This is a genomic window from Arthrobacter sp. D3-16 (assembly GCF_054408515.1).
The window spans coordinates 2,840,521-2,955,863 of record NZ_CP096437.1 but is presented as its reverse complement, the minus strand read 5'-3'; the positions used below and the strand labels follow the sequence as shown (position 1 = coordinate 2,955,863).

Below are 115,343 nucleotides of genomic sequence, written 5' to 3'. Positions count from 1 at the left end.
CCCGGGAGCGGAGCTCGCCGACCACAACGAAGGCGGCGGCGGCGATGCCCAGCAGCAGGGTGAGGTTGTTGAAGCCGGTGTCCGGCCCCACTTCGGGAAGGTAGCCTGCGCCCAGGTACTGGAAATCGCTGGGGACCGGGATGGTATTGGACTTGCCGACGAACTGGTTGAAGCCGCGGAACAGGAGCATCCCGGCCAGGGTGACGATGAACGCGGGTATCCCCACGTACGCCGTCCACCAGCCTTGCCATGCCCCAATGAGCGCGCCGAGCACCAGCCCCAGCAGGACGCCGGCATACCAGGGGATGCCCCAGTCGCGGATGGCCAGGGCAACAGTGACGCCCACGAATGCTGCCACGGAGCCTACGGAGAGGTCGATGTGGCCCGCAATGATGACCAGGACCATTCCGATGGCCAGGATCAGGATGTAGGAGTTGCCGTTGAAGAGGTTGATGACGTTGCCGGGGGTGAGGGTCCGGCCGTCGGTGGCGATCTGGAAGAAGATGATCAGTGCCACCAGGGCGAAGATCATGCCGAATTGGCGGGTGTTGCCGCCAAACAGCTTCTTGAGGGCGTTCATGGTGTCAGTCCTTGTGTCCGGAAGGTTCTGGATAGTCCAGAGGGTCAGGCGGCTTCGGCTTTACGGGCGGAGGTCATCAGTTTCATCAGGCTTTCCTGGCTGGCCTCGTCTTTGTTCAGGACACCGGTGATGGCGCCTTCGAAAATCGTGTAGATCCGGTCGGAAAGGCCCAGGAGCTCGGGGAGCTCCGAGGAGATGACAATTACTCCCTTGCCCTGGTTGGCGAGCTGCTGGATGATGCCGTAGATCTCGTACTTGGCACCGACGTCGATGCCGCGGGTCGGTTCATCCAGGATCAGCAGGTCAGGATCGGTGAACATCCACTTCGCGAGGACCACTTTCTGCTGGTTGCCGCCGGAAAGTTTGGCCACGCCTTCCTCCACTGACGGGGTCTTGGTGCGCAGCGACTTGCGGTACTGCTCCGCAACCGTAAACTCCTGGTTGGGATCCACCACCGAATTGCGGCTGATCTTTCGCAGGTTTGCGGCCACTGTGGTGGTTTTGATGTCATCCAACAGGTTCAACCCCAGGGACTTGCGGTCCTCGGTGACGTATCCCAGCCCGGCGTCAATGGCCTGGCGAACGGATTTAAGGGTGATCTCCTTGTCGTCTTTATAGATCTGGCCGCTGATGAACCGGCCGTAGGAGCGGCCGAAGACGGACCTGGCAAGCTCGGTGCGTCCTGCGCCCATCAGCCCGGCGAAGCCCACGATCTCGCCGCGACGGACGAAGAAGCTGGAGTTCTTGCACACCAGCCGGTCCTGGACGTTGGGGTGCCCGACGGTCCAGTTCTTGACCTCGAAGAATACCTCGCCGATTTTCGGAGTGTGGTCCGGGAAGCGGGATTCGAGTGTGCGGCCCACCATGCCCTTGATGATCCGGTCCTCGTCCACGCCGTCGGCTTTCACGTCCAGCGTCTCAATGGACTTGCCGTCGCGGATGATGGTGATGGAATCGGCGATCTGCTCGATCTCATTGAGCTTGTGCGAAATGATGATGGACGTGATGCCCTTGGCCTTCAGGCCCAGCATCAGGTCCAGCAGGTGCTGGGAATCGGACTCATTCAGCGCAGCGGTGGGTTCGTCCAGGATGAGAATCTTGACGGACTTGTTGAGCGCTTTGGCGATTTCTACGAGCTGCTGCTTGCCGACGCCGATTTCCTTGATGGGCGTGTCCGGGTCCTCGCGCAGTCCCACGCGGGCGAGCAGGTCCAGGGAGCGAAGCCGGGCTTCTGCCCAGTTGATGACGCCGCGTTTGGTGGGCTCGTTGCCGAGGAAGATGTTCTCCATGATGGAGAGCTCCGGAATCAGCGCGAGTTCCTGGTGGATGATCACGATGCCCGCGTGTTCGCTGGCCCGGATGTCCCGGAACTGCTGCACCTGGCTTTGGTAGACGATGTCGCCGTCGTAGCTGCCGTAGGGGTAAACGCCTGAGAGAACTTTCATGAGCGTGGACTTGCCGGCGCCGTTCTCGCCGCAGATGGCGTGGATCTCGCCGGCCTTCACCCGCAGGCTCACGTTATCCAGCGCTTTAACGCCGGGGAATTCCTTGGTGATTGACCTCATCTCGAGGATGACGGGGTCGGTTTGCGTGGTCTGGGACGTCATGTTGCCCTAACCCTCCAATGCAATGACTTCTTTGTCCGGCCGGCAAAGCGCAGGGCCGTCTGATGCAAAAGTAAACTGGATCACGCCGGTTGTCGTCAAGTCTTTAACGCATATGGCGGATAACGAAACGGTCTAGGTCTTCCGGATCCCCGCGTGTTGGAACACCAGCGCAGCCGCTCCCAGGGCTTCCGCGCGGTCGCCCAGGGAGGACATTGCCAGCTCTGTTGTCTCACCGATGACGGGAACGGCGTGCCTCACCAGACCCCGCTTGATGGGGTCCAGGAGGAGGTTGCCCAAGCCCGCCAAGGGCCCCCCAACCACGATCACTTCAGGATTGATCAGGTTGGCCACGTTGCCGAGGGCACGGCCTACGGCGAGCCCCGCGTCGTCGAGCACCCGCAGGGTTGCCGAGTCACGTGCCAAGGCCTTGCGCACGATGTCCGCAGGGGTGAGTGGGCGGTCCTCACCGCGGCTGAGGAGTTCGATCATTGTGGTGGTGGAGGCAATGGTCTCAAGGCAGCCCCGGTTGCCACAGCGGCACACTAACCCTTGTTCGTGGATGGTGGCGTGGCCAATTTCGCCCGTGATGCCCACGTTGCCGTAATAGGGCGCCCCGTTGAGGATCAGGCCTGCGCCAATGCCGGACCCAATCTTGAGGAACAGCAGGTTGCTGACCCCGGTGTGCTGGCCCCAGGTCACCTCGGACCACGCCCCGAGATTTGCATCGTTGTCAACGAACACGGGGATTTTCAGCCTTTCCTCCAAGTGCTGGAGGATGTTGATGCCTACCCATTCGGGAAGAATGGCTCCCTGGGCCACGGTGCCGGTGCGCCGGTCAATGGGCCCGGGAATTCCGACGCCGGCCCCCACCACCGCGCTGCGGGCGATGCTTCTTTCCTGCAGGAGTTTCTCGAGCAGGACCACCGCCGCCTGGATGCCCTCCTCGGCCTGGTGGCCCAGCGGCAGCGCGACCGATTCCTCGGCAATAACGTGATAGCTGAGCGACGCGAGGACCACCCGCAAATGCCTTCGGCCGAAGTCAATTCCGACGGCCACCGCGCCATTGCTGTTGAGCCTGACGTTGAGCGCCCGCCGGCCCGAACTGGTGATCGGCTCCGTGGATGCCAGGCCCGAGTCGAGCATGATTTTCACGATGTTGGAGACCGTTGCGGTGGAAAGCCCGGTTTGCCGGGCCAGTTCCGCCTGGGTTGAGGGCCCGCCCATCAGCGACTCAATGATCCGCTGCTGGTTCAGTTGCCTCAGCGCGGATTGCGAGCCGGGATTTTTGGGTTTGCTCCTCGTTGAGCGCGAAGTTGCGGGCATGCTTGAAAGATTGCCTCATCCGAACTCTTGTAGTCAAGAAGTTAACGCAACAAGGCCTAGGGGAGGCCTTCCGTTGAACAGGATGATCTGCCCGCGGAGATGGGGAAGGAGGTGCAAATGACCCCGTTCGTCCAGCGCCGCCGTCGCTAATCTGATGTCAGGGCCTGATCTGAGGCCTGTCCAACGATGGAAGGTGGCCGCTGTGTTGCTGGCACTGCTGCAGGCGAACGCTGTTGTGATGGACGTGGACGCCAACTGTGCCGCTATCGATGCAGCGGCCGAGGCCGCTGCTGCTGCCGGGGCTGCCGTCCTGGTGACACCCGAGCTCTTCCCTGTAGGTTATGCACCGCGCCGGGTCCGCGCAGAGCTGGATCCCGATTCCCTGCCCGGGCTGCGCGCCAAGCTTGCCACCATCTCGCGCCGCCACCGCATCGGCCTGGTCTACAGCCTTCCCCAGCTCACCGGGCAAGGGGAGTGGCAGATCGCCGCAACGCTGCTGGACGCCGGCGGTGAAGCCCTGCTCAACTACGCCAAGGTCCACCTTTTCGGTCCGGACGAACGTGCAGCCTTCAGCCCGGCGGCCCAGCCTCCCGCCGTCGTGGAATTCAATGGTGTCCGGACTTCCATGGTGATCTGCTACGACGTTGAATTCCCCGAGGCAGTCCGGGCGGCCGCCGTTGCCGGAGCCGAACTGCTCCTGGTGCCGACGGCGCTGGCCCACGGCTATGACGACGTTCCGCAGGTGTTGCTGCGGGCGCGGGCGCTGGAAAGCCAGCTGTCCATTGCCTACGCCAACCACGCAGGCGTCGAGGAGGACTGCAGGTTCCTGGGCGGCAGCGTCATCGCCGGGCCGGACGGCAGGTTGCTCGCCGCGGCCGGGGAGGAGCCGCAGCTCCTTTTCGCGGAGCTGGACGAAAGCGCCGCCGCCCGGGCACGCGGCGACGTGCCGTACCTCGCCGAACGGCGGCCTGATCTCTACGGCTCCTGGGGCGGCTGAGGGTTTTCCGCAACCAGGTCGTCCGTATACTGCAGCGCAATCCAAAGTTCTGCCCGCGACTGCGCCTGGCCAAGATCCATCTCCAACAGTTCCGCGATGGCATTCACCTGCCGCCGCACGCTGTTCCTGTGCAGGCCCAAATCCTTGGCCGTGGCGTCCCAGCTTCCGTTCGCGGCCAGCCAGAACCGGAGAACGCGGAGCTGGACATCACGGCGTTCGGGCTCCAGTTCCAGGACCGGCGCCAGGAGCTTTCCCGCAAAAATGGTCCCGGCCTCACTGCCCAGCAGGCCGGTCACGGACCAGGTCACCTCCTCTACCCGCGCGCTTTTCCCTGAGGCCAGGACGCGGGGCCGAAGCGACGTTGCCCGCCGGTAGGTTTCCGGCAAGCCGGACAGTTCAGTCTGCTCACCCACCACCAGGCGCCAGCCCAGCTGCTCCACCTCGGCGATCAACTGGTCATCCACCTTCAGCCGGGTGACTGCCGCGAATCCGTAATCGGTCAACTCCACCATCTTGCTGTCGAAAATCCGCCGCCACTGCAGCAGCTCCCGCACCGGACCGTCCTCGGCAGCGGGGGCACCGGGCCCCCGGAGGCCCTGCACCACCCGGACCGGGCCGGACCGCGTTCCCGCCACGCTCTGCGCCAACAGGTCCTTCAGCACGTTCAGTTGCCGGGTGTTTCCGGCGGCCAGGCTCTCGGGGTGCAGGAGCAGGGCGGTGGCCAGCTGGCTGGGCGCCAGGGACCCGCTGGTGCGTTGGCGGACCAGGAGTTCAAGAAGCCCCACAACAGATGAGACCACACTGTTCTGCGCGGGGGTCAGGGCCCTGTCCGCGCCCAGCACCAGGCTGCCCAAGGTAGCGTCCTTGGTGCTGCGGAGCGGGTGGCCGAACACCAGCGCCGAGCCCGGGGCGTCGAAGGTTTCCGTTTCCACGCGGGGGCCGCTCCCGGTGAGGAGTTTCTTGAGGAGGGGCTGGAGCCGGGAAGTGTCGACGGCGGCACCCCCGCGTGCGCGCACACGGCCATCGGCGCCGAAGAGGACGGCCCACACTGGAACGCGCTGGATCAGTGCCGCCAAAAGCTCGTGCTCCGGCCGGGCCGAAAGCACTGCCCGCATGAGGTGGCGGTTGGTTTCGGCCAGCTGCCGGAACACCTGTGCATTGCCGGACTCAAGCAGCTTGGAGAATTCCAGGCCCAGGGCGGCAAACGGCACGCTGGCCGGCACCTCCACCAAGGTGAGCCCGTACTGCCGGCAGGCGGCCACCACGTGCTTCGGAACGGAGTCATAATACGGCTGCAGGCCAAAGCCCAGGGCGGCCACTCCTGCATCGACCAGCCGGCGGACATACTCCTGCACCCGGCGGGCGCTGTGGCTCCCATCGGGGCCGGCATCGGCGTAGCCTCCGTCCCGGAAGGGTAAACCGGCCGTCAGGACAAACTCGCCGTCCAGCAGATAGGGGGTAGGGTCTTCCAGCTCGCTCGGCTCCACCCACCGCAGGGGCACCTGGCCGTTCCCGGCGTCGTGCACCATCCTCACTTCGGGGGGCAGCGCTGCGAGGAACTGCGCCAGCGTGACCGCGTCCAGCTGGTCGGGACTACCGTCGATAGCTGGTGCATTACGTCTCATGGGTGAACACTATAGGTCACTTTGCACCTCCTTGAGATGCGGCTCACACCCCTACTGTGGGTGAGGGGAAAACCAGTTCAACCGACCAACCACACGAACGGACGTCAACGATGACTGTGCCTACACTCTCCGGCCAGGCCCCGGACGGCGCGACCGGAACAGCGGCCCGTCCCGCACTGGGCGCCCAGCTGCTGCGCCGCAAGCCAATCGCCCAGATGGTCAACGAGGCAGAAAGCAACAGCGGAGGTCCCCGCCTGGTCCGCAGCTTCGGTGTCCTGCAGCTGACCATGATCTCCGTAGGGGCAACGCTCGGCACGGGCATCCTGGTGATCCTCGGTGAATCCGTTCCGCTCGCCGGGCCCGCCATCTGGATTTCGTTCGCGATTGCCGGCCTGGCAGCGCTGCTGTCCGCTGTGTCCTACGCCGAGATGGCCGGACTGGTGCCCGTCGCCGGCTCCAGCTATTCCTACACGTACGCCACCATGGGCGAGGGGATGGCGTGGATCTGCGGCTGGTGCCTGGTGCTGGAGTACGCAGTATCCGTGGCCGCAGTGGCGGTGGGCGCCGGACAATACGTCAATGAAACGCTCGCCGTTTTCGGCTCCGTCCTCCCCGATGCAGTGTCCCAACCGCCCGGCGACGGCGGCGTGGTCAATATCCCGGCCATGGTCATCGTGGTGCTCGCAACCATCCTGCTGGTGCGCGGCGCCAAGGAGAGCGCCTGGATCAACACCTCCATCGTGGTGGTGAAGGTGGGCATCCTGCTGTTCTTCTGCGCTGTAGCCTTCACAGCCTTCAACGCAGGCAACTTTGAACCCCTGCTGCCCATGGGCGCCGCAGGTGTCTCGGCTGCCGCCTCCCGCGTCTTCTTTTCCTACATCGGCTTCGATGCCGCCTCCACTGCGGGTGAGGAAGCGCGGAACCCCAAGCGCGACCTGCCCAGGGCCATCATGTTGTCCATGCTGATTGTCACCACGATCTACGTGCTCGTGGCCGTCGCCGCCATCGGCGCCAGGCCCTGGGGCTGGTTCGACGGAACCGAGGCCGCCCTGGTCAAGATCCTTGAGGAAACCACCGGCCAGCCCTGGATCGCACTTGTCTTCGCGGTGGGCGCCGTCCTGGCCATCGCCAGCATCGTCCTGACGGTTCTCTACGGGCAGACCCGAATCCTGCTGTCGATGTCCCGTGACGGACTCATCCCCAAGGTCTTCAGCCGCGTTTCCCGCCGCACCGGCACCCCCGTCGCCGGCACCCTCCTGGTAGGGGTCGCCGTCGCGCTGACCGCCGGGCTGGTGCCGCTGGGTGCGCTCGCCGACGCCACCAGCATCGGCACCCTGTTTGCGTTCGCCCTGGTGAACGTGGCCGTCATCTACCTCCGCCGCACCCGGCCCGAGTTGGAGCGGACCTTCCGCGTGCCCCTCTTCCCGCTCACACCCATCCTCGGCGCGGCAATGTGCGCCTACCTGATGGCCAACCTCGGGGCAGACACCTGGGTGGTCTTCGCCCTCTGGATGCTGGTGGGCGTGGCCGCGTACTTCGGCTACGGACGCCGGAATTCACGGGTGGCCGCCCTCAGCAACGAGGAATACCGCGAGCTGTCCGGACCACAACTCTCACCCCAGCACACCCCCTAACCGACGAAGGCAGAACTTCCATGACCATCGCCACCGAACTGCCGGCTTCCGACCCGTCCAGCACCTCGGCCACTTCCGCTGCAGCGCCGGCTCCCGGCAGCGCCGGCGCGGCTCCCATCACCATGCTGAACCCGGACTTCCCGTTCAGCTACGACCACTACCTCGCCCACCCGGACGGCCTGGGAACTGTGCCACCCGAACTGCTGGGGACGGAAGTTGCCGTGATCGGAGCAGGCCTTTCGGGCCTGGTCACCGCCTATGAGCTGATGAAGCTGGGGCTGCGGCCCGTGGTTTACGAGGCCGACCGGATCGGCGGCCGCCTGCGCACCGCCTCGTTCCCCGCGGCTCCCGGCGTGATGGCGGACCTCGGCGGGATGCGCTTCCCGGAATCCGGCAAGGCGTTCTACCACTACGTGGACCTGCTGGGCCTGGAAACCGATGAGTTCCCCAACCCGCTGTCCCCGGCCACGTCCAGCACCGTGATTGAGCTGGCCGGGCAGAAGCACTACGCGGAAAAGCCAAGCGACCTTCCGCCGTTCTTCCGGGAAGTGGCGGACGCGTGGAAGGCAGCCGTCAACGACGGCGCCAAGTTCGTTGAGATGCAGGCCGCCATCCGGTCCCGGGACACCGGCCGGATCAAGGAGCTGTGGAACGAACTGCTCCCACTGATGGACGAGCAGACCTTCTACGGCTTCATCGCCGCCAGCGAGTCATTCAAGAAGGCCGGGTTCGCACACCGGGAAGCCTTCGGCCAAGTCGGCTTCGGCACCGGCGGGTGGGACACCGACTTCCCCAACTCCATCCTCGAGATCCTCCGCGTGGTCTACACGGACGCGGACGACCAGCACCGGCTCATCCGCGGGGGAGCCCAGCGGCTGCCCGAGGCACTGTGGCAGCACGCGCCGTCCGGCATGGCCCACTGGCCCGAAGGGACCTCACTGTCGTCACTGCACGCCGGTTCGCCGCGGGGCGCGGTGGGCAGGATCAGCCGCGATCCGGACGGAAACCTGCGGATCCGGGAACGCTGGGGCCGCGAAGCCAGCTACCCCGCCGTGGTCACCACCTGCCAGTCCTGGCTGCTGTCCACCCGGATCCACACCGAGGAGGCGCTGTTCCCGGCAGAACTGTGGACCGCCATCGAGCGCTCGCACTACATGCAGTCCTCCAAGACGTTTGTGATGGTGGACCGGCCGTTCTGGAAGGACATCGATCCGGACACCGGCAACGAGGTCCTCTCGATGACGCTCACGGACCGGCTCAACCGCGCCACGTACTTGCTGGACAACGGGCCGGACCAGCCCGCCGTCATCCTGCTCTCCTATACCTGGAACGATGACGCGCTGAAGTGGCTGGCGCTGGACGCTGACGAGCGCGTGGAACTGATGCTGCATTCGCTCGAGCAGATCTACCCCGGGGTGGACATCGCCGGGCACATTGTAGGCCAGCCCATCACCGTCTCCTGGGAAGCCGATCCCAACTTCATGGGTGCCTTCAAGGCAAACCTTCCGGGGCACTACCGCTACCAGCAGCGGCTGTTCACCCACTTCAAGCAGGATGCCCTGCCGGAGTCACAGCGAGGCATCTTCCTGGCCGGCGACGACGTTTCCTTTACCGCGGGCTGGGCCGAAGGCGCCGTCACCACCGGGCTGAACGCGGTGTGGGGCGTGGTCAACCACCTGGGCGGTTCCTCGGCCCCGGGCAACCCCGGGCCGGGTGACCTGCTTGATGAATTCGGTCCTATTTCACTGGACTGAGCCTGGGCCCACGCCCGCAGGGTTGCCTGGCCGTGGAGCCGCTCGGCGAGGGCCCCGGACCGAGCTTGCGAGGGCAGGGAGCCGGTGCGGCCTTGCGAGGCTAGGGTGCGGGTGGGGACTAATCGTGCATGTTCCGGTGCGCCTGGGCCAGTTCGATGTAGCGGGACGCGTTCGCCCGGACGCCGTCGTACTCCTCATCGGTGAGTTCGCGGCGGACCTTGCCCGGAACACCCGCCACCAGTGAGCGTGGCGGGACCACGGTACCCTCCAGGACGACGGCGCCGGCAGCCACGAGCGAGCCGGCGCCGATCACCGCACCGTTGAGGATGGTGGCGCCCATGCCGACCAGGCAGTCGTCCTCCACCGTGCAGCCATGGACGACGGCGGCGTGCCCCACGCTGACCCGTTCGCCCACCGTGCAGGGGAAGCCCGGGTCCGCGTGCAGCACCACATTGTCCTGCAGGTTGCTGCCGGCGCCGACGGAGATGGCGGCGGTGTCGGCACGGACCGAGACACCGTAGAAGGCGCTGGAGTCCTCGGCCAGGGTGGCGTTGCCGATGATCGAGGCCGTGGGTGCAACAAATGCGGATTCATGGACGGCAGGGGTGTTCCCGGCGAAGGGATAAAGAGGAGCCATGGGCCAAGCCTAGGACATCAGGGGGTACGGAGGACCAGGAACTGGTAGTGCTGCGTCCAGTAGCCGCCGCCGGGTCCGGACTCGGTGCCGGTACCCTCGGGCCAGGTGGCAAAGTCTTCAATGGCGCCGTGGCGGCCAAAGACTTCCCTGACCGTTGCGTCGGTGCGCCTGCAGAAGAAGCGGGGCTCGACGTCGTCCTCCGGGTTCAGTTCCTCTGCGTCGTTCCCGGACCAAAGGCCGGTGGCGATCAGCGCGCCCGGCGCGCACACCCGCACCAGCTCTGCCAGGACGGCGTCGATGTCCCTGGCGGGAATGTGAAGCAAGGTACCCATGCACCACAGTGCCGGGAACGTACCGTCCGGGAACGGCAGCCGCCGGGCGCTCGCAACCGATACATCCAGGCCCCTGGCACGGGCGCGCCGGACCTGACCCTCCGCGAGGTCCACTCCGGTGTAATGGATCCCCGCCTCGACGAACTTCAATCCGTCCTGACCGCTTCCGCTCCCGATCTCGAGGACGGAGTGCCGCCCTTCGGACTTCAGCAGGGCGATGAAGCGGCTGCGCTGCTCAGCGATGTGGCGCGACGGCGGATAGTCGGCGCCGGAAGCGGCCCGTCCGTTGTAGAAATCGGCAAGGCGGCGCTCGCCGTCCTCCACCCCCGCTTCCATGGTGCCTCCGGAGGCTCAGCCGTTAGTTAAAGACAACAGTCCTGTTGCCGTCCAGCAGCACACGGTGCTCCGCGTGCCACTGCACCGCCTGGACCAGCGTGCGGCCTTCCACGTCCCGGCCCATCTGGACGAACTGCTCCGGCGTCCGGGCGTGGTCCACGCGGATAACTTCCTGCTCAATGATGGGGCCCTCATCCAGGGCCGCCGTCACGTAGTGGGCGGTGGCACCGATCAGCTTCACACCGCGCGCATGGGCCTGGTGGTACGGCTTGGCGCCCTTAAAGGACGGCAGGAACGAGTGGTGGATGTTGATGGCCTTGCCGGTGAGGTCGGTGCAGAGCTCGTCGGACAGGATCTGCATGTAGCGGGCCAGGACCGTCAATTCGATATCGTGCTCGGCCATGATGGCGCGGAGCTTGTCCTCTGCCTGCGCCTTGGTGTCCTTCGTGACGGGGATGTGGTGGAAGGGAATCCCGTAGAACTCGGCCAGGCCTGCCAGGTCCCGGTGGTTGGACACGATGGCGGGGATCTCGATGGGCAACGTTCCGGACCGCTGCTGGAACAGCAGGTCATTGAGGCAGTGGGCGGAGGTGCTGGCCATCACGAGGGTCCGGACCTTCTGCCCCACGCCGTTGAGGCTCCACTGCATGCCGAAGGCCGCCGTGACGGGCTCCAAAGCTGCGCGAAGCTCCGAGGCAGCAGCCGGCGTCGTCACCTCTACCCGCATAAAGAAGTTGCCCGTGGCCGGGCTGCCGTACTGCTGCGAATCCGTAATATTGCAGCCCGCCCCCAGCAGGGCGCCGGCCACCGCATGGACGATCCCCGGGCGGTCCGGGCAGGACAGGGTTACTACGTACGCTTGGTTCAGCTGCTCTTCACTCACGCCTACAAGCCTACCCGCGCAGCAGCGCCCGGATTTGGTAGGCTGGGAGCGTCGCAACTGGCGTTGGGTGGCTAACCACCAGGGAGCGGCAATCACGAAGACCACGGATCGTACGCCTGGGCCGAGGGTCATGTCTTGCCGGAATTGGGGCTGCACCTGCGTCAGCACTGCAGCGCCATCCTGCGCTTCCACGCCCCTGTCATCAAGTGTGTGAAAGTGCGCCAGCCGGTAGCCTGACCTAAGCAGTGCCCGTATCCCTAGCCAGGAGTTCTTCGTGACTACTACAGCCACCTCAACAACCGCCGTCAGCAATCAGCCGCTGGCTGAGCTCGACCCCGAAATCGCAGCAGTCCTGGACCAGGAACTCGGCCGCCAGCGCGGCACCCTGGAGATGATTGCCTCCGAAAACTTCGCCCCCCGCGCCGTGATGGAAGCCCAGGGCTCAGTCCTGACCAACAAGTACGCCGAGGGCTACCCGGGCCGCCGCTACTACGGCGGCTGCGAATACGTGGACGTCGCAGAGCAGCTGGCCATCGACCGGGTCAAGGCCCTCTTCGGTGCCGAGTACGCCAACGTCCAGCCGCACTCCGGTGCCCAGGCCAACGCAGCCGCGCTCTCCGCGATGATCACTCCCGGCGACAAGATCCTCGGACTGTCCCTGGCCCACGGCGGCCACCTGACCCACGGCATGAAGCTGAACTTCTCCGGCAAGCTCTACAACGTGGCTGCCTACCAGGTGGAGGAAGACAACTTCCGCGTGGACATGGACAAGCTCCGCGAGCAGGCCATTGCCGAGAAGCCCCAGGTGATCATCGCCGGCTGGTCCGCCTACCCGCGCCACCTGGACTTCGCTGCCTTCCGTTCCATCGCCGACGAGGTTGGCGCGCTGCTCTGGACCGACATGGCGCACTTCGCCGGACTGGTTGCAGCCGGACTGCACCCGAGCCCGGTGCCGTACTCCGACGTCGTCACCTCCACCGTGCACAAGACACTTGCCGGTCCGCGCTCCGGTGTGATCCTGGCCAAGCAGGAGTGGGCCAAGAAGCTGAACTCCAACGTGTTCCCGGGCCAGCAGGGCGGGCCGCTCATGCACGTCATCGCAGCCAAGGCCGTGGCCTTCAAGATCGCCGGCACCGAGGAATTCAAGGAGCGCCAGGAGCGCGTCCTCGAAGGCGCGAAGATCATCGCCGACCGCCTCAACCAGGCCGACGTCGCCGAAGCCGGCGTCTCCGTCCTCACCGGCGGCACCGATGTGCACCTGGTCCTCGTTGACCTGCGAAACTCCCAGCTGGACGGCCAGCAGGCCGAAGACCTCCTGCACTCCGTAGGCATCACGGTCAACCGCAACGCTGTTCCGTTCGATCCCCGCCCGCCGATGGTCACCTCCGGCCTGCGCATCGGCACCCCGGCCCTGGCCACCCGCGGCTTCGGTGCCGCCGAGTTCACCGAGGTGGCAGAGATCATCGCCACGGCGTTGAAGGCCGGCAGCAGCGCCGACGTCGAGGCCCTGCAGGCCCGCGTGGACAAGCTCGCCGCCGACTTCCCGCTGTACCCGCAGCACGAGCAGTGGTGATCCCATGACTGAAACCAAGCAGACCGCGAAAATCCTTGACGGCAAGGCAGCCGCTGCCGCCATCAAGTCCGAGCTCACCGAGCGGGTCGCGGAACTGAAAGCCCAGGGTGTAACCCCCGGCATTGCCACAGTGCTCGTCGGTGCGGATCCCGCGTCCCAGCTGTATGTGTCCATGAAGCACAAACAGTCCGTGGAAATCGGGATGAACTCCATGCAGCGTGAGCTTCCGGCGGACGCCACGCAGGAACAGGTCGAAGCCCTCATTGACGAACTCAATGCGGACCCCGCCTGCCACGGTTACATCGTCCAGCTGCCGCTGCCCAAGCACCTGGACACCGACGCCATCCTGGAGCGCATCGACCCCGACAAAGATGCGGACGGGCTGCACCCCACCAACCTTGGCCGGCTGGTACTCAACGTCAACGGCGAGATCACCTCGCCGCTGCCGTGCACGCCCCGCGGCGTCATCGAGTTGCTGGTGCGCAACGGCTACGACCTCAAAGGCAAGCATGTGGTTGTTGTGGGCCGGGGCGTCACCATCGGCCGCTCGATCGGTCTGCTGCTGACCCGGCGGGAGGTTAATGCCACCGTCACCCTGACGCACACCGGTACCACCAACATGTCGGAGCTGCTGCGGCAGGCTGACGTCATCGTGGGTGCCGCCGGTGTCAAGCACATCGTCAAGGCAGCCGACGTGAAGCCGGGCGCAGCCCTGCTCGATGTCGGTGTCACCCGGGAAACCGACGCCGAGACAGGCAAGAGCAAGGTCCATGGTGACATCGAACCGGCCGCTGCCGACGTCGCCGGCTGGATTTCGCCGAACCCCGGGGGTGTGGGCCCCATGACCGTGGCGCTGCTCATGACAAATGTTGTCGAAGCAGCTGAACGCCAGGCGGCAGCAAACCGCTAGCTCCCTTTCCTCACGCCCGACGGCGGCCCGCCCCTTGAGCGCAAGGGGCGGGCCGCCGTCGGACTTTTGGCACGGGCCCTGAACACGGAACTGAAAGTCCCCTTCCACCTGTCCGCCGGCTCTACTAGTCTGCGGAGGGTGCACAACAAAGCCACCGTGTCCTCCGGCGCCGCAGCCGGCGCCGTCCAGCGGGCCGAAGAGCCCCACACCGAACCCCGCCGGATCGTCATCACGGCAGAAAACCTGACCAAGACCTACGGCGACGTTGCCGCCGTGGACGGCATCTCCTTCAGCGTCCCCGCCGGAGAATCCTTCGGCCTGCTGGGGCCCAACGGTGCCGGCAAATCCACCACCATGAAGATGATCGGCGGAGTCACCCGCCGCACCTCGGGGAACCTGCACATCATGGGCCTGGACCCGGACTCGCACGGGCCCGAGGTGCGGGCGCACTTGGGCGTGGTGCCGCAGCAGGACAACCTGGACGAGGAGTTGCGGGTCCGGGACAACCTCCTGGTGTACGGCCGGTACTTCGGGCTGCCGATGAGCTACCTGAAGCCAAAGGCTGACGAACTGCTGGAGTTTGCCCAGCTGACGGACAAGGCGAAGTCCAAGGTGGACGCGCTGTCCGGCGGCATGAAGCGGCGGCTGACCATCGCACGTTCGCTGATCAACGAACCCCGGATCCTGCTGCTGGATGAACCCACCACCGGGCTGGACCCGCAGGCGCGGCACATCCTGTGGGACCGCCTTTTCCGGCTCAAGGAGCAGGGCGTCACGCTGATCCTGACCACGCACTATATGGACGAGGCCGAGCAGCTGTGCGACCGGCTGATCGTGGTGGACAAGGGCCGGATCATGGCCGAGGGGTCTCCCGCGCAACTGATCCGCGCGCATTCCACGCGCGAGGTGGTTGAGCTGCGGTTCGGCTCCGAACGGAACACCACCATCGCCGCGGAACTGGACGGCATCGGGGAGCGCCTGGAGGTCCTGCCGGACCGGGTGCTGATTTACGCGCACGACGGCGAGGCGGCCCTTGAGCAGGTAGCGTCCCGCGGCCTGCGGCCGCTGACTTCGCTGGTACGGAGGTCCTCGCTGGAAGATGTGTTCCTAAGGCTGACGGGCAGGAGCCTCGTTGAGTGATGAGGCGGGGTTGAACACCGAAGCGGGCCTGGTTGGGACGACGGACGTATCCAGAGCGCCTGCGCGGGCACACAGCCCGGAAGCAGCGGCCGCCAAGGCGAGGCGCTGGGGTGCCTTCTACTACGCCGAGCAGGTGCTCCGCGTGATGAAGGGGTACAGCTGGTCCATCATCATGTACAGCGTGGGCCACCCGGTGGCCTACCTGTTTGCCATGGGCGTGGGCCTGGCTACACTGGTCGACTCGCAGGGCGCCGGAGCTTTCGGGGGAGTGGGTTACGTGACGTTCGTGGCGCCGGCGCTGCTGGTCTCCGCGGCAGTCATGACCGCCGCGAACGAATTCACCTTTCCTGTGATGGACGGCTTCAAATGGCGCCGGACCTACTTCGGGCCCCACGCCTCGCCGCTGACGCCCCAGCAGATTGCCGCCGGACACATCATGGCGGTGACGCTGCGCTTCCTGCTGCAGTCCGCCGCCTATTTTGTGGCCGTGGCACTTTTTGGTGCGGCGCCCGGCGGGTGGGGCTGGGTGACCATCCTGGTGGCCACGCTGGCGGGGCTCTCCTTTGGCCTGCCGCTGATGGCTTACTCCGCGTCCATTATTGAGGACAAGGGCCAGTTCGCCCTGGTGATGCGGTTCATCGTGATGCCGCTGTTCCTCTTCTCCGGCACGTTCTTTCCCCTGGACAGCCTCCCGCTGGCGGTGCGCTGGATTGGCTGGATTTCGCCCATCTGGCACGGTACGGAGCTGGGCCGGGTGCTCAGCTACGGGTACCAGGAGCCTCCGCTGCTGACCGTCCTGCACGTTGTAGTGCTGGTGGGCCTGGCCGTGCTGGGCTGGTTCCTGACCCGGAAGCAGTTTGCCGCAAGGATGGGCCGGTGAGCGCCGGGCTGCCCGTGACGAGCGCGACTGACGCGGCCCGCAACAGGCCTTTCGGGCCGCTGTATTCGCGCAACGCCAGGGCTGTGATTTCCCGTGGGCTGCTCGCCACGAAGAGCAGCAACTGGCTGGTGATGCTCTCCGGATTCTTTGAACCGGTCCTGTTCCTGATCTCCATGGGAGTGGGCCTTGGCGCGATAGTGGGTCCGGTGCAGGGTCCTGGTGGCGGGGAGATCAGTTACGCCGCCTACATCGCCCCTGCCCTGCTGGCAGTATCCGCGATGAACGGCGCCGTCTACGACTCCACCTGGAACGTGTTCTTCAAAATGAACTTCGCGAAGCTGTACCAGGGGATGCTGTACACGTCGCTGGGGCCGCTGGACGTTGCCCTGGGGGAGATCTTCCTCGCCCTCCTGCGCGGACTCCTCTACGCCATGGGATTCACGGCCGTGATGGGTGTTATGGGTTTGATCACCACGCCCTGGGCGCTGCTGATGATCCCCGCTTCGGTGCTGATCGCCTTCGGGTTCGCCAGCATCGGGATGGGGATCACCAGCTTCCTGAAAACGTTCCAGCAAATGGACTGGATCAACTTCATCATGCTGCCCATGTTCCTGTTCAGCGCCACGTTCTACCCGCTCAGCGTGTACCCGCAGGCCATTCAATGGCTCATCCAGGCAATGCCGCTGTGGCACGGGGTGGAATTGCTGCGCCAGATCAGCGTGGGCACTTTCACCGCGGCCACCCCCATCCACATCGGCTACTACCTGGTGATGACGGCGGTGGGAATGCTGCTCACCACCGTGCGGCTGCGGCAGCTCTTCCTGAAGTAGCCCCCCGCCTCAACTGACTCGCAGTAAACGCACTCAAAAAGCGTTTTGGGGACTTCAACTGCGAGTCAGTTGAGAGGGGTGCGGTGGTGTTCGCCCGGGGTGGAAGGCGGCCGAAGCATACTCCTGCGTTTGAGAGAATGGGTGCATGCAATCTTTGGGCAGCTCCAGGTCATCCTCCAAACCCGCCAAGGGTGGATTCTCCATGTTCCGCATCAGCGGGCCGGGCCTGATGGTCCTCGTCACCGCGTTCGTTGTGGCCGTCATCTTCGCGGCCAACCAAAACGACGTCGTGGGCTGGGTTGTTGCCGTTATCGCCGCCTTCTGGCTCGCCCTCGCCTGCTTTGTTGTCTTCAGCATCCAGAAGGCGGCCAAGAAAGCGGGAGCCAAGCTGACTGAAGCCCAGAATGCCTTCACCTCAGCTGCGGGACGCGGCCCCTACGCCTCGGCAGACCAAGGCGGAACCCGGGTTGTTGCCGAGCGCAGCCAGGCGGACGAGGTCCGTGACCTCAAGCTGGACCACTCCTTCAAGATCGTCCAGGTGCAGATCCGGGTGGTGGAGGAGGAGCGTGCCAAGGGCGCCGCAGCAAACCAGGACACCATCAACCGGGCACTGGAAACCATCGAGATCACAGCCACAAACGCCAGGGACATGATCAAGTCCTCCGGCGGCAGCGGAGAGCCGGTCACCGGAACCATCATCGACTAGAGTGGAGCGGGTGATCTCGGCATTGAAGAAGGACCACCTTCGCATCGCATCCGTTAACGTCAACGGACTCCGGGCTGCGTACAAAAACGGCATGGCGGCGTGGCTCGAGCCGCGCGAGGTGGACATCCTCTGCCTGCAGGAAGTCCGCGCCCCTGACGCCATCGTCCGGCAGCTGCTCGGGGAAGGCTGGCACATCCTGCATGCCGAGGCTGAAGCCAAGGGCCGTGCCGGCGTCGCGATCGCCTCGCGGGAAGAACCGCTGGCAACCCGGAACGGTATCGGCGACGATTACTTCGCCACCGCAGGCCGCTGGGTGGAGGCTGATTTCCGGTTTGCCGATGCAGCCGGACACCCTGTCCAGCTCACTGTTGCAAGTGCCTACGTCCACTCCGGTGAGGTAGGCACGCCCAAGCAGGACGATAAATTCCGCTTCCTGGATGCAATGAGCACCCGCTTGCCGGAACTGACCAAGCACAGTGACCATGCCCTGGTGGTGGGCGACCTGAACGTGGCCCACACGCCCCTGGACATCCGGAACTCGAAGGGCAACCTGAAGAAGGCGGGCCACCTGCCGGAGGAACGCGCCTACTTTGACCGGTTCTTCGGGGAGGAAATCGGTTGGACCGACGTCCACCGCAGCCTTGCAGGCCAGGTGGACGGGCCCTACACGTGGTGGTCGCAGCGCGGCAAGGCTTTCGACAACGACACCGGCTGGCGCATCGACTACCACCTGGCCACCCCGGGTCTCGGCGCCTCTGCCATTTCGGCCGTCGTGGACCGCGCGGCCTCGTGGGACACCCGCTTCTCCGACCATGCCCCGCTGGTAGTGGACTACCAGCTCTGAGCCCCGAAGGTTTCCTCTCCAATGACTAGCCAGACATCCCCGGCAACCAAGAAGCGCATCCTCTCGGGCGCCAAGCCCACTGCCGATTCCCTGCACCTGGGGAACTACATCGGCGCCGTCCGCAACTGGGTGGACATGCAGGCGGAGTACGACGCCGTCTTCTTCATCCCGGACCTGCACGCCATCACCGTGGACTTTGACCCTACCGAGCTGGCCAGGCGCACCCGTATCGTGGCGGCCCAGTACATCGCCGCCGGCATCGATCCGGACAAGAGCATCTTCTTCGTCCAGTCCCACGTCCCGGAGCACGCGCAGCTGGCTTGGGCCTTGAACTGCATCACCGGTTTCGGCGAGGCCTCCCGGATGACCCAGTTCAAGGACAAGACCCAGAAGTCCGGGGCGGACGCGGCCACCCTGGGGCTCTTCGCCTACCCCACGCTCATGGCCGCGGACATCCTGCTGTACCAGACCGACCTTGTGCCGGTGGGGGAGGACCAGCGCCAGCACCTGGAGCTGACGCGGAACCTGGCCCAGCGCTTCAACACGAGGTTCGGCCACACGTTCACCGTTCCGGAGGCCACCATTGTCAAGGAACGCGCCAAGATCTACGATCTCCAGAACCCCAGCGCCAAGATGTCCAAGACCGGTGAGTCACCCAACGGGGCCATCCAGCTGTTGGACGATCCCAAGATCGCAGCCAAGCGCATCAAGTCCGCAGTGACCGATGCCGGAACCGAAATCCGGTTCGACTCCGAGGAAAAGCCAGGCGTCTCGAACCTGCTGACCATCTACTCGTCCCTGACCGGAAAATCGGTGGCAGAACTGGAAGCCGAGTACCAGGGCAAGATGTACGGCCACCTGAAGGTGGACCTCGCGGAGGTGGTGGTGGAGTTCGTCACGCCGCTGCGGAACCGCACCAATGAGCTGATGGCAGATCCGGCGGAACTGGACCGGCTGCTGGCGCACGGCGCAGAACGTGCCCGTGACATCGCTTCGGTTACCCTTGGCCAGGTTTATGAGCGCATGGGCTTCCTTCCGTCCCTCTCCCTTGCCGGAGTCCGCTAGCGCCATGCCATCCAGCAAAGTCACCGCAAGGGAAGGCTCCCGCTCCACGCAGGCAGCGGGAATGTCCGGTAACCCCCAAGGTGACCCCGCGAAGGCCACCGGCAGTAAGGAAGCCACGTCCCGCACGGAAGAGATCAGTGTGGGCGTCATCCTGGGATTTCCGCCGGAAGTCGCCGAAGAGCTGCAGCGTTGGCGGGCTTCGTTCGGCGATCCGCTCGCGGACGTGGTTCCGGCCCACATCACGCTGGTGACCACCACCCCCACCCAGGACTGGGAAGCGACCAGGGAGCACGTGCGGGACGTTGCCCGCCGCCAGAGCCCCTTTATGGTCACCATCGCCGGCACCGGGACGTTCCGTCCGGTTTCCCCTGTGGTGTTCATCAATGTGGAGGATGGCTTCATGGAATGCGTTGACCTGCATGAAAAGCTTCAGCAGGGTCCCCTCCAGCGTGAGCTGCCGTTCGCCTACCACCCGCATGTCACCATCGCCCACGACGTGGCCCCGGATAGCCTCGACGAAGCCGAATCGGTATTGAAGAACTACAGGGCCACCTTCCCCGTGGTTAGCATGGGACTTTACGAGCACGATGCTGACGGCATCTGGCAGCTACGGGAAGAGCTGGACTTTGGGACCGAAACTGACAACGACGCCGGCGCCTGCTCAACCAACGCCGTCGCCAACGGAGATGGAGCCACCGCTCCCCACTGACCTCGCCCAGCTAAAGCTGACCGCGATTCGGAAGAGGATCGCATGGGGCAAGGTCAGAAGGTCCGGCGGCGGTGCTGCAGCAACCCTGCCGGCCATGATGCAGTGGCTGTTGGCGCGGGTGAGCATTCTCCGGCCCGTGCGCGCCTTCCAGCACTACAACCTCCAGCGCGGACCGCTGCTGAGCGCGGGTATCGGCTTCAGGATGTTCTTTTCCATCACTGGCCTCCTGACTACCGGGTTTTCCGTCGCGGGGCTCGTCCTCCGCAGCCAGCCTGCCCTTCTGGACCGGACCATCAGCAGTGTGGCCGAGAGCGCGCCGGGGCTGTTGAAGCTCAACGGCGGCGAGGGCCTGGTTGACCCGGCCGAGCTGCTGAACCCGGAAGGACTGGGCTGGGCGGCCCTGATTGCGGGCGCAGTCACCTTCGTCATCTCCCTTGGATGGATTGACGGCGTCCGGGCTGGACTGAGGGTGGTCATGCAGCTTCCGCCCCTCAGGATCAACCCCGTGCTGCTCAAGCTGCGCGACGCCGGCACCCTGCTTTTGCTGGGCGTAGCCCTGGTCATCAGCGCCGGAGCTTCCCTCGTCTTTGGTACCGCTGCAGGCTGGGTAGCAGAATTCCTGCGGCTGGACCCGGTGCTGGCCGGCCCGCTGACCACTTCCGTTAAAGTCGGTGTACCGCTGGTTCTGAGCTGGGCTACGGCACTTATCATGTTCCGGTTCGCGGGAAGCCTGAAACTCTCCCGCCGGGCCCTGCTCGAAGGCACCATCCTGGCTGCCGTGGGAACCACTGTCCTGCAGGTCTTCAGTACCGAACTGCTGGCCGGGGCCGGACGAAACCCCATCCTGGCGCCCTTCGCCATCATCATCGGCCTGCTGATCTGGTTCAACCTGGTTAGCCAGGTCTACCTCGTCTCGGCAGGGTGGGCAGCGGTCCGCGAGGCCGACCTTAGGAACCATTCATCCGGGCACGAGAAGGGCGTGTGGGGAGCCCGCCAGGTCCAGCCGGGCAAGGTGCCTGTCCAGCCGGGCAAGGCCTCTGTCAATACGGACAATGGCACCGCGCCGAGTGGCGGGCGGCGGGGCATCGGCCGTCCCCGGCAGCGATAATCCGGGGCCGGCCGGGGCTATGGTGCCGCCACCAGTCCTTCCCACCTCACGGTCCAGTCGGATGGGAAGCCCGGGGCGTTCCGGTCCGGTCCGTTGTCCCACCCCGCCGCCATCAGTGCGGCGGCGGCGAGCAGCCCGCCGTTACCGGGCAGATAGAGCGGCAGGGAGTCTGTTTGGCGGTTGTGCCCGTTGGGCAGCACCGTGTTCTTCCCGGCGGCGAGCAAGAGGGCGTTGACAGCAGCCTCCGGGTCCTCGAGGCGGGCGGCGGTCATTGCCATAACAGGGTAGTCCCAGCCCCAGGTACTGTCCCAGTCCCAGTCGGCAAGGACATCGGCGAGTGTTGCCCGCATGACGTCCTCGTCGATCAGGTCTGTCTGGGGCACGACGCCCAGGGCGCAGAGCATCGAGGGGTGGTCCTTCCTGATGGTGAACGGTTCCACGTCGATGGCCGCGTAAACACCACCGGTCACGCGTGGCTTGACCAGGCCATCGGCCACCCTCCGCCAGGCTCGGACGGGCTCGAGCCCCAACCGTTCCCGCCACAGGGCTGCCGTCCGAAGTGCCCACTGCCAATACGCCAACTCGAAGGTGGGGTTCGTGACGGAGGCCCTGATGGTTTCATAGCTCTCCTGGGCTGGAATCAAGGGTGGACCCAGCTCAAATCCGCGGGCGGTGGGATGGGCGAAGCTGGCCATGAACGCGGCTGACTCGAAGACGATCTCCGCGAACTCCTCAAGCACCTCCCGGCTGGGATTGGAGCGGTACACGAGTTCGGCCAGGTAGATGGGGTGGGGCTGCTGCCAGATCAGGAAGGTTCCGATGGGACTGGGGCTTTCCCTGCCGTCCGGGCCCACCTGCTTGGGCCAGCGCACGCCGTCGAAACCCTGCGTCCCCGCGGTCTGCCGCGACGTCTCCAGCACCGTGGAGTACCACCGCAGCGATGGCAGCAGGAGGCCTGCACGGTTCCAGAGCGCAAAGTGTGCGGCGTGCCACCAGTGCATTTCGAGGTGGAAGCGGCCGCGCCACGAATTGCACACGAGGCCCGTCTCCTGCGGCGGCATGGAGCCCGAACAGTTGACTGCGGTCAAGTACTGCGAGAGAACGATCCGGCGCTCCAGTTCCTTGGCTCGCGGATCATCCGTCGCATTGAGCTCGATTGCTCCGCCCGAGTTCCAGAACCGGGGCCAATACGCCTCCGAGGCGGCGGCCACGCTGCTGCCAGCCTCAAGGCTGTTGCTAGGTGAAAGGCCGACGGCGGCCCGGCCTGCGCCATTGCCTGGCTTTGCTGCCGGCAGGGTCACCTCTTTGTCACCTCGCGGAAGGCAATCGCCGTCCCCTGCCGGGACGAAAGCCAGACTGAAGTCAACGGCGCCGGAAGTGTTCCGGAGGCCCTTTTCGGGCGCAATCCGGAGGTGGTGCTGCCCGGTCTGTTCCACAGTGAGCAGCCGCCCCGTGATCACCACCTGGTAGCGGGAGTCGTCCAGCTCGCGGTGGACGGTCCAGCTGGTCGATCCGGCATAGTTTTTGGAGCCTGCCGGCTCGCCAAGGCTGGTGGTGTGGGCGTCCGGGCTCTGCCAGTCGGCGGCATCGTGCCACGCCTCCGAGCCGTAGGGGAAATCGATGCCAATTACCAAACCCTCGCCGAGAGCGGGCGACTGCACACGAAGGCCGAGCTCGTCCCGGTCCGGGTGGCAGGCGGTGGTGACTGTGACCGGATGACCGGCAAGTCTAAAGCGGCTGGTGACCACTCCCGTCCACAGGTCGAGTGTTTGCCCGGTGTCGGTGATGTCAGCTTCGGTGACCGCGCGGGCTGCTCCGGCCTCTACCAGCAGGAGGCCGATGCGTCCCAGGTCCAGGCGGTGCGGGTTCGCCCGCAGCCAGGTTTCCGCAAGGGAAGTACCGGTTTCGTGGTCGTTGACGATGTCCCCCGCCATGTCCACGTAGGGGACAGGTCCATGCGGCGAGTCATAGAGGACCGCGGAGTCGGCCACGTCATACTGACCGGCCGGGGGAGTTGCGTGCCAACCCCACTGGGCCTGGGTGCCAAGAAGTGTTCCGGGCGGCAATTCGTCCCTCGGGCCAACCGGGTAGGCGTCCGGCAGTGTTTGAAGTCCAGTGAGATCCATGGTGAAGGCAAACTCCCCGTTGCCCACAGACACGGGACTTCTTGGGTCGACGCTCCGCTGGTGGACATTGTGGCGCCGCACCAGTTCTTCCCTGTTGATGGGGCCGCCGGTAGCGGCGTCGGGGGAGGGGAACTCCGGGCTGGTGGTGGTTTGGCTGTGCACAGTGCACGCCCTCCTGGAGGCAGCGACGTGAGAAAGCGTTTTCTGGACGCTTCAATCCTTGTAGGGCATCACGCCTCTGTCAACCCAACGACAGTACGGGCCAGCCTGCCCGGGGACACTACTGCGCCAGCGGCGTCAGGAAGGTCCCGGAGGTCAGGAAGGGTTCGCGGCATCGAGGTACTGGTCGGCCCAGGCAGCAATGATCCGGGCCGCCCGCGCCGCCTGGCCCTTTCCCGTCAGGAGGTGGTCGCTGCCTTCGAGGGACACGAAGTTCCGCGGATGCCGGGCCGTCTGGAAGATGGTGCTGGCATTCTCGATTCCCACGGTGTTGTCCGTGGGGGAGTGAAGCACCATAAGCGGCTTGTGCAGCTGCTTGATGCAGTCCGTCAGGTCTGCGTTCTCCAGGTCCTCCACAAAATGCTTGCGGATCTCCACCCGCTTTCCGCCGAGATCCACCTCCGCGCTGCCTTCGCTCAGGATCTTGTCCAGGGCAGCGTCGAAGACATGCGCCACGTGCTTGGGCGAGAAGGGCGCGCCAACGGTAGCGACGGCGTCGAGCTCGGGGATCTCTCGCGCTGCAGCCAGCACCGCGGCGCCGCCGAAGGAATGGCCCACCAGCAGCGAAATCTGCTTGCCCTGGCTGCGCATAAACTCCGCCGCTTTCACCGTGTCCGCCACCTTATGGCTGAAGGATCCCGCGGACCATTCGCCGGCGGAGCCGCCCAGGCCCAGGTTGTCGAACCGGAGCATGCCCACGCCGCTGTCCGCCAGCGCCTTGCACATCCGCGAGGCGGAGGGTGCGTCTTTGCCGAGCGTGAACCCATGGGAGAAGACGCCCCAACCCTTTATCGGGCCCTCCGGGACGTCGATGATGCCGGAGAGCATTTCGCCGGTGGAGCCTGCGAAGGAAACTTTTTCGGAGCGGGACACGGCGTCCCCTTTCGTTTGGTACGAATGACTGTGGGCCCACGCCCGCCGGGTTCCCTGGCCGAGCTTGCGAGGCCAGGGGGCGGGTGGGGAGAAACGACGACGGCGCTGTCCCCCCTTGCGTGGGGGACAGCGCCGTCGTCGTCTAAATCCCAGGTCAGATCTTGCGGGAAAGAATGGCCTGCTTGACCTCTTGGATGGCCTGGGTCACCTGGATGCCGCGGGGGCATGCTTCCGAACAGTTGAAGGTGGTGCGGCAGCGCCACACGCCTTCCTTGTCGTTGAGGATCTCCAGGCGCATGTCACCTGCATCGTCACGTGAATCAAAGATGAAACGGTGCGCGTTGACGATTGCTGCCGGACCGAAGTACTGGCCGTCCGTCCAGAACACCGGGCAGGACGACGTGCAGGCGGCGCACAGGATGCACTTGGTGGTGTCGTCGAAGCGCTCACGGTCCTCGGCGGACTGAAGACGTTCCCGGGTGGGCTCGTGGCCCTTGTTGATGAGGAACGGCATCACCTCACGGTAGGACTGGAAGAACGGCTCCATGTCCACAATGAGGTCCTTCTCCACCGGCAAACCCTTGATGGGCTCGACGGTGATGGGCTTGGAGGTGTCCAGGTCCTTCAGGAGCGTCTTGCAGGCGAGGCGGTTGCGGCCGTTGATGCGCATGGCGTCGGAGCCGCACACGCCGTGGGCGCAGGAGCGGCGGAAGGACAGGCTGCCGTCCGTTTCCCACTTGACCTTGTGCAGGGCATCCAGGACGCGGTCCGTGCCGTACATGGTCAGGTGGAAATCGTCCCAGGTGGCCTCCTCGGAGACCTCCGGGTTGTACCGGCGGACACGCATGTGCACATCGAACGTGGGGATTTCTCCGCCACCGCCGACGCCGGCAGGCAGTTCAATCTTTGAGGCTGGCTCAGCGGTTTCAGCGGTCATCTTAGTACTTCCTCACCATCGGCTCGTAGCGGGTAAAGACGACAGGCTTGGTGGCCAGGCGGATGCCGGCGATTGCTTCCGCCGATCCGTCAGCCGGGGCGTGGTCGTCCTTGTACGCCATGGAGTGCTTCATGAATTTGTCGTCGTTGCGTTCCGGGAAGTCCTCGCGGAAGTGTCCGCCGCGGGACTCCTCACGGTGCAGGGCTGCCACGGTCATTACCTTGGCCAGTTCCAGCAGGAAGCCCAGCTCAACGGCCTCAAGCAGGTCAAGGTTGAAGCGCTTGCCCTTGTCCTGGACGTTGATGCGCTTGTAGCGCTCCTCGAAGGATGCGATATCGCGCAACACTTGGTTCAGGGTCTCCGCGGTGCGGAAAACCTGCATGTTGGCGTCCATGGTGTCCTGGAGTTCCTTACGGATCACGGCCACCTTTTCATCACCGGTACCGTTGCGGGCGATATCCAGCAGTTCGGTGGTGTACGCGATGGGGTTCTCCGGCAGATCCACGAAGTCAGCCGTCTTGGCGTACTCAGCAGCTGCGATGCCGGCCCGCTTGCCGAACACGTTGATGTCAAGCAGCGAGTTGGTGCCCAATCGGTTGGAACCGTGGACGGAGACGCACGCAACTTCGCCGGCTGCGTACAGGCCGGGGACCACGGTGTCGTTGTCCTGCAGGACCTCAGTGGTGATGTTGGTGGGGATGCCGCCCATGGCGTAGTGCGCCGTCGGGAACACCGGGACGGGCTCCGTGTAGGGCTCAACGCCGAGGTAGGTGCGGGCAAACTCGGTGATGTCCGGCAGCTTGGCATCGATGTGCGCAGGCTCCAGGTGGGTGAGATCCAGGAGGACGTAGTCCTTGTTTGGGCCGCAACCGCGGCCCTCACGGACCTCGTTGGCCATGGAGCGGGCCACGATGTCGCGGGGCGCCAGGTCCTTGATGGTGGGGGCGTAGCGCTCCATGAAGCGCTCACCTTCCGAGTTGCGGAGGATGGCGCCTTCGCCACGGGCGGCCTCGGACAAGAGGATGCCCAGGCCGGCGAGGCCGGTCGGGTGGAACTGGAAGAACTCCATGTCCTCCAGGGGGATGCCGCGGCGGAACGCGATCCCCATGCCGTCACCGGTGAGGGTGTGGGCGTTGGAGGTGGTCTTGAAGACCTTGCCGGCCCCGCCGGAAGCGAACACCACGGACTTGGCCTGGAACACGTGCAGCTCGCCCGATGCGAGGTCGTAGGAGACCACGCCGGCCACGCGCTTCTGTTTGTACGGCGTGCCGTCCTCGCGGACTGCGTCCTCTTCGACCGTCAGCAGGTCCAGAACGTAGTACTCGTTGTAGAACTCCACGTTGTGCTTGACGCAGTTTTGGTACAGGGTCTGCAGGATCATGTGGCCGGTGCGGTCGGCGGCGTAGCATGCGCGGCGAACGGGGGCCTTGCCGTGGTCGCGGGTGTGGCCGCCGAACCGGCGCTGGTCGATCCGTCCTTCCGGCGTGCGGTTGAACGGCAGGCCCATCTTCTCCAGGTCCAGCACGGCGTCGATGGCTTCTTTGGCCATGACCTCTGCCGCGTCCTGGTCCACCAGGTAGTCGCCGCCCTTGACGGTGTCGAACGTGTGCCACTCCCAGTTGTCTTCCTCGACGTTGGCAAGGGCTGCACACATGCCACCCTGCGCCGCACCGGTGTGCGAGCGGGTGGGGTAGAGCTTGGTCAGTACTGCTGTGCGGGCGCGTTGACCGGACTCGATCGCGGCGCGCATGCCAGCGCCACCGGCACCGACGATGACGACGTCGTACTTATGGACCTGCATACCAGACGCTCTTTCTCTCAAAATTCGCAATAAAACAACGGGCGGGCGTTGCCCGCCCGGCAAAACAAGGCCCGCGGTTGTACCCGCGGGCCCGGGATGATGCCGGTGCTAGGCAGGGCAGAATCCGCCAGGCAGGGGAACGCCGTCAACGACGGGGCACGGATCGAAGGTGAAGATCACCAGGGTGCCCAGGACGATGATGACGACGGTGGCCGAGTAGAGGACCGTCTTCAGCCAGCGGCGGGTGGAATCCTTTTCGGCGTAGTCGTTGATGATGGTGCGTACGCCGTTGGTCCCGTGCAGCATGGCCAGCCACAGCATGGTGAGGTCCCAGAACTGCCAGAACGGGTCGGCCCACTTGCCTGCCACGAAACCGAAATCGATGGCGTGGATGCCTTCGCCCACCAGGAGGTTCACAAAAAGGTGGCCGAAGATGAGGACCACCAGCACCACGCCGGAGAGCCGCATGAACAGCCAGGCGATCATCTCGAAGTTGCCCCGGCTTCCGCCGGTGCGGCGGTACTGGGGGGCAATGCGCCCGCTGCGCGGGCTCTCAATCGTTGCTGACATGGCTTAGTGACCTCCGAGCGCGAGGGACAGGTGGCGGATGGAGAAGGCGACCATGGTGACCACCCAGAGGCCCAGGACTGCCCAGAGCATCTGGCGCTGGTACTTGGCGCCCTTCTTCCAGAAGTCCACCGCGATGATGCGCAGGCCGTTGAAGGCGTGGAAAACGATGGCGGCGACAAGGCCCGTCTCACCCAGGGCCATCAGGGGGTTCTTGTAGGCACCGATCACCGCGGTGTAGGCCTCCGGGGACACCCGTACCAGGGAGGTGTCCAGGACGTGGACCAACAAGAAGAAAAAGATCACTACACCGGTAATACGGTGTCCTACCCAGGACCACATGCCTTCACGGCCGCGGTACAAGGTGCCAGCTGGTTTTGTCGGCACTGATAAACCTCCCTGCAACACAGCGGCGCTGGCATGAGATCCACGCGGGGGGAACGCCTGCTGCGAGAGCACTCGTAGCTCAGGGCCTAAATCTAGGCTCCGCTAACAGCTTATTCAATTTAGGAACTCCTTGGTGCCCAGCAGTGGCAAGGATTCTGACGATTAATGAGATAAACACCACAGTCGGCGCCTGCGCAACTGCTGCACTGTGTCACGCAGCTGGCGCCCGAAGGGGCCGTTGTGGCCCGTCGGCTAAAGTAGGCCGTGATGAGTACAGACAAAGTGACAAGCCCGGCTTCACCCCTTGACCGCTTTATCGCGGTGATCCCGGCAGGCGGAGTGGGGACCCGCCTCTGGCCCCTGTCGCGAGCCGCAGCTCCCAAGTTCCTGCACGATCTCACCGGTTCGGGCAGCACCTTGTTGCGCGCCACCTACGACCGGCTGCACCCGCTTGCCGGAAGCCGCGTACTGGTGGTTACGGGCAAGGCCCACCGGGAAGCGGTATGCCGGCAGCTTCCGGAACTGCAGGATTCGGACCTGGTCCTGGAGTCCGAGCCCAAGGATTCCGCCGCGGCCATCGGCCTTGCCGCCGCCATCCTGCACGAGCGCGATCCGGACACCATCATGGGCTCCTTTGCCGCCGACCAGGTGATCAGCCCCGACCGGCTTTTCCAGAAAGCAGTCCGGGAGGCGATCCACACGGCTGCCGCCGGCAAGATCGTGACCATCGGCATCAAGCCCACCCACCCGTCCACCGGATTCGGTTACATCCGTTCCGGGCAGGACCTGCACATCGAGGGCGCTCCCAGCGCACAGGATGTGGTGGAGTTCGTGGAAAAGCCGAACGAGGAAGTGGCCCAGCAGTACGTGGACAGCGGCAACTACGTCTGGAACGCGGGCATGTTCGTGGCGCCGGTCGCACTGCTGCTCAAGCACCTTGAGGCCAACCAGCCCGAACTGTTCCAGGGCCTGCAGGAAATCGCCCGTGCCTGGGACACCCCCGCCCGCGATGACGTGACAGCGCGGGTGTGGCCCACGCTGCCCAAGATTGCCATCGACTATGCCGTGGCCGAACCCGCCGCCGAAGCCGGGGACGTCGCCGTCGTGCCTGGCTCCTTCCGCTGGGACGACGTCGGTGACTTTGCTTCCGTGGGCCGGCTCAACAGTGCCAAGGAAGTGGACGACGTCACCGTGCTGGGGGAGGGCGCGCGCGTCTTCACCGAGAACTCCAGCGGTGTGGTGGTCACCGACACCAAGCGCGTCATCGCACTGATTGGAATCCAGGATGTTGTCATCGTGGACACCCCCGATGCGCTGCTGGTGACCACCATGGCCAACTCGCAGCGCGTCAAGGCAGCGGTGGACGCATTGAAGGCCAGCGGGGATACTGACGTACTCTGAGGCGGCGCGGTCCCGGGAAGTAACGCGGGGACCGCGATGGCCCGGATTCCAGCGACCCTCGCTAGAGTGAAGCAGTGCGCAATTACACTACGGAAGCCGAGCCCACCGCCCTGGTGGCTCCCTGGCTTGAGCCGCTCCTGCCGGAACTGATCGATTTCCGCCGGGACCTCCATGCGCACCCGGAACTGTCCTTCAAGGAATTCCGCACCACGGACAAGCTGGCTGACAGGCTCGAAGCTGCAGGCCTGCGCCCGCGCCGGCTTGATGGCACCGGGCTCACCGTTGACGTTGGGGAGGGGCCCATCGCCACTGCCCTTCGCGGCGACATCGATGCCCTGCCCATCATCGAGGAAACGGGTTTGCCCTTTGCCTCCAAGAACCACGGTGTCACCCACGCATGCGGCCACGACGTGCACACCACCACCATGCTGGGGATCGCCCTGGTGCTGCACCGGATGCACCAGGAGGAACCGCTCGGGGCCACCGTCCGCATCATCTTCCAGCCCGCCGAGGAAACCATGCCGGGGGGCGCGCACTCCTGCATTGAACAGGGTGTACTGGACGGGGTTCCCCGGATCCTGGCCCTGCACTGTGATCCGCGCATCGAAGTAGGCAAGATCGGCACGCGCATCGGCGCCATCACCTCGGCCTCGGACACCATTCGGATCGAGCTCTCCGGCCGGGGCGGCCACACGTCCCGCCCGCACCTGACCGAGGACCTCGTGTTCGCCCTGGCGCAAATCGCCGTCAATGTTCCCGCTGTCCTGTCCCGCCGCGTGGACGTCCGCAGCGGAGTTTCAGTAGTGTGGGGCCAGATTTCGGCCGGCTCCGCCCCCAACGCCATCCCCGGGACCGGATACATGGCCGGAACCATGCGCTGCCTGGACCGCGAGGCATGGCACGCCGCCGGTGAACTGCTCGATGAGGTGGTCCACCAGGTGGCTGCCCCGTACGGTGTTGATGTCCGCCTCGAGCACACCAGGGGAGTACCGCCCGTGGTTAACTCCGAGCACGAAACAGCCATCATCGAAGCATCTGCCCGGGCTGAAATCGGCGAAAGCGCCGTGGTGCTGACCCCGCAGTCCATGGGCGGGGAAGACTTCGCCTGGTTCCTCGCCGAACTGCCGGGCGCCATGATGCGGCTTGGCACCAAAACCCCCGGCGGCGAGGAATACGACCTCCACCGCGGCGACTACATCCTGGACGAACGGGCCTTGGGCCTTGGCATCCGGGTCCTCACAGCTGCGGCGCTGCGCACCATCCGCGACCTCTAGTCCCCAAGGCGCGGGGCGCCGTCGTACTTCACCGGCCCGAGCGGCAACATGAGTGCGCGCGGTAGCAAGTAAGTTGTGCACAATTGAATTGCGACGTAGGGTGTTGATATGACTGATGCTCCACGGCTAAACCGCCAAGTGTGCTTTGCCCTCTACTCTGCTTCCCGCGCCGCCACTGCCGTCTACCGGCCTGTCCTTGAAGAACTGGGACTGACCTACCCCCAGTACCTGGTGATGCTGGTGCTCTGGGAGGACGAGCCGCGCGGGGTGAAGGAACTTGGCGAGGAGCTCGGCCTTGATTCCGGCACGCTGTCACCCCTGCTGAAGCGCCTGGAGTCCCTTGGCCTGGTGGAGCGCCGCCGCTCCGGTGAGGACGAGCGCCGCGTAGCCATCCACTTGACGGGTGCCGGAAGGGAACTGAGCAGCAAGGCCGGCGCCCTGCCGAAACGGCTGGCCGAGGCTGCAGGGCTTACCGCCGCGGAGCTCGACCAGCTGCACAACACCCTGGGGCGGCTTACGGCCGCCCTGCACAACGCCCGCTGACGGCATCAGTCCGCAATTTTTCAATCCACCTACAGGACGGATACACCCCCATGAAACCCCTCTACACTGCCGAAGCGCTTGCCTCAGGTGAAGGGCGCGACGGCAATGCGCGGACCAATGACGGCAAGCTGGACGTCACCCTGTCCAGCCCGGTGGAGCTGGGTGGCAACGGCCAGGGAACCAACCCGGAGCAGCTCTTTGCCGCCGGCTACGCGGCCTGCTTCCACTCTGCGCTCCGCCTGGTGGGCCGCAAGGAACGTGCGGACCTGACGGACTCGGCCGTGGCGGCCAAGGTCCACCTTGGCCAGTTGGACAATTCAGGTTTCGGGCTTGCCGCAGAACTGGAAATAGCGCTGCCCGCACTGGACCTGGCCACCGCCGAGGCGCTGGTCACCAAGGCCCATGAAATCTGCCCGTACTCCAACGCGACGCGCGGAAACATCACGGTGGACATCAAAATCATGGAGTTCGCCGCATGAGCCTCGGAACCCTTCCCGCCACCACCCGCGAAATCCAGCTTGCTTCCCGCCCGGTGGGACGGCCGTCGCCGAAAAATTTCCGGCTCGCCGAATCCCTGCTGCCGGAACTTGGCGACGGCCAGATCCTGGTCCGGAACCTTTACATGTCCGTCGACCCCTACATGCGTGGACGGATGAACGACGTGAAGTCGTACTCGGCCCCGTTTGCCCTGGACGAAACGCTCGACGGCGGTGCGGTGGGGGAGGTGATCGCGTCCCGGTCTGCAACGCACAAGGAGGGGGACGTCGTTGTGCATTCCCTCGGATGGCGGGAATACTCGGTGGTGGACGCGGCCGCAGCGACGCCTGCGCGGACCGACCTCGCCCCCGCTTCAGCTTTCCTGGGTGCGCTGGGCATGACCGGCCTGACGGCATACGCCGGACTGCTTAAGGTGGCTGAGTTCGTGCCCGGCGACGCCGTCTTCGTCTCCGGCGCTGCAGGTGCCGTGGGTTCCCTCGTGGGCCAGATTGCCAAGGCCATGGGCGCCTCCCGGGTGATCGGTTCGGCCGGTTCACCGGCGAAGGTGGCCCGGCTCCTGGAGCTCGGCTTTGACGCCGCGTTCGATTACCACGACGGTCCCGTGCGCGAGCAGCTGAAGAAGGCTGCCGGTCCGGGTGGCATCGACGTCTATTTCGACAATGTGGGCGGCGAGCACCTCGAAGCAGCCCTGGCCACCCTGAACGTCGGAGGCCGGGTGGCCATGTGCGGAGCCATCGCCCAGTACAACTCAACAGAGCCGACGCCCGCACCGCACAACCTGATGCTGGCCATTGGCAAACAGCTCACACTCAGGGGCTTCCTGGTGGGCGGCCAGCGGCAGCACGCGGCCGAGTTCGCCGCCGCAATGGCTGGCTGGCTGGCCGACGGCACCGTCCGCTACGACGAGACCATTGTTGATGGGCTCGAGAACGCACCGCAGGCCTTTATGGATCTGCTGGACGGGGCCAACACCGGCAAGATGCTGGTCCGCCTCCGGCCCGAGTAACAGCAGCCGGGACAAGGAGGGGTGCCGCACCAGGAAGCGGCACCCCCTACTGATTGGTAACAACTTGTCAACAATCTCCTGAGATGGGTCCTGCTGTGCTATTGGGACGTGTCGCAGGCCACTAAAGTAGGTGCCATCAGTGCGCTCAGGCGCAGTGCTGCGGTCCTCAGTGAAAACAGAATTTCAGTGCAGAAACGGACACTCATTGAATTCGAGCCGTAGCACCACTCTCTTCATCCTGGAGGAAAATTGAAGTCATCACTGCGTGCACACTTCAAGCGCGGTTCAATGGCCGGCCTGGCTACCGTCAGTGCTTCGGCCCTTCTGTTGACCGCCTGCGGCGCAGCCCCCGAAGCCGGAAGCACCTCGTCCGCCGGAGCCACCGACTACACCGGCTGCATCGTTTCCGACTCCGGCGGATTCGACGACCAGTCCTTTAACCAGTCCTCCTACGAGGGCCTGAAGAAGGCTGAAACCGACCTGGGCATCAAGGTGAACCAGGTGGAGTCCAAGACCAACAACGACTTCGAGCCCAACCTGCGCGCCATGGTCACCGCAGGCTGCGACCTCACCGTCACCGTTGGCTTCCTCCTGGGCGACGCCACCAAGGCGCAGGCAACGGCCAACCCGGACAGCCACTTCGCCATCATCGACTTCGGCTACGACACGCCGATCGCCAACGTCAAGCCGATTATCTACGACACAGCGCAGGCTGCCTTCCTCGCCGGCTACCTCGCGGCAGGCACCACCAAGACCGGTAAAGTCGCAACCTTCGGTGGCAGGAACATTCCCACGGTCACCATCTTCATGGATGGCTTCGCCGACGGCGTGAAGTACTACAACGAGCAGAAGGGCAAGGACGTCCAACTCCTGGGCTGGAACAAGGACACCCAGGACGGGACCTTCACCGGTGACTTCGAAAAGCAGGACGTCGGCAAGCAAGTTACCCAGAACTTCCTGGATCAGGGCGCCGATATCGTGCTGCCGGTCGCGGGGCCGGTTGGAAAGGGCGCGGGGGCGGCGTTGAAGGATGCCAAGGCCGCCGGCAAGGATGTCAAGCTGATCTGGGTTGACTCTGACGGATACCGGACCGCCCCGGACTACCGAGACATCATGCTTTCCTCGATCATCAAGCAGATGGGCGATGCGGTGGAGACGGTGGTCAAGGAGGACAAGGAAGGCAAATTCGATAACACCCCGTACGTCGGCACCCTGGCCAACGACGGCGTGCAGCTCGCCCCTTTCCACGACCTCGATTCCCAGGTCCCCGCCGAGCTGAAGTCCGAGCTGGAGCAGATCGAGAAGGACATCGTGGACGGCAAGCTGAAGGTTGAGTCCAAGGCAAGCCCCAAGGCCTGATTCCGCTTGAAGCGCCACCCCCGGTTGGTCAATGACTGACCGGGTGGTGGCGCTTTTTGCTGTTGCCTTCTTCTTTCGGGCTACCGCCCGCTCATCCTCCGACTGCACCCACTAGGCTGGTGCTGCAGCCACATATCCCGTCCGGTCGATCACTGGACGCTTCGAGATTGGTCAGAGTTTTGAAACTTGAACTCAGAGGGATCACCAAACGCTTCGGGACCCTGCTCGCCAACGACCACATCGATGTGGTGGTTGAGCCCGGACAAATACATTGTCTTCTGGGCGAAAACGGGGCCGGAAAATCCACCCTGATGAATGTGCTGTACGGCCTCTACGAGCCGTCCGAGGGCGAAATCCTCGTCGATGGCAAAGCGGTGTCCTTCCGGGGGCCAGGCGACGCGATGGCGGCCGGGATCGGGATGGTGCACCAGCATTTCATGCTGGTCCCCGTCTTCACGGTGGCCGAAAACGTGGCGCTGGGCGCAGAACCCACCAAAGCCGCCGGCTTCCTCAACCTGGAAGAAACGCGCCGCCGGATTAAGGAAATCTCGGATCAATACGGCTTCGACGTGGATCCGGACGCCCTGGTGGAGGACCTGCCGGTGGGCGTCCAGCAGCGCGTCGAAATCATCAAGGCACTGGTCCGCAACGCCAAGGTCCTGATCCTCGACGAGCCCACTGCCGTTCTGACGCCGCAGGAGACGGACGAACTGCTGGACATCATGCGCCAGCTCAAGGCCGGCGGCACGTCGATCGTCTTTATTTCGCACAAGCTTCGGGAAGTAAAGGAAGTCTCGGACACCATCACAGTGATCAGGCGCGGAAAGGTGGTGGGCACGGCGGACCCCGCTGCCCCCACTGCCGAACTCGCCTCCATGATGGTGGGCCGGGCCGTCAGCCTGAACCTGGACAAAGCACCTGCCCAGCCGAAGGAGAAAACCTTCGAAGTCCGGGACCTCACCGTCATCGCTTCCAACGGCCAGCACGTGGTGGACGGACTCAGCTTCGACATCGCGCGCGGCGAGATCCTGGCAGTAGCGGGCGTGCAGGGCAACGGCCAGACCGAACTCACCGAGGCCATCCTCGGCCTCCAGGACCGCGTCTCCGGATCCATCACACTGGACGGCAAGGAGCTGCTGGGCCGGTCGGTGAAGGAAGTCCTGCACGCCGGCGTCGGATTCGTGCCGGAAGACCGCAAGGTGGACGGGCTGGTGGGGACGTTCTCCGTGGCCGAGAACCTGGTCCTTGACCTCTATGACAAGCCGCCCTTCGCGAAGGGCATCAGCATGAGCCCGGCGAAGATCCTGGAGAACGCGAAGGCCCGCATCGGCGAATTCGACGTGCGGACGCCCTCGGCCGTTGCCGCAGCAGGTACCTTGTCCGGCGGCAACCAGCAGAAAGTGGTGATGGCGCGCGAGCTCTCCCGCCCGCTGCGGCTGTTCATCGCCTCCCAGCCCACCCGCGGCGTGGATGTGGGATCCATCGAGTTCCTGCACCGCCGGATCGTCTCGGAGCGGGACCAGGGCACCCCGGTGATGATCATCTCCACCGAGCTGGACGAGGTCATGGAACTGGCCGACCGGATCGCGGTGCTCTACAAAGGCAAGCTGGTGGGCATCGTGCCTGCCGGCACCAGCCGCGATGTCCTGGGCCTGATGATGGCGGGGATCCCGCCGGAGGAGCATGCCCATCCAACCGGGCAGGCGTCCTCCGCCGCCGCGGCCTCCACTTCCGACGCCGAAGGAGGCGACCATGTCTGACAAGCATCCCCCCAAGCACGCGGCCAGCGACGGCAGCGGCAAAGCGCACGACGCCACGCCCGCTGCGGAGGAAACGGCCGCCGTCGTCTCCGTTGATACTGCCGGCGGCGCCATGGAGCCCTCGGCCGTTCCGGCCACTGCCCAAAGCGGGCAGATTCCGGGCGGCCCGGACACGCTGCTCCGCAAAATCTTTACCGGGAGCGGCATGGTCTCGGTCCTGGCCGTACTGCTCGCCCTCGTCATCGGCGGCCTCCTGATCGCCAGCACCGACAAGCAGGTGGCCACCACCTCCACGTACCTCTTTGCCCGTCCCACTGATTTCCTGTCAGCGGTGTGGAATGCCGCTACACGCTCTTACGTTGCGCTGTTCCAGGGTTCGGTCTTCAACCCCCGGGGCAACAGTGTTGCAGCCCAGTTCGCACCGTTCATGGAGACTCTCACCATCGCCACGCCGCTGATTACAGCCGGCCTCGGCGTAGCCCTTGCCTTCCGGGCCGGACTCTTCAACATCGGCGCGCAGGGACAGATCATCGTGGCCGGCATCCTTGCCGCCTGGGTGGGCTTCGCGCTGCACCTGCCCCTGGGGCTGCACCTGCTGCTGGTCCTGGTGGCCGGCATCATCGGCGGCGCATTCTGGGGCGGACTGGTGGGGCTGCTTAAAGCGAGGACTGGCGCCCATGAAGTCATCCTGACCATTATGTTCAACTACATCGCGCTGTACTTCCTGCGGTACCTGCTGAACACTCCGGCCTTCCAGCGGCCGGGGGAGACGAACCCGATTTCGCCCATCCTGGATCCCACCGCCGTGTACCCGCAGATCTTCGGCACCCAGTACCGGCTGCACCTGGGCTTCCTCCTGGCCATCGCGGCCACAGTGCTTGTGTGGTGGCTCCTGAACCGCTCCACCGTGGGCTTCGAGTTCCGTGCCGTCGGCGCCAACCCCAAAGCTGCACAAACCGCAGGCATCAACGTTTCCCGCTCCACCATCCTGGTGATGGCCATTGCCGGTGGACTCGCCGGTATGTCAGGCGTCGCCCAGGTGGCGGGAACGGAAAAGGTCCTCACCGACGGCGTGGCAGCCACCTATGGCTTCGACGCCATCACCGTTGCCCTGCTGGGACGTTCGACGCCGTGGGGCACCTTCGCTGCCGGCCTGCTGTTCGGCGCCTTCCGCGCCGGGGCGGTCCAGATGCAGATCCAGACCGGAACCCCCATCGATATCGTCCTGGTGGTCCAGTCCCTGATCGTCCTCTTCATTGCGGCTCCGCCGCTGGTCCGGGCCGTCTTCGGCCTGAACCCCCGCCGCAAGAAGCCTGCCCGTGCGGCCAAGTCCCGCCAGGCAGCCACAACCGGAGGTGCAGCATGAGCACAAAAGTATCGTCGCCCCTCCCCGGGAAACCGCAGCCGGGTGAAACCTCGGGTGCCACCGGCGCCGCCGCCGTCTCCGCCAAGCCGGTAACCTGGCGCACTCCGGTCCTGCTGGCCGCGTTCGGGCTGATCGCCCTGATCTTCTTCGGCCTGATGGCACCGAACCAGACCGCCAGTTTCGGCATCTCCACCGGCGAGGACTTTTTCCAGCTCCCCGCCCTGGAGGTGAACGCGTTCGCCGGGGGGATCGCGTTGTCCGTCCTCCTGTTGGGCCTTGCAGCCTATGCGGTGTACCTCAAGACCCAGGACCGGCCCGCCCCGGGCTGGCTGACAGTTACCTTCATTGTCCTGTTCGTTGCCGCCTTCCTTATCTGGGTGGTGGGCGGTGCCCGCACCCCGAGCATCTCCCTGGCAGGGCTCGTTGCCGGGTCCGTCACCCTTGCCGTCCCGCTGGTGTTCGGTTCGCTCTCCGGCGTCCTGTGTGAACGGGTGGGCGTGGTCAACATCGCCATCGAGGGCCAGCTCCTCGGCGGTGCATTCACCGCAGCCATCGTTGCCAGCATGACCCAGAACCCCTTCATCGGGTTGCTGGCCGCCGCGGTGGCCGGTGCCGTCGTCTCCATGGTCCTGGCCCTGTTCAGCATCAAGTACCTGGTCAACCAGATCATCGTGGGCGTGGTGCTGAACGTCCTGGTCTCCGGCGTTACCGGCTTCCTCTTCAGCACTGTGATGCAGGCCAACAAGGCACAGTTCAATTCGCCTCCCGGCCTGGACATCATCGAGATTCCCGTGCTTTCCAGCATCCCGATCCTCGGCCCCATCCTTTTCCGCCAGTCGCTGGTGGGCTACCTGATGTATATTGCGGTCCTGGTGGTCTGGGTGGGCCTCTTCAAGACCCGGTGGGGCCTGCGGGTACGCGCTGTCGGTGAACACCCGCAGGCTGCCGATACGCTGGGCATTAACGTGAACGCCACCCGGTTCTGGAACGTCACCCTGGGCGGGGCAGTAGCCGGCATCGGCGGGTCATTTTTCACCCTGGTGGCGATCGACAGCTTCACCAAAGAGATCTCCGGCGGCCGCGGCTTTATTGCGCTGGCTGCCCTCATCTTTGGCCGGTGGAACCCCATCGGCGCTTTCTTCGCCGCCCTGCTGTTCGGGTTCGCCGACAACCTGCAGAGCATCGTGACCATCATCGGCACCCCTGTGCCCAGCCAATTCATGGCCATGCTGCCCTACCTGGTGACGGTTCTCGCCGTGGCCGGGCTGGTGGGCAAGTCACGAGGTCCGGCAGCGAGCGGCATCCCGTATGTCAAGGGTTGACGGCGTGGCCACCCAAGGGGACGTGGACTGGCCTGCCCTGGAAGCCGCCGCCGTCGAAGCCATGGGTAAGGCTTACACCCCCTACTCCAGGTTCCCGGTGGGGGCGGCAGCCCTTACGGAAGACGGCCGGATTGTCAGCGGCTGCAACGTGGAGAACGCGAGCTATGGGCTCACACTCTGCGCAGAATGCGCGCTGGTGGGGAACCTGCACATGACCGGCGGCGGCCTGCTCCGCGCGTTCTACTGCGTGGACGGGGCCGGCAACGTCCTGATGCCGTGTGGGCGCTGCCGCCAGCTGCTGTATGAATTCCGCGCCCCCGGCATGGAGCTTATGACCACCCAAGGCATCAAGACCATGGACCAGGTGCTGCCAGACGCCTTTGGTCCCGAACACCTGGAGGGAACCCGGTGACTGACACCCGCGCAGCGAGCAACAAGGCCGAAGCGTTCGACGCCGTCGACATCATCCGCATTAAGCGGGACAAAGGCACCCTGAGCCCGGACCAGATCGACTGGACCATTGACGCCTACACACGCGGAGTCATCGCGGACGAGCAGATGGCCGCCCTGAACATGGCCATCCTGCTCAATGGCATGAACCGCAGCGAAATTGCCCGGTGGACGGCGGCAATGATCGCTTCCGGCGAGCGGATGGACTTTTCCAGCCTGCGCCGCCCGGACGGCGGGCTGAAGTACACCTCGGACAAGCACTCCACCGGAGGCGTGGGGGACAAGATCACCCTGCCGCTGGCGCCATTGGTGGCTGTGTTCGGCGTCGCTGTTCCCCAGCTCTCCGGCCGGGGACTGGGCCACACCGGCGGCACGCTGGACAAGCTGGAGGCCATTCCCGGCTGGCGGGCCTCCCTCAGCAACGAGGAGATACTGGCCCAGCTCCAGGACGTGGGCGCCGTCATCTGCGCAGCCGGCGCGGGCCTGGCCCCGGCAGACAAGAAGCTCTACGCACTCCGCGATGTGACAGGCACCGTGGAGGCCATCCCGCTCATCGCGTCGTCCATCATGAGCAAGAAGATCGCCGAGGGCACCGGTTCGCTGGTCCTGGACGTGAAGGTGGGCAGCGGTGCCTTCATGAAGGATGAGGCCAAGGCCCGCGAGCTGGCGGAGACCATGGTGGCGCTTGGTAAGGATGCCGGGGTGAACACCGTGGCCCTCCTCACCAACATGAGCACGCCCCTGGGCCTGACCGCGGGCAATGCCATCGAGGTGGAGGAATCCGTCGAGGTGCTGGCGGGCGGCGGTCCTGGCGATGTGGTGGAGCTGACGGTCCGGCTCGCCGAGGAGATGCTCGCTGCTGCAGGAGTGCACGACGCCGATCCCGCCGCCGCGCTCAAAGACGGCCGTGCCATGGACGTCTGGAACCGGATGATCGAGGCTCAGGGCGGCGACCCGCGGGCCAAGCTGCCGGTGGCCCGGGAGTCCGAGGTGGTCTACGCCACGGCCGATGGAGTACTGGTGGAACTCGACGCCCTTGCCGTTGGCGTGGCAGCCTGGCGGCTCGGTGCAGGCCGGGCCCGTAAGGAGGATGCCGTACAGGCAGGGGCGGGAGTCCGGATGCATGCAAAACCCGGCGCCGTGGTCCGTGCGGGAGAACCGCTGATGACCCTGCTTACGGACACCCCGGAACGGTTTGCCAGGGCCAAGGAAGCACTGGAGACCGCAGCAGTCATCGCACCCGAGGGATCGCGGCCGGCACAGCGGCTGATCATCGACCGCATAGCATAGGGACCCATGCAGGCCATCAATGACTTCATCCTCGCCGCAGCCGGACAGCCCTGGGTGCTGTTCCTTGTCCTGGCCTGCTGCATCATTGACGGCTTCTTTCCGCCCGTACCGAGTGAATCCGTGGTGGTGGGCCTCTCGGCCGTGGCTGCCACCGCGGATGTACCCAATCCCTGGCTCCTGATGCTGGTGGCGGCCCTTGGCGCCTTTACCGGCGACAACATTGCGTACCTGATCGGACGCAGGGTGGGCACCCGGCGCTGGGCCTGGATGCGGGGCCCGCGCATGCAAAGCGCCTTCCGGTGGGCAGGCCGGGAGCTGCGCAAGCGCCCGGCCTCACTCATCCTCGTGGCGCGGTTCGTGCCGATTGGAAGGGTAGCGGTCAACCTCACGGCCGGAGTCACGCACTATCCGCATCTGCGCTTCGTGATGCTGACCGTCCTCTCAGCCAGCCTGTGGGCGGTCTATTCAGTGGGGATCGGGCTGTTCTTCGGCCAGTGGTTTGAAGACAACCACCTCCTCGGCGCCGTCATCGCCATCATCTGCGCCGTGGCGCTGGGGATCGTGGTGGACCTCGTCATCAACCGGGTCCGGCGGGGGGCGCCGATGGCGGAGCGGATGAAGGAACCGGAAGCCTAGTTGAGCCGTTGTTCGGGCAGGCAGGGGCGTAGCGTGTTGCGCCGCCGCCGTGGGACACTTAGGAACGATTTCCGCTTTGGCTGCGTCACTTTTGGTCGATGCCATTTTGCATAGGAGCAAGACCGCGTGGAGTTTATTAATGAGGCCGTGCTCCATGCAGCGGGGCAGTGGTGGATCTACCCGGTACTGCTGCTGTTCTTCTTCGTGGACGGCTTCGCCATGGTGGTCCCCAGCGAGACCCTCATCGTGGCCCTTGCGGCGTTCTCCAGGCACAGCGGGGAACCCAACCTCTGGATCCTCGGCATCACCGCACTGGTAGGCGCCATTGCCGGCGACAACATGGCCTTTATGCTCGGACGCCGGATTGGCCTGAACCGGTGGAAATGGATGCGCCGGGCCAAGGTCCAGAAGGCTTTCGGCTGGGCCCGCTATGAACTGGAGAAGCGCGGCGCGGTACTGATCTTCACGGCCCGCTATATCCCGTGGGGCCGGGTGGCCGTCAACTACGTTGCCGGAAGCACCGGCTTCGCCCACCGCCGCTTTTTCCTGCTGGACGCCTTCGCCTGCATCACGTGGGTGGGGTACTCCATCGGCATCGGCCTACTGGCCAGTTCCTTCCCGTGGCTGCACCACAACCCCCTGCTCAGTGCGGGCATCGCAGTAGTGTTCGCCATTGTGCTGGGCATCCTCATCGACCACCTGCTCCGGTGGTGGCACAAGCATCTGGCCCGCAATGACGCCGAAGAGGTGGATGAGTGGCTCGACGGTGGCAGGGACGGGGCGCGGGACACCCAAAGCGGCGGCGCCGCCGTCATGGCACCCGTTGCAGCGGACGGCAAGCCCGCTGCCACCTAGCTGCTGGCATTGAACCCCTGCCCACCCTAAGGTGGGAACGTGACTGAGCCTATTGTTGACGCTGCCCCTGCCATCGATTTTGACCTGAAGAACCTCCCAAAGGTTTCACTTCACGACCACCTGGACGGAGGACTCCGTCCGGCCACCATCATCGAACTGGCCGAGGCAGTTGGCCACACCCTTCCGTCGACCGACCCGGTGGCGCTGGGCGAATGGTTCCGCGAGTCCGCGGACTCCGGCTCCCTGGTCCGCTACCTTGAGACGTTCGACCACACCGTCGCCGTCATGCAGACCGCCGAAGGCCTCTTCCGCGTCGCGAAGGAATTTGTCGAGGACCTCGCCGACGACGGCGTGGTGTACGGCGAAGTACGGTGGGCCCCCGAGCAGCACCTGCAGAAGGGCCTGACCCTGGATGAAGCCGTGGAAGCGGTCCAGGAAGGCCTTGAGGCCGGCGTCGAGGCCGTGGGCGAGACCGGACGCGAAATCCAGGTGGGCCAGCTCATCACAGCCATGCGCCACGCCGACCGCGGCCAGGAGATCGCGGAACTCGCCGTCCGCCACCGCAACAAGGGCGCCGTGGGGTTTGACATCGCGGGAGCCGAAGACGGCTTCCTGCCCTCGCGCTTCAGGGAGGCCTTCACCTACCTGGCCGAGAACAACTTCCCGGCCACCGTGCATGCGGGCGAGGCGGCCGGCCTGGAAAGTATCCAGTCCGCCCTGGTGGACGGCCGGGCGCTCCGGCTGGGCCACGGCGTCAGGATCGCCGAGGACATCATGGTGGAGTTCGACGACGATGACGAGACCGAGGACACCATCGGGCTGGTGACCCTCGGCGACCTCTCCAGCTGGGTCCGCGACCGCGGCATCGCCCTGGAAATCTGCCCGTCCTCCAACCTCCAGACCGGTGCCATCGCCGGGTTCGGCGATGGCATCGAAAGCCACCCGCTGGACATGCTGTACCAGCTGGGCTTCAACGTCACCATCAACACCGACAACCGCCTGATGAGCGGGGTCACCCTGACCGACGAGTTCGACCTCCTGGTGGAAACCTTCGACTATGACCTGGACGACCTGCTGGAGTTGACGCTTAACGCCGCCGAGGCATCCTTCCTGCCGCTGGAGGAAAAGGAAGCCCTGGTGGAGTACATCAACGACGCCTACGCGAACCTTGGCTAACGAGCCGGAGGCCGGCAGCTCCCCGGTAGGGGAGCTCCCCGGCAGCACCCCGGTGGGGGAGCTGCGGAATGGGCCCACAGCAGCAAGGGTCCCCGAGCGAGCTTGCGAGCTTGGGGAGCTGCGGAATGGGCCCACAGCAGCAGGGGCCCCCGAGCGAGCTTGCGAGCTTGGGGAGCTGCTGGGGATTGTCGGTTCCCTGCGGGAGCACTGCACCTGGATGGGCGCGCTCACCCACGCGTCGCTGGTGGAGTACCTCCTGGAGGAGGCCTATGAGGTCGCCGAAACGATTGAGGCCGGCACCGCCGGCGGCACCAGCACAGAAACAGCCGATGCCGAACTCCGGGGCGAGCTGGGCGACGTCCTGCTCCAGGTGGTGCTGCATGCCCGGCTCGCCCAAGAGCGCGGCGCCTTCACGTTCGACGACGTCGCGCGCGGGCTCAGTGCCAAGATGATCCGACGGAACCCCCATGTGTTCCGTCCGGACGGCTCCCTGCAGGACACTTTTCCGGCCACCATTGATGAGATCGTGCAGAAGTGGGACGCCGTGAAGCGGGCCGAGCGGCCGGAGCGGCGGGATCCCTTTGAGGGGATCCCGCTGGCCCTCCCGGCGCTGGCCCGGGCCCAGAAGTCCATCGACCGGGCGGTCAGGGCGGGCACTGCCGTTCCGCCGCCGGCTCCCATTCCGGGAACGGAAGAAGAACTCGGCGAGCTGCTGCTCGCCGTCGTGCGTTCCGCCCACGCCAACGGGTTCGACGCCGAGCGTGCCCTGCGCGGTGCGGTCCGGGATTACCAGCAGAGCATCCCCGAGCAGCACCAACAGAGATAACCGCACCATCATGACGTCCGGGGGCTGGATAGGTTTCCGTAACCCGGACCACTCTCGACTACGCTGGTCCGTGACGAGTACGTCGAGTCTTTCTGCAAGATCCCCCCGTTAATCGCCCATAAGGAGCAAATTCATGGCGCTTATCGATGCCATCCACGCCCGCGAGATCCTCGATTCCCGTGGCAACCCGACCGTAGAAGTAGAGGTCCTGCTCTCCGACGGCCAGATCGGCCGCGCAGCAGTTCCCTCCGGCGCTTCCACCGGTGAGCACGAGGCCGTTGAACTGCGCGACGGCGACAAGGGCCGTTACCTCGGCAAGGGCGTCCAGAAGGCTGTTGACGCCATCATCGACCAGATCGCTCCGGCGCTGACCGGCTTCGACGCCACGGACCAGCGCAGCATCGACCAGGCCATGCTGGACCTGGACGGCACGCCGAACAAGGGCAAGCTGGGCGCCAACGCCATCCTGGGCGTTTCCCTGGCTGTTGCGAACGCAGCTGCCGCCTCCGCGGACCTGCCCCTGTACAAGTACCTCGGCGGTCCGAACGCCCACGTCCTGCCCGTCCCGCTGATGAACATCCTCAACGGCGGCTCGCACGCTGATTCCGACGTCGACATCCAGGAATTCATGGTTGTCCCGCTGGGTGCCGAGACCTTCTCCGAGGGCCTGCGCTGGGGCGTTGAGGTGTACCACGCGCTCAAGTCAGTGCTGAAGGAAAAGGGCCTGGCCACCGGCCTGGGCGACGAAGGCGGCTTCGCTCCGAACCTGCCGTCCAACCGTGCAGCGCTGGACCTGATCCAGGAAGCCATCAAGAACGCCGGCTACACCCCGGGCAAGGACATTGCGCTGGCCCTGGACGTTGCCTCCTCCGAGTTCTTCACCGACGGCGCCTACCAGTTCGAAGGCAAGTCGCTGACCTCCGCCGAGATGAGCGCGTACTACACCGAACTCGTCGCGGACTACCCGCTGGTCTCCATCGAAGACCCGCTGGACGAAAACGACTGGGACGGCTGGAAGACCCTCACCGACTCCATCGGCGACAAGGTGCAGCTGGTTGGCGATGACCTTTTCGTCACCAACCCCTCCATCCTGCAGCGCGGCATCGACACCAAGACCGCCAACTCGCTGCTGGTCAAGGTCAACCAGATCGGTTCCCTCACCGAAACGCTTGACGCCGTGAGCCTCGCCCAGCGCGCCGGCTACACCACCATCACCTCCCACCGCTCCGGCGAGACCGAGGACACCACCATCGCCGACATCTCAGTGGCCACCAACGCCGGCCAGATCAAGACCGGCGCCCCGGCCCGGTCCGAGCGCGTTGCGAAGTACAACCAGCTGCTGCGGATCGAAGAGGAACTCGACGACGCCGCACGCTACGCAGGCCGCAGCGCGTTCCCGCGTTTCAAGGGCTAGTAGCCGCATAAACGACGAAGCGGTGGCTATGGTTGAAAGACCATAGCCACCGTTGTTGTTTCGGCAGTATTAGTTTCAGCCCAGCTAGTGGCGGCCCAGGCAGGCTGCGCGTTTCAGGAGTGTCATGGCTACCCGCCGTCCCAAAGTCCCAAAGGTCGCCTCTTCCCGTTCGGGCACAACGGGGCCAGGCCAGGAAACGGACGGCGACGCCGATGTCATCCGGGCGGATTTCGGTTCCGCCAAGGACAAGCCCGGCACGGACGGCGTCCCCCGAAAAGCCGCGCCCCCGACGGCGGGCAACGCCGCGGGTGGCCACTCGCAGGGTTCCAGGAATGCCTCGAGGCCTCACGGGGCCACGACGCCTGCGGGCGGAAAGAAGGGGAGCAGTTCCCCAGGCGCCTCGCAGGCAGCCGGCACGGAAACGCCCGAAGACCAGCAGCCAGTCCCGGCCAAGGCGTTTTCCGGACGGATGCTCGCGCTGGCCGTGGTCATGATAGCCATCACCATCATGCTGGCGCCCACCGTGAAGATTTTCTTCGACAAAAAGGCCGAAATCGCGGCCCTGAACGCAGACATTGCCGCACGCGAGGCCGAAGGCGACAGCCTCCGGCAGCAGGTTTCCCGCTGGCAGGACCCCAACTACGTGAAACAGCAGGCCCGAGACCGCATTAACATGGTTATGCCGGGCGAAACCGGCTACTGGGTCTTCGGCAGCGATCTGCCCGCCGGAGAGAGCGGTAGCCAGACCGGCGCAGCAGCACAAGACCCCGCCGATCTGCCGTGGGTGGATTCCCTGTGGGAGTCCATCACGCGCGCGGCCACAGACTGAACCGCAAAAGGAAGGACGGCCCGCGACAGTGGAACCCAACACGGCAGCCGCCCGGGACGAATCCCGCCAGCCATCACCGCGAGACCTGGAAGTACTGAGCCGCCAGCTGGGACGGCCGGTCCGTGACGTGGTGGAGATTCCCGCGCGCTGCGTCTGCGGCAACCCGCTGGTAGCCGCCACCGCTCCCCGCCTCGGCAATGGAACCCCGTTCCCCACCACCTTCTACCTGACGCATCCGGTCATTACCTCTGCGGTTTCCCGGCTCGAGGCTGCGGGCGTGATGAACGTGATGAACGAACAGCTGGCCGGCGATGACGTACTGGCCGCCGCCTACCGCTCCGCGCACAACGCATACCTGGAGGCACGCTCGGACATCGGTGAACGGTCCGGCATCGGAGCCGTCCCTGAAATTGACGGGATCTCCGCCGGCGGCATGCCAACCCGCGTCAAATGCCTGCACGTCCTGGTGGGGCATTCACTCGCAGCCGGCCCGGGAGTCAACCCGCTGGGGGACCAGGCCATCGCAGCAATCAGCGAGTGGTGGACCGCGGACAGGTGCTTCTGCGACGGCGCCTGGGACACCACCGGGGAAGCACCGTCGCGGGACCTCAGCCGCCACGGGCCGCAGGGGCTGCCGGACATCGTAGGCCGCCCTGCGCCCGTGAGGAAGACCACCGGCACGGCAGAGGCCGGGGAATGACCCGCGTCGCCGCCATCGACTGCGGCACCAACTCCATCCGCCTCCTCATCGCCGATATCGAACACAACAACGGGACCGCCAGCCTCAAGGACGTCGTGCGGGAGATGCGCGTGGTGCGGCTGGGCCAGGGAGTGGACGCCACCGGTGAATTGGCTCCCGAGGCGCTGGAACGCACTTTTGCGGCGGCCGGCGAGTACGCCCGCCTGATCCAGGAGCACGGAGCCCAAAAGCTGCGTTTCGTTGCCACCTCCGCCAGCCGCGACGCCCGGAACCGGGACGTCTTCGTGGACGGCATCCGGGACCTCCTGGGCGTGGAACCTGAGGTCATCTCCGGAGACGAGGAAGCAGCGCTGTCCTTTGCCGGCGCCAGCAGCGTCCTGCCCATCCTTGACGGCCAGGAGGTACTGGTGGTTGACCTGGGCGGCGGCAGCACCGAATTCGTCCTGGGCACGGCAGCCGGGGTGACGGCAGCCAAGTCCGTGGACATCGGGTGTGTGCGGCTGACCGAACGGCATCTGCGCGAGGACCCGCCCACGTTCGAACAGATAGCCGCTGCGGAAGCTGATGTGGACGCCGCCATCGCCCGCGCTGGCCAGGACGTTCCGCTGGAACGCGCCACCGCCGTCGTCGGGGTTGCCGGTTCCATTACCACCATCACCGCACACGCGCTTCAGCTGACCGAATATTCGCCCAACGCCATCCACGGGACTGAACTGCCCCTGGCTACAGTCCGGGATGCCGCCACGGATCTGCTGACCATGGCGCGCTCGGACCGCGCCGCCCTGCCCTACATGCACCCGGGCCGGGTGGACGTGATCGGCGCAGGCGGGCTGGTCTGGCGCCGCATCCTTGAGCAACTGGCGGGCTTGACCGGCGGGCGCATCGCAACTGCCACCGCCAGCGAACATGACATTCTCGACGGCATCGCCCTGAGCATCGGCTGACGGCCCATGCACAAACAAACAATGGGGAAGAGGCCGCTGCTTGGCCGGGCCGGCCCAGCCCTGCTCGCGCTGGTCCTGGCGGGCGGCTTCCTCGTCAACGGTCTTTTTGCAGCCTCCGCGGCGCAGGCGGACGAATGGCGCGACAAGCAGTACTGGCTGGCCGAGGCCGGCATCACCAAGGCGTGGGAGGTTTCCAAGGGCGCCGGAGTGAAAGTTGCCGTCATCGACAGCGGTGTGGACGCCCGGCATCCCGACCTCAAGGGAGCCGTGGCCGGCGGCTACGACGCCTCCGGTTCAGGCCAGCCCGATGGCCAGAAGGGCGTGGGCTCCAAGACCGAACACGGCACGCTCGTGGCCACCATGCTGGCAGGACGCGGCCACCAGCCCGCGGACGCCACTCTCAGTCCATCACCTGGCCCCGCAGCACTACCGCCGGACGGAATCGTCGGCGTGGCCCCGGAGGCCCAGGTCCTTGCTGTGTCCACGTGGCTGGGCTCCACGAACCCCTCGGGCAAAAGCGACCAGGACCAGATTCCGGAGGCCGTCCGGTGGGCGGTGGACAACGGCGCCAAGGTCATCAACATTTCCCTGGGCAGCACCACCCCGCAGTGGCCGCAAAGCTGGGACGCGGCTTTTCTCTACGCCGAGCAAAAAGACGTAGTGATCGTGGCTGCGGCCGGCAACCGGGTGGGTGGCAACATGCAGGTGGGTGCTCCGGCCACCATTCCTGGCGTCCTCACCGTCGCCGGCCTGGACCGCAAGGGCGCGGCCAGCGTTGACGCATCCTCGCAGGGAATCAGCATCGGCGTCGCGGCGCCGGCGGAAAACCTTCTCGGCGGCGTTCCCGGCGGCGGCTATGCGGAATGGGCAGGAACCTCCGGTGCCACCCCCATTGTTGCCGGCGTGGCGGCGCTGATCCGGTCCAAGTGGCCGGCGATGTCGGCGAAGCAGGTCATTAACAGGATTGTTTCGACGGCAAAGGATGCCGGAGACCCCGGCAAGGATCCTCTGTATGGCTACGGGGTGCTCGACGCCGAGGCGGCCTTGAAGGACACCGTTCCCGAGGTCAGCGCCAACCCGCTGGGGTCCATCGCCGAATGGATCCGCGTGCACCGGCGGGGCAACCTCGCCACTCCCGCCCCGCTGCCTACCTCGGAAGTTCCCAGTGCCGTACCAACTTTGCCGGAGGCAACTGTGCCTGCGGCTGAGCCGCCGTCGCAGCGGGACACTGCCCTCGGCGCCGCGGTCGTGATCGGTTTCAGCGTGTTGTTCGTGGCGATCATCGCGGCAGCCGTCATTCAGCTCCGGCGGGCGGCGAGGAGCCCGGCTGAGGTGACCGAGGAGCCCGACACCGGCGTGATGGACAGCGTGGATTCCGGCCGCAAAACCTGAGGCAGGAAGGCTGTCCGGCAGTTAGTGAAGATTTTCACAAACTGCTGTATCCTTAAACTATGGCAACCACCCCAGAGCTCCAGGATCGTCCCCGGGTACTCGTCGTCGGCGGCGGGTACGTCGGCCTGTACGTAGCACTCAAATTGCAGAAGAAGATCGCGAATGCCGGTGGCATCGTCACCCTCGTGGATCCACTGCCCTACATGACCTACCAGCCGTTCCTGCCCGAGGTGGCCGGCGGCAACATCGAGGCGCGCCACGCTGTGGTCTCGCACCGCCAGCACCTCAAGCAGACCGAACTGATCCAGGGCCGCGTGACCTCGATCGACCACGCCAACCGCACGGCTGTGGTGGCTCCGGCCGACGGCGGCGCCCACTTCGAGGTGCCCTACTTCGACGTTGTGATGGCCGCAGGTGCCATCACCCGTACGTTCCCCATCAAGGGCCTTGCTGACAAGGGCATCGGTCTGAAGACCATCGAGGAAGCCGTTGCCCTGCGCAACAAGGTCCTGGAGCGCATCGAAGTTGCCTCCACCATGACCGATCCCGCTGCCCGCGCCAAGGCCCTCACCTTCGTTGTGGTGGGCGGCGGATTCGCCGGCATCGAGTGCATCACCGAGATGGAAGACCTCGCCCGTGCCGCCGTGCGGAACAACCCGCGCATCAAGCAGGAGGAAGTCCGCTTCGTCCTGGTTGAAGCCATGGGCCGGATCATGCCGGAAGTTACCGCCAAGCAGGCCGAATGGGTTGTGGAGCACCTGCGCAGCCGTGGCATCGAGGTCCTGCTGAACACCTCGCTGGACAGCGCCGAAGGCACCCTCAAGCTCATCAACTTGCCGGACAAGACCCCCGCCCAGGAGTTCGAAGCCGACACCCTTGTGTGGACCGCCGGCGTGCAGGCCAACCCCATGGTCCGTTCCACCGACTTCCCGCTCGAGCCGCGCGGCCGCGTCCGTGTCCTGCCGGACCTTCGGGTCGCCGGCGATGAAGGCATCGTCGACAACGCCTGGGCAGCCGGCGACGTCGCCGCTGTTCCCGACCTCACCGGCAAGGGCCTCCCGGACGGCACCTGCGTCCCCAACGCCCAGCACGCGCTCCGCCAGGCGAAGCGGCTCGCCAAGAACCTGTGGGCCTCCCGCTGGGACAAGCCGCTGAAGGACTACAAGCACAAGAACCTGGGTGCCGTTGCCGGCTTCGGCGAGTGGAAGGGTGTTGCCAACATCAACCTCGTGGGCAGCATCGGGCTCAAGGGCGGACTCGCCTGGCTCGCGCACCGCGGCTACCACGGCATGGCCATGCCCACGTTCGAGCGCAAGTTCCGCGTCATCTTCAACTGGATCCTGAGCTTCTTCGCTGGCCGCGACACCACGCAGCTGATGGACCTGGACAACCCCCGTGGTGCCTTCGTGGCAGCAGCTACCCCGGCTCCGAAGCCGGCCTCCGCACCCGCTGCGGACGCGCCTGCCCCGGTGGCCGGCGGATCCGGTTCCACCAAGGTGGACTCCAAGGAATCGGTCACGGCCAACGCCAAATAGGCCGGCCCCGCTTTAACGCACGACGGCGGCTGTCCCCTTCGGGGATGGTCGCCGTTTTGCGTTTGCCCGGCTGCCCACATGCGGGCTGGCCAGGCACGGCTCCTCACCCGGCGCCAGGCCGCGCCTTCTAGACTGGCAGCATGACTGGTGAGAAGAACCTCCAGGCCCTGCTCACAGGGATGCGCCCGGTGCGGCGGCCCGGCGAATACGTTTACGTCCTATGGCCGCACGGGCGGCCCTTGGCGGCCGGCATCGAAGCGGCGGTCAGGGAAGCTGAGGGCCTCACTGTGGTCCTGCCCCGCGCCGAGGCGGACAGCGAAGGGCTGCCCTACGACTTCGTGGATCACCCTGCAGATCCACTCGGCACTGGAGGCCGTGGGATTAACCGCGGCCGTCAGCAGGGCCCTCACGGATGCGGGGATCAGCTGCAATGTACTGGCCGGGTTCCACCATGACCACCTGCTGGTACCGGTTGCGGACGCGCCACGCGCCCTTGAGGTGCTGGCTGAACTCGCCCGGCAGGGCCGGCACGTGCAGGATGGGCAGCTGCCAGGGGCCGGGCTGGTGCTGCGCGACGAGACTCCAGCCGACCGGGACGCGATCCTCGCCCTGACAGCCGACGCCTTCGCTATCTCACCGGCTACCGGTCTTCCGGCGGACGGGGAGCCGGTTGAAGTCAACGTGCTCCGCGATCTCTTCGATGCAAAGGAGTACCTCCCGCAGTTCAGCGTGGTTGCGGTCCTTGACGGCCAGGTGGTGGGGCACGTGATCAGCACACGCGGGTGGGTGGGGGACCAGGAACTTTTAGGCCTCGGGCCCATCGGAGTCACGCCGCGGCTCCAACGGCAGGGCATCGGTTCCGTCCTGATGAAGGAGAGCATCGCCAGGGCCAACGCCGCAGGGGAAACCGGCATCGCACTGCTGGGCAGCCCCGACTACTATTCCCGCTTCGGATTCGTTCCGGCGGCCACTCTGGGGGTGCTCCCGCCGGAGGAGGCCTGGGGCGAATATTTCCAGCTCCTGCCGCTCGCCATGTGGCACGGCGGGGTCCGGGGGACCTTCCGGTATGCCGAACCGTTCACGCGCCTCTGACGGGATACCATGGAGCCGTTGCCCCAGTAGCCCAATTGGCAGAGGCAGCGGACTTAAAATCCGCGTGTTGTGGGTTCGAGTCCCACCTGGGGTACTTGGCAAAGCCTGGCACCGAATGCCCGGCTTATCGGGGAAGCCGTCCGCGTCGCGGGCGGCTTCCCGCATTTAATTCCACATATGCAACGACTGTTATAAGGATGTGACCTCAGTCACTTATCTTCGCCCGGGATATGCACTAGCTTGAAGCTAAATCAGGAACACCTGATTTTTCGTGTCAAAGGCCGTTCGCACCTTTAGATCGAGGAGCTCGTAAATGACTTTATTCCCCCAGGCGGGAACCCGCGTTGCCAAGCTGACAGCGCTTGGCATCGGCGTCGCCTTTATGGCAACGGCTTGCGGCGGTTCGTCCACACCCACGGCGTCCGAAACCGCCACCGGATCGGCGGCAGGAATTGCATGCCCTGCCCCCGGCTCTACCGGCGGGAGCACCGCCCAGGCCACTGGCGCGGGCGGCGCGGTCCCTCCGTCCACGGGCACTACCGAGACCCCGCTGAAGCTCGGGTCCCTCCTGCCCACCACGGGTTCGCTGGCGTACCTCGGCCCGCCGGAAATCGCCGGTGTTAACCTCGGTGTCAAGGAAGTCAACGACGCCGGCGGCGTCCTCGGGAAGCCTGTCGAAGTAGTACACCGCGACTCAGGCGACACCAAGACGGACATCGCCACGCAGTCCACTGCGGCCTTGCTCGGCCAGGGCGTCAACGCCATCATCGGCGCAGCCTCCTCCGGTGTGTCCAAGACGGTCATCAACCAGATCACTGGCGCCAACGTGCTCCAGTTCTCGCCCGCCAACACCTCGCCGGACTTCACCACGTGGGACGACAAGGGCCTGTACTGGCGCACAGCTCCCTCAGACGTTCTCCAGGGCAAGGTGCTCGGCAACTACATGGCCACCTGCGGCGCCCAGACGGTCGGCATGATCGTCCTGAATGACGCCTACGGCACAGGGCTGGCGACCAACATCAAGGCTGCATTTGAGGCAGCCGGTGGCAAGGTCGTAGCTGAGGAGCTCTTCAACGAAGGCGATACCCAGTTCAGCAGCCAGGTGGACAAGGTCATCGCAGCCAAGCCCGATGCCATCGCCCTGATCACATTCGACCAGGCCAAGAGCATCGTTCCGCTGATGACCGGCAAGGGTGTAAACGCCACCCAGATGTTCCTGGTGGACGGCAACACCTCGGATTACAGCAAGGACTTCGAGCCAGGGACCATGCAGGGAGCCCACGGCACCTTCCCGGGAACCTTCGCCAACGAATCCTTCACCAAGAAGCTTCTGGAGGTGGACCCGGCGCTGAAGGACTTCACCTACGGCGGTGAATCCTACGATGCTGTGAACCTGATCGCACTGGCGGCTGAAGCTGCCGGAAGCACCAGCGGCCCCGAAATCGCCAAGCAGCTCAAGGGAGTCTCGGAGGCCGGTGAGAAGTGCACCAGCTTCGCCTCCTGCGTTACGCTGCTGCGCGAGGGCAAGGACATCGACTACGACGGCCAGTCCGGCCCTGTAACGTTCTCCGACGCCGGTGACCCGACCGAGGCCTACATCGGTATCTACGAGTACACCAACGAGAACAAGCTCAAGCCCCTCCAGTCGGAGTTCGGCAAGCTGTAAACGCCACTCCCGATACACCAAAGAGCCCCTGTCCGACCGGACAGGGGCTCTTTGTGTGGCGCTTGCCTTTACTCGACGGTATCGGCCAGCGTGCCGAGGTACAGCTGAATGACCTTGGGGTCCTTCATCAGTTCGCGGCCCGTGCCGGTGTAGGCATCCCTGCCCTGGTCCAGGACATAGCCGCGATCGCAGATCTGGAGGCAGCGGCGGGCATTCTGTTCCACCATGATCACTGAGACGCCGGCGCGGTTGATCTCGTGGACGCGCAGGAAGGTTTCGTCCTGCTTGACGGGGGAGAGGCCGGCGGACGGCTCGTCGAGCAACAGCACGGCCGGGTCCATCATCAGTGCCCTGCCCATGGCCACCATCTGCCGCTCACCGCCTGAGAGGGAGCCGGCACGCTGGGCGCGGCGCTTGCCGAGTTCAGGAAACAGGCCGGTGACGAAGTCGAACCGCTCCGCGAAGTCCTTGGGCCGCTGGAACATGCCCATCTGCAGGTTTTCCTCGATGGTCAGGGTGGCGAACACGTTGTTGGTCTGGGGGACGAAACCCACACCCCGGGACACGAGTTTGTTCGCTTTGAGCCCGGTGATGTCCTGCCCGCGCACCACGACTGTCCCGGAATGAACCTTCACGAGGCCGAACATGGCTTTCAGCAGAGTGGACTTGCCGGCTCCGTTGGGTCCGATGATGCCGATCAGTTCGCCCTTCCGGGCCTCGATGCTGCACCCGTTCAGGATGTTGACCCCGGGAAGGTAACCGGCCACAAGGTCGGTAACCTTAACCACTGAGTCGCTGTCGCTGACTGGCTGTGCGGCGGGTGCCGTGCTGGTGCTGCTCATGGGGTGTCCTTCTCTGTGCTGCCGGTCTCCGAGCTTCCGTGGCGCCCGCGTGGTTGATCGCCCTGTGGCTGGCCGTCCCCACTGCGGGCTGGTTGGCCACCCTCTGCCGCCACAACGTCCACGGCGATGATGCCCGCATTTTCTGTTCCAACGATGGATTCTTCGTCGGCCACAAGTTCCGCCGCAAGCTCCTTGATGCCCTCGGAGTCTCCGAGGTCAACGTCGTGGTGGGCGCCCAGATAGGCGTCGATGACTGCGGGGTTCTTCATGACCTCCCCGGGGGGACCTTCCGCAACCACCTTTCCTTCGGCCATGACCACTACCCAGTCGGCGATATGCCGGACCATGTGCATGTCGTGTTCCACGAAGAGGACCGTCATGCCTTCGGCTTTGAGGTTCTTGATGTGGTCCAGCAGGGACTGCGTCAACGCAGGGTTGACGCCTGCCATGGGCTCATCAAGCATCACCAGCTTGGGCCGGACCATGAGGGACCGGGCCATTTCCAGGAGCTTGCGCTGGCCGCCGGAAAGGGAAGCCGCGTAGTCGTCCTTCTTGGCGTCGAGTTTGAACTTCTCGAGCAGGACATCGGCTTCGGCGGTAATCTGCTTTTCCCTGCCGCCCCAGATGCCTTTGAACAGGGCCTTGGCGAGGCTCTCACCGGGCTGGTTTGCGGCGCCAAGCCGCATGTTTTCCATCACGGTCAGCTTGCCCATGACTTTGGTGAGCTGGAACGTGCGCACCATTCCCATCCGCGCCACCTTGTAGGGGGACACCCCGGCCAGGCTCTGGCCTTCGAACTGCCACTTGCCGCTGTTGGGCGTGTCAAAACCGGTCAGCAGGTTGAAGAGGGTGGTTTTGCCGGCTCCGTTGGGGCCGATAAGTGCCGTGATCTTGTGGCGGGGAATTTCCAGGTATTCGACGTCCACGGCATTGATGCCGCCGAAGCTTCGGGTGACGTTTTCCGCGACCACGATAGGGTCCCGTTTTTTGCAGCCCGGGCCGGTCTCGCCGGCGGCTATGGGACGGGTGTCCGTCATGTAGTCCGGGTCCCCCGCCTGAGTGGTGGTGAATTCTTCGCTGTGCTTGCTCATGCGAACGCCAACTCCTTCTTGTTTCCGAAGACGCCCTGTGGCCTGAAGATCATCAGCAGCATCAGGGCGACGCCAACCAGGATGTAGCGCAGCTGCCCGGCCTGGACCGTGTTGAGCCATGTGACCGCACCTGACTCGATCAGGCCATAAAGGATCCCTTGGGTCAAGGAGAGGACCACCCAGAAGATCATGGCGCCGATGACCGGCCCCAATACCGTGGCCATGCCGCCGAGCAGGAGGCAGGTGTAGAGGAAGAACGTAAGTTCTGTTCCATAGTTTGCCGGCTGTACCGCTCCGCGGGGGAGGGTAAAGACCATGCCGGCGAGGGCGCCCAGGACACCGCCGATGATAAGGGCCTGCATCTTGTATGCGTAGACGTTCTTGCCCAGTGACCGTACGGCGTTCTCGTCTTCACGGATGCCTTTGAGCACCCGGCCCCAGGGGCTGCGCATTAGCAGCCAGACAAGCGTGCAGCAAAGGATCACCAGCGCCCAACCCACCACGCGGATGAAGAAGTCACGGCTGTTCATGCCGAAGTAGGAGCCTTCGGGGAACGGGTTCATGGAGTAGAACCCGCCTTCGAAGGCAGCCAGGCCGTTGGCCGATCCCGTGACGGAGGTGAGTTGGTTGGTGGTGACGATGTACCGGACGATTTCGGCCGCCGCAATGGTGACGATGGCGAGGTAGTCGGCACGGAGCCTCAGGGTGGGGATGCCCAGCAGCAACGCAAAAATGGCTGAGGCAATGATGGCGATCAGCAGTCCCACGAAGAACGGGACGCCAAAGCTGAGGGTGGAAATGGCGAAGCCGTAGGCCCCCACGGCCATAAAGCCCGCCTGGCCGAAGTTGAGCAGCCCTGAGTAACCGAAGTGTACGGCGAGGCCGAGTGCGGCCAGGGCGTAGGCGGCCGTCGTCGGGCTGAATATCTCAGCGGCGGCACTGGCAAGAATGAATCCAAAGTCCATGGCTGTCTCCTAACCCACGCGCTCGCGTCGGCCCAGGATTCCCTGTGGCCGGAACAAGAGGACAACGATCATGATGAACAGGGCTCCCACGTATTTGAGGTCGGCGGCGAGGCCGAACACGGTGGTCAGCTCCACGAAGATGCCGACGATGATGGAACCGATCAGGGCGCCGAAGACGGTGCCGAGCCCGCCGAGGGTTACGCCGGCGAAGATCAGCAGCAGGATGGCGGAGCCCATGTCGAACGTGACGCCCGGACGGTAGTAGGCCCAGAGGATGCCGCCGAGCGACGCCAGCATGCCGCCGGTGATCCAGACCAGCCTGATCACAGCGTCGACGTCGATTCCCGATGCCGCAGCGAGGGCGGGGTTGTCCGCCACTGCACGGGTGGCTTTGCCCAGCCTGGTTTTCAGCAGCACGATGCCGATCAGGGCGATGACCACCGCGCTGATACCCAGGGACCAAAGGTTGTTGGGTGAGATGGAGACCGGGCCGAGCTGGATCTCAGGGCTTTGGGCGAACGGCAACTGTTGGGTTGCGCCGCCGAAGAAGAACTGGATGACGTAACGGACGGCAAGGGCAAGGCCGATGCTGACGATCATCATGGGCACCAGGCTCGTGCCGCGGCGCCGCAGGGGCCGCCACAGCCCCCGGTCCTGGACGTAGCCGAACAACCCGCCGCCCAGCAGGGAGAGGATGATGGCCAGCCAGAACGGAAGTCCGATCGCATTGAGGGCAAACACCAGGACCGCACCGAGGGTGACCATCTCGCCGTGGGCGAAGTTGGTCAATCCCGTGGTACCGAAGATCAGCGAGAGGCCGACCGACGCCAGTGCGAGCAGTAGCCCAAAACTCAAGCCGGCCACGAGCCGGTTGAGCAGGTTCTGGCCGAAGTCCTGCTGCTGGACCACGATGCCTTTGCCGAACGCGAAGATGACTGACAGGTTGGACGTCTGGCTGAACGTCACCTCGCGGGGGTTCTCCTGGCCCTCGGCCAGGGTTATGCCCTCAGGCAGGGTCGATTCGTCCAGCTCCACCGTGTAGGTCCCCTGCTCGGGCACCCCGATACTCCAGGACCCGTTCGCGGACGACTTGGCGGTGCCGGTGAAGTCGCCGCTCTTGGCGGTGATGGTCACGTCCGCCAGGGGTGCGCGCGTATCGTCACGGAGAAATCCGCTGATGTTGTTCTGGAAGGTTTGGTTCGACGGGGATGGTGTCGGTGAGGGGGAAGTGGCCTGGGATGCCGGGGCCACCACGAGGAGGATTGCCAGGATGGACGCGCTGATGGCTCCCAATAGTCTTAGCAACCCGCGGCGTCCTCCGGCCGGCAGGCCTTGGGATGTACTTCTCAAATTGAAAACCTCCACTTGGGGGGCGGTCTCGGCTGCGCCATTGCAACCGGTGCGAACGGATGCAGGGCTGGGATGATGCCATAACGCCCTGCACCCGTCACACATGTGAGTTCCGTCACCCTGCTTGGCTTATGCTACAGCCCGAAAGAACCTATAAATGCCCGGATTGGAGGCGCCAGCATAGCGATCAGGTAACAACTGAGCTGAACGCCGGGCCTTAACCGTGGAAGAGCAGGAGGAAACCTTTGTTGAGCCACGGTGCTTCCCGGAGGGGTCGGACGGCCTGGTGGACTCCTGGCCCCAGAGGCGATGTGGCGTCAGCACGTCACGGTTGGGTTGCACCCGTGGCCGCAGGGAACTTTTAGCAGTGCCGCGACGTGAAAATTGGTAGCGTAAACCATAAGGTTCACAAACACACCCATCAATGGAGGAATCCCGCAATGGCACTTGGCGGCAACCCGATCTTCAACGGAAAAAGCTTCCGTGGAGCCACCCAGGCACCGCCTGTCCCGCAGGCTCCCTATGGCCAGTCACCATATGGCCAGTCACCGTACGGCCAGTCACCGTACGGCCAGGCTCCTTATGGCCAGCAGGGCTACGGGCAGCAGCCCATGACCGACGAGCAGCTGCAGCAGATGTACAACCAGCCCGCAGCAGGTCCGGCTGATACCGGACGGATGACCTTCGACGACGTCATCGTCAAGACGGCAGCCTGCCTTGGCGTCGTGGTTGCCGGTGCTGCCGTCACCATGTTTGTCAGCATGGGGCTTGCTTCGCTGCTGATGATTGTCGGTGCTCTTGGCGGCTTCGTCCTGGCACTGGTCAACACCTTCAAGAAGCAGCCTTCGCCGGCCCTCATCCTGGCGTACGCCGGACTGGAAGGCCTCTTCCTCGGTGGTCTGACACGTATCCTCGATGCGCAGTTCCCGGGCGTTGGCCTGCAGGCAGTGATTGGCACCCTGTCCGTGTTCGCCGTGACCCTCGTTCTGTTCAAGAGCGGCAAGGTCCGCGCCACGCCCAAGGCGATGCGGTTCTTTATGATCGCGATCATCGGCTACGCGGTCTTTGCGCTGATCAACATGGTCATGATGATGACCGGTGCCGTGCAGGAGCCCTTTGGCCTACGGACAAGCGTGGAGATCTTCGGCATTCCGCTGGGTGTTTTCATCGGCCTGCTCGCCATCGGCCTGGCAGCCTTCTCGCTGATCATGGACTTCACCAGCATCGAAGCGGGTGTCCGCAGCGGTGCTCCCCAGCGTTTCTCCTGGACGGCGGCCTTCGGCCTCACCGTCACGCTGGTCTGGCTCTATGTTGAAATCATCCGCCTGCTCGCCATCCTGCGAGGGGACGACTAGCAAACCCCGGCGTCGTCCCGCCGTCGGACGACGCCCGGTACATACGCAAAACAACTGAGGGCCCCACCGGAAGGTGGGGCCCTCAGCCGTTGTTCCAGACTTACGCGATCAGCATGGCGCCGGCCGCCGGCGTTACCGTGAAAATGTCCGGAGCGGTGAAGCCGGCATGGGCAAAGGCACTTACGACGGCGTCTCGCACCTTTTGCTCAGAATCGACGGGAGTGAGCGCAATGGCCGCGCCACCAAATCCGCCGCCGGTCATCCGGGCACCAATGGCCCCGTTGGCCCGGGAAGCCTCCACGGCCAGGTCCAGCTCCGGGCAGGAGATCTCGAAGTCGTCGCGCATGGAGGCGTGGCTCGCGTCCAGGAGGGGACCGATCGCTGCCGGCCCCTGGCCCGCGAGGAGCTCCACGGTCTGAAGTACGCGGTCATTCTCGGTGACCACGTGGCGCACCCGGCGGAACGTCACGTCGTCCAGGAGCCCTGCCGCTTCCTCCAGGTCGCCCACCTGCACATCGCGCAGTGCCTTCACTCCCAAAACCTCGGCCCCCAGTTCACAGGAGGCCCGGCGGGAGGCGTAGCCGCCGTCCGCATGCGAATGTGACACCTGGGTGTCGATGACCAGCATCACCAAGTCCGCCGGTTCCGTTTCAAACGGAACCAGGCTCACATGCTGGTCCCTGCAGTCCAGGAAGACGGCGTGGCCCTTCGACCCCCGCAGCGAGGCAGACTGGTCCATGATTCCCGTGGGCGCACCTACGAAGTCATTTTCGGCCTGCTGGGTGGCGAGGACCATCTCCTCGGCCTGCAGCCCTGCACCGGTCAGTTCGTTCAACGCGGTGATGACAGCGCACTCGATGGCATGGGAGGAGGAAAGCCCAGCGCCGAGCGGGACATTCGAGTCCAGCAGCAGGTCAACGCCCGGAACCTCGATGCCCCGTTCCCGCAGTGCCCACATAACGCCCAGCGGATACTTGGTCCAGCCCTTGGCCGAGCCGGGCTTCAGGGAGTCGAGTGAGGCGGTCACCAGGCCCTGGTCGCCGTAGGTGGACAGGAGCCGCACGGTGGCATCCGGGCGCACGGCTACCGCCACGCGTGCGGTCCGGTCGATAGCGAAGGGCAGGACGAATCCCTCGTTGTAGTCCGTGTGTTCTCCGATCAGGTTCACGCGGCCGGGTGCCTGCCACACTCCAGCCGGAACACCGCCGAACTCCCGGGTAAACCGTGCGGCCAGGTCTTCGGTGGCAGTGCTCTCAGGTGTGGTCAGCGGGTCAGGTCCGGCACTCAAGCGGGGGCTCCTTCGGGCAGGGCTGCCGAAAAGGCAGCCGGGGAGGGTGTTGAAGCTGGAACGGTGACGTTGCGCAGGCGCTCTGCCACACTTTCCGGGGTGGTGTCATTGATAAAGGCTCCCATGGCCGCCTCCGACCCTGCGAGGAACTTCAGTTTGTCCGCGGCCCGCCGTGGTGATGTGAGCTGGAGGTGGAGGTAGCTCGCGGGACGCAGCAGTGCATCCAGCGGGGCCTGGTGCCATGCGGAGATGTACGGCGTCGGAGTGGGGTAGAGGGCATCCAGCCGTTTGAGCAGGTCAAGGTAGACGTGCGCCAGCTCGTCCTTCTCCTCTCCGCTCAGCGCCGCCAGGTCCGGAACCTGACGGTGGGGAACCAGATGGATCTCAAGTGGCCAGCGGGCCGCGAACGGGACGTAGGCGCTGAAATTTTCGCCTTCCATGATCATCCGGCTGCCGTCCTCGCGTTCTGAGCGCAGCAGCGAGCCCGTCAGGGTCCCGCGGCCGTCTGCCGCGTCGTAGAACTTCCGGGCAGCAGCGCCGAGGACGCCGGCGCGCGGGGCGACGTAGGGGTAGGCATAGATCTGGCCGTGCGGATGGTGGAGGGTGACGCCGATATCCGCGCCACGGTTTTCGAAGGGGAAGACCTGCTTGATTCCCTGGAGGGCGCTCAGGGCCGCGGTGCGCTGCGCCCATGCCTCGATAACAGTGCGGGAGCGGGCTTCGCTCAGGCCGCTGAAGGAACCGGTGTGGTCCGGGGTGAACGCCACCACTTCGCAGCGGCCATAAGCCGGGCCCGTTGTCCCCCATGCCGCTTCCGCCGGGACGGCGCCCAGAGCCGGGCCGAGGGAAGGGAAGCGGTTCTCAAACACCACAACGTCGTAGTTGCCAGCCGGTATTTCTGATGGATTGCTGGCGGTGGTGGGGCAGATGGGGCACTGGTCGGCCGGCGGCAGGTGGGTGCGGCTTTGGCGGTGGGCTGCTACCGCCACCCATTCACCGGTGAGGGCATCGAACCGGACTTCGCCCGGCTCGCTCCTTGGCGGCAAGGGCCGGTGGTCCGTGGTGGTGCGTGCAGTCCGCGCTTTGAGGGCGTGGGCGTCATCAAAATAGATCAGTTCCCTGCCGTCGGAGAGCCTGGTGCTGGTGATTCCCGTCATGGATCCCGTCCTGTTGGTGGCGCTGCAAATTAACACTATTGTGCCACGGTTCGCCCAAAAGAGAATAGAAACTAACAAAATCCAACAAGGGCACGATGCCAGCACTGGCGCCGGCGCTGTACGGTATTGCTCATGACTTCCGATTCATCCCCCGAAACCAGCGTCGGTTCAGGCTACCGGGCGTACGCAACCGGCCGGCAGTATGAACTCCGGCGGGGAGACGCCTTGGCAGTCGTCACCGAACTGGCCGCCGGACTCCGCTTGTTCAGCAGGGGAGGAGTCCAGCTGACGGAAACCTACGGGGATGACGAGATCCCGCCCGGCGGGTCCGGGATCACGCTTGCGCCTTGGGCCAACCGCGTCGAAGACGGCCAGTGGTTCCTGGACGGCAAGAAGCAGCAGCTTGCCATCACCGAGGTGGCACGCAACAACGCAAGCCACGGACTCCTCCGCAACGCCTCCTACGCGCTCGTTGACGAGTCCGAACATTCAGTCACGCTTGAGGCCACCATTTTTCCCCAGCACGGATACCCCTTCCTGGCGCGCCACCGGGTGCAGTACCTCCTCACTGAAGACCTTGGCCTGGAGGTCCGCCAAACGTTGGCCAACGATTCCAGGAAGGCTGCCCCCGTCGTCCTCGGGGCCCATCCGTATCTGCGGTTGGGGGAAACCCCGGTTGAGGAACTCGTATTGACTGTGTCCGCTGATACCCAGCTGCTGGCTGACGAACGCCTCATCCCGCGCAGCAGCGCGCCCGTCCAGGGCGACACCGACTTCCGGGCAGGGTTGCATGTTGCCCCGCTGAACGTGGACGTCGCCCTGACCGGCCTGCAGTTTGAAAGGGGCAGGGCGCGGCACGTGCTGGCGGCTCCGGATGGCCGGCAGGTGAGCCTTTGGCAGGATGAATCATGCCAATACGTCCATGTCTACGTCAGCACGCAATACCCGGACCGGAGCCGCGCGGTGGCTGTTGAACCCATGACCGGTCCCGCCAACGCCTTCAACTCCGGCGACGGACTCCGGTGGGTGCAGCCGGGCGAATACTTCACTATGTCGTGGGGGATCGACTACCGTCCCGGTGCCGCCGGCTAGCAGTTTCCCATTAGGCCGTGGCTGGGGAATTATTAGGCTATGACGCCAGCCGAGGATCCCGTATCGCCCGACCCTCAACTTCCTGTACGGCAACCATCCGCTGCGCCGGCCAACGGAACTCCGCCATTGCGCGTCTTGACGGACCGCGAACTGGACAAGGACATTCCCTACGGAGTGCGCATCGCCGCATCATGGGCCTGGCGCCTGGGACTCATCCTCCTTGTGGGCGGCGCCTTGGTTTGGCTGCTGCGGGGAATCAGTTTCCTCATCATCCCGGTGATGGTCGCCGCCCTCCTGGCCGGCCTCCTGAGCCCGGTGGTGGGTTGGTTGAAACGGCGCAGGATCCCCGGCGGGGCGGCTGTGGCCATTACGGTGGTGGGCTTCCTGGGCCTGATCGGGGGATCGCTGGCGCTGGTGGGCAGGCAACTCGTCGCCGGCTTCGGGGAACTCTGGTCCGAAGCGCTGACCGGCATACGGCAGATCCAGAACTGGCTGTCCGAGGGGCCTCTCCACCTCACGGCAGACCAGATCGATCAGTACCTGCAGGAAGCCAGCACCGCGCTGCAGGACAACACCAGCAATATCCTTAGCGGTGCGCTCTCCTTCGGCAGCAGCGCAGGGCATTTCGCGGCGGGACTGGTCCTTGCGCTCTTCGTCCTCATCTTCTTCCTCCTCGAAGGCGACCGGATCTGGGCGTTCCTTGTCCGGCTGTTGCCACGGAAGGCACGGGCGGCGACGTTCGGCGCCGGGCGCAAGGGCTGGGCTTCGATGGTCAGCTATGCCCGCATCCAGATGTTTGTGGCATTTGTGGATGCAGTCGGCATCGGCCTGGGTGCGGCGATTATCGGCGTCCCGCTGGCGCTGCCCCTAAGTGTGCTGGTGTTTATCGGTTCGTTTATCCCGATCGTCGGCGCCCTGGTGACAGGAGCCATTGCCGTACTGCTCGCGCTGGTGGCGAACGGCCCCATCAACGCCCTGATCATGCTCGGTATCGTGCTGCTGGTTCAGCAGCTGGAGAGCCACATCCTTCAGCCACTCGTGATGGGCAAGGCGGTAGCCCTGCATCCGGTGGCAGTGATCCTCTCGGTAGCGGCCGGTTCCTACCTGGCCGGGATTCCCGGAGCGCTGTTCTCGGTGCCCGTCCTCGCCGTCGCAAACTCGGCCGTTCGCTACATCGCGGCCAGAACGTGGGAACATGAACAGGTGTTGGCATCACCTGCAGGCTCGGTGGCTGCCGGCGCCGGCCCGGACAACACCATTACGCGTGCTGACCCGCCGGACGCCCTCAAAGGCGGCGTGGACGCCGCAGCCAGCACCGATGCAGAACAACCTGACGCCCGTTCGAACGGCGCGGCGCCAGGGCCGAAATCCAGAGGAGATTAGTCCGTGAACATCCTTGAAACCCTTCCCGTCACGCTGGACGATGTCCTGGAGGCGCAGAAGCTGCTCGACGGGATTATCGCGCGGACCCCGGTGGAATCATCCCGGGCACTGGGGGCGCTGGTCGGCGGTGACGTCTACTTCAAGTGCGAAAACCTCCAGCGGGCGGGATCATTCAAGGTCCGCGGCGCCTACGTGCGGATGGCGCGGCTGTCCCCGGAAGAGAAAAAGCGCGGCGTGGTTGCCGCGTCCGCAGGCAACCACGCCCAGGGCGTCGCTGTAGCTGCCAAGAGCCTGGGCATCAAAGCCCGCATCTACATGCCGCTGGGCGTGGCCCTGCCAAAACTGGCCGCCACCCGTAGCCACGGGGCCGAGGTCATCCTGCACGGGCACAATGTCGACGAGGCGCTCGCCGAAGCCCAGCGGTACAGCAACGAAACCGGAACGGTGTTCGTCCACCCGTTCGACAATGTGGACGTCGTTGCAGGCCAGGGCACGCTGGGACTCGAAATCCTGGAGCAGGTACCCAACGTTGACACCGTGCTGATGGGCGTAGGCGGCGGGGGGCTCCTGGCGGGTGTCGCCGTCGCCATCAAGGCACGGGCCAGGGAACTGGGCCGGGAGATCCGCATCATCGGCGTGCAGGCCGAGAACGCCGCTGCCTACCCGCCGTCACTCGCCGCTGATGCACTCGTCCCGTTGAAGAAGGTGTCTACCATGGCCGACGGCATCGCCGTGGGACGCCCGGGACAGCTTCCCTTCAGCATCATCCGTGAACTGGTGGACGACGTCGTAACGGTCAGCGAAGACTCCCTCGCGCGTGCGCTGATTTTCCTGCTCGAGCGGGCGAAGATGGTGGTGGAGCCTGCCGGTGCTGTGGGAGTGGCCGCCCTCATGGACGGCAAGATCGAGAATCCCGGAACCACGGCCGTGGTCCTTTCAGGCGGCAACATCGACCCCATGCTGATGCTCAAAGTCATCCAGCGTGGCCTCTCCGCCGCAGGGCGTTACATGACCGTCCGCATGATGCTGGACGACCGGCCGGGCTCGCTTGCCACCATCGCCCGCATCATCGCGGAGAACGATGCCAACGTCACCGGGCTGGACCACACCCGGGTGGGCGGGTCAATCAGCATGGGCGACGTCTCCATCACCGTCAACCTCGAAACCAAGGGCCACGAACACTGCGAGCAGGTCCTCAGCGCGCTGCGCGCCGAGGGTTTCCAGCCCATCGTGGTGCACTAGGACAAGCCATGGCCGGACTGATGGGTAACAGAGGGTTCGGGGAGCGGCGGACCATCGCCGCCCGGGCAAAGGGCGGACTGCTGGTGCTTGGCGGCTTTGTGGCACTCCTGTTCGCCATTGAACTGTTCAACGCGCTGATGCTGCGCTCGCTGAACCGGACGTTCGGCCTGCGGCCCCGAAGCGCCGACGGGCTGCTGGACATCTTCACCTTCCCGCTCCTGCATGCCAACCTGAACCACTTGCTGTCCAACAGCCTGCCGCTGATAATTTTCGGCTTCCTGGTCTTTCTGTCCGGACTTCGGGTTTTCCTGACGGCGCTGGCCTTCAGCTGGCTCGGATCCGGGCTGACTGTCTGGCTGATCGGGAACGGCGGCATCACGGTGGGAGCCTCCGGCCTGGTCTTCGGGCTGTTCTCTTTCCTGCTGGTCCGGGGCTTCTTCAACCGCAGTTGGCGGCAGATCCTCCTGGCAGTTGTGCTGTTCATGGGCTACGGCAGCATCCTGCTGGGCGTCCTCCCGCTGGTCTCCGGCTTCGTCTCCTGGCAAGCGCATCTGGGCGGCGCAGCCGGGGGAGTGGTGGCCGCGCTGATCCTGCGGCCCCGCAAAGGTGTAACGGGCATCGGGTCCTGACCGCCGCCCGGAACCTTCCTCCTTAAAGCGAAACGCCGGCAGCCCCCGGTTGGGGGACTGCCGGCGCGCCTGGTGCGTTCGGGACTATGCCGCGTAGGGCTTGGCGGAAAGGATCTCCACTGTGATGTCCTTGCCGTTGGGCGCCGTGTAGCTCAACGTGTCGCCTTCCTTATGCCCCAGGATGGCGGCACCCAGCGGAGACTTCTCGCTGAAAACGTCAAGATCGGAATCACCTGCGATTTCGCGGGAACCGAGCAGGAAGGTTTCTTCGTCACCGGCAATCCTGGCAACCACGATCATGCCGGGCTCCACGATTCCGTCATCTGCCGGAGATTCGCCCACGTGGGCATCCCGAAGCAGGGCCGTCAGCTGGCGGATGCGGGCCTCGATCTTGCCCTGCTCCTCCTTGGCCGCGTGGTAGCCGCCGTTTTCCTTGAGGTCACCCTCTTGCCGGGCTGATTCAATTTTCTGGACGATCTCTGCCCGGCCAGCGCCGGAAAGGTGGTCCAGCTCTGCCTTCAGGCGGTCAAAAGCTTCCTGGGTAAGCCAGGCTGCAGCTGCGCTGTTGGTGGTAGACACGGACTTCTCCTCTAATGGTCCTACATGCAAAAGACCCCGCCACGGTGGCCACTTGTGGAACAGTAACCAGCTCAGCGGGGTAAAGGTATTGCTCCATTGTAGTCAACCCGGTGGAATAAACCCAACAAGGAAGCGGCGCGTATCACATCTTCTGTCCGGCGTCGCCGGGAATCCAGCAGCTGTCCACCACGCCGGATACGGACTGTGACTCGGTTCTGACCGGGACGCGTTGCGAGACTGTCCGACCGCCGTCGGCTGTTCCGTCAGCCTCCGACGGAGGGATGTCCACGACTTTCCACCCCACCACGGCGTACTTCGAATCCAAAGCCTTGACGGCGCACTGCACGGAGGTTCCGGGTTCCCGGGTCACCTGGAAGTCCACCTCGGCCAGCGTGGCGTCCGTGGTGACATAGCCAATGTCCTTGAAGCTCACCTCGGTGAGGGAATTCGAGGTGGAAACCCAGGCCATAAAACCGATCCCCGCAGCCAGCGCCGCGCCCCCAATAGTGCGCTTCATGGCAGGGGAGAGCCGGCGCTTTTTAGCACCATAACGATTGGCTAGGCTAGTGTTCGCGGGCTCGGAATGGGCCGGCTGGTCCGGGGAAGTCACCTGACCAGTTTAGTGCCCCTTCCGGCGGAGCTTTCCCGGCCGGCGGCACAGCAGGCCCTGCCGTCCCCGCCCGTTCAGCAATCGTTCAGCAGCCACAAGCCGCAATGAAGAATAAGGAGCCGTCCTTCGATGACAGCGTCCAGTAACTCCCACGCACCGCTCCGGCTGCTCGCCGTCCACGCCCATCCCGACGACGAATCCAGCAAGGGCGCGGCCACGATGGCCATGTACGCAGCGTCGGGGGTGGAGGTCATGGTGGCCACCTGCACGGACGGCTCACGCGGGGACATTCAGAACCCCGCAGTGGAAGGCGAGCCGCATCCCAAACGGGACATGGCGGGCGCCCGGCGCCTGGAGATGGAGCGGGCCGCCCGGATCCTGGGCATCAAGCAGCGGTGGCTGGGCTTTGTGGATTCGGGCCTGCCGGAAGGCGACCCGCTTCCGCCCCTGCCGGCAGGGTCCTTCGCCACCCTGCCGCTGCATCACGCGGCTGCCCCGCTGGTGCGGCTGGTCCGCTCGTTCAAGCCCCACGTCATCCTCAGCTATGACGAGAACGGCGGCTATCCCCACCCGGACCACATCATGGCGCACCGGGTTGCCGTTGAGGCTTTTGACGCGGCCGGTGACCCGGCACGTTATCCTGACGCGGGTGAGCCGTGGGAACCGGGGAAGCTGTACTACGACAGGGCCTTCAGCCCCGAACGTTTCCGCGCCCTGCACTTCGCCCTTGAGGAAGCGGGCCTCCAGTCCCCTTACGCCGAGCGGCTCGCGGCATGGCTGGAGTCCGACGCCGAGGGCCACACTCCGCCGCCGGCCTCCCATCCCACCACCACCCAGGTGGACTGCGGTGACTTTTTCGAAGTGCGCGACGACGCCCTGCGGGCGCACCGTACGCAGGTGGATCCGCTGGGGTTCTTCTTTGCCGTTTCCCCGGAGATGCAGCGCCGGGCGTGGCCTTGGGAAGATTACTCACTGATCCGGTCGCGGGTGCCGTCCGAGCTCCCCGAGAAGGACCTGTTCGCGGGGCTAAGATAGGAGCGGCAGGCATTTCTATGCCGCGTAGAAGATGTGCCCGGACCCGGGCCGCCGAATGTGCTGCCTGCTGACTCCCGTTCCATAGAAGGTATTAAACGTGCAACGTCTGCTCCTCAGCCTGGCTACCACCCCGTCGCCCCTGCCCACGCCCTCTTTGCGGGAGGGGATCTCCGAGGACCAGGTGACGCCGGGCCTCCTGGGCTTCATCATGACGGCTTTCTTCGTGGTGGCCACGGCCCTGCTGATCGTTGACATGGTGCGCCGCATCCGCCGGGTCCGATACCGGGCCCAGGTGGAGGAGGAGCGCATCGCTGCGGCAGCTGCCGCCGATATTGAAGCGGCCGAGGCCACGGAGGCGGGGTCCGGGGCAACAGGTCCTGCTGCAGGTTCTGGGGGCAACGACTCCTACCAGGGCCCGTCCGACGGCGGCGCGGACGCCGATCCGGGAAACCGCCGGCACTAGGTCTTCCGGGGTCCGTTCCTTGTCCGGCCCTTAAAGGGCGCAGGGCACGTGTCGATTGGCAGCCCTTGCAGCGCTAGCTGAGCACTGCCAGGGCTATGGCTGTGAAATGCGCCGCGAAAGCCACCACGGTCAAGGCATGGAAGAGTTCATGGAAGCCGAAGTGGTGGTAGCTGATGTTGGGCTTTTTCAGGGCGTAGAAGACTGCGCCGGTGATATACAGCACCCCGCCCACGCAGATGAGGACAGCGGCGGGGGCGCTGGCCTGAAAAAACTGCGGGAGGTAGAACAGTGCGCCGCAGCCGAGGGCAATGTAGATCGGAACGTACAGCCAGCGGGGTGCCTGGGTCCAGAGCAGCCGGAACAGCACACCCAGGATCGCCCCGGACCAGATGACCCACAGCAGCAGGACGGCCTGGGGCCGTTCCAGCAGGGTCCAGGCGAGCGGCGTGTAGCTGCCGGCGATAACCAGCATGATGTTGGTGTGGTCCAGCCGCTTGAGCGTCATCTTCACCCGCGGGGACCAGTTGCCACGGTGGTAGACGGCGCTGACACCGAACAGCAGCACTCCAGTGGCCGCGTAGATGGCCGACGAGATTTTGCGGTCAACGGTCGGGGCCAGGAGGACGAGGACAATTCCTGCCGCGAGTGCCAGTGGAGCCGTCACGGTGTGGATCCAGCCGCGCCACTTCGGCTTGGTCATCAGGAGTTCGGCCAGGCGCACGGCTGCGTCGTCCATGGGGGAAGTGCCGGCATCCGTTTCCGCGCTGGCTCCCTCGCTTGGAATACCCTTGGGCTGCGGCGTCCGGGGACCGTCCGGGGTGTCGCTGTTCATGGCTCCAGAATAACTTACGGGCCGGTAAGTTACTGATGGGTAACACGACGCCAGCCGCCAAGGTGGCGAGAAGGACGGCTCCGTCCGTGGCGGACGGTAGCCTAGGATGTGCAAGCCGAACGTACAGCAAGGAAGTCAGGTGAGAGACCGCGTGGAGTTGCCCGGGTTCCTCTACGGCTTTTACGAGCGCCGGCTGCTCAAGGACCTTGCACGCGATCGCATCCCGCGGCATATCGGAGTGATGGTGGACGGCAACCGGCGTTGGGCCAAGCAGTTCAACGCGCCCACCAGCCAGGGCCACCAGGCGGGCGCAGACAAGATTCATGAATTCCTTGGCTGGTGCCAGGAACTCGGGATCAAGGTGGTCACGCTGTACATGCTGTCCACGGACAACATGAACAGGTCAAGTGAAGAGCTCGATCTTCTGATGGGCATCATTGCCAACACCCTGGACCGGCTGGATGAGGACGCCAACATCTCGGTGCACGCCATGGGTGCTCCTGAGCTGCTGCCGGACTATCTTGCGGAGCGGCTCAACAAGCTCACCGCACGCACGCCGGTCCGGGAAAAGATCCATGTCAACGTAGCCGTAGGATACGGTGGACGCCGCGAAATCGTTGACGCGGTGCGGGAGCTGCTGCACGACGCCGTCGCTAAGGGCACGGACATCGGCAAGCTCGCCGACGACCTCTGCGTGGACGATATCTCCCGGTTCCTCTACACCCGGGGCCAGCCGGATCCGGACCTGGTCATCCGCACCTCCGGTGAACAGCGGCTCTCCGGGTTCCTCATGTGGCAGAGCGCCTACAGCGAGTTCTACTTCTGCGAGGCGCTGTGGCCTGCATTCCGCAAAGTCGACTTCCTGCGTGCCCTCCGCGATTACGCAGGCCGGCAGCGCCGCTTCGGCACCTGACCTTTCGCGTTCACCGACAGTTCACAGGGCTGCAACAGGAATCGCCGCGTAATGGTTGCGGAAATTACTTCCGATGGATTTACGTTATATCCATCAGCAGGCAAAACCGCCGGCTGATCGGGGAGGCCAGTACATGGAGCGAGACATCGCACCGGTTGTATGGGAGGCCGGACCCGGCCTCTTGGCCGAGCCGCCTCACCACTAACACATCCGGGCATGCGCCCGGGGCTGGAGTCGATGTGGCTACTTCTGAACAAATGCCCGGGGTCCTGTTCGACCAGGGCGGGAAAGCTACCTCTCGCGCCACGCGAGCCACGTCAGAAACCGGCGCAGCGGAAGATGCTGCGGCCGGTTTTGCTGTTTCCGGAAGGGAAGCCAACATCCACACCTTCGTGATCGACACCTCCGTCCTGCTGTCAGACCCCCGCGCGCTGCTGCGCTTTGCGGAACATGAGGTGATCGTGCCGGTGGTGGTCATCACCGAGCTTGAGGCCAAGCGGCACGACCCCGAACTTGGCTACTTTGCGCGGAAGGCGCTGCGGCTCCTTGATGATCTGCGGGTCAAACACGGTGGCCTGAGCCAGCCGATCCCCATCGGCGACGACGGCGGCACGCTCATGGTGGAACTGAACCACATCTCCGCCGAGGTGCTGCCGCTGGGGTTCCGCAGCGGCGACAACGACTCCCGTATCCTCGCGGTGGCAAAGAACCTCGCGAACGAAGGCCGGGACGTCACCGTGGTGTCCAAGGACCTGCCCATGCGGGTCAAAGCATCGGCCATGGGCCTCACCGCGGACGAATACCGCAACGAGCTGGTGAAGGACTCCGGCTGGACCGGCGTGGCAGAGGTCGAGGCCGGGGAGCAGGAGATTTCCACGCTATACGGCCACGAACCCGTGTTTATCCCGGCGGCAGCGGAACTGCCGGTCAACACCGGCCTGGTGCTGCTGTCCAACCGCGGCTCCGCGCTTGGCCGCGTTGGTCCCGATAAGCAGGTCCGCCTGGTTAAGGGGGACAGGGACGTCTTTGGCCTGCACGGACGGTCCGCGGAACAGCGGCTCGCCATCGACATGCTTATGGACCCCGCCGTCGGCATTGTCTCCATCGGCGGCCGGGCAGGAACCGGCAAGTCAGCGCTGGCTTTGTGCGCCGGCCTGGAAGCGGTTCTCGAGCGCCGCGAGCACCGCAAGGTGATCGTTTTCCGGCCCCTCTACGCCGTGGGCGGCCAGGAACTGGGCTACCTCCCCGGCTCGGAGTCCGAGAAGATGAACCCGTGGGCGCAGGCGGTCTTCGACACCCTCGGGGCACTGGTCAGCCAGGAAGTGGTGGAGGAGGTCATGGATCGCGGCATGCTCGAGGTCATGCCCCTAACGCACATCCGCGGACGCTCCCTCCACGACGCCTTCGTGATCGTTGACGAGGCCCAGTCACTCGAAAAGAACGTCCTGCTGACCGTTATGAGCCGCATCGGCCAGAACTCGAAGATCGTCCTGACCCACGACGTCGCCCAGCGCGACAACCTCCGGGTCGGACGTCACGACGGAATTGCCGCCGTCGTCGAAACCCTGAAAGGACACCCCCTCTTCGGCCACATCACCCTGACCCGCTCCGAACGGTCACCAATCGCAGCCCTGGTCACCGAATTGCTCGAAGGCTAAGCCGTCCTGAGCGAGGGGCCGTGGCCGGGTTCGCCGGGCCACGGCCCTACCTGATGTTGAGGAACTTTGCCGCTGCCTCGTGGCCTTCTACCTGTAAACCCCAGTCGGGGCGTTTGAATGTCTCCGGGGTGAGGCGGACGTGCTGGACTGTTTCGACCTTGGTGCCCCAGGCGTTCCTGGTGGTGCCGTTTAGGTCGTAGCCGAGGGCGCGGGAGACGCCGAGGGAAGCTTCGTTCCAAGTGGCTGCTTCGGACTCGGCTACCTCTGCACCCAGCCAATCGAAGGCGTAGAGGGCGACGGCGGCGCGCATCTCCTTGCCCAGGCCGCGGCCCTGGACGGACAGCTTGAGCCAGGAGCCTGTGGTGACGGTCTTGAGCGCGGCGAAGTCTTTGGCGCCGACGTCCTGGCAGCCGATGAAGGCACCCTCATGCCAGATGCCCAGGAGCAGGGTCCAGGATTCGGGGGAGCATTCCGCCCGGCAGCGCCAGTACCAGCGGGCCATGTTGGGCGCCAGTTCATCTGCCGGAAGCTCTGTCCACGGAGTGCTGAATGGGCTCCTGCCGGCCTCGTGGATGCCGCCCTGCGCTGCTGCAACGGCCGCAGGAATGTCCTGGTCCTGGATGGGGCGCAGTTCCAGCCGCGGGGTGGCCAGCCTCAGGCCGAAAAGTGGCCAAACGTCGCTCAGTGATGTCATCAGCGAAGCCTAGCCGATGCGCTCTGCTGCGGCGTGTCACAGTCAGGCTGGGACATCCCAGGTAATGTGCTGCCGGACGTCGGTGAGGCTCATTGACTGGGCCAGGAAGAGGTCGTCCAGCATGTACTCGTCCACGGCGATGATGCTCAGCCAGTGACCGTATTCCTCTGTCCCGGATTCCAGGGACTGGCTCGCCACGCACACGCCCGTGGCCAGGTCCAACCGGATCCGGGATCTGCCGGGAAGGCACAGCGGCGCTGCCCTATGGGCGGGATGGTACGCGGCTGTGGGGACCACAACTGCTTCAAGGACTGGGCGTCCTTCGTGCTCCTGCTGCCGGACTTCCCCTACTTCCACTGCGTTGCTGCCGGGAAACTCAAGAGGCACAGGGGCGTTCCCGGCCAGTTCCACCGGGTCCAGGGCTGCGGAGAACCGCCCGTTGCCGAAACCCGGCTCGCCATAGGCTGCTTCCGGCCGCCGGCGCACCAAGCCGTGCTCGTCGTACACGGGCGTCACCAGGTGCGGCGGCAGAAGCCAGGACTTCCGGGTGGCACTGACATAGAGCCCGTCCCGCGAATCGTTGATTCCGGTGGTGCTGTGCAGGACAAGTCCGTCCGCGGTTTCCAGACGGAGTGCGCCCGGACGGCGAAGCCAAGCCCGCATCAGGGGCGCCGCCGGACTGGGGGCATCAGCGAAGGGCTCATCCCAATACTCAAAGCGAAGGGACTGCCATTTCCAGGGCGAGGACCTGCAGAGATTCCGGAAGAAACCAGGGTGCGCGGAGGCTGAAGCGCTGTCCGGATCCATCCGGTGCCGGGAGTCCCACGTCGCCATATCCACAGTTTACGCGCGGGCGGTGCGGCGGCGGGCGGAAATCCAGTAGCATCCGAGGGTGATCCAACGACTGGGCGAACTCTGGCAGCACACGCCGCTGGCCTTCTGGCTGGTGCTTGCCGCCTGCGCCTACTTCGCGGTGATGGCCGTCCGGCTCACGGTGATCGACGTCCGGCACCACCTCCTGCCCAACCGGATCGTCTTCCCGTCCTATGCGGTGGCCGGTGTCCTGCTCCTCGCGGCAGCAGCCTTTGCCGGTGCGGGCGCAGGCCAAGGCGGTGCCAGTCCCGTCGCCGCAGGAGTCATGGCTGTGCCGGCGCTCCGCGTTGTGGCCGGTGCCGCCATCCTGTGGCTTTTCTACTTCATCCTGCGGTTTGCGTATCCGCCCGGCATGGGTTTCGGGGATGTGAAACTAGCTGGAGTACTGGGGATGTACCTCGGCTACCTCGGCTGGGTACACCTGTTTGCCGGTACTTTCCTGGCTTTCCTCCTCGGCGGGCTGTGGTCCATTGCGCTCCTGGCGGCACGCAGGGGAACGCTGAAATCGTCCATCCCCTTCGGACCGTTTATGCTCGCCGGTGCAGCCGCGGCCATGTTGCTGCCGGCATGACCCCGTGGCGTGAACCCTAAACTTCTCCTGCCTAACGGGTAGGGATGCCTGGCTGTTCGGTAGGCTGGCGGGATGCCTGCGCCTGACTACATCCTGAAACTCCGCAAGAAAATCGGCAACGATCCGCTGTGGGTCCCTGGCGTCCGCGGCGTGGTGCTGGATGATTCCGGGCGCGTCCTGCTCGCGCAGCGGGCCGACAACAATCACTGGGCACTGGTCAGCGGAATACTTGAGCCGGGGGAGCAGCCCGCCCGAGGCCTGGTGCGGGAGATCTTCGAGGAAACGGCCGTCGTGGCGGAACCGGAACGCGTTGTCTCTGTCGGGGCGGTGGGTCACCTACCCCAACGGCGACGTGTGCGAGTTCCTGGACGTGGTGTTCCTCTGCCGCTACGTCTCCGGGACGGCCCGCGTGAATGACGACGAATCCCTCGCGGTGGGCTGGTTCGGCATCGATGAGCTCCCTGAGCTGATGCCCGGACACCTCACCAGCATCCACCGCGCCCTGGCTCCGGCCGACGCCGCGCACTTCGAGCCCTGAAACCCTGCACCAAGCAAGCTGCAAACAGTAAGCGCAGGGGCGCCGCAACCCCCAAGATTGCGGCGCCCCTGCCGGCCTGGCCGCCAGCCCTGCGGAATGCGGGCCGGCAGTACGGCGGCGGTCAGTTGCGCTGGGAAACCAGCTCGCCGTCGTCGTCCTTGACATTGTCCGGCAGCCCTGCGGCCTCCGACGTTGACGCCGGCAGACCGGCGGCCAGGCGCTCGGCCTCCTCACCGCCCACGGCTTCGCCGCGGGCCACCATTCCGGCCGTGTCCGACAAGGGGATCTGCTTCAGCGTGACGGCGAGGATCAAGGCAACCGCGATGAATGGAATCAGGTACCAGAAGACCGGGGCGAGCGACTCGGCGTAGGCGTTGACGATCGCGTCACGCAGCTGCTCCGGAAGCCGGCTCAGCGCCTGCGGGTCCAGGGTGCTGGTGGACTGGGCAGCCTGGTCCGCCGACGCACCCGCACCGGTGAAGGCGCTTGTGAGGGACTCCGAGAGGCGGTTGGTGAAGATGGCACCGAAGACTGCAACGCCCATTGCGGCGCCCACCTCGCGGAAGTAGTTGTTGGTGCTGGTGGCGGTGCCGATCTGGTCCGCGGGGACGGAGTTCTGCACCACAAGGACCACTACCTGCATGATCAGCCCCAGCCCGGCCCCGAAGATGAACAGCTGCACGCAGATCACCCAGATGGGCGTACTGGCAGCGAGGGTAGTCATCCACAGCATCGCAGCCATGGTGAAGGCCGCTCCCAGGATGGGATACAGCTTGTACTTGCCGGTCTTGGAGATCCGGATGCCCGAGTAAATCGAGGTGCCCATCAGTCCCGCCATCATCGGCAGCATCAGCAGGCCGGACTCGGCCGCTGAGGTGCCGGAAGACATCTGCAGGAACGTGGGGACGAAAGCAATCGCAGAGAACATGCCCAAACCAAGGGTGAAGCCGATGGCCGTTGCGTTGACAAAGATCCGGTTGCGGAACAGGCTCAGCGGGATGATGGGATCCTCGGCGCGGCGCTCCACCATAACGAAGGCTGCGGCGGACAGGACCATGCCGGCACCAAACGCCCAGGTGAGCGGTGAATCCCAGCCCTCGTCCTTCTTTGCGCCAAAGTCGGTGAAAAAGATGAGGCAGGTGGTGGCTGCGGACAGCAGCACCACACCCAGGATGTCGATCCGCTTTTCAGCCTTCTTGTTCGGCAGTGTCAGCGTGAACCAGGCGATGGCGAAGGCTGCGATGCCAATGGGGATATTGATGTAAAAGGCCCATTCCCACGTCAGGTGGTCCACGAAGAATCCACCCAGCAGGGGGCCGGCCACAGCAGAAAGGCCGAAAATGGCACCCAGCGGCCCCATGTACTTGCCGCGGTCCTTGGCCGGCACGATGTCGGCAATGATGGCCTGTGACAGGATCATCAGGCCGCCGCCGCCCAGGCCCTGGATGGCCCGGAAGATCACGAAGCCCCAGAAATCCGTGGCAAGGGCACAGCCCACCGAGGCGAGCGTGAACAACGCGATGGCTATAAGGAACAGGTTCCGCCGGCCCAAGACGTCACCGAACTTTCCGTAAATGGGCATCACAATGGTGGTGGCGAGCAGGTACGCGGTGGTAATCCAGGCCTGGTGTTCCACGCCGCCGAGCTTGCCCACGATGGTGGGCATGGCCGTGGAGACAATGGTCTGGTCCAGGCTCGAGAGCAGCATGCCGGCGATGAGCGCCGAAAAGATGATCCAGATGCGTTTTTGGGTGAGCAACAGGGGACCCGCTGCTGTTGTCCTCTTATTGACGGCGGTACTCATGGTTGTCCTTCTGCGGGTACGGGGTCGAAGTTCTGGGAGAACAGGTGGCGGGCAGCGCTGATGTTCTCCAGGAAGAGCTCCTGGTAGGGGCGGGTGTTGCCGTCGGAAAAATAGACCATGCTGCTTTTGCGGGCGATGGTCCCGAGCAGGACCACGGCCATCTGGATGACGGGGTGTTGTGGATCAATGCCTTCGCGGCGGGCCAGGACCCGGGCGAATTCACCCTCGCGCTCCTCGGTGGCACCGATGATCCTCAGCATGAGCTGTGGTTCCTTCTTGATGACGCCGATCAGCTGGCGGGTTTCCTCTTCGGAGGCAGCCATGTTTTCGGACAGCTTCAGCGAAAGCCCGATCAGGTCCTGGAGAAGGGTGGGGGAGATATGGCCGGGCGGGGATGCTTCGCCGCCGGCAACAAAGTCCTCGATGACATCAGCGGGAATGTCGTCATCCGCATGGCCAAGGATGGCGTCTTCCTTGGTTGGGAAGTAATTGAAAAACGTGCGGCGGGAAATTCCTGCCTGCTCGCAGACCTCGTCCACGGTATAGCCGTTCAGCCCCCGCTCGGCGGTCAGCCTTCGGGCGATGGCGGTAAGGGCTGCGCGGGTAGCGGCACGCTTTCGTTCCCGAAGCCCACCTTGAGATACTGCACTATCAGTCACATAGTAAAGGTTTGCACTTCAGGTTGTTAAGTGCAACTTTCAGGCGCGTGGAGTGACAGAACGACGGCGGCCGCCCACCTTCGCCGGGAAGGTGAGCGGCCGCCGTACGTAGTTTGTAAATGTGTCAGGCCTTGTGGGCCGGGGCCGTCATGGTGGTGACGTCCAGGGCCTTATCAAGATCGGCTTCGGAGACTTTCCCTTCGCCGTCACCGACGAAGCCGAGCTTCTCGGTGGCCTGGCGGACGGTGAGCCCTTCGGCCACAGCCGTCTTGGCGATCTTGGCTGCGTTCTCGTAGCCGATGTACTTGTTCAGCGGAGTCACGATGGACGGGGAGGCCTCGGCCAGGAAGCGGGCACGCTCCACGTTCGCGGTGATGCCGTCGATCATCTTGTCCGCCATCACGCGGCTGGTGTTGGCCAAAAGGCGGACCGATTCCAGCAGGTTGGCTGCCATGACGGGGATGCCCACGTTCAGTTCAAACGCGCCGTTGGTTCCGGACCAGGCGATGGCGGTGTCGTTGCCGATAACCTGTGCGGCCACCATGATGGACGCCTCGCAGATGACCGGGTTGACCTTGCCGGGCATAATCGAGGAGCCCGGCTGCAGGTCCGGAATGGCGATTTCGCCCAGGCCGGTGTTGGGGCCTGAACCCATCCAGCGGAGGTCGTTGTTGATCTTCATGAACGAGATGGCGATGTTGCGCAGCTGGCTGGACGCCTCGATGAGGCCGTCGCGGTTTGCCTGCGCCTCGAAGTGGTTGCGGGCCTCGGTCAGGGGCAGCCCGGTGTCCGTGGCCAGCAGTTCGATGACCCGCTCCGGGAAACCGGCCGGGGTGTTGATGCCGGTGCCCACAGCCGTTCCGCCCAGGGGAACCTCGGCAACGCGGGGGAGGGAGGCGTTGATCCGCTCGATGCCGTAGCGCACCTGGGCCGCGTAGCCGCCAAATTCCTGGCCAAGCGTCACGGGCGTGGCATCCATGAGGTGGGTGCGGCCGGACTTGACCACGTCCTTGAACTCCACGGCCTTGCGCTCCAGGGACTCCGCCAGGTAGCCGAGAGCCGGGATGAGGTCGTTGATCAGGGCGGACGTTGCGGCAACGTGCACGGACGTCGGGAAGACGTCGTTGGAGGACTGCGAGGCGTTGACGTGGTCGTTCGGGTGGACCACCTTGTCGCTGCCGGCGGCCTTCAGGGCACGGGTGGCAAGCTCGGCGATGACCTCGTTGGTGTTCATGTTCGAGGAGGTGCCGGAGCCGGTCTGGAAGACGTCGATGGGGAAATCGCCGTCGTATTTCCCGGTGGCCACCTCATCAGCAGCGTCTGCGATGGCCTTGGCAAGCTCGCCGTCGAGCACACCCAGTTCAGCGTTGGCCTGGGCAGCAGCCTTCTTGACCCGGGCCAGCGCCTCAATGTGCGCGCGTTCCAGGGTCTTGCCGGAAATAGGGAAATTCTCCACTGCCCGCTGCGTCTGCGCGCGGTACAGTGCGTTCACGGGGACGCGGACTTCGCCCATCGTGTCATGTTCAATGCGGAACTCTTCAGTGGAAGTCATGGGGCTAGCTTAGGGCGATCCGGCATCCCATCGAAAACCGTGAAGAGCATGCTACGGGTGGTTTTTGGCACCCGTCCTAGAGTTCGCCGATCCCGGAAACAACGTTGGCGCGGCCCTCGGCCAGGCTGTACGAGAGGCCGATAACGGCGGTGCGTCCGCTTTCAATTGCGTCCGAAATCACACGCGAGCTGTCCGCCAGCCGCTGGGACGTCTGCTTGACGTGCTCCACCACCATGTCGTTGACCTCGTGCTTGTCCTGGCGGATTGAGGTCAGCACCGACGGGGTGATGCGCTCCACCAGGTCGCGGATGAAGCCCTGGGGCATCTCGCCGGTGTCCACGGCGGCCTTGGTGGCGCTCACGGCACCGCAGCTGTCGTGCCCCAGAATGGCGATCAGCGGGACCCCGAGCACGCTCACGCTGTACTCCAGCGAACCGAGGACGGCGTCGTCAATGACCTGGCCGGCGGTGCGGACCACAAAAACGTCACCCAGTCCGACGTCGAAGATGATTTCCGCCGCGAGCCGTGAATCCGAGCAGCCGAAGATTACGGCGAACGGGTGCTGGTTCTCCACCAGCGAGGACCGGCGCGAGGAGTCCTGGTTCGGGTGGGAGGACTGGCCGGCGACGAAGCGTTCGTTGCCTTCGCGCATCCGGCGCCAGGCAAGGGCAGGAGTCAGATAGGTAGTCACCCTGCTTACTTTAGGGGGCGGTGGTGGCCGCAGGTGAAACTGTGACGGCAGGATTGCTGTCCAGTGATTTCACCACGGCGTCTGCCAGGGTGCCGAACTCGTCCAGCGGGGCGGCGCCGGTGAGGATGACAGTGGTGCCGCGGTATTCCAGCACCATGGATTTCTCACCCTTGCCGGTATCGCGGAGCTCCCATTCCCGGCCGCCCGCGTTGCGGGACCCGGTAACAGGAGCATTTTTCGTTTGCTGAAGCAGCCAGGTGGGGTTGGCCGTACGGGTCTGGACCAATCCAATGAAGGACTCCTTCGGCGTTATATAGCCGACCTCCCATGCGGGAACGCCGCTTCCCGTGCCCCCTTCCCACCTGGCGTAGTTGGGCCGGAAGGAGTTGCCGGTGTCCGGCGCTACCGGCGTGAATCCTGCCACGTCCGTTGCATTGCGGGCAGCGGCACTGACATCAATATTGGGGCGGTAGCCGTCGCTCTTGGGGGTGGGGTTCATCAGGACGATCGGCAGGAACGCAGCGATGCTCACCACCAGGGCAATGATCATGCCGATCACCGAGGCGTTGGCCCGTTTGGCCGCCGCCGCCGGAATAACAGGCTTAACCGGGTCCTGCCCTCCGGCCGCGCTGGATCCGCTGTTGCTTCCGGATCCTGCTGGTTCGGGGGAGGGGCTGGTCTTTTCCTGCATGTCATTCACCCCTCTATAGTCGCCCATGCCGGTGCGCAACTCACACTCGGTCCGCCAGGGCGGCGTCCTTCTGCAGTCCTTGCCTTCGGGCTACATTGCGGGGCCGCGTCATCCCGCAGCCGGAACCCGGTGCCGCGACTATGATCGATATCAGAGGAATCACCGCGCGGCTGTTCCGGCTGGGCGGGTTCAATGATCGCCACTCGAAGAAGAGGTTCACGTGTCACCAGCGTCCATGACCCAGAAGTACTCCACGATCTCCCCCTCCCTGGCGGTGGGCAACGATGAGCCGGACCGCAACCTTGCCCTCGAGCTTGTCCGCGTTACCGAAGCGGCAGCAATCGCCGGCGGACACTGGGTAGGCTTCGGCGACAAGAACACGGCCGACGGTGCTGCCGTCGACGCCATGCGCTCCTTCCTTCAGACCGTCCACTTCAACGGCGTCGTGGTCATTGGCGAAGGCGAAAAAGACGAAGCCCCCATGCTTTTCAACGGCGAACGCGTGGGTGATGGCACCGGTCCGGAATGCGATGTGGCAGTGGACCCCATCGACGGAACCAGGCTCACCGCACTTGGCATCAACAACGCCCTGGCCGTCCTGGCGGTGGCCGAGCGCGGTTCGATGTTCGACCCCTCAGCCGTGTTCTATATGGAGAAGCTGGTCACCGGTCCTGAAGCCGCGGACATGGTGGACCTCCGCCTCCCCGTGAAGCAGAACCTGCACCTGATCGCTAAGGCCAAGGGCGTCAAGGTCAACCAGCTCAACGTCATGATCCTGGACCGCGACCGCCACCGCCCGCTGGTGGAGGAAATCCGCGAGGCAGGCGCCCGCACCAAGTTCATCATGGACGGCGACGTTGCCGGCGCCATCGCAGCTGCCCGCTCCGGCACTGGCGTTGACGCCCTGATGGGCATCGGCGGCACCCCCGAGGGCATCGTGGCTGCCTGCGCCATCAAGTCCTTGGGCGGCGTGATCCAGGGCCGGCTGTGGCCCACCAGCGATGAAGAGAAGCAGAAGGCCATCGACGCCGGCCACGACCTGGAACGGGTCCTTTCCACCAACGACCTCGTCTCCAGCGACAACTGCTACTTCGCTGCCACCGGCATCACCGACGGCGACCTGCTCAAGGGCGTCCGCTACTCCAAGGACAAGGTCCTGACCCAGTCCATCGTGATGCGTTCCAAGTCCGGCACCATCCGCTTTGTTGACGGCGAGCACCAGGCCAGCAAGTGGGAAGGCTACGCCCGCAAGAGCTGATCCACAGCCACGCAGGCCATACGGAGCCCCGGAGCGCGCCCAGCGCCTTCCGGGGCTTTGGCGTTAATGCGTTGGTATAGGGTTTAAGCCATGATTCCAGCTGTTGTGCCCTGTACTGACCGCGCCCTGTGGGACGAATACGTCGACCGGTTCCAGGGGCACCCGCAACAGCTCTGGGGCTGGGGCGAGACCAAGGCCATGCACGGCTGGTCCGTTGACCGGGTGCTGGTGAACGATGACGGCAACACCATCGGCTGTGCGCAGCTGCTGATCCGGCGGCTGCCGCTGCCCTTCCGCGCACTGGTCTACATTCCGCGGGGGCCCATGTGTGCGCCGGAGAATGCGCAGGCCGTCCTCGGCAGCCTTGCAGGGCACGCTGCCGAGCGCCACCGCGGAGTGGCCCTCAGCATTGAACCGGACTGGGACCAGGACTCGCCGTACGCAAACGCGGTGAAAGAAGCGGGGTTCCGCTCATCCACCAACACGGTGCTGATTCCGCGCACGCTGATCCTTGACCTCACCAGGTCCGATGACGAACTCATGGCTGAAATGTCCAAGTCCACCCGCGCAAACATCCGCAAGGCGACGCGCAGCGATGTCGAGTTCCGCAAGGTGAAGAATGACGCAGAGCTTGACCAGGTGCTGGCGATCTACCACGAGACGGCGGAACGTGCCGGGTTCGGGATCCACGAGGACCAGTACTACCGGGACATCTTCCGGAACATGGGGGATGGCTCACCCGTCATCGGCGCGTTCGACGGCGAGCAGTTGCTGGCGTTCGTCTGGCTCGCCAGGAGCGGTGCCACCGCCTTCGAGCTGTACGGCGGCGTCTCCGCGGAGGGGCAAAAGCAGCGGGTCAATTACGGTGTGAAGTGGGCAGCCCTGCAGGCGATGCGTGCGGACGGCTGCACCCGTTACGACTTCAATGGCCTCCTCAACGACGGCATCTCCGACTTCAAGAAGCAGTTTGCGAAGCACGAGAACATGCTCCTGGGCACCTGGGAGAAGCCGCTTTCACCGCTGTACCCGGCCTATGCGCAGGCCATGCCGCTGGCACGCCGCGGACTCCAAACCGCACGCCGTCTCCTGAAGACGGCTGCTGGAAGGGTCCGGCCACTGATCCAAAGGGTGCGCCCAGGCAGCTAGCAGCGTCAGGACAGCTGGCAGCGTCACGTCAAGGGCGACGACGGCACCCGCCATGGTGCCGTCGTCGCCCTTTTGCTGCTGCTAGGTGCGGGCGAGACCCTCACGCAACCCGGTGGTGACAGCGAAGGCCAATGCGGGTTCAGTGCTGCCGGCTACCGGATGAACGTTGACGGGCGCCTCGGCGGCTGCCAGGAAAGCGCTGCCGCCTCGGGAAAGCTGAAGGTCGCCCTTGGGTGAATCCAGGTAGACGTCCCCGGCCACCACAATCACCACTGCCGCGCCGGACTGTGCCAGCGGAACGGGCCCGGCGTCCGGGGTGAGTTCTATGCGCTGCAGCTGGAACTCCTCGAAAGGCGGGCGGAAAAGCTCCTGGTCCATCACGGTCCGTTCGGGCTGGAGCCCCGGCACGGCCACGGGCTGGAAGTCGATGGTACGCAGCAGTTCGGGGACGTCAACAAACTTTGGGGTGAGTCCGCCCCGCAGCACGTTGTCTGAGGATGCCATGACCTCAACGCCCAAACCATGCAGGTAAGCGTGGACGTTCCCCGCCGGCAGGTAGACCGCCTCGCCCGGCTCCAGCGAGATGCGGTTCAACAGCAGCGAGATCAGGACTCCCGGATCACCCGGGTACTTTTCATTGAGGCTGATGGCTGTCGCAAGTTCGGTTTCGTAGGGAGCCAGCGGGGCTCCGGAAAGCAACGCCGCCACCACCACTGCCGTGTCCTCAGCCACGGACGTGCCGCCGGAGATCAGTCGTTCGAAGGCCTTCCGCAAACCGGCGCCATCGTTGCTGTCCTGAAGATCCGCAAGAAGTGAGCTGATCAGTGCGGGCGCTTCGCCCTCCACGGCGCCAAAGGCTGAAGCGACATGCTCCAGGATCTCCCGGGCCTGCTTGGCCGGACGGAAACCGCACAGCGCCTCAAAGGGCGTCAGCGCAAGAATCATCTCGGGCTTGTGGTTGTCATCGCGGTAATTCCGGTTGGGGGCGTCGGCGGCGAGCCCCTCCGCGTTTTCCCGCGCGAAGCCAGCCCTCGCCTGCTCCAGGCTCGGGTGGACCTGCAGGGAGAGCGGCTGGGCAGCCGCCAGAATTTTGGCAAGGAACGGCAACCGCGGACCAAACCGCGCCACGGAGTCCGCGCCGAGGAAACGCTCCGGGTCGCCGGCGATCAGGGCATCGAGGGTGACGGTGGACCCGTCCTCTGGCATGTGGGCCACGGACGGTGAGTCCGGGTGCGCGCCAATCCAGAGCTCTGCTTCCGGGCGCCCGGACTCCGGCCGCCCCAGCAACGCTGCGATCGCCGTCGTCGATCCCCACGCATAGTCCCGGAGGACGTTATCAATCTCGTACAAGGCGGTGTCCGTTTCCTAGGTAGGTCTGATGAGGATGCTGGTTACAGCGGCGCGCATTGGCCGTTGGTGGCTACGAGTTGCCGGATGGCCTCCTCGTTGCCTTGGCGCTTGAGCTGGGTCAGCATCTCTTCCGTAATCGGCTCACCGTCGGGAGTGGTGGTCACCGGGACAAAGTCCGACGGCGCGGGCTGCTGTGTTGCGGGGCCGCCAGCCAGCAGGGTGGCCGGAGGAGCTCCTGCCGCCTGCACGGGCCCGGCACCTGCGGGGGAAACCACCATGACGTCGTCGGGAGCTCCTGCCGACTGCGCCTCCTGCGCTGAAGCAGATGCCAGCAACTGGTCCACCCGGGTGTGGATTTCATCGAAGTCCGGAACAGTGGAGAACGAGGCATCGAAATCCGGCGGGCCGATGGTGAGCCGTTTGACGTCCTGGCCTTTCGCCTTGATGGCGAGGTCCACGAAGCTGCCGAGCTGCGACGAGGAGATGTTTGATTCCACCACCTTGGTTCCCGCGTTGGCAATGTCCTCGAACTTGGCCAGGAGCGTAGCGGGATCCAACTGCTTCAGCATGGCCTGCTGCACGCATTGCTGCCGCTGGATGCGGGCGTAGTCGTCCACGTATTCGCGCGACCGTCCGTACCACAGCGCCTGGTCTCCGTTGAGCGTTTGTTCTCCGGCCGGGATCCACCCGACGGGCATACCGTACGTCCGGCTGAAATCGTCAAAATAGCCGCTCATGGGAACCCAGCCGCCGGCCTTGATTTTGATGCCGCCCATGGCGTCGATGAGGGATGAGAAGCCCTGCATGTCCACGAGTACATAAGCCTGCACCGTTAGTCCCAGGGTTCCGGAGACGGCCTCGAGGGTTGCCTGTGCACCTGGGTCAGCCACGCCGGGGTAGAGGTCGGCGTACTCGTTCGTCACTTCGGTGTTGATGGCATTGATTAGGCACTCGTCACCGCAGTCGTAGCCGTCGGGGTAGACGGCGCGCATGGGGGAGTCCTCGCTGAACTGGGCATTCTGCAGGTTTCGGGGTACGGAGATAATGGCGGTCTGGCCAGTCTTGGCGTCCACGCTGAGGACGGACAGGCTGTCCGGGCGCCTGCCGGTACGGTCCTCACCGGCATCGCCTCCCATCATGAGGAAGTTGTAGCGGCCCTCGACCGGGTCGATGGCGGGGCCGGAGGAGAAAATGCTGCCGATCGCGTTCCGTCCCACATTGAGCAGGTACGCAGCGTAACCAAGCGACCCGCTGCCCAGGACCATCGCCAAAACCAGGGCAACGACGACGGCGGGCCGTGCCCGCGGTGCCAGCAGCACCGGGCGGATGAGGCGCAGGGTGTTGATAAACAGGAGTGTCCAGCCGGCAGCGAGTGCCACCAACAGGATCACCAGTGCCAGCGAAGCGAAGGGGTTGGTGATGATGTTGATGAGCAGGGTCCGGTTGAGCAGCAGCAGGAGCACCGCAAGCAGCAGGACCGCCCAGACACAGAGCGTCACCCTTAGCGCCGCGCGGCCCAGTTTGCGGTCACCGGCCACAAGCTGCGCGCTGCCCGGGACCAGGAGGGTCAGAAGCACAAGGACGAAGCCGCGCTTGGTCCTTACCGGGGAGGAAGCGCTGACCGGGTAGCGGACCGGGTCCGTGAGCGATGTGTCGGAAGGGGACTGCTGGACCTTGCTGCTGGTCATGGCCGCCTTCCTAACGGCTGCCCCGGAGCGGACCGTTGCCTTCGGCGAAAACCTCGCTGACCTTCTGCCGCAGGTTTGCCCCCTTGCGGGCGGCCACGGCATTAAGGTCTGCGGCAAATTCGAGGAGGTCGGTGCGCAGCGAAGCCGCAAGCTCATCGGTACCCGCTGCCAGCATCCGGACCGCCAGGAGACCGGCATTACGGGCTCCAGCGATGGAGACCGTGGCCACGGGAACGCCGGCAGGCATCTGCACGATGGAGAGCAGGGAGTCCATGCCGTCCAGGGTCTTCAGCGGGACCGGCACGCCGATCACGGGCAGGGGAGTAACGCTGGCCAGCATCCCGGGCAAATGAGCTGCACCGCCGGCGCCGGCGATAATCACCCGCAGCCCGCGCTCGTGCGCTGTCTGGCCATAGCGGATCATTTCCGTAGGCATCCGGTGCGCGGACACAACGTCAGCTTCGAACGGAATACCGAACTCCGCCAAGGCGTCGGCCGCGGCTTCCATAACCGGCCAGTCCGAGTCTGATCCCATCACCAGGCCCACCAGCGGGTTGCCGGCGGGACCGGGGGCGGGAATGGCTTCGGGACTCATGCTTTCTCCTCAAAAATTGCCGGCGGTTCTTCGGCGGATACCCGCCCGTCCCGGATAATGCCTGCCACGGTGCCAGCACGGCGCCGGACGGAATCAACCTCTGCTGTGGACGACCCCACCAGGTTTACGTGGCCAATCTTCCGACCTGGGCGGACCGACTTGCCGTAGCAGTGCACCTTGGCCGCAGGCTCGCTGGCCAGGGCCAGCGGGAAGGCGGAAAACAGGTCCTGGTTGTCGCCGCCCAGGAAGTTCTTCATCACGACTACCGGACCCAGGACATCAGTGGCACCCAGCGGAAGGTTAAGGACTGCCCGCAGGTGCTGTTCGAACTGGCTGGTCACCGACCCGTCCTGCGTCCAGTGCCCGGTGTTGTGGGGGCGCATGGCCAGTTCGTTAATGAGGAACCCTGCGCCGGTGCCCGGGGTTTCGAAGAGTTCCACCGCGAGGACCCCCGTCACACCCAGTTCATGGGCTATCCGCAAGGCAGCGTCCTCTGCTGCCGCTGCAACTTCCACCGGAATGTCCAAGGCAGGGGCGATGACTTCGTCACAGACCCCGTCAACCTGGATGGTGTGCACCACGGGCCAGGCCCGGGCCTCGCCGTCGGGCGTCCTGGCAACCAAGGCGGAAAGCTCGCGGGTGAAGTCAACTTTTGCCTCCGCAAGGAGAGGGCTCATGGCCTCAAACCATCCAGTGGTTTCGGCAGCCTCCTCCGCCGAGGAAATGATCCGGACGCCTTTGCCGTCGTAGCCGCCGCGGGGAGTCTTCAGGACCACAGGCCATCCAATGTCCTCGCCGAAGCTGACCAGCGCGGCCACGTCCGCAACCGAAGCCCAGGCGGGGTTGGGAAGTTCCAGCCGGTCAATGGCGGCACGCATCACCAGCTTGTCCTGCGCGTGGACCAGGGCGTCCGGGCCGGGCTGGACGTTGACGCCGGCATCCTGAAGAGCCCGGAGATGGGCTGTGGGCACATGCTCGTGGTCAAAGGTCATGACGTCCAGGCCCTCGGAAAATTCCAGGAGGGTCCGCAGGTCCTTGTAGTCGCCCACCGGAGAAGAGGGTACTGCCGAGACGGCGGAAACGTCGTCGCCTTCGGCAAGGACGCGGAGTTCGAAGCCGAGTGCAGTTGCGGCTGGGGCCATCATTCGAGCAAGTTGGCCGCCGCCAACTACGCCTATTACTGGAAAAGTCACATGGGCCAGCCTACCGAAGACCAGCCCCGATCCCGTGTTCCGTTGCTTTTCCCCGATGGTTTTCCGCCCCGGGACCGTTCGGTGGCGCAGCATTAGGGGTGGCTGCCGGACCGCTCCAGGAATTTGACGGGCTAAAATGGACCTCTGGCCGTGTGGCCCATCGTTCAACGGCCATGGAGGGTCATGTTTAGCACGCTCGCAGATCGCATCCGGGGGCTCGCCTCGCTTTTTTGGCGTGAAGTGGCCAAGTTCGGCGCCGTCGGCGGTGTGGCTTTCGTCATCGACAACGGAATGACGTATTACCTGATGCACGGCCCCATGACGGACAGTGAAGCCAAAGCGCGCTTTGTGGGCGCATCAGTGGCAACAATCTTTTCGTGGATAGCGAACCGGCTCTGGACCTTCCGGCACCGGCGGCAGGACAATGTCCTCCGCGAGTTCCTGATGTTCATCCTCATCAACGGCATCGGCATCGGCATCTCCACCGGCTTTACCGCCCTTGCCAAATACGGGCTGGGCGTCACGGACAAGAACATGCTCTTTTTCGCGGGAGTAGCGGGCATCCTGGTGGCCACGGTGGTCAGGTTCTTCGCCTACCGCTTTCTGGTGTTCAACAAGGAATTGGACCAGGAGCCGGAGTTCTCCCACGACCACGAGCTTATCGACCTCCACCACCACGGCAAAGGCTCCGGCACAGGTGCTGTTGAGCGCGAGCCCCTCGCGGAGGATCCGGCCCAGCCGCAAAAGTAGGGCCGTGCGGCCAGCCGCCGTTCAGCTGCCGTGGATGCGTTCTGCGGCCAGCAGCTTTTCAGTCGGCTCGACATCGGGGTGCGTCAGTACCACTGAACCTCCGCGCCGCCATGCCCCGAGCGCGTTGGCCAGTGCTGTCTCCAGCCCGTCCCCTCCCCGGACGTGCAGCCGCACGCCCTCTTCATGGGGGATCGCGAACCCGTCAAGCAGGTCCTGGTGGAGGTGCCGGCGGCCGTCCCTGGCGACAATCGCGCAAGCCGTGGGGTCGGCCTCGACGTGCTGCATAAAGACGTCCCCGTGGGAGCGCACTTCCGCAGCATAATCCAGGCAGCCAGGCGGAAGGTCGCCGTCCCAGCGCATGGCCAGCGCGGGCAGGGCAACGGCCACGACGGCATCGTACTTTCCGGCTGCCGGCTCCGGCCGGGCCGTGGCCAGGAGATCCGCCTCTCCGCCGTTCAGGACTGTCTCCAGCCCGAGTTGCCAGCCGGCAAGTGCCCAGACCATTCCCTTCCAGTGCGCAGGCAGGTCAAGCGCCAGGCGATTGCCGGGTTCGGCGTCCAGTTCGTCCTGGAGGAGGTTGCTGGTTTTGGCCACCCAGTTGTCCAGCACCTTTCCGGACAGCTCCACGCGCTCCGAGTCAGGGCCGTACCACGTGAGGCGCGGAGCAGTGGAGTTGCCGGTTCGCAGGCTGGTCATCAGGTCAATTGCCGGGGTAGTCATGCCACAATCCTGCCACCGGCGCCACAGCAGGTCACCCAACCTGTCCCGCCCCGCAGGTAACTCCAGCTGGCAGCGTGATACTTATCACATGTGATGCTAAGCGTGCTTGCTATTTATCGGTTGGCCGGGTATTTTCCCGCCACTAGGCGGTTTTTATGGGCTTTCAGCAGTCCGGTCCGCCGATGTCGGCCAGTTTCCGGCCGCGCGGCGAAAATTACCGGGCGTGGCGTGCACCATGTTGGTTGCCGTGGGTGATTATTATCCGGGCCGCGGCTTGACTCGCCCTAGTTACACACGTGTAATTAGGTAACTAAAGGCAACTGCGTAAATGCCGGCACACAACCGAGTGTCCACGTATCCAGGCAGGAGCTGCAACATCAGGAGGGTCGCCGTGGGGCAAGCAGAGCGTATCCAGGAAGATGCCGTAGTGGCCGGTCAGGCAACGGCCAAATACCGTGCGCGGGGGGTGCCCAGCGATTGGTACGTAGACCCTGCGGATCCTGATGCTGCGGAACGGTTCAACACGAACAATAAGGACTTCCTGCAGGACCAGGCCACGGCTTTCCTCGCCGCGCACGAAGCACTCGTGGGCGGCGGACAGGACCCTGAGGACGAACTCGATCCTCCCATGGAGCTTGCCGCCGGACCGGTTCAGCCCGTTTGGATCGGGCTGCCTTTCCAGCAGGACTTCGGAGACGAAGGCGAGCTCGGCTGGCAAACGGATGCGCTGTGCGCCCAGACGGACCCCGAGGCGTTCTTCCCGGAAAAGGGTGGCTCCACCCGTGACGCCAAAAAAGTCTGCGGTGCCTGCAACGTGCGGTCCCAGTGCCTTGAGTACGCTCTGGCCAACGACGAACGTTTCGGCATCTGGGGAGGCCTTTCCGAGCGCGAGCGCCGGCGGCTAAGGAAGCGAGCAATCTAATTCATCAGGATGTTCATGTCACTGCCGTTGTGGTTGCCCACAACGGCAGTGTCTATCTCCCCAGAACCCTGGCAGCCTTGGCGGACCAGACCCGGCCGGCGGACTACGTCATCGGTGTCGACACAGGGTCCCGCGATAATTCAAAGGTCCTGCTTGATGAGGCCCTGGGCGGGGCGCACGTAGTAAAGCACCGCGGAAAGAGCGGAATGGGCGCCGCGGTATCCGCCGGACTTGCCGAACTCGCCCCGTGGCGCGGGGATCAGGGCAACAGCCGTTCAGAGTGGATCTGGCTCCTTCACGACGACGCCGCGCCCGCTCCGGAAGCACTCGCAGAACTTTTGCTTGCAGTCGAACGGGCACCATCAGTGACAGTTGCCGGCTGCAAGCAGTTGGACTGGCATGCGGGACGCATGCTGGTGGACGTCGGCCTCTCAACCAGCCGTTGGGCGGAGCGGCTTACCCTGATCGACGCTGACGAACTTGACCAGGGGCAGTACGACGGCCGTACCGATACCTTCGCCGTGAATTCCGCTGGAATGCTGGTGCGCCGTGACGTCTGGGAACAGCTCGGCGGCTTCGATCCTGCCTTGCCCGGCAGCGGTGACGACGTCGATTTCTGTTGGCGCAACCGCCTGGCGGGGCACCGTGTGGTAGTTGTCCCCGCGGCCAGGATGTTCCACGTGGCACACCGGCCGCATGCGCTGGGTAATGCCGCCGCCGCCCGGAAGGCCCAAGTCCACCTGCGGCTGAAGCACGCACCGTTGTGGATGGTGCCCGTCCATGGCGTGGCGGCCCTTCTCGGAAGCATTTTCAAACTCGTTTTGAGCATTGCCGTCAAGGATCCCGCGCACGGCATCACGCAGCTGGGTGCAACCTTTGCAGCCCTGGTCCGCCCCCGCGCGGTCATGAGGGCAAGGGCGAACGCCAGGAAGACGCGCCGAATCCGCCGGTCCGTCATCCGCAAGCTCCAGACGCCCCGCCGTGAGGTATGGAGTCACAGACGCTCCCTGATGGAAGCCCTGGGTTCCGACGGCAGCCCCACGGATGACCTTGTGCAGGACCCGCTGGCGCACCAGCCCAGCGGGGACGCATCCGATGACTTCGCGGCCCTTGCCACCAGCAAGCGCGGCTGGGTGGGCAATGGTGCCCTGGCCGCGGTGATCATCGCATCGGTCACCTCCCTTCTGGGTTTGACCGGACTCTTTGGTGCCCCTGCCGTCTCCGGCGGGGCACTCATTCCCCTTTCAAGCAACCTGGGCGACATCTGGCACCATGCATCCAGCTGGTGGATCTCGTTGGGCGCCGGGCTTCCGGGCCGCGGCGACCCCTTTGGATATGTCCTGTGGATCCTTGGCGTTCTGGGCGGCGGAGACGCCAACGCCGCCATGGCCTGGCTGCTGCTGCTCAGCACACCGCTGTCCGGCCTCACGGCCTGGTTTGCGGCCGGCGGACTGACTGTTCGCCGCCGCCTCCGTCTGGCAGCAGCGCTTTTCTGGGCGGCTGCCCCGGCCCTGCAGGTGGCCCTTAACCAAGGCCGGGCCGGGGCGCTCATTGCACACATCATGATTCCACTGGTCGCACTGGCCCTGCTGCGGGCCACTGGCTCGGCAGTGGGGCAAGGGCGCTTCCAGCTGCCGGCTCCAGGTGAACGCCGGGTCACCGACCGGCCAGCGGTTAAGCCCGGGATCAACGGACTGCCGTCCTGGACGTCGGCGGCGGCGGCCGGCCTGGCGCTGGCTGTTGTGACAGCGTCCGCGCCGTCCCTCCTGGTTCCGGCCACAGTGGTGATCGTTCTTTGCGGGCTCCTGCTCGGCCGCCGGGGCCGGACGGTGTGGTGGGCGTTGCTGCCCACCGCGGCCCTGTTCATTCCGTTCGGCCTTTCAGCCCTCGACAGGCCGCGGGCCCTGCTGGCTGATCCCGGCGTCCCCCTTGGTTTCGACGCCGCTCCACTATGGCAGCAGCTGCTCGGCCAGCCCCTTGAATTCGGACCGAACGGCGGGCTGGCTGGCCTGCCGTACTTCGCGGACACTGCGGTGCCGTGGGCCCTGTTGCTTGCCCTCCTTCTTGCCGTCCCCGTCCTGCTCCTGGCCGTGGCGGGCATCTGCCTGCCCGGCAGCCGGACCGGAATTGCACGGTCCCTATGGGTTGTCGCCACTATTGCCCTGGCCGGCGGCTGGCTGGCAGGGCAGGTGTCTTCAAGCATGAATGCCGACGCCATGGTGACGCCCTTCCCCGGACCGGCTGTTTCGGCGGCAGCGTTCGCCTTGCTGGGTGCCGGCGTCCTGGGAGCAGAACGGCTTTTGGGCATGGCAAGCGCGGCGGCAACCGGCGGTGTAAACCACAAGAAGGCGCTGCAGTCAGCGACGGCATGTGGCATGGTGCTCCTGCTGGCCGGCCCGCTTGCCGGAATGGCTGCCTGGTCTGCGCATAACATCCTCCGCCCTTCTGTTGTTACGGCCCAGATGCCAGCGGCCTCCGCTGCGCTGGGAACGCCCCGCCTCGTGGAGGCTGCCGGCATCCGCATCCTCCCGGCCACCGCCACCGACCGCGGAACCGGGCCCGAACAGACGCGCACGCTCTTGATCAGCACCGGTGAGAACGGCACCTATGACGCTTCCCTGATGCGCGGCGCGGGAACAACGCTTGACAGCCTTTCGGCCATCGCCTCGGCGCGCAACATCCTCGGCCGTCCCGGATCAGAAACGGCCCGCGACGACGACGACGTCACTGCCGCGGTGCGCCGCGTGGTGGCGACGCTGGTGGCCGGCCAGGGAGTGGACCCCCGAACCGACCTGGAACAGCTCGGCGTCGGCTTTGTGGTCCTCCGGGCGGCAGACACCGCTGCCCAGCTCACTGCCAGCAGGATGGACGCAGTACCAGGGCTGATTGCGGTGGGCCAGACCGACGTCGGCTGGTTGTGGCGGATCTCCCCGCTAAACCAGCCCGTGCTCCAGGCAGCGGATGTTGCCCACCGGGTGCGGGTTGTCGACGCGGACGGCGCCGCCATTGCGCTGGTCCCATCAGGGTACGACGACGTCGATGCTGCTGTTCCCGAGGGACCGGAGGGCAGGCTGCTGGTGCTGGCCGAACGGGCAGACCCCGGTTGGAGTGCGTGGCTGGACGGCCGCAGGCTGACGGCTACCACATCCGGGTGGTCCCAGGCCTTCACCCTCCCGGCCACGGCGGGCCACCTGACGGTGCGATACGACAACCCGTGGGCCCTGTGGTCCGGGATCGCCCAGGCCACCATCATCGGACTGACGGTCATGCTCGCCATCCCGATGCCTGCCCGGCGCCAAAGGACGGGCCTTTCCCGGGACGAAGGCTCGCTTCGTAAGGAACACCAGAATGCGTAACACATCCAATTCCGCCGGCGGCGAAACCCGGGAAAGCACAGAAACCGCGAAGCGCTCCGGAGCCAAAGGGCGGAACGCGGTGTTCTCCAGCCTGGCCTCCGCCGCCGTTATCATCGCCGGTGCAGGAGCCGTGGTGGCAGCCGGGTCCGTGCTCCCGCAGCCCCTTTCCAGCCGTGCCGTGCCCGCAGGGGTGTCGGCAGTTCCTGCCGGCAGCAGCGTTGGCGTCTGTCCGGGCCCGGCCCGGCTGCTGGAAGGCACTGAAGCCGGCACCGACCCGCAATTCAGCCCCGAGTCCGAGACTGCCGCCAGTTCGGTCACGGGTGCAGTGCTCAGCGCCGGCGGCGTGCTGCCGGCCAGCCGGCTGTCCGAACTTGGCGGAACAACGGCCGTCGAGATTTCCAAAGAGCAGGCCCAGCCCGGTGCCGAAGGGGCTTCCCAGGAACTCCTCGCAGGGGTGGTGGCGGGCCGATCCATAGACCAGGTGAACGTCCTCGGCGCCGACGCCCTGGCAAACCAGAAGGCCTCGGCCGCAGCGGCCATGAAGTTCACGGCAACGGACGGCGATTTGCAGGGCACCGCGGCAGCCAACTGCCTGCAGCCCTCGAACGATCAATGGCTGGCGGGCGCGGGCACCACCGTAGGCCGTACATCAGTACTTGTCCTCACCAACGCTTCCACTACTCCAGCCACTGTGAGCCTGGAGCTCTTCGGGACCGGCGGCCAGATCCAGGCACCCGGCAGCCGGGGACTGCTGGTCGCCCCCGGTACCTCACGGCCGGTAGTGCTGGCCGGCCTGGCGCCGGGGGAAGCCCAGCTGAGTGTGCACGTGCGCAGCGCAGGTGGCCCCGTTGCAGCCGTAATTCAGCAGAGCGTCCTCCGGGGCCTTACCCCTGGCGGCGTCGACTTCATCGCCCCGGGAGCGGCGCCGGCCGTCCGGCAGGTCATGACCGGCGTGGATATCCAGGACCCCGGACAGGTGGCAGCAGTCACCGGAAGATCCGGATACGAAGACGCTGGTCCCGCCCTGCAGCTCACCGTGCCCGGCCCGTCAGACGCAGTGGTGGAGGTCAAGCTCTACGGGCGGGACGGCCAGAAGGCATTGCCCAACGGGGGAGTGATAACTGCCAAAGCGGGCACCGTCACCGAAATCCCGCTCACTGGCGTCCCGGCCGGTCATTACACGGTAGTTGCATCATCCGATGTCACGTTCGTGGCCGCTGCCAGGATTACCCGTGGCGTCCGGGATACCCAGGCAGCAGACGTCGCGTGGGCGGCATCGGGAGTAAGACTCGGCAGCCAGCATGTGGTCCCCGTCCCACAGGGGGGTCAACGCCACCTGGTTTTCGGCGCTCTCGACGACCGCGCCACCATCACCTATTCGGCCATCACTGCCGATGGCAAGGTCCGGGCGGCGTCCACCGCCGATATTGCCGGCGGAACGACGGCATCCATCGCCATTCCCGAAAAGGCTGAGGATTCCAATGTCGTGGGCTACGTGGTGTCGGCTTCGGGCGACGCCGCCTACGGGGCCCTGCTTCTGCAACAGGACGGAAGGGACGACATCTCGTCCCTGGCCTTCCTGCCGGCAGCGGCGGGCCAGGAAACAGTGCCAGTCACCCTGAGTTACTGAGGCTGGTATTCCGGCACTGCCGCCTGCCGGGTGCGGGCCAGGAAGATGCCGGGGTCAGTACCTGCGCCGGTACACCGGATCGAGGGTTTCCGGGGCAACACCGAGCATTTCAGCCGTATGCTCCACAACCACGTCATGGACCAGGTCCTGGAGTTCCTCGACGCTTCCGCAGGCCTGCTCGACCACCCGCCGGTAGACGGTGATCATCGGCCCGTCCTCGCCGGTGGCAGGGGTGTAGGAACCCATGGGGGGAGTGGCTGCATTGGCCGCCAACTGTTCCAGGTCAGGCGGGATTTCATCGACGCCGAAGCGGACGCCATCCAGGGTCTTGCCCCAGATGTCATGCAGCCGTTGCGCGGAGTCCAGCACCATGTCATCAAAGCGGTCCGACCGTGTGCGGTAACCGGGATGGGTGGGGAGCATGACGTCGCCCCGAAGTCCACGGCCGTGGCGGTTTCGGCGGCGCATCATAAAGCTTTTGCCCGGGGACGCCGTGCGCTGGTCTGTGCGGACATCCGGCTCAGCCAACCGGACCGTAAAGCCTGATTCATGGTTCGATGACTGCATACATCGACTGTAAACCCGGGGAAGGATTTACGCGACACATGGGCTGCCCGCACCAAGGCGCGTCGCCAGGGCAGCAATGCCGTGTTTTGCCGGGTGGACAGAGTAGTCTGTGATGTCGTGGGAGCTATCCGTCAGTGTTCAAGATCTGCGTGCCGCCAGTCAGCGGTAGCTACCCTGACGTACGTTTACGCGGATTCCACGGCGGTCCTTGGACCACTGGCCACCTATGCCGAGCCGCATTGTTACGATTTGTGCGAGCAGCACGCGGATTCCCTCACGGTCCCGCGGGGATGGGAGGTTCTGCGCCTGGCCATGCCCTCCACTCCGCAGCAGCCGGGCCCCGATGACCTCCTTGCACTGGCCAACGCCGTCCGGGATGCCGCTGCCTTGCCTGCGCAGGTGCCGCCAACCTCCGGGAAACGCGGCCCACATTCCGCCTTGGAAGCGCCGGCCGGAGCGGAAGGCACCCGAAGGGGCCACCTCCGCGCCCTTCGGGAACCGTCCTGAACCGCATCTGGCGGTAGGCTGGAAGCTGCAATTCCGTCCGCTACCGGCGCCAGCGCGCCCGCCAGGGAGCATGAGCAATGCCAAAGATCAGTCCTGAACTCCTCTCCATCCTGCGTTGCCCCGTGACGGGCTCGCCTCTGGTCCAGGAAGGCGGGGAACTTGTTGCAGCCGGCGCGGGCGACTCCGGCGTGAGGCCCCGCTACGCCATCGAGGACGGGATTCCCCTCCTCCTTCCGCCCGAACTGTTGGCAGCAGCGAATGCAGCCGGTTCAGACCAGCACGATTCAGCCGCCGGCACACCCCAGGCCGTTTAGCCCTTCATCCGACAGCACAAACCACCGGCGCCGACGCCGCGGCTCCCTGACCGGGCGCCGCAAGCAGCATCCGGCCACCGCCGGACAGAGTAAAGGATCCATCCATGGCTTTTGATTACAAGGTTGCCGATATCTCGCTGGCCGAGGCCGGCAGGCACCAGATCCGCCTGGCAGAGCACGAGATGCCGGGCCTGATGTCCCTCCGCGAGGAGTTTGGACCCACCCAGCCCCTGAAGGGCGCGCGGATCGCAGGATCACTGCACATGACAGTGCAGACTGCGGTGCTGATCGAAACCCTCACCGCACTGGGTGCCGAGGTCCGCTGGGCTTCCTGCAACATCTTCTCCACGCAGGATGAGGCCGCCGCTGCCGTAGTGGTCGGAAAGGGCACTGCGGAGGACCCCCAGGGCGTGCCGGTGTTCGCCTGGAAGGGTGAAACGCTGGAGGAATACTGGTGGACTGCCGAGCAGATCCTCACCTGGCCCGGCGCGGAGACCAACCCGGAGCTTGGCCCCAACATGATTTTGGACGACGGCGGCGACGCCACCATGCTGGTACACAAGGGCGCCGAGTTCGAGGCGGTGGGCAACGTCCCGTCCGCCGACCCGACGGACTCCGAAGAGTACGGCATTTTCCTCGACGTGCTTCGCCGCTCCCTGGCAGCGGACCCGCACAAGTGGACCCGCACGGCGGCGAACATCAAGGGCGTCACCGAAGAAACCACGACGGGTGTCCACCGCCTGTACCAGCTGGCTGAACAGGGCAAGCTGCTCTTCCCCGCCATCAATGTCAACGACTCCGTCACCAAGAGCAAGTTCGACAACAAGTACGGAATCAGGCATTCACTCCCGGATGGCATCAACCGTGCAACGGACGTGCTCATGGGCGGCAAGGTCGCCGTCGTCTGCGGCTATGGCGACGTCGGCAAGGGCGCGGCGGAGGCACTGCGCGGCCAGGGCTCACGCGTGATCGTCACCGAGATCGACCCCATCTGCGCCCTGCAGGCGGCCATGGACGGCTACCAGGTGGCCAAGCTAGAGTCCGTCCTGGCCCAGGGCGACATCTTCATTACCACCACGGGCAACAAGGACGTCATCATGGCCGAGCACATGGCGGGCATGAAGAACAAGGCGATTGTGGGCAACATCGGCCACTTCGATAACGAAATCGACATGGCCGGGCTCGCCAGGATCCCCGGCATCAAAAAGGTGGAAATCAAGCCGCAGGTCCACGAATGGGTTTTTGACGAGGGGACTGACAGCGAGCGTTCCATCATTGTCCTCTCCGAAGGCCGCCTGCTGAACCTGGGCAACGCCACGGGCCACCCGTCCTTCGTGATGAGCAACTCCTTTGCCAACCAGACCATCGCCCAGATCGAGCTGTGGACCAAGAAGGACCAGCCCGAAGGAGAGCGAGAGTACGAAAACCAGGTCTACGTCCTGCCCAAGGTCCTGGATGAAAAGGTGGCCCGCCTGCACCTTGATGCCCTGGGAGTGGAGCTGACCGAACTGACCAAGGACCAGGCCGAGTACCTGGACATCGACGTCGCCGGCCCCTACAAGCCCGAACACTATCGTTACTAACAAGTAAAGTGCCCGGGTGCCGAGAGCACCCGGGCTGTTACTTTCTGCGCCTAGGATCAAAACATGGAGCCTGAAGTCCAATCCCGCCGTCCGGGCAGGGTCAAGAAGATTCTTGTGGTGGCCGCTGTCTGCCTCCTCGCCGCCGTGGGCGGCGTATTCGCTGCAGTGGCACCGGGAATCGCCCGCGGAGCCATCGAATCCGAGGCAGGGACCGCCGTCCGGACATCGCCCGGCATCGCCGCGCCGGTCATTGCGCCCGTGAAGCTCGACGCCGCGCCGGCCAACGGTGCGAAGCAGGTGAACCCGGCAGCACCGGTGTCCCTCAAGGTGGCCAACGGCACCATTGAACGCGTGACGCTCACCAGTACCGCCGGCGAGACGGTGGAGGGCACTATCGACGCCGCGGGAACTGGCTGGACGGCGTCGGGCCCCCTGAAGTTCAACACGGACTACAGCTACACGTACGCGGTGAAGGACGGCGCAGGACGCGAGAAGAGCACTACGCAGTCCTTCAGCACGGTGTCCAGTTCCCATGAGGCGGATGCGGCGATCTACCCGCTGGACGGCATGAAGGTGGGCGTGGGGCAGCCGCTTCAGGTCATCTTCAGCGAACCCGTGGTCAACCGCGAGGCTGTGGAAAAGGCGATCAGCATCACCAGCAGCGCCGGCCAGGTGGGCGCCTTCCATTGGCACAGTGACACCATGGTCCGGTACCGGGCGGAGAATTTCTGGGCGGCAAACTCCACCATCACCATGGACATGCAGCTCTTTGGCGTGGACCTGGGCAACGGCCAGATCGCCAACTTCAACAAGAAGGTGAACGTCTCCATCGGTGACAAGAAGGTGGCGGTGGCGGACGCAGCCGCGCATACCTTCACGCTCAGCGTCAACGATCAGGTGGTCAAGACGCTGCCGGTGAGCATGGGGGACAAGCGGTTTCCGTCCGCCCGCGGCTACGGCGTGCTGATGGAAAAGAAGCGCTACGACCATTTCCGGGCCTCCAGCATCGGCCTGAAACCCGGTGACCCCGCCTACTACGGGGACGTCGACGTGGAATACACCATCCGGCTCACCCTCAGCGGGGCCTACATCCACCAGGCACTGGAGTCGGCTTATCCGTTTATCGGCAATACCAACGTGTCACACGGCTGCATTGGATTCGCCCCCGACGGTGCCGCATGGGTCTTTGACAACATGGGCACCGGCGACGTCGTCCATATCGTTAACACCGAAGGCGACTACGCAGCCAACGATGATGGGTTTGGCGACTGGAACATCCCCTGGAGCGAATACGACAATTAGCGCCTAGCTGCCGAAAGGCAGACGGTGCAGCCGCGCACCCGTCTCGGCGCTCCGGCGTCGTGCCTGCGACAACCTGGCAAGCTCCCTGCTCCGCCGCTCGGCCACGACGGCGGCAAGGTAGTCGCCCGGGCTGGTCCCGGGCGGCGGGGGCGGGGCTACATGGGCGGCCAGTTCAGTAGCGATCGACTCGGCCATGCCCGCCCTGGACAGGGGGGCCATCCGGCCGGCCTGGCGGATGAACTGGGATGCCCGGCGCGCCGTCGCGTCCGGGATCCGCCCGATATCAGCGGCAGCGGCCCAGGAGCGCAGCCGCGGCGGAACGAGCACCGGCGGAGACGCCTCAACCGGTACACGGCTGCGGATCGCGTAGGTCCCGGCCATCAGGTCGCCCAGGCGGCGCGACCTGTCATTGAACAGGGCCACGGCGATGGCGAGCCCACCGAAGGTCAGGTAGATCTCGAGGAAGCCGGCGAGGCCGCGGATGAGCGCGTGGCGGAACCGGATGGCACCGCCGTCCTCGCGCACCACGCGCAGGCCCGCTGCGAGTTTGCCCAGCGAAAGCCCGCGGCTCAGGGTCTCCACCGCCACCGGAACGATGACCAGGCAGAAGACCACGCTGGCCAGTACCAGGGCCCGCAGGGCCGCCTCGTCAAGGTCCTCGCCCGCCGCCGCTACCCCGATCAGGATGACCACCAGCAAAATGATGCTCAAGGCCATATCCAGGAGCAGGCCCAGCGCGCGGGCCGCAAACGATGCCGGACGCAGCTCCAGGACAACGGCCTCACCGGTGACTATTGAACTCACGCTGTTCCTGTTCCTCGCGGCTAACGGGACGCTCATAGTCTAGTGCGGGGCCGCTAGGCTGTTGCCGTGGATATGGACGCGTTCTCCGCCGTCAACGCGGACAAATGGTCGCGGCTGCATGAACTTGCCTATAAGGGCAGGCTCAGCGGCCCGGAAGCAGATGAGCTCCTGACGCTGTACCAGTCCACGTCCGCCCACCTCTCCCTGATCCGGTCCCTGGCCCCCGAAAGTGGACTGTCGGCATCACTGTCCGCCACGCTTGCCCAGGCCCGCACGCGCTTCACCGGCGCGCGGTCCAACGTGCTGGAGGACCTGGCACGGTTCTTTGTGGTGGCCCTGCCCGCCGCCTTCTACCGGCTCACCTGGCTCACCCTGGCATGCGGGGCAGCCTTTGTCCTGGTCGGCGCAGCCTACGCACTCTGGATCAGCACCTCGCCGGAAGCACTGCGGGCGGTGGCGTCCGAAGCGGCGGCCCGGCAGTACGTCGAGGAAGACTTCATCAACTACTACTCGGAGAACCCTGCCGCATCCTTCGCCGGCGCGGTGTGGACCAACAACGCCTGGATCAGCGCGCAGGCTGTAGCGCTGGGGATCACCGGAGTGTGGGTGCCCATGATTTTGTTCAGCAACGCGCAAGGGGTGGGAATAGCCGCAGGCATCTTCGCGGCCGCGGGAAAGTCGGAGGTCTTCTTCAGCTACATCCTGCCGCACGGCCTGATGGAACTCACAGCGGTGTTTATTGCCTGCGCCGCCGGCCTCCGGATCTTCTGGGCTATGGTCTCGCCGGGGCCCCGCACCCGCGGCCGGGCAGTGGCCGAGGAAGGCAGGTCCTTGATCACCGTAGCCCTGGGCTTGGTCCTGGTGCTGTTCGTATCAGGCCTGGTGGAAGGTTTCGTTACACCCAGTGCACTGCCGGTCTGGGCAAAGATCGGCATCGGGGCCGCGGTCCTGGCGGGTTACTGGCTGTACGTCTTTGCCTGCGGGCGCCCCGCCTACCTGGCAGGGGAGTGCGGTGACCTCCGCCGGGAAGACGCAGGCTACTCAGAAATCGCTGCCTGAATCGTTGTAATCCACGCGGGGTGGTTCCTCGCCCCGCCGGAAGCCCGGACGGTAGGCTCGTCAACAGATGAAGCGCGCCGGCCGATCCACAATCCGGCGCGGAAACCCAACGGAAGTGACGCTGCTGTGAAAGACGAAACTCCTGCCCGCGCCAGGCGCGCCGAGCCGCAGCCGGAACCGGTTCTGGACACATCAGGCGATTCTGACGAGCCGGCGTTTTCGTGGTTGACTCCCGGCGGCACAGCCGCCGGAAGTTCTTCCGACGCCGATGAATCCACCGCGGATGCCCCGCGGAAATCAGCGGGGGACGGGAAAACCGGCTCGTCGGCCACGGCTGCCACCGCTTCCATGGCTGCCGCGGCCCCGGAGGCCCGCCACGCCGTCCAGCCGGAGAGCCGGGCCGACCGAAAAGCCGCCGAGTCCGCCGCCGAAGATTCAGAACCCGCATCCGGGCGCGATGGCTCTCCGGTATTCAAGGAACGTTTGCCCACCTCCGCGCTCCAGGTCCGTCCGCCGGAGGAGGAGGTGGAGCGCCGCAATGCCCAGCGCGAGAGTGCCGCCAATGCCAAACCGGTGGCGCCCCGGGTAATGCAGGTCCTGCTTGCCCTGTTCTTCCCACTGATCCTGCTTATCCTTGCCGTGCGTGCCGTAACCAGCCCTCTGTTCCTGTGGGTGGAGTACAACCGCCCTGGATTTCCCGGGGACGGCTACGGGTTCAGCACCGATGACAGGATGACCTACGGCTCCTACGCCGTTGACTACCTCAGTAATTGGGCCGGGCCGCGCTACTTGGGCGACCTGGTGCACCGCAGCGGCGACAAGCTGTTCAAGGATGGCGAAGTCAGCCACATGGCGGACGTCAAACTGGTGATCCTGTCCACCTTTGGTGCCGGTGTGCTGCTGATCCTGGTGAGCCTCATCGCTGTCCTGTACCTGCGCAAGCGAAGCACCGGGGGAGTGCGCAGGGGCCTGTTCGCCGGCTCCATCATCACGCTCGTCCTGATCCTGGGCCTTGGATCCCTGGCAGTGCTGGGCTGGCAGCAGTTCTTCACCGAATTCCACCGGATCTTCTTCGCGGACGGATCATGGACGTTCAGCCTGGACGACACCCTGATCCGGTTGTTCCCCGGGCAGTTCTGGATTGACGCCGGAATAGTGATCGCGGGCCTGGTGCTGTTGACGTCGCTCGTTACGCTGATCCTCACCTGGCCTACACGCCGGCGCCGCGGCCTGGCCAAGGATGAACCAGCGGAGGCGGAGCAGCCAGTGGAGGGCGCAGCGGGCCAGCCGGCCGGTCAGGCGTAAAGTTTGGCGATATCGGTTTCGAAGTCCTGCACCACGGCGGAACGTTTCAGCTTCAGCGAAGGCGTCAGGTGACCTGACTCGACGGTGAACTGGGCGTCCAGCACGGTGAACCTGCGGATGGATTCTGCCTTGGACACCAGCTGGTTCGCCTGGTCCACTGCCTCCTGTACAGCAGCCTTTACGTGCGGATCCGTGACGGCGTTCCGCACCGAAAGGCCGGGCAGCCCCTGCTCGGAGCACCAATTGTCCAGGCCTTCCGGATCCAGGCTCACGAGCGCCGCCACAAAGGGCTTTCCGTCGCCCACCACTACCGCGTGGGCCACCAGTGGATGGGCGCGGATCCTTTCCTCCAAGGGCCCCGGTGCAACGTTTTTGCCGCCGGCGGTCACCAGCAGGTCCTTCTTCCGCCCCGTGATGGTGAGGAACCCCTGGGCGTCAAGCTCCCCGAGGTCGCCTGTGCGAAAGAAGCCGTCCACGAACGCTTCTGTGTTCGCCGCCTGATTCCCGTGGTAGCCCCGGAAGAGGCCGATGCCCTTCACCAGGATCTCGCCGTCTTCGGCTACCCGTATGGTGGTCCCGGGGATGGGGATGCCCACGGATCCCACCCGCGTGAGTGAGGGTGTGTTGACGGTGCATGGTGCGGTGGTCTCGGTCAGGCCGTACCCTTCCAGGACGGGAATTCCGGCACCCCGGAAAAAGTGGGCATCCGCCGGCGCAAGGGCGCTGGCGCCGGACACGGTGTGCCCCACATGGCCGCCGAAGGCCTGGCGAAGCCGAGGATACAGCAGCCTGTCGAAGATTCCATGGCGGATCCGGCAGAGCAGCCCGGGACCGCTGCCCTCGCCCCGGCTGCGCCGGTCCTCCTCCTGCGAGTACTCAATGGCTGTTGCCGATGCGGCATTGAAAAGCCGCGCCTTGCCGGCCACCGCTGCCTTGTGTGCTGCTGTGGCGCGGACCTTCTCGAAGATCCGAGGAACCACCAGCAGGAACGTGGGCCGGAACGTGCCCAGGTCCTCCAGGAGCTGGGCCGCGCCCGGCGTATGCCCCAGGGTGGCGCCGGCGGTGAGGCAGACCACCTGGACCGCCCGGGCCAGGACGTGGGCGAGCGGCAGGAACATCAGGGTGCGCGCTTGGTCCTGGAGCAGCAGTTCCGGGAGGAACGCGACGATGTTCTTTGCCACCAGGGCAAAATTGCCGTGCGTGATTTCGCAGCCTTTGGGGTTGCCGGTGGTTCCGGAGGTATAAACCAGGGACGCCACGTCATCCAGCCCCGCCCGGCTCCGTTGCCGTTCCAGCTCGGCATCGCTGACACCTGCTCCCGCGGCGGCAAGGCTCGCGAGGTCCGGGGCATCGCCGTCGAAATCCATCCGGACCACATGAACGAGGCGGTCCCGAAGCAGTGTGGAACCGGCCAGGACGCCCGCCACAAGCTTCACTTTGGCGCGGTCCTCAGCAAAGACACGGCGTACCCCGGAGTCGTGGAGGATCCACTCCACCTGCCCGGGGGAGGACGTCTCGTAAATAGGAACGGTCACGCCGCCGGCAAACCAGATGGCGAAATCGACCAGCGTCCATTCGTAGGAGGTGGCGGATATTACAGCAACGGTGTCGCCCGGCTCGAGCCCGCCGGCGATCAGGCCCTTGGCAAGGGCACTGACATCCTGCAGGAATTTCTGCGCCGTCACGTCCATCCAGCCGTTGGGCCCCTTGCGCCGGTACAGGGCGTGGGCCGGGTTGGCGGACTGTTGCTCCAGCAGCAGATCCGTGACGTTGCTGGCGGCATCAAGCTCAACCAGCAGTCCGGTGCTCGCTTCTCTCACGGGGTCTCCGTTCCGCTGCCATGCCGCGGCAGCGGCTCCGTCGGGGTCATCTGCCATCCTGCCCTAGATCCAGGAAGGCATCCACATCCGGAGCCGCCACTCCTGGTACGGGATAACTTCGGCGGCCCAGACGGGATAGAAGAAGGCCGCCAGCAGGACTGCGGCCGCCGTGAACAAGGCCACCAGGTACAGCCCGGCCCGGCGGCGCCACGGCGGGTCGGTCGTCCTCCCCAGGACCAGCCCCAGGCAATAGACGAGCGCCAGCACCAGGAACGGTTCGAAGGACACGGCATAGAAGTAGAACATGGTCCGCTCCGGGTACAGGAACCAGGGCAGGTACCCCGCGGCGACTCCCGCAAGCACCGCTCCCGCCCGCCAGTCCCGGCGCCCCGCCCACCAGAACAGGAGCACCACCAGCGATATCGCTGCCGCCCACCAGACGAGGGGATTTCCCACCGACAGGATGGCGGATGTGCACTTGTCCACGTCACAGCCCGGTGTGCCGCGCTCCGGTGATTCGTAGAAAAACGACGTGGGCCTGCCCATCAGCAGCCAGCTCCAGGCGCTGGCCTCATACGGGTGGTCGGACCCCAGGCCCTGGTGGAACTTGTACGCCTCCAGATGGTAGTGCGCCAGGGACCGGATTGAATCCGGCAGCCAGTCCCATCCAGCGGACGGATTGCTCTGCGCCCAGCGGCGGAAGTAGGCGTCTTCTGAGCGGAACCAGCCGGTCCAGGTGGCGGCGTAGACGAGCGCGGCAACCGGGACCATACTCAGGAACGCCGGGATGCCATCCTTGATCACGCCGCCGCTGATCCAGCCGCGGATGCCCGCCACCCGCCGTGCGCTAAGGTCCCACAGCACGGTGAGGACGCCGAAGCCCGCCAGGAAGAACAAGCCTGACCATTTGGTCCCCACGGCAAGGCCCAGGAAGACCCCGGCTGCTATCCGCCACCAACGGATCCCCAGCCATGGCCCGGATAACAATTGCGCGGCGGTGGGAAGCCCCCCGGATGCGGCCTTGGCCAGGCGGGCCGCCAGCCGGCGTCGGCCGTCATCCCGGTCCATCAGCAGGGCGCCAAAGGCTGCGAGGATCCAGAACATCAGGAAGATATCCAGCAGCGATGTCCGCGACATCACCAAGTGATGGCCGTCCACGGCGAGGAGAAGGCCCGCGGCACCCGCCAGCGGCAGTGAATGGAAGATTTTCAGTGCTATCAGGGACAGGAGCAGGATGGACAGGGTCCCGGTCAGGGCCGCGGCAAAGCGCCAACCGAAAGAGTTATCCGGCCCGAAGAGCCACATACCGGCGGCAATCATCCACTTTCCCACCGGGGGGTGGACCACGTACTCGGGAGAGTCCAGGAGCAGGGCGGGGTTTCCTGCGTTGAAGGAATCATTGGCTTTGTCCGGCCAGCTGCGCTCGTAACCGCTGATGAGGTACGAGTAGGCGTCCTTGACGTAATACGTTTCGTCAAAGACCAGCTTGTTTGGCGCCTCCAGCCGGACAAACCGCAGGACGCCGCCGGCGGCCGAAGCCAGGAGGGGAACCAGCAGGAACCAAAGCCGCAGTGATGGCGGATAGTCCCGCCAGTTGCGGACTGGCCCCAGCAGCCGGGCGCGCAGGGACTCCGCCGTAAAGGCCTCCGCTGGTCGGCTGACCCACGGCCGGGCCGGCGGGTTCCCGGGTCGGGCAACAGTTCCGGTGGAGGAACCGGCGGACTTCGGGGATGTGGCGTGTTCGGCCCCGGCCGGCCGCGTCGAGGTCTGCGTCACGAGCCCCATGCTACCTTTTGCGGCTGGCGGCGCCCGGCAGCAGTAGGCTGGTGGCGTGGACCCTAACCCCAGCCCCTTTACTGATTCCGGCACTGCCAGCCCCGATGAGGAAGCCGAAGGACAGCCGTCAGGGGGTTCGGATGCAGGCGCGGTCCCGGTGCCTGGGGGAGGGCGGATCGTGCTGGCGGCCACCCCGATCGGCAATACTGGCGACGCGTCCGCCCGCCTGGTGGAGTTGCTGGGCACAGCGGACATCGTTGCCGCTGAAGACACCCGCCGCCTGCACCGGTTGGTGCAAAGCCTGGGCGTCACTGTTGCGGGACGCGTGATCAGCTACCACGAGCACAACGAGGCAGTGAAAACAGCCGAACTTCTTGAACAGGTGAAGGCGGGCAAGACCCTGGTAATGGTCACCGACGCCGGGATGCCCTCAGTGTCCGATCCAGGGTTCCGGCTGGTGGAAGGCGCCGTGGCGGACGGGCTCACCGTCACTGCCGTGCCCGGCCCGTCGGCTGTACTGACGGCGCTGGCACTGTCCGGCCTGCCCACCGACCGTTTCTGCTTCGAGGGATTCCTGCCCCGGAAGGCAGGTGAAAGGGCGTCCCGCCTGGCTGACCTTTCGGGGGAGCGCCGGACGATGGTGTTCTTCGAAGCGCCGCACCGGCTTGAGGTAATGCTGCGGGCGCTGCGCGAACGCTTCGGCCCTGAGCGCCGCGTGGCCGTGTGCCGGGAACTGACCAAAACCTACGAGGAGGTGATCCGCGGTTCGCTCGGGGAGCTCCTGCAATGGGCCGAGGCCACCGAGGTCCGTGGTGAAATCGCCGTTGTCCTGGCCGGTGCACCTGAGCAGGCTCCGGGGACTCCCGAGGACCACGTGGCGGCCGTCAACGAACTCGTGTCCCAGGGGATCCGCCTTAAGGAAGCTGTAGCGGCTGTCGCCGAGGACGTCCGGGTGAGCAAGCGCGAGCTCTACTCGGCCGTTCTCGCGGCCCGCTGAGGAGGGCGGCCACTGGGGTGGAAGTCCTGTGCAGGTGCACAGGCCTTCCCTCTTTCCGTAGTGCGTGAAGGCGTAGACCCGCACGTGGCACGGCAGTAGTCTGGCAACTAATCAGCCATGACGACGGCGGCCACTCCGGCCGCCGCCCGGGGCTGCAACAACCCTACTGACGAGGGAGTCATCGTGACTGTCACTGCACAGCCGGCCGTTTCCGCAGAACGCGAAAGCGCCCTTTTGGCCTCTGTTCCCACCGGCCTGCTTATCAATGGTGAGTGGCGGGCTGCCGCTTCGGGCAAGACTTTCGACGTCGAGGACCCGGCGACGGGCAAGGTGCTGTTGAGCATTGCCGACGCCGGTCCCGAGGACGGTGCCGCTGCCCTGGACGCCGCCGCCGCCGCCCAGGAATCCTGGGCAAAAGTGGCGCCGCGTGAACGCGGCGAAATCCTGCGCCGCGCGTTTGAGCTCGTGACAGAGCGGGCGGAGGACTTCGCCCTGCTCATGACGATGGAGATGGGCAAGCCGCTGGCGGAAGCCCGGGGCGAGGTCACCTACGGCGCCGAGTTCCTGCGCTGGTTCTCCGAGGAAGCGGTCCGTGCCTTCGGCCGCTACTCGGTCTCCCCGGACGGGAAGTCCCGGCTGCTGGTCACCAAAAAGCCGGTGGGCCCCTGCCTGCTCATCACCCCGTGGAACTTCCCGCTGGCCATGGCCACGCGCAAGATTGCCCCGGCCGTGGCCGCGGGCTGCACCATGGTGCTGAAGTCCGCAAACCTCACGCCGCTGACCTCCCAGCTGTTCGCCGCCGTCATGATGGAGGCCGGCTTGCCCGCCGGCGTCCTGAACGTTATCCCCACCTCAACGGCCGGCGCCACCACCGGCCCGCTGATCAAGGACTCCCGGCTCCGTAAACTGTCCTTCACAGGCTCCACGGAAGTGGGCCGCCGGCTACTCGCGGACGCCTCCGAAACGGTGCTGCGCACCTCCATGGAGCTGGGCGGCAACGCCCCGTTCGTCGTCTTCGAGGACGCCGACCTGGACGCCGCCGTCACCGGGGCCATGCTCGCGAAGCTGCGGAACATGGGCGAGGCCTGCACCGCGGCCAACCGCTTCATCGTCCACGAGTCCGTTGCAGCGGATTTCGCGGAGAAGTTCGCCGCGAAGATGAAGGAGATGACCACCGCCCGGGGCACCGAGCCCGATTCCAAGGTGGGCCCGCTGATCGACGCCAAGAGCCGGGACAAGGTCCACGAACTGGTCTCGGACGCCGTTGCCTCCGGCGCGAAAGCCGTCTTGGGCGGCGGCCCGGTGGAGGGCCCGGGTTACTTCTACCAGCCCACCATCCTCTCCGGGGTGACCGAAGGCACCCGGATCCTGGCCGAGGAAATCTTCGGCCCGGTTGCCCCGATCATCACGTTCAGCAGCGAAGACGACGCCGTCCGGCTGGCCAACAACACCGAATACGGGCTGGTGGCATACGTCTTCACCAAGGACCTCAACCGCGGCATCCGGATGGGCGAAAAACTCGAAACCGGCATGCTGGGCCTGAACGCCGGCGTCATCTCCAACGCCGCCGCACCCTTCGGCGGCGTCAAGCAGTCCGGCCTCGGGCGCGAAGGCGGCCTTGAGGGCATCGAGGAATACCTTTACACCCAGTACATCGGCATCGCCGATCCCTACGCAGGATAGGCCTTCCCCCGGAACAGCGAAGCCGCCGCTTGCTACTGGGTCAGGAACGCGCCGGCCAGCGCGCTGACCAGAAGCGGGCGGCGGCTTTCGCCGTGTGCACCGATGCTGCTCCGGCAGCCCGGAACGGCGCCGTCAGCAGGCGTTTCAGCCGCCCCATCACCGACGGCGGTACCCACAGGGCGCGCAGCCGCCGCAGGGTGGGGGCATGGGCGCGCAGCGCGGTTTCCAGTGCCGCTATCCGGTTGCCGGTTACCTCCTGGTAAGCGCCTTCTGCCTGCGGAGTGGTGCCGCCGGTGCTCCCTCCGGGCACGTCCGCTGCCGCCGGCGGACCGTATTCCCGGCGTTCAAAGTCGGAGGTCAAGCCGGCGGCAGCCCGATGGGCGGCGTCGTCAAGCCCTCCCGTTTCCCCCAGCAGCCCGGACTCGCGGAGACGGGCGCTAAAGGCACGCGGGGTCTCGCTGGGTTTCGGCGGCATGCCATAGTCCGTCCCCAGGTCCACCATCTCACCCCAGGCCAGCGCTGCCGCCGTCCCTGGCTCGGCCGGTCGGAGCCGCCGTGCCCGGATGCTTGTCCTGGCCAGCCGCGGCGCCGCGGCGAGAAGAACAGCCCCCAGGACACCGCCCAGGCCCAGAAGCAACGGCAGAACCTGCACGCCGGCTGCAGTGCCGTCGCCCCCACCCGGGGCCGGCAGGGGAGCTGCACTCGGTGCCGGGGCAGGTGCCGGCGAGGCGTTCGGGACAAGGTCGTCGTTGTTTTCGAGGGCACCCGGGGCCGAAGGGGCCACTGTCTCGGTGGCGTAGTCAGGCACTACCCCACGGGACGGTGTGGGCTCAAAAGGCACCCAGCCCAGGCCCTGGAAGTACAGTTCCGGCCAGGCATGGGCATCCCTCGCATCCACCTCGTATTCGGGCAGCGCACCCTGGCCGGCCACGGAAACAGTGGCACCTGTCAGCCTGCCGGGGGCGTAGCCCACCGCAATGCGGCTGGGGATTCCTTCGAGCCGGGCCATCACGGCCATTGCGGAGGCGTAGTGAATGCAATAGCCGCTTTTCTGGTCCAGGAAGTCAGCCAGGACCGAGAGCCCGTTTCCGTCGTATCCGCCCTGAACTGGTGACTGCAGGGAGTAGGTGAATTCCGCGGAGCGAAGGTACTTCTGGATGGCCATCGCCTTCTCGTAAGGCGTCGTGCCGGCCCCTGCCACCGTGCCGGCGGTGGTCCGGACGATATCGGGCACGTTGCCCGGAATCCTGGTGAAGTCCTCGGAGATGCCCTGCACGCTTGCCGACGATTGGGCCAGCAGCCCAGCCGTCAGCCTTGGAACGGAGGACGTAACCAGATACTCCTGCCGCCGCGAGGTGGTATCCGTCCCCTTGATGCTCAAGGTGGCAGGATCCCAGGTCCAGCGGCCATCAAGGCCCCGCACTGATTCCGGCGGGTACGGTGCCGGCAGGTACGGGCTGGTGAAGGTTCCGGCGTCGATTGCCGTGACCAGCGGCTGCTGTTCGTCCGCGAGGACGGTATAGCCGGGATCGATCTGGCTGCCAAGGGGGCGCCGGGACGCGTTGCGGTCATCCGGGCCCCAGGAGTCGCCGTCGAAATGGTCCACAGTGACAGACCTCAGGTACAGCGGGGCGGTGGAATTGGTGGCGTACGTGATCCGTCCAGTCCCGGCAGGGGTGCGCAGGCTGTTGCCCAGCGTGATCATCGGGTTCAGGCCCGTGGACGTGCCCCACGGATTAAGCCGGGAGCCTTGCGGGAACGTGCCCTGGTCAAACCCCGGTACAGCCATCGGTACCAGCATGGTTGCAACCAGCGCCACCGACCCCGTCAACGCGGCCCTCCGGACCTGGCCAGGGTTCCGGGCGGAATCCACCGGGGTGCGGGCATCCGGAACAAACCACTGGCTGCAGGCGAGGATCATCAGGTACCCCGCGACGGCGGCCGTAAATCCCCAAAAGCCGACGCTTTGGGGCTTGATCATGGCAGGTACCACGAGGATGGCCAGCAGCCCCGCGCCCGTGGCGGCCGGCATGCCCAGCGGAACGGCGAGCGCGTCAACGAGGATGACCGCCAGGCCCAGGACTGCGCAGATCACCATAACGATGCCCACGTTGGGCGCCACGGGAGCTGTTTCGGACAGTACTGTTTCGCTGGCCCGGCGGATCAGCCGGTTCAGCTCCCCGAGGCTGGCCCCGGTGGGGATGATGCCGGCAACACTGGAGCCGCGGAAGAATGTCAGCGTCAGGACGGCGCCCAGGGCAAGGAACCCGCCGGCAGTGACAAGCAGGGGCTGTGCCCTGACCGAACGCAGGGCGGCCAGCGTGAAGCTGACCACCAGCACGGTGGTGAAAACAGGCCAGTACCAGCCCCAGCCCCGGAGGACTCCGTTCAGTGACAGGGCCGCCCCGGCAACGGCCACCGCAATGGAGCCTGCCATCATCCAGGGGTAGGCCCCAACACGGGTTCGTCCTGCCGGGTCCCCGGCGGGCGGCGCAGGTTGCCGGTCAGTTCCCGAACTCCGGGGTGGCGCGATGGTCATCCTGCCACCTCCGCTCCCCGCCGGACCTCGGTTGCCGGGGTTTCAGGCAACGCGACGTCCTGGTCGAACTGGTTCCATGCCGCTGCAACCGATACTGACGGCGGCACCGCGGCAGCCCGCCAGCCTCCCTGCCGGAGCTTCTCGAGTGCGTCCTCGTATTCCGCAGGCCGCTCAGTGACAACGATGGCAAAGGCGTTGGTGCCGTACCCGGCGGCCGGAGCGAGGGACAAGGCGTCCAGCGGTGAGATCCTTCCCAGGACGGCGATCAGCGGGCCCCGCATGCGGTGCGCCGATAACTTGTCCATCAGGTTGTCGTCAAAGGGCGGGGGTCCGGGCTCCTGGTGACCATGCGGTTCCCGGAGGCCCAAGATGTCCCGGCGCCCCGCGTCGCGGCGGGCATGCGGCCCGGTAAGTTGAATTGCCGCCAGGCTTTCAGCGATGGACTGGAGTCCGGACCCCCCGCTGTACTCCTCCACCTCGGGTTCGGGCGCGGAGGGCGAACTGAGGAAGGCAGGTTCGCCGCGGGCGTCCAGCAGGCGCAGGCCGTAATTGCGCTCGGCCAGGTGGGCACTGATGGACATGGCTGCAACAACGGCCCACTCAAAGGTTTCGCTGCTGACCATGGAGTGGCTGTTCTGCGCTGCACTTCCTGCAGGCAGGGTCCCGGAACCTCCGGAGAAGGCAGTGAACCGATGGTCCAGGATGATGGTGGCTTCGGGCGTTGTTACAGATTCCTCCTGCCGCACCATCAGGGCACCATGGCGCGCTGTAGCGGCCCAGTGCACCCGGCGCATCGGGTCGCCATGGCGGTATTCCCGGGTCATCACGTCGTCGTCGCTGGGGTTTGCCCGGATCCTGGTGGCCGTGACGCCGTCGTTGCCCCGGGCGCCGGCCAGGCCGGTCAAAGGAAGTACGACGGCGGCGGGCGTGACAGTGAGCGTGTCGCCGTCGTCTATTGCCTGCCGGTGGAGGGACAGCCCGAACGGGTCGGTGAACTCTGCGGTAACGGGACCAATAAGGAATTGGCCGCGCTGGTCGGAGCGGAGGTGGTACTCGTACCTGCTGGTGCCGCCGTTGGCGGAACGGGACGGGAACCGGAACGCGGGCGACTCACCAAAGCGGGGTGGAAGCTTTTCCTCCATGGTGGCCCTGCCGGTTCCTGCCCCGGTCCGCGCTACCGCAAGCCGCACGGTGGTGGGGGCCGACGTCTCCACCGGTGACGGGTTGAATTCGCGGTACACCTGGAAGCGGGGCTTCACCAGCCGGATACCCGCCAGGGAGACCAATGGAAGCACGAACAGCAGCACGGCGAGGCTGAGCAGGTCCCGCCGGCCCATCACGTGCGCTGCGGCAAGTGCTGCGGCCCCCGCCGCCAGCATGCCCCAGCCGCGCTGGGTAAAGAGGTGTCGGGGCACTCTGTCCAGCAAAGCCATGAATAGCCGCCTAGTGGTTCCTGCTCAGGCCTGCCACAGGGGCGGTCCTGCCCGTGGACGCCGCAGGCCTGTTTCCGGCGTCTGCGGGCCTTTGTGCCACGGGCAGCCGGGACAGGATGCCACGAAGGACACTGTGGGGGGTTTCTCCGGCGCCGGCCGCCTTCCGGTCAAGGATGATACGGTGCGCCAGCACAGATTCCGCAACATCCACGACGTCGTCCGGCAGCACAAAGTCGCGGCCGTCCAGGGCAGCCGTGGCCTTGGCAGCCCGCAGCAGCTGCAGCATGGACCGCGGGCTCGCGCCCAGGCGAAGCAGGGGACTCTCCCGGGTGGCCCTGCCTACGGAGACGGTGTACTCCTTGACTGCCTGCGAGACGTAGACCTGCTGGACCGTGGCGATCATCGCCGCCACGTCCGCAGTGGTTACCACCGCCGATACCTTGGCCAGGGGTGACGTTGCCTGATGGGTCTCGAGCATTTCGATTTCGGAGTCCTTGTCCGGGTAGCCCATGGAGATGCGCGCCATGAAGCGGTCACGCTGGGCTTCCGGCAGCGGATACGTGCCCTCCATTTCGATGGGGTTTTGCGTTGCCACCACCATGAACGGCTCGTCCAGCCGGTACGAATTGCCGTCCACCGTCACCTGGTGTTCCTCCATGCATTCGAGCAGGGCGGATTGCGTCTTTGCTGATGCGCGGTTGATCTCGTCGCCGATGACGATGTTGGCGAAGACAGCACCGGGGCGGAACTCGAAGAGCCTGGAAGCCTGGTTGTAGATGGAAACGCCGGTGACGTCGGAGGGCAGCAGATCCGGCGTGAACTGGATCCGGTTGACCGTGCAGTCGATGGTCCGGGCAAGCGTCTTGGCAAGAAGCGTCTTTCCCACGCCCGGCACATCCTCCAGGAGCAGGTGGCCCTGGGCCAGCAGGACCGTCAACGCCAGCTTCGCGGCGTCGGACTTCCCGTCAATGACAGTGTTGATCGTGCCCAGGATCCGCTGGCTTGCGGCGTGGAAGGACGCGCCGTCCATTGCGGTGGGCCGGTGCCCGTTGAGGTGGCTGACGGGGTCGGTAACCCCCGCCAGGTTACGGTTCGCAGCGCTCACATCGTTGGCAGTGCGTCGGTGGGATTCCATCGGCAACCTTTCAGCCCGGGGTTCACCTGGACGGGACAGTAAGCCCTGCCTTCGCCCGTCGGTGGGCGCCTGCATGTGTTCGTACCAGACTACTAACACAACTGCCGCAGCTGACAGAGAGTTCCAACAAATATGCGCCCACCTGCGCGGTTTAGGCTTGATGGATGTGCAATCCGCTGATCCCCGCCGCTTACCGTGTTTCCGCTGCCGGCGGCGCTACGGAAGAAGACAGCCGGCCGCAACGGGAATTTCCCCCTGCTCCGGAGCCTTTGCCGGTGCCAGTCATGGACAACCACACGCACCTGGACTTCCCGGACGGAAAAGCGCCGGTGGGCATCAAAGAGGCGCTTGACGCCGCCGCCGCGGTAGGCGTCCAGGGAGCGGTCCAGGTGGGCTGCGACCTGGAATCCTCTCGGTTCACCGTCCAGGCGGTGGACATGGACGAGCGGCTGCTCGGAGCGGTGGCGCTTCACCCCAACGATGCTCCCCGCTACGCCGAACGCGGCCAACTGGAACAGGCCCTGGCGGAAATCGAGCAGCTGGCAGCCCATCCGCGCATCCGGGCCATCGGTGAAACGGGGCTCGACTTTTTCCGGACGGAGGGCGAGGGGCTGGCGCACCAGCGGTACTCCTTCCGCCGCCATATCGATATCGCCAAGCGGCTGAACCTGACGCTGCAGATTCATGACCGGGACGCCCACAGCGACGTTGTCCAGGTGCTCAAGGAAGAAGGAGCCCCCGAGCGCGTGGTTTTCCACTGCTTTTCGGGTGATGAGGAGTTGGCATCCATCTGTAACAGGGAAGGCTGGTGGATGTCATTCGCCGGGACACTGACGTTCAAGAACGCCACCAACCTGCGGGCCGCGCTCGCTGCCGCCGATCCCGACTTGGTCCTCGTTGAAACGGACGCTCCCTTCCTGACTCCGCATCCGCACCGGGGCCGGCCGAACGCCAGCTACATGGTCCCGTACACCGTCCGTGCCATGGCGGAATTGACAAGCACCGACCTTGCCGCGCTGGGCGCCCGCATCAGCCAAAACACCGAGCAGGCGTACGGTTCGTGGGACTAAGAACCGAATGCCGGTGGACCCAAGGGTGAATACGCGGTATGCAAGATTCTTGGTGGCTTTATAACGCTACGGTTACAGTGGGGAATTATTAGCCGGGGTCGGGGAAGGCCACCGGGTAAATTCACTTCGTTTGCAGCAGCAACTGCTGGGCCTTTTCCAGCGTGCCTGCTGTACGGAGTGTGGCGGCGCGAGGGTGCCCGGACTACCCCTTTTCCAGGTGGTGCCGGGCATTTTATTGCGCTATCCCCGTGCCCGGAGGGACCTAAAGTTACGGGCAATCGTGGTCAAGTTCTTCACAACGGACGGCAAGTTCAGCTTTATCAAGGTTGGGACGCAACTCCTGGTGCTGTGCGCGCTGGTTGTGGGCCTCGTAGCCTTCGTCGGCAATAACAAAACCATCACGCTGAACGTGGACGGCAAGGTAACGTCCGTCCAGACGTTCGGCGGAACTGTGGGACAGGTCGTCAAAAGCGCGAACGTCGAGCTGAAGCCCGCGGACAGGGTCTCCCCATCTGTTGATGCCACCGTCCAGAACGGCACGGTCATCAACGTCAACATGGCCAAGGA

The 115,343-nt window shown here is 65.3% G+C and carries 104 protein-coding genes, 1 tRNA gene, 1 pseudogene and 1 riboswitch (2 of these 107 only partly in view); of the genes and pseudogenes, 65 read left to right on the top strand and 41 right to left on the bottom strand.

Annotation, left to right across the window (positions count from 1 at the left end; genetic code table 11):
• The 3 genes from mmsB to M1D32_RS13955 all read right to left on the bottom strand — a co-directional run.
• A protein-coding gene (gene mmsB / locus M1D32_RS13965; protein WP_458779239.1) for a multiple monosaccharide ABC transporter permease crosses the window boundary here: on the bottom strand, window positions 1–580 show its start. It extends 707 nt beyond the left edge of the window; only the first 580 of its 1,287 coding nucleotides appear in the window; the start codon lies at window positions 578–580; the stop codon falls past the left edge of the window.
• Window positions 581–624: 44 nt separating this feature from the next.
• Window positions 625–2,187: a multiple monosaccharide ABC transporter ATP-binding protein gene (gene mmsA / locus M1D32_RS13960; protein ID WP_458779238.1), complete on the bottom strand. Its 1,563-nt coding sequence runs from the start codon at window positions 2,185–2,187 to the stop codon at window positions 625–627.
• A gap of 132 nt (window positions 2,188–2,319) precedes the next feature.
• Window positions 2,320–3,510, bottom strand: coding sequence for an ROK family transcriptional regulator (locus M1D32_RS13955; RefSeq protein WP_458779237.1), 1,191 nt, complete (start codon window positions 3,508–3,510; stop codon window positions 2,320–2,322).
• 202 nt (window positions 3,511–3,712) lie between these two features.
• Here M1D32_RS13955 and M1D32_RS13950 point away from each other — a divergent pair, with 202 nt between their 5' ends.
• Window positions 3,713–4,507 (top strand): nitrilase-related carbon-nitrogen hydrolase, encoded by a 795-nt coding sequence (locus M1D32_RS13950; protein WP_458779236.1) that lies wholly within the window; start codon window positions 3,713–3,715, stop codon window positions 4,505–4,507.
• On the opposite strand, the gene M1D32_RS13945 is transcribed toward M1D32_RS13950, so the two are convergent.
• Window positions 4,486–6,132, bottom strand: a complete 1,647-nt coding sequence (locus tag M1D32_RS13945) for a PucR family transcriptional regulator (protein ID WP_458779235.1) — start codon at window positions 6,130–6,132, stop codon at window positions 4,486–4,488. The two genes, M1D32_RS13950 and M1D32_RS13945, sit on opposite strands and share 22 nt — an antisense overlap.
• Before the next feature lie 110 nt (window positions 6,133–6,242).
• Between M1D32_RS13945 and M1D32_RS13940 the strand changes: the two genes are divergently transcribed.
• On the top strand, window positions 6,243–7,766 hold the full coding sequence (locus tag M1D32_RS13940) for an amino acid permease (RefSeq protein ID WP_458779234.1): 1,524 nt from the start codon (window positions 6,243–6,245) through the stop codon (window positions 7,764–7,766).
• A 20-nt stretch (window positions 7,767–7,786) separates the two neighbouring features.
• Entirely contained in the window at window positions 7,787–9,520 is a 1,734-nt protein-coding gene (locus tag M1D32_RS13935) for a flavin monoamine oxidase family protein (protein WP_458779233.1), read from the top strand.
• 118 nt (window positions 9,521–9,638) lie between these two features.
• On the opposite strand, the gene M1D32_RS13930 is transcribed toward M1D32_RS13935, so the two are convergent.
• Genes M1D32_RS13930 through purU form a run of 3 tightly spaced genes read right to left on the bottom strand, consistent with a single transcriptional unit; the run spans window position 9,639 to window position 11,708 of the window.
• Window positions 9,639–10,157 carry a gamma carbonic anhydrase family protein gene (locus M1D32_RS13930; RefSeq protein WP_458779232.1) on the bottom strand — a complete coding sequence of 173 codons (519 nt, stop codon included), beginning with the start codon at window positions 10,155–10,157 and terminating at the stop codon, window positions 9,639–9,641.
• A gap of 17 nt (window positions 10,158–10,174) precedes the next feature.
• Window positions 10,175–10,825, bottom strand: a complete 651-nt coding sequence (locus M1D32_RS13925; protein ID WP_458779231.1) for a class I SAM-dependent methyltransferase — start codon at window positions 10,823–10,825, stop codon at window positions 10,175–10,177.
• Window positions 10,826–10,847: 22 nt separating this feature from the next.
• Window positions 10,848–11,708, bottom strand: a complete 861-nt coding sequence (purU, locus tag M1D32_RS13920) for a formyltetrahydrofolate deformylase (RefSeq protein ID WP_458779230.1) — start codon at window positions 11,706–11,708, stop codon at window positions 10,848–10,850.
• A gap of 43 nt (window positions 11,709–11,751) precedes the next feature.
• Window positions 11,752–11,837, top strand: a riboswitch (ZMP/ZTP riboswitch).
• Between the two features lie 145 nt (window positions 11,838–11,982).
• Between purU and glyA the strand changes: the two genes are divergently transcribed.
• The 10 genes from glyA (at window position 11,983) to M1D32_RS13870 (ending at window position 21,473) form a co-directional block, all read left to right on the top strand.
• On the top strand, window positions 11,983–13,281 hold the full coding sequence (gene glyA / locus M1D32_RS13915; protein WP_458779229.1) for a serine hydroxymethyltransferase: 1,299 nt from the start codon (window positions 11,983–11,985) through the stop codon (window positions 13,279–13,281).
• Window positions 13,282–13,285: 4 nt separating this feature from the next.
• On the top strand, window positions 13,286–14,191 hold the full coding sequence (locus M1D32_RS13910) for a bifunctional methylenetetrahydrofolate dehydrogenase/methenyltetrahydrofolate cyclohydrolase (RefSeq protein WP_458779228.1): 906 nt from the start codon (window positions 13,286–13,288) through the stop codon (window positions 14,189–14,191).
• A 138-nt stretch (window positions 14,192–14,329) separates the two neighbouring features.
• Window positions 14,330–15,331 carry an ABC transporter ATP-binding protein gene (locus M1D32_RS13905; RefSeq protein ID WP_458779227.1) on the top strand — a complete coding sequence of 334 codons (1,002 nt, stop codon included), beginning with the start codon at window positions 14,330–14,332 and terminating at the stop codon, window positions 15,329–15,331.
• Between the two features lie 28 nt (window positions 15,332–15,359).
• A complete protein-coding gene (locus M1D32_RS13900) occupies window positions 15,360–16,211 on the top strand; it encodes an ABC transporter permease (RefSeq protein ID WP_458782196.1) in 852 nt (283 codons plus the stop codon).
• Window positions 16,208–17,041, top strand: coding sequence for an ABC transporter permease (locus tag M1D32_RS13895; RefSeq protein ID WP_458779226.1), 834 nt, complete (start codon window positions 16,208–16,210; stop codon window positions 17,039–17,041). Before M1D32_RS13900 ends, M1D32_RS13895 begins: the two co-directional genes overlap by 4 nt.
• 145 nt (window positions 17,042–17,186) lie before the next feature.
• Complete coding sequence (locus M1D32_RS13890; protein ID WP_458779225.1) at window positions 17,187–17,747, top strand: hypothetical protein; 561 nt, start codon at window positions 17,187–17,189, stop codon at window positions 17,745–17,747.
• 10 nt (window positions 17,748–17,757) lie between these two features.
• Window positions 17,758–18,591, top strand: a complete 834-nt coding sequence (locus M1D32_RS13885) for an exodeoxyribonuclease III (RefSeq protein ID WP_458779224.1) — start codon at window positions 17,758–17,760, stop codon at window positions 18,589–18,591.
• Window positions 18,592–18,612: 21 nt separating this feature from the next.
• On the top strand, window positions 18,613–19,656 hold the full coding sequence (trpS, locus tag M1D32_RS13880) for a tryptophan--tRNA ligase (RefSeq protein WP_458779223.1): 1,044 nt from the start codon (window positions 18,613–18,615) through the stop codon (window positions 19,654–19,656).
• Window positions 19,657–19,717: 61 nt separating this feature from the next.
• A complete protein-coding gene (locus M1D32_RS13875) occupies window positions 19,718–20,365 on the top strand; it encodes a 2'-5' RNA ligase family protein (protein WP_458782195.1) in 648 nt (215 codons plus the stop codon).
• Entirely contained in the window at window positions 20,343–21,473 is a 1,131-nt protein-coding gene (locus M1D32_RS13870; RefSeq protein WP_458779222.1) for a YihY/virulence factor BrkB family protein, read from the top strand. The genes M1D32_RS13875 and M1D32_RS13870 overlap by 23 nt, the downstream gene beginning before the upstream one ends.
• Window positions 21,474–21,490: 17 nt before the next feature.
• Here the strand turns inward: M1D32_RS13870 and M1D32_RS13865 are convergent, their stop codons facing one another.
• From M1D32_RS13865 to sdhC, 6 genes are all read right to left on the bottom strand, one after another.
• Window positions 21,491–23,761, bottom strand: a complete 2,271-nt coding sequence (locus M1D32_RS13865; RefSeq protein WP_458779221.1) for a hypothetical protein — start codon at window positions 23,759–23,761, stop codon at window positions 21,491–21,493.
• A gap of 153 nt (window positions 23,762–23,914) precedes the next feature.
• The gene (locus tag M1D32_RS13860; RefSeq protein WP_458779220.1) at window positions 23,915–24,691 is read right to left on the bottom strand and encodes an alpha/beta hydrolase family protein; all 777 of its coding nucleotides are present in this window, start codon (window positions 24,689–24,691) and stop codon (window positions 23,915–23,917) included.
• 154 nt (window positions 24,692–24,845) lie between these two features.
• On the bottom strand, window positions 24,846–25,628 hold the full coding sequence (locus tag M1D32_RS13855; RefSeq protein WP_458779219.1) for a succinate dehydrogenase iron-sulfur subunit: 783 nt from the start codon (window positions 25,626–25,628) through the stop codon (window positions 24,846–24,848).
• A gap of 1 nt (window position 25,629) precedes the next feature.
• Entirely contained in the window at window positions 25,630–27,429 is a 1,800-nt protein-coding gene (gene sdhA / locus M1D32_RS13850) for a succinate dehydrogenase flavoprotein subunit (protein WP_458779218.1), read from the bottom strand.
• Window positions 27,430–27,537: 108 nt separating this feature from the next.
• Window positions 27,538–27,999 carry a succinate dehydrogenase hydrophobic membrane anchor subunit gene (locus M1D32_RS13845; protein ID WP_050055919.1) on the bottom strand — a complete coding sequence of 154 codons (462 nt, stop codon included), beginning with the start codon at window positions 27,997–27,999 and terminating at the stop codon, window positions 27,538–27,540.
• A gap of 3 nt (window positions 28,000–28,002) precedes the next feature.
• Window positions 28,003–28,338: a succinate dehydrogenase, cytochrome b556 subunit gene (sdhC, locus tag M1D32_RS13840; RefSeq protein WP_043794536.1), complete on the bottom strand. Its 336-nt coding sequence runs from the start codon at window positions 28,336–28,338 to the stop codon at window positions 28,003–28,005.
• Window positions 28,339–28,650: 312 nt separating this feature from the next.
• Between sdhC and M1D32_RS13835 the strand changes: the two genes are divergently transcribed.
• The 25 genes from M1D32_RS13835 (at window position 28,651) to M1D32_RS13715 (ending at window position 53,717) form a co-directional block, all read left to right on the top strand.
• Window positions 28,651–29,784 (top strand): mannose-1-phosphate guanylyltransferase, encoded by a 1,134-nt coding sequence (locus tag M1D32_RS13835; RefSeq protein ID WP_458779217.1) that lies wholly within the window; start codon window positions 28,651–28,653, stop codon window positions 29,782–29,784.
• A gap of 74 nt (window positions 29,785–29,858) precedes the next feature.
• The gene (locus M1D32_RS13830) at window positions 29,859–31,058 is read left to right on the top strand and encodes an amidohydrolase (RefSeq protein WP_458779216.1); all 1,200 of its coding nucleotides are present in this window, start codon (window positions 29,859–29,861) and stop codon (window positions 31,056–31,058) included.
• A 108-nt stretch (window positions 31,059–31,166) separates the two neighbouring features.
• Window positions 31,167–31,601: a MarR family winged helix-turn-helix transcriptional regulator gene (locus M1D32_RS13825; RefSeq protein ID WP_458779215.1), complete on the top strand. Its 435-nt coding sequence runs from the start codon at window positions 31,167–31,169 to the stop codon at window positions 31,599–31,601.
• A gap of 50 nt (window positions 31,602–31,651) precedes the next feature.
• Window positions 31,652–32,080: an organic hydroperoxide resistance protein gene (locus M1D32_RS13820; protein WP_458779214.1), complete on the top strand. Its 429-nt coding sequence runs from the start codon at window positions 31,652–31,654 to the stop codon at window positions 32,078–32,080.
• On the top strand, window positions 32,077–33,105 hold the full coding sequence (locus tag M1D32_RS13815; RefSeq protein ID WP_458779213.1) for an NADP-dependent oxidoreductase: 1,029 nt from the start codon (window positions 32,077–32,079) through the stop codon (window positions 33,103–33,105). The genes M1D32_RS13820 and M1D32_RS13815 overlap by 4 nt, the downstream gene beginning before the upstream one ends.
• 249 nt (window positions 33,106–33,354) lie before the next feature.
• On the top strand, window positions 33,355–34,464 hold the full coding sequence (locus M1D32_RS13810) for a BMP family lipoprotein (protein ID WP_458779212.1): 1,110 nt from the start codon (window positions 33,355–33,357) through the stop codon (window positions 34,462–34,464).
• 179 nt (window positions 34,465–34,643) lie between these two features.
• On the top strand, window positions 34,644–36,224 hold the full coding sequence (locus M1D32_RS13805) for an ABC transporter ATP-binding protein (RefSeq protein WP_458779211.1): 1,581 nt from the start codon (window positions 34,644–34,646) through the stop codon (window positions 36,222–36,224).
• The gene (locus tag M1D32_RS13800; RefSeq protein ID WP_458779210.1) at window positions 36,217–37,590 is read left to right on the top strand and encodes an ABC transporter permease; all 1,374 of its coding nucleotides are present in this window, start codon (window positions 36,217–36,219) and stop codon (window positions 37,588–37,590) included. The genes M1D32_RS13805 and M1D32_RS13800 overlap by 8 nt, the downstream gene beginning before the upstream one ends.
• Complete coding sequence (locus tag M1D32_RS13795) at window positions 37,587–38,912, top strand: ABC transporter permease (RefSeq protein WP_458779209.1); 1,326 nt, start codon at window positions 37,587–37,589, stop codon at window positions 38,910–38,912. Before M1D32_RS13800 ends, M1D32_RS13795 begins: the two co-directional genes overlap by 4 nt.
• A gap of 61 nt (window positions 38,913–38,973) precedes the next feature.
• Window positions 38,974–39,324 (top strand): cytidine deaminase, encoded by a 351-nt coding sequence (locus M1D32_RS13790; protein ID WP_458782194.1) that lies wholly within the window; start codon window positions 38,974–38,976, stop codon window positions 39,322–39,324.
• Window positions 39,321–40,652 (top strand): thymidine phosphorylase, encoded by a 1,332-nt coding sequence (locus tag M1D32_RS13785; protein ID WP_458779208.1) that lies wholly within the window; start codon window positions 39,321–39,323, stop codon window positions 40,650–40,652. Before M1D32_RS13790 ends, M1D32_RS13785 begins: the two co-directional genes overlap by 4 nt.
• A gap of 6 nt (window positions 40,653–40,658) precedes the next feature.
• Window positions 40,659–41,288: a DedA family protein gene (locus M1D32_RS13780; protein ID WP_458779207.1), complete on the top strand. Its 630-nt coding sequence runs from the start codon at window positions 40,659–40,661 to the stop codon at window positions 41,286–41,288.
• Window positions 41,289–41,414: 126 nt separating this feature from the next.
• A complete protein-coding gene (locus tag M1D32_RS13775) occupies window positions 41,415–42,143 on the top strand; it encodes a DedA family protein (protein ID WP_458779206.1) in 729 nt (242 codons plus the stop codon).
• 39 nt (window positions 42,144–42,182) lie between these two features.
• Complete coding sequence (locus M1D32_RS13770; protein ID WP_458779205.1) at window positions 42,183–43,319, top strand: adenosine deaminase; 1,137 nt, start codon at window positions 42,183–42,185, stop codon at window positions 43,317–43,319.
• A gap of 217 nt (window positions 43,320–43,536) precedes the next feature.
• The gene (locus M1D32_RS13765) at window positions 43,537–44,145 is read left to right on the top strand and encodes a MazG nucleotide pyrophosphohydrolase domain-containing protein (protein ID WP_458782193.1); all 609 of its coding nucleotides are present in this window, start codon (window positions 43,537–43,539) and stop codon (window positions 44,143–44,145) included.
• Window positions 44,146–44,278: 133 nt separating this feature from the next.
• Complete coding sequence (gene eno / locus M1D32_RS13760; RefSeq protein WP_079595716.1) at window positions 44,279–45,559, top strand: phosphopyruvate hydratase; 1,281 nt, start codon at window positions 44,279–44,281, stop codon at window positions 45,557–45,559.
• Between the two features lie 124 nt (window positions 45,560–45,683).
• Window positions 45,684–46,388 carry an FtsB family cell division protein gene (locus M1D32_RS13755; protein WP_458779204.1) on the top strand — a complete coding sequence of 235 codons (705 nt, stop codon included), beginning with the start codon at window positions 45,684–45,686 and terminating at the stop codon, window positions 46,386–46,388.
• A gap of 28 nt (window positions 46,389–46,416) precedes the next feature.
• Window positions 46,417–47,088 (top strand): DUF501 domain-containing protein, encoded by a 672-nt coding sequence (locus tag M1D32_RS13750; protein WP_458779203.1) that lies wholly within the window; start codon window positions 46,417–46,419, stop codon window positions 47,086–47,088.
• Window positions 47,085–48,032 (top strand): Ppx/GppA phosphatase family protein, encoded by a 948-nt coding sequence (locus tag M1D32_RS13745; RefSeq protein ID WP_458779202.1) that lies wholly within the window; start codon window positions 47,085–47,087, stop codon window positions 48,030–48,032. The genes M1D32_RS13750 and M1D32_RS13745 overlap by 4 nt, the downstream gene beginning before the upstream one ends.
• A gap of 21 nt (window positions 48,033–48,053) precedes the next feature.
• On the top strand, window positions 48,054–49,424 hold the full coding sequence (locus M1D32_RS13740) for a S8 family serine peptidase (RefSeq protein ID WP_458779201.1): 1,371 nt from the start codon (window positions 48,054–48,056) through the stop codon (window positions 49,422–49,424).
• Window positions 49,425–49,483: 59 nt separating this feature from the next.
• The gene (locus M1D32_RS13735; RefSeq protein ID WP_458779200.1) at window positions 49,484–50,959 is read left to right on the top strand and encodes an NAD(P)/FAD-dependent oxidoreductase; all 1,476 of its coding nucleotides are present in this window, start codon (window positions 49,484–49,486) and stop codon (window positions 50,957–50,959) included.
• Window positions 50,960–51,099: 140 nt separating this feature from the next.
• Window positions 51,100–51,414 carry an ACT domain-containing protein gene (locus tag M1D32_RS13730; protein ID WP_458779199.1) on the top strand — a complete coding sequence of 105 codons (315 nt, stop codon included), beginning with the start codon at window positions 51,100–51,102 and terminating at the stop codon, window positions 51,412–51,414.
• Window positions 51,335–52,051, top strand: a complete 717-nt coding sequence (locus M1D32_RS13725) for a GNAT family N-acetyltransferase (RefSeq protein ID WP_458779198.1) — start codon at window positions 51,335–51,337, stop codon at window positions 52,049–52,051. Before M1D32_RS13730 ends, M1D32_RS13725 begins: the two co-directional genes overlap by 80 nt.
• A 20-nt stretch (window positions 52,052–52,071) precedes the next feature.
• Window positions 52,072–52,145 (top strand) — tRNA-Leu (locus tag M1D32_RS13720).
• A gap of 219 nt (window positions 52,146–52,364) precedes the next feature.
• Window positions 52,365–53,717 (top strand): ABC transporter substrate-binding protein, encoded by a 1,353-nt coding sequence (locus M1D32_RS13715; protein WP_458779197.1) that lies wholly within the window; start codon window positions 52,365–52,367, stop codon window positions 53,715–53,717.
• Between the two features lie 68 nt (window positions 53,718–53,785).
• On the opposite strand, the gene M1D32_RS13710 is transcribed toward M1D32_RS13715, so the two are convergent.
• From M1D32_RS13710 to M1D32_RS13695, 4 genes are read right to left on the bottom strand one after another with little or no spacing between them, the layout of a single operon-like run.
• The gene (locus tag M1D32_RS13710; RefSeq protein ID WP_458779196.1) at window positions 53,786–54,559 is read right to left on the bottom strand and encodes an ABC transporter ATP-binding protein; all 774 of its coding nucleotides are present in this window, start codon (window positions 54,557–54,559) and stop codon (window positions 53,786–53,788) included.
• The gene (locus tag M1D32_RS13705) at window positions 54,556–55,650 is read right to left on the bottom strand and encodes an ABC transporter ATP-binding protein (protein ID WP_458779195.1); all 1,095 of its coding nucleotides are present in this window, start codon (window positions 55,648–55,650) and stop codon (window positions 54,556–54,558) included. Before M1D32_RS13705 ends, M1D32_RS13710 begins: the two co-directional genes overlap by 4 nt.
• Window positions 55,647–56,615, bottom strand: coding sequence for a branched-chain amino acid ABC transporter permease (locus tag M1D32_RS13700; protein WP_458779194.1), 969 nt, complete (start codon window positions 56,613–56,615; stop codon window positions 55,647–55,649). Before M1D32_RS13700 ends, M1D32_RS13705 begins: the two co-directional genes overlap by 4 nt.
• 9 nt (window positions 56,616–56,624) lie before the next feature.
• Window positions 56,625–57,965, bottom strand: a complete 1,341-nt coding sequence (locus M1D32_RS13695; RefSeq protein ID WP_458779193.1) for a branched-chain amino acid ABC transporter permease — start codon at window positions 57,963–57,965, stop codon at window positions 56,625–56,627.
• 440 nt (window positions 57,966–58,405) lie between these two features.
• On the opposite strand from M1D32_RS13695, the gene M1D32_RS13690 reads away from it, so the two are divergent.
• A complete protein-coding gene (locus M1D32_RS13690; protein WP_458779192.1) occupies window positions 58,406–59,320 on the top strand; it encodes a Bax inhibitor-1/YccA family protein in 915 nt (304 codons plus the stop codon).
• Window positions 59,321–59,420: 100 nt separating this feature from the next.
• Here the strand turns inward: M1D32_RS13690 and galK are convergent, their stop codons facing one another.
• Both galK and galT read right to left on the bottom strand, forming a co-directional pair.
• Window positions 59,421–60,608 carry a galactokinase gene (gene galK, locus M1D32_RS13685; protein ID WP_458779191.1) on the bottom strand — a complete coding sequence of 396 codons (1,188 nt, stop codon included), beginning with the start codon at window positions 60,606–60,608 and terminating at the stop codon, window positions 59,421–59,423.
• Complete coding sequence (gene galT, locus M1D32_RS13680) at window positions 60,605–61,765, bottom strand: galactose-1-phosphate uridylyltransferase (protein ID WP_458779190.1); 1,161 nt, start codon at window positions 61,763–61,765, stop codon at window positions 60,605–60,607. Before galT ends, galK begins: the two co-directional genes overlap by 4 nt.
• 132 nt (window positions 61,766–61,897) lie before the next feature.
• On the opposite strand from galT, the gene M1D32_RS13675 reads away from it, so the two are divergent.
• The 4 genes from M1D32_RS13675 to M1D32_RS13660 are packed head-to-tail and all read left to right on the top strand — an operon-like array spanning window position 61,898 to window position 66,111.
• Window positions 61,898–62,857, top strand: coding sequence for an aldose 1-epimerase family protein (locus tag M1D32_RS13675; protein WP_458779189.1), 960 nt, complete (start codon window positions 61,898–61,900; stop codon window positions 62,855–62,857).
• A 39-nt stretch (window positions 62,858–62,896) separates the two neighbouring features.
• On the top strand, window positions 62,897–64,240 hold the full coding sequence (locus M1D32_RS13670) for an AI-2E family transporter (RefSeq protein WP_458779188.1): 1,344 nt from the start codon (window positions 62,897–62,899) through the stop codon (window positions 64,238–64,240).
• Window positions 64,241–64,243: 3 nt separating this feature from the next.
• On the top strand, window positions 64,244–65,482 hold the full coding sequence (gene ilvA, locus M1D32_RS13665) for a threonine ammonia-lyase (RefSeq protein ID WP_256246820.1): 1,239 nt from the start codon (window positions 64,244–64,246) through the stop codon (window positions 65,480–65,482).
• Between the two features lie 8 nt (window positions 65,483–65,490).
• The gene (locus tag M1D32_RS13660; RefSeq protein WP_458779187.1) at window positions 65,491–66,111 is read left to right on the top strand and encodes a rhomboid family intramembrane serine protease; all 621 of its coding nucleotides are present in this window, start codon (window positions 65,491–65,493) and stop codon (window positions 66,109–66,111) included.
• A gap of 84 nt (window positions 66,112–66,195) precedes the next feature.
• Here the strand turns inward: M1D32_RS13660 and greA are convergent, their stop codons facing one another.
• Window positions 66,196–66,690 (bottom strand): transcription elongation factor GreA, encoded by a 495-nt coding sequence (gene greA, locus M1D32_RS13655; RefSeq protein WP_458779186.1) that lies wholly within the window; start codon window positions 66,688–66,690, stop codon window positions 66,196–66,198.
• A 142-nt stretch (window positions 66,691–66,832) separates the two neighbouring features.
• Window positions 66,833–67,207: a DUF4307 domain-containing protein gene (locus M1D32_RS13650; RefSeq protein ID WP_458779185.1), complete on the bottom strand. Its 375-nt coding sequence runs from the start codon at window positions 67,205–67,207 to the stop codon at window positions 66,833–66,835.
• Between the two features lie 222 nt (window positions 67,208–67,429).
• Between M1D32_RS13650 and mca the strand changes: the two genes are divergently transcribed.
• Window positions 67,430–68,335, top strand: coding sequence for a mycothiol conjugate amidase Mca (gene mca / locus M1D32_RS13645; protein WP_458779184.1), 906 nt, complete (start codon window positions 67,430–67,432; stop codon window positions 68,333–68,335).
• A 97-nt stretch (window positions 68,336–68,432) separates the two neighbouring features.
• Window positions 68,433–68,798, top strand: coding sequence for a hypothetical protein (locus tag M1D32_RS13640; protein WP_458779183.1), 366 nt, complete (start codon window positions 68,433–68,435; stop codon window positions 68,796–68,798).
• A gap of 73 nt (window positions 68,799–68,871) precedes the next feature.
• Here the strand turns inward: M1D32_RS13640 and trhA are convergent, their stop codons facing one another.
• A complete protein-coding gene (gene trhA, locus M1D32_RS13635) occupies window positions 68,872–69,630 on the bottom strand; it encodes a PAQR family membrane homeostasis protein TrhA (RefSeq protein WP_458779182.1) in 759 nt (252 codons plus the stop codon).
• A 151-nt stretch (window positions 69,631–69,781) separates the two neighbouring features.
• Between trhA and M1D32_RS13630 the strand changes: the two genes are divergently transcribed.
• A complete protein-coding gene (locus M1D32_RS13630; RefSeq protein WP_458782192.1) occupies window positions 69,782–70,543 on the top strand; it encodes an isoprenyl transferase in 762 nt (253 codons plus the stop codon).
• Window positions 70,544–70,782: 239 nt separating this feature from the next.
• The gene (locus tag M1D32_RS13625) at window positions 70,783–72,201 is read left to right on the top strand and encodes a PhoH family protein (RefSeq protein WP_458779181.1); all 1,419 of its coding nucleotides are present in this window, start codon (window positions 70,783–70,785) and stop codon (window positions 72,199–72,201) included.
• Window positions 72,202–72,247: 46 nt separating this feature from the next.
• Here M1D32_RS13625 and M1D32_RS13620 read toward each other — a convergent pair whose 3' ends face one another.
• Window positions 72,248–72,895, bottom strand: coding sequence for a GNAT family N-acetyltransferase (locus tag M1D32_RS13620; RefSeq protein ID WP_458779180.1), 648 nt, complete (start codon window positions 72,893–72,895; stop codon window positions 72,248–72,250).
• 42 nt (window positions 72,896–72,937) lie between these two features.
• Window positions 72,938–73,729: a hypothetical protein gene (locus M1D32_RS13615; RefSeq protein WP_458779179.1), complete on the bottom strand. Its 792-nt coding sequence runs from the start codon at window positions 73,727–73,729 to the stop codon at window positions 72,938–72,940.
• A 58-nt stretch (window positions 73,730–73,787) separates the two neighbouring features.
• On the opposite strand from M1D32_RS13615, the gene M1D32_RS13610 reads away from it, so the two are divergent.
• Together M1D32_RS13610 and M1D32_RS13605 are read left to right on the top strand one after the other, a co-directional pair.
• A complete protein-coding gene (locus tag M1D32_RS13610) occupies window positions 73,788–74,339 on the top strand; it encodes a prepilin peptidase (protein WP_458779178.1) in 552 nt (183 codons plus the stop codon).
• Between the two features lie 72 nt (window positions 74,340–74,411).
• A pseudogene (locus M1D32_RS13605) lies at window positions 74,412–74,877 on the top strand (NUDIX hydrolase).
• Window positions 74,878–74,998: 121 nt separating this feature from the next.
• Here M1D32_RS13605 and M1D32_RS13600 read toward each other — a convergent pair.
• The 5 genes from M1D32_RS13600 to M1D32_RS13580 form a co-directional block, all read right to left on the bottom strand.
• Entirely contained in the window at window positions 74,999–76,681 is a 1,683-nt protein-coding gene (locus M1D32_RS13600) for an MDR family MFS transporter (protein WP_458779177.1), read from the bottom strand.
• Entirely contained in the window at window positions 76,678–77,340 is a 663-nt protein-coding gene (locus tag M1D32_RS13595) for a TetR/AcrR family transcriptional regulator (RefSeq protein ID WP_458779176.1), read from the bottom strand. Before M1D32_RS13595 ends, M1D32_RS13600 begins: the two co-directional genes overlap by 4 nt.
• 124 nt (window positions 77,341–77,464) lie before the next feature.
• A complete protein-coding gene (locus tag M1D32_RS13590) occupies window positions 77,465–78,892 on the bottom strand; it encodes a class II fumarate hydratase (protein ID WP_458779175.1) in 1,428 nt (475 codons plus the stop codon).
• Between the two features lie 76 nt (window positions 78,893–78,968).
• A complete protein-coding gene (locus M1D32_RS13585) occupies window positions 78,969–79,583 on the bottom strand; it encodes a carbonic anhydrase (protein ID WP_458779174.1) in 615 nt (204 codons plus the stop codon).
• Window positions 79,584–79,593: 10 nt separating this feature from the next.
• A complete protein-coding gene (locus M1D32_RS13580) occupies window positions 79,594–80,274 on the bottom strand; it encodes a DUF4245 domain-containing protein (RefSeq protein ID WP_458782191.1) in 681 nt (226 codons plus the stop codon).
• Between the two features lie 235 nt (window positions 80,275–80,509).
• Here M1D32_RS13580 and glpX point away from each other — a divergent pair, with 235 nt between their 5' ends.
• A complete protein-coding gene (glpX, locus tag M1D32_RS13575; protein ID WP_176156781.1) occupies window positions 80,510–81,532 on the top strand; it encodes a class II fructose-bisphosphatase in 1,023 nt (340 codons plus the stop codon).
• 90 nt (window positions 81,533–81,622) lie between these two features.
• On the top strand, window positions 81,623–82,678 hold the full coding sequence (locus tag M1D32_RS13570) for a lipid II:glycine glycyltransferase FemX (RefSeq protein ID WP_458779173.1): 1,056 nt from the start codon (window positions 81,623–81,625) through the stop codon (window positions 82,676–82,678).
• 81 nt (window positions 82,679–82,759) lie between these two features.
• Here M1D32_RS13570 and manA read toward each other — a convergent pair whose 3' ends face one another.
• The 4 genes from manA to M1D32_RS13550 are packed head-to-tail and all read right to left on the bottom strand — an operon-like array spanning window position 82,760 to window position 87,456.
• Window positions 82,760–84,028: a mannose-6-phosphate isomerase, class I gene (manA, locus tag M1D32_RS13565; protein ID WP_458779172.1), complete on the bottom strand. Its 1,269-nt coding sequence runs from the start codon at window positions 84,026–84,028 to the stop codon at window positions 82,760–82,762.
• 41 nt (window positions 84,029–84,069) lie between these two features.
• Entirely contained in the window at window positions 84,070–85,716 is a 1,647-nt protein-coding gene (locus M1D32_RS13560; protein WP_458779171.1) for an LCP family protein, read from the bottom strand.
• A gap of 10 nt (window positions 85,717–85,726) precedes the next feature.
• On the bottom strand, window positions 85,727–86,311 hold the full coding sequence (purE, locus tag M1D32_RS13555; RefSeq protein ID WP_458779170.1) for a 5-(carboxyamino)imidazole ribonucleotide mutase: 585 nt from the start codon (window positions 86,309–86,311) through the stop codon (window positions 85,727–85,729).
• Window positions 86,308–87,456, bottom strand: a complete 1,149-nt coding sequence (locus tag M1D32_RS13550; protein ID WP_458779169.1) for a 5-(carboxyamino)imidazole ribonucleotide synthase — start codon at window positions 87,454–87,456, stop codon at window positions 86,308–86,310. The genes purE and M1D32_RS13550 overlap by 4 nt, the downstream gene beginning before the upstream one ends.
• Window positions 87,457–87,687: 231 nt before the next feature.
• Between M1D32_RS13550 and M1D32_RS13545 the strand changes: the two genes are divergently transcribed.
• A complete protein-coding gene (locus M1D32_RS13545; protein WP_458779168.1) occupies window positions 87,688–88,254 on the top strand; it encodes a GtrA family protein in 567 nt (188 codons plus the stop codon).
• 21 nt (window positions 88,255–88,275) lie between these two features.
• Here M1D32_RS13545 and M1D32_RS13540 read toward each other — a convergent pair whose 3' ends face one another.
• Entirely contained in the window at window positions 88,276–88,974 is a 699-nt protein-coding gene (locus M1D32_RS13540) for a TIGR03089 family protein (RefSeq protein ID WP_458779167.1), read from the bottom strand.
• A gap of 391 nt (window positions 88,975–89,365) precedes the next feature.
• Here M1D32_RS13540 and M1D32_RS13535 point away from each other — a divergent pair, with 391 nt between their 5' ends.
• From M1D32_RS13535 to M1D32_RS13525, 3 genes are read left to right on the top strand one after another with little or no spacing between them, the layout of a single operon-like run.
• Window positions 89,366–89,896 carry a WhiB family transcriptional regulator gene (locus M1D32_RS13535; protein WP_458779166.1) on the top strand — a complete coding sequence of 177 codons (531 nt, stop codon included), beginning with the start codon at window positions 89,366–89,368 and terminating at the stop codon, window positions 89,894–89,896.
• A gap of 29 nt (window positions 89,897–89,925) precedes the next feature.
• Complete coding sequence (locus tag M1D32_RS13530) at window positions 89,926–93,252, top strand: glycosyltransferase (protein ID WP_458779165.1); 3,327 nt, start codon at window positions 89,926–89,928, stop codon at window positions 93,250–93,252.
• Window positions 93,245–94,882 carry a DUF5719 family protein gene (locus M1D32_RS13525; RefSeq protein ID WP_458779164.1) on the top strand — a complete coding sequence of 546 codons (1,638 nt, stop codon included), beginning with the start codon at window positions 93,245–93,247 and terminating at the stop codon, window positions 94,880–94,882. The genes M1D32_RS13530 and M1D32_RS13525 overlap by 8 nt, the downstream gene beginning before the upstream one ends.
• A 54-nt stretch (window positions 94,883–94,936) precedes the next feature.
• On the opposite strand, the gene M1D32_RS13520 is transcribed toward M1D32_RS13525, so the two are convergent.
• Window positions 94,937–95,449, bottom strand: a complete 513-nt coding sequence (locus tag M1D32_RS13520; protein WP_458779163.1) for a metallopeptidase family protein — start codon at window positions 95,447–95,449, stop codon at window positions 94,937–94,939.
• Window positions 95,450–95,566: 117 nt separating this feature from the next.
• On the opposite strand from M1D32_RS13520, the gene M1D32_RS13515 reads away from it, so the two are divergent.
• The 4 genes from M1D32_RS13515 to M1D32_RS13500 all read left to right on the top strand — a co-directional run bounded on the left by M1D32_RS13515 (window position 95,567) and on the right by M1D32_RS13500 (window position 99,155).
• A complete protein-coding gene (locus M1D32_RS13515) occupies window positions 95,567–95,956 on the top strand; it encodes a DUF3499 domain-containing protein (protein ID WP_458779162.1) in 390 nt (129 codons plus the stop codon).
• Between the two features lie 77 nt (window positions 95,957–96,033).
• Window positions 96,034–96,270 (top strand): Trm112 family protein, encoded by a 237-nt coding sequence (locus M1D32_RS13510; protein WP_458779161.1) that lies wholly within the window; start codon window positions 96,034–96,036, stop codon window positions 96,268–96,270.
• Between the two features lie 104 nt (window positions 96,271–96,374).
• Window positions 96,375–97,853: an adenosylhomocysteinase gene (ahcY, locus tag M1D32_RS13505; protein ID WP_458779160.1), complete on the top strand. Its 1,479-nt coding sequence runs from the start codon at window positions 96,375–96,377 to the stop codon at window positions 97,851–97,853.
• A gap of 63 nt (window positions 97,854–97,916) precedes the next feature.
• Window positions 97,917–99,155, top strand: coding sequence for a L,D-transpeptidase (locus M1D32_RS13500; protein WP_458779159.1), 1,239 nt, complete (start codon window positions 97,917–97,919; stop codon window positions 99,153–99,155).
• 3 nt (window positions 99,156–99,158) lie between these two features.
• Here the strand turns inward: M1D32_RS13500 and M1D32_RS13495 are convergent, their stop codons facing one another.
• A complete protein-coding gene (locus tag M1D32_RS13495) occupies window positions 99,159–99,959 on the bottom strand; it encodes an RDD family protein (RefSeq protein ID WP_458779158.1) in 801 nt (266 codons plus the stop codon).
• 66 nt (window positions 99,960–100,025) lie between these two features.
• Here M1D32_RS13495 and M1D32_RS13490 point away from each other — a divergent pair, with 66 nt between their 5' ends.
• Together M1D32_RS13490 and M1D32_RS13485 are read left to right on the top strand one after the other, a co-directional pair.
• Window positions 100,026–101,018 carry a stage II sporulation protein M gene (locus M1D32_RS13490; RefSeq protein WP_458779157.1) on the top strand — a complete coding sequence of 331 codons (993 nt, stop codon included), beginning with the start codon at window positions 100,026–100,028 and terminating at the stop codon, window positions 101,016–101,018.
• Between the two features lie 126 nt (window positions 101,019–101,144).
• Window positions 101,145–102,323 carry a TIGR01906 family membrane protein gene (locus M1D32_RS13485; protein ID WP_458779156.1) on the top strand — a complete coding sequence of 393 codons (1,179 nt, stop codon included), beginning with the start codon at window positions 101,145–101,147 and terminating at the stop codon, window positions 102,321–102,323.
• On the opposite strand, the gene M1D32_RS13480 is transcribed toward M1D32_RS13485, so the two are convergent.
• Together M1D32_RS13480 and M1D32_RS13475 are read right to left on the bottom strand one after the other, a co-directional pair.
• Window positions 102,314–104,143, bottom strand: coding sequence for an AMP-dependent synthetase/ligase (locus tag M1D32_RS13480; protein ID WP_458779155.1), 1,830 nt, complete (start codon window positions 104,141–104,143; stop codon window positions 102,314–102,316). The two genes, M1D32_RS13485 and M1D32_RS13480, sit on opposite strands and share 10 nt — an antisense overlap.
• 63 nt (window positions 104,144–104,206) lie before the next feature.
• Complete coding sequence (locus tag M1D32_RS13475) at window positions 104,207–105,928, bottom strand: dolichyl-phosphate-mannose--protein mannosyltransferase (RefSeq protein ID WP_458779154.1); 1,722 nt, start codon at window positions 105,926–105,928, stop codon at window positions 104,207–104,209.
• Window positions 105,929–106,076: 148 nt separating this feature from the next.
• Between M1D32_RS13475 and rsmI the strand changes: the two genes are divergently transcribed.
• Window positions 106,077–106,916, top strand: a complete 840-nt coding sequence (rsmI, locus tag M1D32_RS13470) for a 16S rRNA (cytidine(1402)-2'-O)-methyltransferase (RefSeq protein WP_458782190.1) — start codon at window positions 106,077–106,079, stop codon at window positions 106,914–106,916.
• Between the two features lie 183 nt (window positions 106,917–107,099).
• Window positions 107,100–108,599, top strand: coding sequence for an NAD-dependent succinate-semialdehyde dehydrogenase (locus M1D32_RS13465; RefSeq protein WP_458782189.1), 1,500 nt, complete (start codon window positions 107,100–107,102; stop codon window positions 108,597–108,599).
• 40 nt (window positions 108,600–108,639) lie between these two features.
• On the opposite strand, the gene M1D32_RS13460 is transcribed toward M1D32_RS13465, so the two are convergent.
• The 3 genes from M1D32_RS13460 to M1D32_RS13450 are packed head-to-tail and all read right to left on the bottom strand — an operon-like array spanning window position 108,640 to window position 113,706.
• Entirely contained in the window at window positions 108,640–111,138 is a 2,499-nt protein-coding gene (locus tag M1D32_RS13460) for a transglutaminase family protein (protein WP_458779153.1), read from the bottom strand.
• Window positions 111,135–112,571, bottom strand: a complete 1,437-nt coding sequence (locus M1D32_RS13455) for a DUF58 domain-containing protein (protein ID WP_458779152.1) — start codon at window positions 112,569–112,571, stop codon at window positions 111,135–111,137. The genes M1D32_RS13460 and M1D32_RS13455 overlap by 4 nt, the downstream gene beginning before the upstream one ends.
• A 10-nt stretch (window positions 112,572–112,581) precedes the next feature.
• Window positions 112,582–113,706: an AAA family ATPase gene (locus tag M1D32_RS13450; protein WP_458779151.1), complete on the bottom strand. Its 1,125-nt coding sequence runs from the start codon at window positions 113,704–113,706 to the stop codon at window positions 112,582–112,584.
• Window positions 113,707–113,870: 164 nt separating this feature from the next.
• On the opposite strand from M1D32_RS13450, the gene M1D32_RS13445 reads away from it, so the two are divergent.
• Both M1D32_RS13445 and M1D32_RS13440 read left to right on the top strand, forming a co-directional pair.
• Window positions 113,871–114,776 (top strand): TatD family hydrolase, encoded by a 906-nt coding sequence (locus M1D32_RS13445; protein WP_458779150.1) that lies wholly within the window; start codon window positions 113,871–113,873, stop codon window positions 114,774–114,776.
• 280 nt (window positions 114,777–115,056) lie between these two features.
• Window positions 115,057–115,343: the 5' portion of a transglycosylase family protein gene (locus tag M1D32_RS13440; RefSeq protein ID WP_458779149.1), read on the top strand. It continues 901 nt past the right edge of the window; the window shows 287 of its 1,188 coding nt (coding positions 1–287); the start codon lies at window positions 115,057–115,059; its stop codon lies off the right edge, out of view.

Excerpts from the sequence above, each read along its gene's own strand:
- M1D32_RS13870 (WP_458779222.1), top strand. The coding sequence starts at position 20,343 with ATGGAGCCACCGCTCCCCACTGACCTCGCCCAGCTAAAGCTGACCGCG.
- ahcY (WP_458779160.1), top strand. The coding sequence starts at position 96,375 with ATGGCTTTTGATTACAAGGTTGCCGATATCTCGCTGGCCGAGGCCGGC.
- M1D32_RS13935 (WP_458779233.1), top strand. The coding sequence starts at position 7,787 with ATGACCATCGCCACCGAACTGCCGGCTTCCGACCCGTCCAGCACCTCG.
- M1D32_RS13910 (WP_458779228.1), top strand. The coding sequence starts at position 13,286 with ATGACTGAAACCAAGCAGACCGCGAAAATCCTTGACGGCAAGGCAGCC.
- M1D32_RS13590 (WP_458779175.1), bottom strand. The coding sequence starts at position 78,892 with ATGACTTCCACTGAAGAGTTCCGCATTGAACATGACACGATGGGCGAA.
- purE (WP_458779170.1), bottom strand. The coding sequence starts at position 86,311 with ATGAGTCCCGAAGCCATTCCCGCCCCCGGTCCCGCCGGCAACCCGCTG.
- mca (WP_458779184.1), top strand. The coding sequence starts at position 67,430 with ATGACAGCGTCCAGTAACTCCCACGCACCGCTCCGGCTGCTCGCCGTC.
- M1D32_RS13835 (WP_458779217.1), top strand. The coding sequence starts at position 28,651 with ATGAGTACAGACAAAGTGACAAGCCCGGCTTCACCCCTTGACCGCTTT.
- M1D32_RS13560 (WP_458779171.1), bottom strand. The coding sequence starts at position 85,716 with ATGACCAGCAGCAAGGTCCAGCAGTCCCCTTCCGACACATCGCTCACG.
- M1D32_RS13755 (WP_458779204.1), top strand. The coding sequence starts at position 45,684 with ATGGCTACCCGCCGTCCCAAAGTCCCAAAGGTCGCCTCTTCCCGTTCG.
- M1D32_RS13730 (WP_458779199.1), top strand. The coding sequence starts at position 51,100 with ATGACTGGTGAGAAGAACCTCCAGGCCCTGCTCACAGGGATGCGCCCG.
- M1D32_RS13930 (WP_458779232.1), bottom strand. The coding sequence starts at position 10,157 with ATGGCTCCTCTTTATCCCTTCGCCGGGAACACCCCTGCCGTCCATGAA.
- eno (WP_079595716.1), top strand. The coding sequence starts at position 44,279 with ATGGCGCTTATCGATGCCATCCACGCCCGCGAGATCCTCGATTCCCGT.
- sdhA (WP_458779218.1), bottom strand. The coding sequence starts at position 27,429 with ATGCAGGTCCATAAGTACGACGTCGTCATCGTCGGTGCCGGTGGCGCT.
- galT (WP_458779190.1), bottom strand. The coding sequence starts at position 61,765 with ATGACGGGAATCACCAGCACCAGGCTCTCCGACGGCAGGGAACTGATC.
- M1D32_RS13780 (WP_458779207.1), top strand. The coding sequence starts at position 40,659 with ATGCAGGCCATCAATGACTTCATCCTCGCCGCAGCCGGACAGCCCTGG.
- M1D32_RS13955 (WP_458779237.1), bottom strand. The coding sequence starts at position 3,510 with ATGCCCGCAACTTCGCGCTCAACGAGGAGCAAACCCAAAAATCCCGGC.
- M1D32_RS13650 (WP_458779185.1), bottom strand. The coding sequence starts at position 67,207 with ATGAAGCGCACTATTGGGGGCGCGGCGCTGGCTGCGGGGATCGGTTTT.
- M1D32_RS13690 (WP_458779192.1), top strand. The coding sequence starts at position 58,406 with ATGGCACTTGGCGGCAACCCGATCTTCAACGGAAAAAGCTTCCGTGGA.
- sdhC (WP_043794536.1), bottom strand. The coding sequence starts at position 28,338 with ATGTGGTCCTGGGTAGGACACCGTATTACCGGTGTAGTGATCTTTTTC.
- M1D32_RS13660 (WP_458779187.1), top strand. The coding sequence starts at position 65,491 with ATGGCCGGACTGATGGGTAACAGAGGGTTCGGGGAGCGGCGGACCATC.
- M1D32_RS13700 (WP_458779194.1), bottom strand. The coding sequence starts at position 56,615 with ATGGACTTTGGATTCATTCTTGCCAGTGCCGCCGCTGAGATATTCAGC.
- mmsA (WP_458779238.1), bottom strand. The coding sequence starts at position 2,187 with ATGACGTCCCAGACCACGCAAACCGACCCCGTCATCCTCGAGATGAGG.
- trpS (WP_458779223.1), top strand. The coding sequence starts at position 18,613 with ATGACTAGCCAGACATCCCCGGCAACCAAGAAGCGCATCCTCTCGGGC.
- M1D32_RS13705 (WP_458779195.1), bottom strand. The coding sequence starts at position 55,650 with ATGAGCAAGCACAGCGAAGAATTCACCACCACTCAGGCGGGGGACCCG.
- M1D32_RS13925 (WP_458779231.1), bottom strand. The coding sequence starts at position 10,825 with ATGGAAGCGGGGGTGGAGGACGGCGAGCGCCGCCTTGCCGATTTCTAC.
- M1D32_RS13520 (WP_458779163.1), bottom strand. The coding sequence starts at position 95,449 with ATGCAGTCATCGAACCATGAATCAGGCTTTACGGTCCGGTTGGCTGAG.
- M1D32_RS13940 (WP_458779234.1), top strand. The coding sequence starts at position 6,243 with ATGACTGTGCCTACACTCTCCGGCCAGGCCCCGGACGGCGCGACCGGA.
- M1D32_RS13825 (WP_458779215.1), top strand. The coding sequence starts at position 31,167 with ATGACTGATGCTCCACGGCTAAACCGCCAAGTGTGCTTTGCCCTCTAC.
- M1D32_RS13500 (WP_458779159.1), top strand. The coding sequence starts at position 97,917 with ATGGAGCCTGAAGTCCAATCCCGCCGTCCGGGCAGGGTCAAGAAGATT.
- M1D32_RS13945 (WP_458779235.1), bottom strand. The coding sequence starts at position 6,132 with ATGAGACGTAATGCACCAGCTATCGACGGTAGTCCCGACCAGCTGGAC.
- M1D32_RS13580 (WP_458782191.1), bottom strand. The coding sequence starts at position 80,274 with ATGCAGGAAAAGACCAGCCCCTCCCCCGAACCAGCAGGATCCGGAAGC.
- M1D32_RS13620 (WP_458779180.1), bottom strand. The coding sequence starts at position 72,895 with ATGACATCACTGAGCGACGTTTGGCCACTTTTCGGCCTGAGGCTGGCC.
- M1D32_RS13540 (WP_458779167.1), bottom strand. The coding sequence starts at position 88,974 with ATGACTACCCCGGCAATTGACCTGATGACCAGCCTGCGAACCGGCAAC.
- M1D32_RS13445 (WP_458779150.1), top strand. The coding sequence starts at position 113,871 with ATGTGCAATCCGCTGATCCCCGCCGCTTACCGTGTTTCCGCTGCCGGC.
- M1D32_RS13545 (WP_458779168.1), top strand. The coding sequence starts at position 87,688 with ATGTTTAGCACGCTCGCAGATCGCATCCGGGGGCTCGCCTCGCTTTTT.
- M1D32_RS13790 (WP_458782194.1), top strand. The coding sequence starts at position 38,974 with ATGGGTAAGGCTTACACCCCCTACTCCAGGTTCCCGGTGGGGGCGGCA.
- M1D32_RS13800 (WP_458779210.1), top strand. The coding sequence starts at position 36,217 with ATGTCTGACAAGCATCCCCCCAAGCACGCGGCCAGCGACGGCAGCGGC.
- M1D32_RS13670 (WP_458779188.1), top strand. The coding sequence starts at position 62,897 with ATGACGCCAGCCGAGGATCCCGTATCGCCCGACCCTCAACTTCCTGTA.
- M1D32_RS13875 (WP_458782195.1), top strand. The coding sequence starts at position 19,718 with ATGTCCGGTAACCCCCAAGGTGACCCCGCGAAGGCCACCGGCAGTAAG.
- M1D32_RS13450 (WP_458779151.1), bottom strand. The coding sequence starts at position 113,706 with ATGGAATCCCACCGACGCACTGCCAACGATGTGAGCGCTGCGAACCGT.
- M1D32_RS13855 (WP_458779219.1), bottom strand. The coding sequence starts at position 25,628 with ATGACCGCTGAAACCGCTGAGCCAGCCTCAAAGATTGAACTGCCTGCC.
- M1D32_RS13745 (WP_458779202.1), top strand. The coding sequence starts at position 47,085 with ATGACCCGCGTCGCCGCCATCGACTGCGGCACCAACTCCATCCGCCTC.
- M1D32_RS13890 (WP_458779225.1), top strand. The coding sequence starts at position 17,187 with ATGCAATCTTTGGGCAGCTCCAGGTCATCCTCCAAACCCGCCAAGGGT.
- M1D32_RS13615 (WP_458779179.1), bottom strand. The coding sequence starts at position 73,729 with ATGGCGACGTGGGACTCCCGGCACCGGATGGATCCGGACAGCGCTTCA.
- M1D32_RS13765 (WP_458782193.1), top strand. The coding sequence starts at position 43,537 with ATGGGCGCGCTCACCCACGCGTCGCTGGTGGAGTACCTCCTGGAGGAG.
- M1D32_RS13525 (WP_458779164.1), top strand. The coding sequence starts at position 93,245 with ATGCGTAACACATCCAATTCCGCCGGCGGCGAAACCCGGGAAAGCACA.
- M1D32_RS13550 (WP_458779169.1), bottom strand. The coding sequence starts at position 87,456 with ATGATGGCCCCAGCCGCAACTGCACTCGGCTTCGAACTCCGCGTCCTT.
- M1D32_RS13570 (WP_458779173.1), top strand. The coding sequence starts at position 81,623 with ATGATTCCAGCTGTTGTGCCCTGTACTGACCGCGCCCTGTGGGACGAA.
- M1D32_RS13710 (WP_458779196.1), bottom strand. The coding sequence starts at position 54,559 with ATGAGCAGCACCAGCACGGCACCCGCCGCACAGCCAGTCAGCGACAGC.
- M1D32_RS13715 (WP_458779197.1), top strand. The coding sequence starts at position 52,365 with ATGACTTTATTCCCCCAGGCGGGAACCCGCGTTGCCAAGCTGACAGCG.
- M1D32_RS13460 (WP_458779153.1), bottom strand. The coding sequence starts at position 111,138 with ATGACCATCGCGCCACCCCGGAGTTCGGGAACTGACCGGCAACCTGCG.
- M1D32_RS13475 (WP_458779154.1), bottom strand. The coding sequence starts at position 105,928 with ATGGGGCTCGTGACGCAGACCTCGACGCGGCCGGCCGGGGCCGAACAC.
- M1D32_RS13510 (WP_458779161.1), top strand. The coding sequence starts at position 96,034 with ATGCCAAAGATCAGTCCTGAACTCCTCTCCATCCTGCGTTGCCCCGTG.
- M1D32_RS13795 (WP_458779209.1), top strand. The coding sequence starts at position 37,587 with ATGAGCACAAAAGTATCGTCGCCCCTCCCCGGGAAACCGCAGCCGGGT.
- trhA (WP_458779182.1), bottom strand. The coding sequence starts at position 69,630 with ATGAACAGCGACACCCCGGACGGTCCCCGGACGCCGCAGCCCAAGGGT.
- M1D32_RS13815 (WP_458779213.1), top strand. The coding sequence starts at position 32,077 with ATGAGCCTCGGAACCCTTCCCGCCACCACCCGCGAAATCCAGCTTGCT.
- M1D32_RS13600 (WP_458779177.1), bottom strand. The coding sequence starts at position 76,681 with ATGAGTACCGCCGTCAATAAGAGGACAACAGCAGCGGGTCCCCTGTTG.
- M1D32_RS13845 (WP_050055919.1), bottom strand. The coding sequence starts at position 27,999 with ATGTCAGCAACGATTGAGAGCCCGCGCAGCGGGCGCATTGCCCCCCAG.
- glpX (WP_176156781.1), top strand. The coding sequence starts at position 80,510 with ATGACCCAGAAGTACTCCACGATCTCCCCCTCCCTGGCGGTGGGCAAC.
- M1D32_RS13820 (WP_458779214.1), top strand. The coding sequence starts at position 31,652 with ATGAAACCCCTCTACACTGCCGAAGCGCTTGCCTCAGGTGAAGGGCGC.
- M1D32_RS13675 (WP_458779189.1), top strand. The coding sequence starts at position 61,898 with ATGACTTCCGATTCATCCCCCGAAACCAGCGTCGGTTCAGGCTACCGG.
- M1D32_RS13735 (WP_458779200.1), top strand. The coding sequence starts at position 49,484 with ATGGCAACCACCCCAGAGCTCCAGGATCGTCCCCGGGTACTCGTCGTC.
- M1D32_RS13455 (WP_458779152.1), bottom strand. The coding sequence starts at position 112,571 with ATGGCTTTGCTGGACAGAGTGCCCCGACACCTCTTTACCCAGCGCGGC.
- M1D32_RS13740 (WP_458779201.1), top strand. The coding sequence starts at position 48,054 with ATGGGGAAGAGGCCGCTGCTTGGCCGGGCCGGCCCAGCCCTGCTCGCG.